Below are 98,499 nucleotides of genomic sequence, written 5' to 3'. Positions count from 1 at the left end.
GATCGAGTTCGAGATGTACTACTCGCTGTAAGCACGCGACATGGCGGCGTTTCATCGGCGACCTGGCGATGAAACGCTCGACCATTCGCGAGCGGCACGGCGAACGACTCGCTGAACGACCAAAAAGGGACGGCGCGCCGTCCCTTTTTTAATCGTCGCCGCATCTGAATTCAGGGACACAGACACTTACGACCGGGGCTTCACTGCACGATGGTGCTCAAGAATCTGATCAAGTCGAGAAAGGCTCACGCCGAAGCGCTTTCCGACGACGCACAGCTTGCCGCCACGGGTTTGCTGCCCGGACTCGAAGCGCTGCCAACGGTCGTGCTCGTGCTCGACAAGCGCAGCCTCAAGGTCGCGTACGCGAATCCGTCGGCGGAGTCGATGCTGGAGATGTCGCGCAAGCAGCTCACGCAGACGCACTGGCCCGAGCTTTTCGCGAACGCCGACGAGCTGGTGAGCACGATCGCGTCGATCGCGGAGAACCGCTTCAACGCGACTCATCTCGACGCGGTGCTCGAACGCCCGGGACGCGAGGCGCTGCACGTGCATGCGGTGGTCGCGTATCTCGAAGTAGCATCGGACTACGTGCTGCTCGAACTGTTCGAGAACGAGCGGCATCTGCGCACGGACCGCGAGGAGCGCATCCACGACCTGACGGCGGTCAACAAGCAGCTGATCCGCAATCTCGCGCACGAGATCAAGAATCCGCTCGGCGGCATCCGCGGCGCGGCGCAACTGCTCGAATTCGAACTCGGCGCCCGCGAGCGCGACGAATTGCGCGAATACACGCAGGTGATCATCAAGGAGTCGGACCGGCTGCAGACGCTCGTCGACAGGCTGCTCGAGCCGCACCGGCATCCGCACATCGTCGGCGACGTGAACATTCACGAAGTCTGCGAGCGCGTGCGCGCCGTGATTCTCGCGGAATTTCCGCGCGGGCTCACGATCGAGCGCGACTACGACGTGAGCGTGCCCGACCTGCGCGGCGACAAGGAGCAGCTGATCCAGGCGCTGCTCAACATCGTGCGCAACGCGGCCGAAGCGCTGCGCGAGCGCATCTCGGAAGGCGATGCGCGCATCGAATTGCGCACGCGCATCGCGCGCAAGGTCACGATCGGCAAGCGGCTGCACAAACTGGCACTGGACTTGCATATCACTGACAACGGCCCCGGCATCCCGGGTGATATCCGCGACAGGATTTTCTATCCGCTCGTGTCGGGCCGCGAAGACGGCAGCGGGCTCGGCCTCACGCTCGCCCAGTCGTTCGTGCAGCAGCACGACGGACTGATCGAAGTGGAAAGCCGGCCGGGCTGTACCGAGTTCATGATCCTGCTGCCATTCGAGGGTTGAATATCAGGAACCTAGGCCCCGACACCACTCCGAATCACGCTTTGACGCCTGACCGTTTCGACGGGCTCACACCGAACCACACGAAGACTTCTCGCCGAACGATATGAAGCCGATCTGGATAGTAGACGACGACCAATCCATCCGCTGGGTGCTCGAAAAAGCCCTGGCCCGAGAGAACTTCGCGACGCGCAGCTTCTCCGGCGTGCGCGATGCGCTCGCTGCGCTCGAACAGGAAAGCCCGCAGGTGCTCGTGTCCGATATCCGCATGCCGGGCGGCTCGGGCCTCGAGCTGCTGCAGACCGTGCGCGACCGGCTGCCCGGGCTGCCGGTCATCATCATGACCGCGTTTTCCGACCTCGACAGCGCCGTCGCGGCGTTCCAGGGCGGCGCATTCGAATATCTCGCGAAGCCCTTCGATGTCGACAAGGCGGTGGAGCTGATCCGCCGCGCCGTCGACGAAAGCATGCGCGGCGAAGCCGCCTACGACGAGCGCGTGACCGAGACGCCCGAAATGCTCGGCCAGGCTCCGGCGATGCAGGACATGTTCCGCGCGATCGGGCGGCTGTCGCATTCGGCCGCGACCGTGCTCATCACGGGCGAATCAGGCACCGGAAAGGAGCTTGTCGCCCGCGCGCTGCACCGCCATAGCCCGCGCGCGAACGGCCCGTTCATCGCGCTCAACACCGCGGCCATTCCGAAGGATCTGCTCGAGTCCGAGCTTTTCGGCCACGAGCGCGGCGCGTTCACCGGCGCGCAGGCGATGCGCCAGGGCCGCTTCGAGCAGGCCGAGAATGGCACGCTCTTTCTCGATGAAATCGGCGACATGCCGTTCGATCTTCAGACGCGCCTTCTGCGCGTGCTGTCGGACGGGCAGTTCTATCGCGTGGGCGGCCACAATCCGCTGAAGGCGAACGTGCGGGTGATCGCCGCGACGCACCAGAATCTCGAATCGCGCGTTCGGCAGGGGCTGTTTCGCGAGGACCTGTATCACCGGCTCAACGTGATCCGCCTCAGGCTGCCCGCGCTGCGCGAGCGCAGCGAGGACATTCCGCTGCTCACGCGGCACTTCCTGCAAAAGAGCGCGCGCGATCTGGGCGTGGAGCCCAAGCGCGTGTCGGAGGAGGCGCTCGCCTATCTGGCGTCGCTGCCGTTTCCGGGCAACGTGCGTCAGCTCGAAAACCTCTGCAACTGGCTCACCGTGATGGCGCCCGCGCAGACGATCGAGCAGAAGGACCTGCCGCCGGATCTCACGCCGACGCAGGAATATGCCGGCGAGAGCACGGCGCTCGTGGCGTCGTCGGACGGGGGCGGCGTGCAGACGTCAGTGCCGCTTCAGAACGGCATGGCGAACACGCCGGCGTCGCTTGGCGGGATGCCTGCCGGACTGCCGGTGAGCGTGTGGGAGAACGGCTTGCGCACGGAGGTCGCGCGGCTCTTGCGCGAAAACACCGCCGATGTCATGGACGAGCTCGCGCGCCGCTTCGAGGCTGCCGTGATCCGCGAAGCACTCGATTTCACGCGCGGACGCAAGGTGGAGGCGGCGGAGCGTCTCGGCATCGGGCGCAACACGATCACGCGCAAGATCCAGGAACTGCATCTCGACGCCTGATTCACGGCAGGCGCCCGGGCGCCTGCGGGTCGGGATGCGAGGTGATCAGCCGATCGTCGCGATCACGGGCGCGTGATCCGACGGCTGGTCCCACTTGCGCGGCACCCTGTCGACTTCGCATGCCGTGCACTGCGCGGCCAGATCCGCCGACAGCAGGATATGGTCGATGCGCAGCCCCGCATTGCGGCGAAACGCGAGCATGCGGTAATCCCACCACGTGAAGAGTTTCTCCGGCTGCTCGAACTTGCGGAAGGCGTCGGTGAGCCCGAGTTCGACGAGGCGCACGAAGTGCGCGCGCTCTTCCGGCGACACAAGATTCTGGCCTTCCCACGCTTTCGGGTCGTGCACGTCGCGGTCTTCCGGCGCGATGTTGTAGTCGCCGAGCAGCGCGAGCCGCGGGTGCGTTTTCATTTCGGTGTCGAGCCACTCGCGCAGCGCGTCGAGCCAGCGCATCTTGTACGCGAATTTCTCCGTGCCGGGCGCCTGGCCGTTCGGGAAATAGGCGGAGACGATGCGCACGCCGTCGATGGTCGCCGCGATCACGCGCTGCTGCGGATCATCGAAACCGGGAATGTTGCGCACGATGCTGGTCTCGTCGACCGCGATGCCCTCGCGCACGAGAATCCCGACGCCGTTGTAGGTCTTCTGCCCCGCGAACCAGCTCCTGAAGCCGGCGGCTTCGAGGTCGGCGCGCGGGAATTTTTCATCGGGGAGTTTCAGTTCCTGAAGGCACAGCACGTCGACATGGCTCAGCTCCAGCCAGTCGATCACGTGCTGCTGGCGAACCTTGAGGGAGTTGACGTTCCAGGTGGCGATTTTCATTCGTCGTTTGAGTGGCTGATTTTCGAGGGAGCTTTCCGCGGCGCGCGGCGTGAACCGCATGCGGGCCGCAGGGTTCGAGCGAGATCATAACCGCCCGTCCGGTGCGCGGCGGGCACACGGCTTCCCGCATCACGGGACCATTGCCTTACTTGGGCAACCGGTCGCGCAGTTCGAGAAAGAGGACCATGCCGCTCGTGGCGACCGTATCGAGCGGGTGTGTGCGGCAGTAGTTGTCCATCCACAGCGCGATGGATTCCGCGTCGGCGTCTCGCAGGACGTCGGTCTGCGAGGCCACCGCGAGCCCGGTCATGTAGCCGACGAGCCAGCTGCGCGAGCGCAGCGCGCTCGCGGCGTCGGCCCGATTCGATGTCCACTTCGGGCAGGCCATGTCGCCGAGCGTCGACAGCGCGACGGACGGCGTCGAAACGGACAGGATGATCATGCCAGCCACTGCAGCGACGAAACGGCTCATGTCTCTTTCCCTCAAGCGTTGGGCCCGCGCGTTCAATCCCGGATGAAACGGCTTCGGGGCATTTTAACCCGGGGCGCGCGCACGTCCGGGTCGTCCGGATGCGGTGGCCGTTTCGTTGCCGTGGACGGCGCCGGCGTTCGCAGGCGCACGCGCCGCGGCATCTTTTCGCGCGGCGCGTTCAAGCGCGCGTCGAAGCGCCATTTATGTGCCGCTACAATCGTTCGTACGAAAACCCATTGCATCGCGAGGCTTCGCCCATGGATCTGATCATTCGCCGCGCGTCGCGCGCACATTCCCGCGATCCGGTCGACATCGGCATCGAGAACGGACGCATCGCCGCCGTCGAGCCGCATCTTGCCGCAAGCGCGCCCGAGGAAATCGACGCGAACGGCTCGCTCGTGACGGCGCCGTTCGTCGACGCGCATTTCCACATGGACGCCACGCTGTCCTACGGCCTGCCGCGCGTGAACGCCTCCGGCACGCTGCTCGAAGGCATCGCGCTCTGGGGCGAGCTGAAACCCGAGCTGACGCAGGAAGCGCTCGTCGAGCGCGCGATGCAGTATTGCGACTGGGCCGTCGCGCGCGGGCTGCTCGCGATCCGCTCGCATGTCGACGTGTGCGACCCGCGCCTTCTGGCCGTCGAGGCGCTGCAGGAAGTGAAGCGCCGCGTGAAGCCGTATCTGGATCTTCAGCTCGTCGCGTTTCCGCAGGACGGCGTATTGCGCAGCGCGGGCGCCTTCGAGAACCTGAAGCGCGCGATCGCGCTCGGCGTCGATGTGGTCGGCGGCATTCCGCACTTCGAGCGCACGATGGCGGACGGCGCGGCGTCGATTGCGCTGCTTTGCGAATTCGCGGCGCAAAAGGGCTTGCGCGTGGACATGCATTGCGACGAATCCGACGATCCGATGTCGCGCCACATCGAAACGCTCGCGGCGCAGACGCACCGGCTCGGCCTCGCCGGCCGCGTGACCGGCTCGCATCTCACCTCGATGCACTCGATGGACAACTACTACGTGAGCAAGCTGATTCCGCTGATGCGCGAGTCCGGGGTGGCGGCGATCGCGAATCCGCTCATCAACATCACGCTGCAGGGCCGCTCGGACACGTATCCGAAGCGGCGCGGCATGACGCGCGTGCCCGAGCTGCTCGCGGCGGGCATCGACGTAGCGTTCGGCCACGACTGCGTGATGGACCCGTGGTACAGCCTCGGCTCGGGCGACATGCTCGAAGTGGCGCACATGGGGCTGCACGTCGCGCAGATGACGGGCATCGACGGCATGCGCGCGGCATTCGACGCCGTGACCGTGACGCCCGCGCGCATTCTCGGCCTCGAAGACTATGGCATCGAAGTGGGGTGCAACGCGGACTGCGTGGTGCTCGATGCGCGCGATCCGGTCGAAGCGATCCGGCTGCGCGCGGCCCGCACGGCCGTGATCCGGCGCGGCAAGGTGGTGAGCCGCTCGCCTGCGATGCACGCGGCGCTGTCGCTGGAAGGGCGCCCGGCAGAGGTCGACTTCAGGCTCGCGCGCTGAAGAAGGGCGCCGGCTCGCGGGCTTGCGAAAGGAACGAGAAAAGAGGAAAGGCCGCTCCGGCTTGCGCGGGAACGGCCTTCGTTATTGGCGGACCGGACCGGTTGTGAGGGTCGGACACGGCCCGCCGCAACGGCGATGCATCAGCGCGCGGCGTCCCCCGCGATCATGCCGTTGTGGCGCAGCAGCGCGTCGATGTTCGGTTCGCGTCCGCGAAACGCCTTGAACGAGTCCATGGCCGGCCGGCTGCCGCCCACTTCCAGGATTTCTCGGCGATAGCGGATGCCCGTCTCGCCATCGAGTACCGAGCCGCTCGCCGCCTGCGCCGCCTCCTCGAACGCCGCGTAGGCGTCGGCGGACAGCACTTCCGCCCACTTGTAGCTGTAGTAACCCGCGGCGTAACCGCCCGCGAACACGTGGCTGAACGTGTTCGGCCAGCGCGAGAACGGCGCCTGCGGCACGACGTGGAACTTCTCGTTGATCTCGCGAGCGATGTCGTTCACGGTCTTGCCCTCGTCGCGCGACGGGTCATAGGACGTGTGCAGCACCATGTCGAACATCGAGAACACGATCTGGCGCAGCGTGCCGAGGCCGCTCTGGAAGTTCTTCGCGGCGAGCATCTTGTCGAAGAGTTCGCGCGGCAGCGGCGCGCCCGTCTCGACGTGCGAGGACATGTCGGTGAGCACGTCCCACTCCCAGCAGAAGTTCTCCATGAACTGCGACGGCAGTTCGACCGCGTCCCACTCGACACCGTTGATGCCCGACACGCCCAGCTCGTCGACGCGCGTCAGCATGTGATGCAGGCCGTGGCCGAATTCGTGAAAGAGCGTGATGACTTCGTCGTGCGTGAAGCACGCGGGCTTGCCGCCGACCGGCGCCGAGAAATTGCAGGTGAGGTACGCGACGGGCGTCTGCACGCCGCCCGTGACGATCTTGTGGCGCGAGCGGGCGTCGTCCATCCATGCGCCGCCGCGCTTGCCTTCGCGTGCGTAGAGATCGAGATAGAACTGCGCAACGAGCGAGCCGTCCTTGTTCTCGACGCGGAAAAAGCGCACGTCGGGATGCCACACCGCCGCTTCGTCACGCCGGATCGACACGCCGAAGAGCGTCTCGGTGACCTTGAAGAGACCTTTCAGCACCGCTTCCTGCGGGAAATACTGCTTTACCTCGTTTTCCGAGAACGAATAGCGCTGCTGGCGCAGGCGTTCCGATGCGAAGGTCGCGTCCCACGGCTGCAGTTCGGGCATGCCGAGCTCGGTCGCGGCGAACGCGCGCAGCTCCATCCAGTCGTTTTCGGCATGCGGGCGGGCGCGTTTCGCGAGGTCTTCGAGGAACGCGATCACCTGCGCGGGCGATTCCGCCATCTTTGGCGCGAGCGACACCTCGGCGAAGTTCTGGTAGCCGAGCGTGTGCGCCTCTTCGGCGCGCAGCTGCAGATGCTCGGCGACGTTCGCCGTGTTGTCCCACTCGTTCTTGCCGTTGCCGTACATCTCCCCGAGCTCCGAGGCGCGCGTGACGTACGCGCGGTACATTGCTTCGCGCATCGGCCGGTGTTCGGCGTACTGCATCACCGGAAAGTAGGACGGAAAGTGCAGCGTGAACTTCCAGCCTTCCTTGCCATCCTTCTGCGCGGCCTCGCGCGCCGCTTCGATGACGTCCTCCGGCAGCCCCGCCAGTTCGCTTTCCTGCGTGACGAAGTAGGCGAAGGCGTTGGTGGCGTCGAGGACGTGGTCGGAAAACGCTTTCGAAAGGCCCGCCTGTTCTTCCTGCAACTGCGCGAAGCGCGGCTTGCGGTCTTCGGGCAACTCGGCGCCCGACAGGCGGAAATCGCGCAGGGAATTGTCGAGTATCTTCTTGCGTTCGGCCGACAAGCCGGCGAATGCGTCACTCGCGGCGATCGCCTTGTACTTTTCGTACAGCGCGAGATTCTGGCCGACGCTCGCGGCGAATTCGGTGACGCGCGGCAGGTTTTCGCCGTAGACGGCGCGCAGTTCCGGCGTATCGGCGACGGCGTTCAGGTGGCCCGCGATGCTCCAGGCGCGCGAAAGGCGCTCGGACGCGGCCTCGACCGTCTCGACGACGTCCTTCCAGGTGGCGGGCGTTCCGGGCGCGCTCGCGCGCTCGACGGCCGCTTTCGCGTCGGCGAGCAGCACGTCGAGCGCGGGCGTGACATGTTCCGGCTTGATGTCGCCGAAACGCGGCAAGTCGGAGAAATCGAGCAGCGGGTTGGCTTGCTGTGCTGACGTGGCTAACGTGGTGTCGGTCATGGCTCTCCCGGTCTCGAATAAAGGGGGCGGGACCGGCGGGCCCGCCTCGTTCAGTGGATCACTGAAGCATTATTGGGGCGGCGGGGGCAAATTCCAACTCGGTTGTTCGGAGAAACGTCCGCGCGGGCCGCCCCGGTGCGCGCCTGCGTCAGTCCCGGCCCGCCCGCTCGGCGGCTTCGATCGTGTTGACGAGCAGCATCGTGATCGTCATCGGGCCGACGCCGCCCGGCACCGGCGTGATGTATGCGGCCACTTCCCGCACGCCCGCGAAATCGACGTCGCCGCAGAGCTTGCCCGCCTCGTCGCGGTTCATGCCGACGTCGATCACCGTCGCGCCCGGCTTCACCATGTCGGCCGTCAGCACGTTGCGCCGCCCGACCGCCGCGACGACGACGTCGGCCTGGCGGGTGTGCGCGGCGAGATCGCGCGTCTTGCTGTGGCAGATCGTGACGGTGGCGCCTGCTTCGAGGAGCAGCAGCGCCATCGGCTTGCCGACGATGTTCGAGCGGCCGATCACGACCGCGTTCGCGCCCTTGAGCGCGATGCCGTGCGCTTCGAACATCTTCATCACGCCGTAGGGCGTGCACGGACGAAAGAGCGGCTTGCCCGTCAGCAGGGCGCCGGCATTGGCGACGTGAAAGCCGTCGACGTCCTTTTCCGGGGCGATCGCCTCGATCACCTTGTGGCTGTCGATGTGCGCCGGCAGCGGCAGTTGCACGAGAATGCCGTGGATCTTCGGGTCGTGGTTGAGCGCGTCGATGTGCGCGAGCAGTTCGGCCTCCGACAGCGTCGCGGGAAACCGGTCGAACACCGAATGCAGGCCGTTGTCCTGGCACGCCTTCACCTTGTTGCGCACGTAGACCTCGCTCGCCGGATTGTCGCCGACGAGCACGACGGCCAGGCCCGGCTTGTGTCCGCGGGCGGTGAGGGCGGCGGCGCGCGTGGCGACATCGGCGCGAAGGGTCTTGGAGAGGGCGGTGCCGTCGATCAGTTGGGCAGTCATGGTGAGTCGGTCGAGAGTGGGCAAGTGAGGCGAAGCGGACAGCGGCTGCATAAGGTGCGAACAAGGTGCGAAAGCGCGAGCGCAAGACCGCGCGGCGTGGGGCGCGCGGCCCGAGGCGCTTCCGAAGCGGTCCGAAGCGGTCCGAAGCGGCCAGGCGCCCGCCGGGCATCGCGCCCGCGCAGGTCCGGCACGCAATCGGCGCTTTCCGGAAAGCCTGAAATTATACTGCTTCGAGGCGTCTGACTGCTTCGGCTGGCTTCGACAGCCCCAGGGCGCGGCGTGCCGGGGAAGCCGGGCAGTCACGCAAACGACGAGGCCTCCTGTCAAGGAGGCCCCGTGTCGTCATGCCCGCGCCGGATTGCTCAGGGCGAGACTGCCTGCCACGTGTCGTCGGGGTCGAAACGCGTGATCGACTCGGCCACGCGCGGCGTCGCCGGTCCGAGGTTCTTCTGGTAGACCTGCCCGTCCTGATTCACCATGAACGTCATCACGCCGGTCTGGCCGTACTTTGCCGGCCATGCGATCAGCCCGAAACCCTTCGTCATTTCGCCGCCGCTCAGGTAGCTCGCGGCACCGCCCTTCGCATGCGGGCCCTGCGCGCTCAGGATCTTGTAGTGATAGCCGTGATAGGCCTCGCCGGGATGCGTGCGATCGCGCATCGTCGCGGCGAGCGGCCCGAGCGGACTCTCCGGCTCGCCGGGCGCGGTGTCCCAGTAGAGGCCGTCATGCTTGCCCGGCGTGCTGACGAAGCGCCGCGCATAGTGCTGCTCCGCCTTCTGGTAGTCCTGCTGCGCGTCCACGTAGGCGAGCGCGGAGAGCATCGTCGAGCGCTCGTTGCGGCCGATGCGCCGCGTGAGGATTTCGTCGCGCGCCGCGGGGAGGTCGAAGCGCCAGCTCTTGCCGACCTGCACGAGCGGAATCGGCAGTGTCCAGCCGCTGTTGCCGACCTCGACGTGGGCAGCGGCATGCCCGCCGAGCGGGGCAGGGTCGTTGACGATGCGGTGCTCTTTCGCCCAGGCGCCGAGAAACTGATAGATGTCCTGCTCGCCGATGTTGTCGGTCGGGATGAAGGTGGCGAAATCCTTGCCGAGCACGGTGCGCAGCTTCGCGTCGTCGTTGCGCGCGATGGCGTCGACGAGCGCCTGCGCGGCCGCATCCGGACTGGGGTAGAGCGCCTGTGCATGCGCGGCGGGTGTCGCGATGAGCAGCGCGGCCGCCATGGCGAACGTGCCGGCGGCGGCGACGCCTGCGATGACACGCGTGCGAAGCGTCCTGAGTGTGCTGAGTCTGCTGAGTCTGCTGATCGGCGCGGGTGAGGAAGTCTGGGTCATCGGAGGCTCCTGAGTCGGGTTGCGCGCATCCGGTTGCACAAGGGCGTGGTGGCCGGGCGCGGCGGTCTTGTCGTCTTATCGGCGATGCATGCCGCCGCCGTGTCCGCCGCCGCCCATTCGTCCGCCTCCGCCTCCACCGCCGTGCGCGCCGCCGCGTGCGCCTGCGCCGCCGCCAGAGAACCCGCCGCCCCCGCCGCCCCCGCTGCCGCCGCGCTGAACGCCGGCGCCGCCTGCGTTTGCGCGCCCGCCACCGGCGCCCTGGTGGCTTGCCAGCGACTGGCGGCTCGCTTCGCCGCGCTGCATGTCTTGCCGCGCGGCGTGGCCGTCGCCTGCGCCGCGCAGCGCGTTGTCGCGATTCACGCTTTGCGCGCGCTGCTGCACGTCGCGATCGCGCGCCGCCCCTGCGCCAGCACCGCCCGCCGCGCCGCGATTCTGGCGCTCGCCGCCCGCCGCGCCCTTGTTCGGGCGTTCACCGCCCTGGCGGATGTCCTGCACGCGCTGGCTCGCCGGTCCGCTCACGTCCTGCCCGGTGCGCGACTGCAGCGTCTGGCGGGCCTGGGCGCGCGGGTCGTCGCGGCCGCGGTACTGGTCGCGCTGTTCGCGGTTCCCGCTGCCGATGTTGCCCGTGTTGACGTTCGCCTGCCGGTTGCTGCGGTCGATGTTGCGGTTGAACTGCGGGTCGTTGCGGTTCCAGCGGGCCGTGGTGTTGTTCGCGTTGATCCGGTTGTTGACGTTGATGTTGTTGTAGCGGTTGACGTTCACGTTGACGTCGTGCGAGTTCCAGTTGAAACCGCCCCACAGCGAGTTCGTGATGGCGATGCCCACGCCGAACGCGATGCCCGTCGCGAGACCGGTGGCGATCGCGTAGCCGGGCGGCGGCGGGACGTAGACGGGCGGATAGGCCGGATAGGGCCACGTGCCGTAGACGACCGTCGGGTTGTACGTCGGCACGTAGACGACCTGCGTGCTCGTCGGCTGGATCTGGATCGTGCTCTGTTCGACGATCACCTTCTGCTGTTCGTTCGATTTCAGATTGCCCGCCGACTGCGCCGCGCGCCGAAGCCGCTGCACGGAATCCATCACGTCGTTCGGCTGCGCGAGGAATGCGTTGCCCAGTTGCGTGACCCAGTCGGGCTTCGACGCCATCGTCGCGAGCACCTGCGGGAACGCGACGAGCGACTGCACGCTCGGATCCCATGGCTCGGAGGCAACGGCCTTGACGGCGTCGTCGCCCTTGAGGTTCGTGTGCGAGCTCGACCACGCGGCGGCCGCGCTCACGTCGGAAGGGTAGGTCGCCGCCATCAGCACCTGCGCGAGCAGCGCGTCGGGATAGAGCGCGACGGGTGCCGTGAGCGAATCGAGCTGCTCGTTCGACAGCTTCGCGGCGGGCGCGCTCGTCTGCCCCTGCGCCTGTGCCTCTGGCGCGTGGAGGGCGAGCATCGGCATGGCGAGGAGCGCCGCGCAAAGCACGAGCATGCGCGTGCCGCACGCCGCGCGCAGCATGGCGGGCCGGGCTGCGAATGCCGGGGCTGCAGGGGTTGAGGCTGCAGGTGTCGAGGCTGCGAATGCTGGGGTTGCGGATGGCCGGTTTCGATTCACGATCAGATCCTCCCGGCCGCCGCGCAACGCGAGGGCCGATGACGGTTCAGGCAGCCGGGCGTCCCGGGGACGCGCCCGCCGTGCGAAGACAAAGCCGCGATCGGACGTGCGGCGGCGTGCGGCAAGACCGGCGAAAGCGCCGAAAGCGCACGTTCGAGGAGGTTGAACGAATACGGATTGACCGAGGCCGGAATGGCCTGGGAGGAAGGATGGATGACGTACCGATGGACGACGTGACTGAACGCCTGATCGCGCATGACCGGGTTCCTCGTGTTTTTCAGTCCGGCTAAATTAAGGGCCGGAGACATGCGATGTCAACGTGTACTATGAAATATCACGTTTCTGAAAATGCGGGAAGCCGGGAAACAGCGTGGCGTGATGATGCGGGCGGGCCGGCCAAGGCATAAAGCGCGCCGGACGGCGTTGTGCGGCGCGCAGGCGACGCCCCGTGGGGGGCGCAACCGATGCTTACTGCTGAGGCTTGTTCGACAGCGCGAGCCGCAGCAGGTCGGCGACGGTGTTCACGCTCAGCTTCTCCATGATGTTGGCGCGATGCGCCTCGACCGTCTTGATGCTGATGCCGAGATCGTCGGCGATCTGCTTGTTCAGGCGCCCCGCGATGATCCGCTCGAGCACCTGATGCTCGCGCGCCGTCAGCTTGCCAAGGCGCTCGGCCGCCGCGCGCTGCTGCTGCACGCTCGAGCTCTCGCTGCGCGCCTTCTCCAGCATGCGCTCGACGAGCTTGCGCAGTTCGGCTTCGTCGAACGGCTTCTCGATGAAGTCCATCGCGCCTTTTTTCATCGTCGAAACGGCCATCGGCACGTCGCCGTGGCCCGTCACGAAGATGATCGGCAGCAGCGAATTCTCCGCGATCAGGCGTTCCTGCAGTTCGAGGCCGGTCATGCCGGACATCCGCACGTCGAGGATAAGGCAGGAGATCGCGCCGGAATGCGCGATCGGCAGGTAGACGTCGAGGAACGTCTCGGCGCTCGAGAAGCACTGCACGCGATAGCCGTTGGCCTCCAGGAGCCAACGCAACGAATCACGCACGGCTTCGTCATCGTCGACGACAAAGACGGTTTCCTGAGTGGTGACTGGACTGCTCATAGCTCTCCCGTAACGGTTTGTTGTCTGGTGTGTTCACCGAGAGTGTCCGGCACGCCGTTGCTCGGGCCGTCCAACTCTCCAATAGGCAGACTGCAATGGAACGTGGCGCCCGTGACGTGGCCGTCGGATTCGACGTTGTTCACCACCCACAGGCGTCCGCGATGCGATTCGATGATCGAACGGCAAATGTTCAGCCCCATGCCCATGCCGTCGGACTTGGTGCTGTAAAACGGTTCGAAGAGGCGCTCGGCCGTCGCTTCGTCGACGCCCGGGCCCTGGTCCACCACGCTGATGCAGACGAAGTTCCCGTCGGTGCGCTGCACGACCACGCGAATTGCCGGATCCACGGCGTTCGGCTTTGCATCATGCATCGCTTCGGCCGCGTTTTTCAACAGGTTGACCAGCACTTGTTCGATCAGGACCGGATCGACGTAGATCACCGGCATGCGCGAGCGGATTTCCGTGACGATGCGGATCTTGCGCTTGCGTGCCTCGATTTCCGCGAGCCCGACCGCGTCGGCGACGATGTCCGCGACGCGCGTCGCCTGGCGCTTCGGCTCGCTGCGCTTCACGAACTCGCGGATGCGCTTGATGATCATGCCCGCGCGCACGGCCTGCTGCGCGGTCTTTTCCAGCACGGGCAAGAGGTTCTCCTGCGACATGCGGCCCGACTTCACGAGCGCGACGCAGCCCGAGCAGTAGTTGTTGATCGCGGCGAGCGGCTGGTTCAGTTCGTGCGCGAGCGACGACGCCATTTCGCCCATCGTCATCAGCCGGCTCGTGAACTGGAGCTTCTCTTCCTGCTGGTGCGCGAGTTCCTGCGCCTGCTTTCGCTGCGTGATGTCGGTGGCGATCTGCATCTGCGCGAGGTGGCCGTCCACCCACTGGATGTACTGGCGCCGCACTTCGAACCACTTCTGGATGCCTTCGACGTAGATTTCCTGCGCGTCGGCCGAGCTTTCGGTGAGCGCGGCGGCGGGCAGGCCCGCGTAGGTGTCGACCATGTCGATCGTGTCCGACGACGTCTGCGGGCCGCCGTCGTAGGCGCCGCCCGCGCCGGCGAGCTGCAGGTGGCCGTCGGGCCGGATGCCGAACAGGTGCCGGTAATAGCGGTTCGCGAAGAGCAGTTCGGCTTCGTCGGCGGCGAGCACCGAGACCGCCGCGTCGAGGCTTTCCAGCACCGTCGTGAAGCGCTCGTGGGCAGCGGCGAGTTCCTCGCGCGCGCGCTTGGGCTCGGTGATGTCGGTCATCGACGACATCCAGCCGGTCTGCCGCCCCGAGCTGTCGATGAGCGGCGACACATAGAGCCGCGCGTGGAAGAACGAGCCGTCCTTACGGCGCACGCGCAACTCGAACCCGGACGAGGGCGCCTTGCCGCGCAAGGTCATGTCGAGCTGGCGCTGCATTTCGGGATACGCGTCGCGCGGCCAGTAGGGGAACGGCTTCGTCTTGCCGACGAGGTCGCTCTCGTCCCAGCCGGTCATCCGGCAGAACGCCGGATTCACGTGCGTGATGCGGCCGTGCATGTCGAGCACGCGCATGCCGATCAGCACCGAGTTTTCCATCGCGCGGCGAAAGAACGCCTCGGCGTAGAGCGCCTGCTGCGCTTCGAAGCGCTGCCGCGTGTGCTTCCAGAGGCTCCAGAGGCTCCACAGCACGAAGCACGACAGGCCGGCGACGAGCCACACGAGCGTGTTGTTCGTGAAGTTCGTGAGTTGCGGGTACGAATAGACGCGCACCGAGACGCCTTGTCCCGGCGGATCGAGCGGCAGGTCGTAGAACATGTCGCGCGGCAGGCGCGGGCGGCTCGACGTGGTGGCGAGCTCGCGGTTGTTCAGGTCGGTGATGGAGATCTTGTACTTCGCCGACAGTTCGCTCGGAATGTCGTGCTTCAGGATCCCCTCGATCGAAAACACCGCCGCGATCGAGCCCAGGAACTCGCGGTCGCGGAACACCGGCGTTTGCAACGTGATGTAACCGTTGCCGAGGTCGTCATAGAGAAGCGGAGAATAGACCTGGCGGCGGGTGTTGCGGGCTTCGTCGAACGATGCCTGCACGGCTTCGTCCATCTGCGTGTCGTTGGGCTTGGCGAGGCGCGAGCCGAGCACCGGCAGCGGCGTATTCGGCCAGCGCGGCTTGTGGGCGCTCGTGTACCAGTTCATGTAGAGGATCTCGGGATGCCCCTGCATGATGTCGGTGGAGGACGTCTGGAATGTCTGCGGGTCGCCGTGGCCGCTCACGATGTCGCGGGCAAGCGCCTGAATCTGTTCTTGCGCGCCCGTCATGGACAGGCGAATCTGCTGCTGGGCCCACGCGACGTTTCTATATAGCGTGTCTTCCTGCTGCTGCTGTTCGCGCCGGTTCAGGCTCCACAAAATCAGGCTCATGACGACCAGAAAAACCAGGATCGAAATCAGCGGCGTGAGTAAATAGGAGTTCGACCACCACGGTCCGTGGTGCCAGCGGGACGGCGACGAGTCTGTCGGCTTGCGCGACGACCGCGCCGAGCGTGCGAAAAGCCGATCGGTCAACATGGCGGCAATTGTAACGCAGCGTTTGATTGTTAAATGGCGTAAAAAGACGGGAAACCGCCTTCAATGGGTCGCAAGGGAGCGAATCGTCTGTCAGAAAAGCCTTGTCAGACGGTGCGTCGCAGCAATTTTTCGCATTATGAGATTCACTCTCATGATTTGAAAATTTCCTTGCGTGATTGTCCGGACCCTCTTTAGAATTGGCGCACGCGGCTGGTGCCATTTGGCGCGTGTCGTCTGTTCACAGAGCGTTCCTCAAATCAGGAGACGAGCATGTCCGCTGTACCCGACGAAGTTCTGAAATACGTTGCCAATGCCAACGACGACGATCCCCAGGAAACGGCCGAGTGGCTCGAAGCGCTCGACGGCGTGATTTCGGCGGTTGGCCCGGATCGCGCGCATTACCTGATTGAGAAACAGATCGAATTTGCCCGCGTGCACGGCGAGCATCTGCCGTTTTCCGCGAATACGCCCTACATCAATACCATTCCCGTCGTGCGCCAGGCCAAGATTCCCGGCGATCAGGACATCGAACACCGCATCCGCTCGTACACGCGCTGGAACGCCATCGCGATGGTGCTGCGCGCAGGCAAGGACACGAACGTCGGCGGCCATATCGCTTCGTTCGCCTCTGCGGCCACGCTTTACGACGTCGGTTTCAACCATTTCTGGCACGCGCCGTCGGACAAGCACGGCGGCGACCTCGTGTTCGTGCAGGGCCATTCGTCGCCGGGCGTGTACTCGCGCGCGTTCCTGCTCGGCCGGCTGACGGAAAAGCAGCTGAACAACTTCCGCCAGGAAGTGGGTGGCGAGGGCATCTCGTCGTATCCGCATCCGTGGCTCATGCCGGATTTCTGGCAGTTCCCGACCGTCTCGATGGGTCTCGGCCCGATCATGGCGATCTATCAGGCGCGCTTCATGAAATACCTGGACGCGCGCGGCGTCGCGAAGACCGAAGGCCGCAAGGTCTGGGCGTTCCTCGGCGACGGCGAGACCGACGAGCCGGAATCGCTCGGCGCGATCGGCATGGCGGGGCGTGAGCGCCTCGACAACCTCGTCTTCGTGATCAACTGCAACCTGCAGCGTCTCGACGGCCCGGTGCGCGGCAACGGCAAGATCATCCAGGAACTGGAGTCCGAATTCCGCGGCGCCGGCTGGAACGTGATCAAGGTGATCTGGGGCAGCCGCTGGGACGCGCTCTTCGCGCGGGACAAGACCGGCGCGCTGATGCGCCGGATGATGGAAGTCGTCGACGGCGAATATCAGACGTACAAGTCGGAGTCGGGCGCGTTCGTGCGCGAGCACTTCTTCAATACGCCGGAACTCAAGGCGCTGGTGTCCGACTGGTCCGACGAGGACATCTGGAACCTGAACCGCGGCGGCCATGATCCGCACAAGATCTACGCCGCGTACGATCAGGCGCAGAAGACGAAGGGCGCGCCGACCGTCATTCTCGCGAAGACCATCAAGGGTTACGGGATGGGCGAGCACGGTCAGGCGATGAACATCACGCACCAGCAGAAGAAGCTGCCGATCGAGACGCTGAAGAAATTCCGCGATCAGTTCCGCCTGCCGATCACCGACGAGAAGATCGAGGAAGTGCCGTACCTCACGTTCGAGGACGGCTCGAAGGAACTCGAATACATGCGCGCGCGCCGCCAGGATCTGGGCGGCTATCTGCCGACGCGCCGCCAGAAGGCCGAATCGCTGCCGGTGCCGGAGCTCTCGGCGTTCGAGCCGGTGCTCAAGGGCACGGGCGAGGGCCGCGAAATCTCCACGACGATGGCGTTCGTGCGGATCCTGAACATCCTGCTGAAGGACAAGGCGCTCGGCAAGCGCATCGTGCCGATCGTGCCCGACGAGTCGCGCACCTTCGGCATGGAAGGGCTCTTCCGCCAGATCGGCATCTGGAACCAGGACGGCCAGAAGTACGTGCCGGAAGACTCCGACCAGCTGATGTTCTACCGCGAGTCGGAAACGGGCCAGATCCTGCAGGAAGGCATCAACGAAGCCGGTGGCATGTGCGACTGGATCGCGGCCGCGACGTCGTATTCGACGCACGGCGAGATCATGATCCCGTTCTACATCTTCTACTCGATGTTCGGCTTCCAGCGCATCGGCGACCTCGCGTGGGCGGCGGGCGACATGCGCTCGCGCGGCTTCCTGCTCGGCGGCACGGCGGGGCGCACGACGCTCAACGGCGAAGGCCTGCAGCACGAAGACGGCCACTCGCTGCTGTGGGCGGCATCGATTCCGAACTGCGTGAGCTACGACCCGACGTTCGGCTACGAACTCGCGGTGATCATGCAGGACGGCCTGCGCCGCATGGTCGCGGATCAGGAGGACGTGTACTACTACATCACCGTGATGAACGAGAACTACGAGCATCCGGCGATTCCGCAGGGTGAGTCCGTGGCCTCGGACATCATCAAGGGCATGTACTCGTTCCGCAAGGCGCCGGCAGACAAGAAGGCGCCGCGCGTGCAACTGATGGGCGCGGGCACGATCTTCAACGAAGTGATCGCCGCCGCCGACCTGCTGAAGAACGACTGGGGCGTCGCCGCCGACCTGTGGAGCGTGCCGAGCTTCACCGAACTGGCCCGCGAAGGCCAGGCGGTCGAGCGCTGGAACCTGCTCAACCCGGGCGCCGACAGGAAGGTCGCGCACGTCACGAAACTGCTCAAGGACGCGCCGGGCCCGGTGATCGCATCGACCGACTACATCCGCGCGCTCGTCGACCAGATCCGCGCGTACGTGCCGAACAAGTTCGTCGTGCTCGGCACCGACGGCTACGGGCGCTCCGACACGCGCGAGGCGCTGCGCCATTTCTTCGAAGTCGACCGCTACTGGGTCACCGTCGCGGCGCTCAACGCGCTCGCGGACGAAGGCACGATCGAGCGCAAGGTCGTCGCCGAGGCGATCAAGAAGTACAACCTCGACCCGGCAAAACCCAACCCGATGACCGTCTAAAGGCATCGCCCCCCGTGTGTTGTGACGCGCGCCTTCCCGAAGCGGGAAGGCGCGCGTGCAGCCCTGGAGACACTAATAATGAGTCAAGCGATCGAAGTCAAAGTGCCGGACATCGGCGATTTCACGGACATTCCCGTGATCGAGGTGCTGGTAAAAGCGGGTGATGTCGTCGAAAAAGAGCAGTCGCTCGTCACGCTCGAATCCGACAAAGCCACGATGGACGTGCCCAGCTCAGCCGCGGGCACTGTCAAGGAAGTGAAGGTCAAGGTGGGCGACAACGTGTCCGAGGGCTCGCTGATCGTCGTGCTGGAAGGCGCAGCCGGCGGCGCCGGTGCCAATGGTGCCGCAGGCGCGCCCGCGTCCGCTCCGGCCGCGCCCGCGAAGCAGGAAGCCGCGCCCGCGGCAGCGCCCGCTGGCGGCGCCACGGTCGAAGTGAAGGTGCCGGACATCGGCGACTTCAAGGACATCCCGGTCATCGAGATCGGCGTGAAGGTCGGCGACAAGGTCGAGAAGGAGCAGTCGCTCGTCACGCTCGAATCCGACAAGGCCACGATGGACGTGCCGTCGCCCGCGGCGGGCACGGTCAAGGAACTGAAGGTCAAGATCGGCGACACGGTCTCCGAAGGCACGCTGATCGTCGTGCTGGAAAGCGGCGGAGGAGCCGCCGCGCCGGCGGCTAAGCAGGAAGCGCCGAAGCAGGAGGCAAAGCAGGTCGAGCCACCGCCCGATGCGCCGGTGAAACCCGCGCCGCAGAAAGAGCCGCCTTCCGCGCTTGCGCAGGCGCCCCTGATGCCCGCCGGCGACGGCACGCATACGTCGAGCCACGCGTCGCCGTCGGTGCGCAAGTTCGCGCGCGAACTGGGCGTGGACGTGGGGCGCGTGGCGGGCACGGGTCCGAAGGGCCGCATCACGCAGGAAGACGTCACCGCGTTCGTGAAGGGTGTGATGACCGGGCAGGCGAAAGCGCCGGCCGCGGCTGCGGCGCCCGCGGGCGGTGGCGGCGAACTGGGGCTGCTGCCGTGGCCGAAGGTCGACTTCACCAAGTTCGGGCCGATCGATCCGAAGCCGCTCTCGCGCATCAAGAAGATTTCGGGCGCGAACCTGCATCGCAACTGGGTCATGATCCCGCACGTCACGAACAATGACGAAGCGGACATCACCGAGCTCGAGGAACTGCGCGTCAAGCTGAACAAGGAAAACGAAAAGTCCGGCGTGAAGATCACGATGCTGGCGTTCGTGATCAAGGCGGTCGTCTCGGCGCTGAAGAAATTCCCGACGTTCAACGCGAGCCTCGACGGCGACAACCTCGTGTTCAAGCAGTACTACCACGTGGGTTTTGCCGCCGATACGCCGAACGGGCTCGTCGTGCCGGTCATCCGCGATTGCGACAAGAAGGGCCTGATCGAGATCGCGAAGGAAATGGCGGACCTGTCGAAGGCGGCGCGCGAAGGCAAGCTGAAACCGGACCAGATGCAGGGCGGCTGCTTCTCGATTTCGTCGCTCGGCGGCATCGGCGGGACGCACTTCACGCCGATCATCAACGCGCCGGAAGTCGCGATTCTCGGGCTGTCGCGCGGTGCGATGAAACCGGTGTGGGACGGCAAGCAGTTCGTGCCGCGCCTCACGCTGCCGCTTTCGCTGTCCTATGACCATCGCGTCATCGACGGGGCGGAAGCTGCGCGCTTCAACGCGTATCTGTCGGGGATTCTGGCGGATTTCCGTCGGGTGATTCTTTGATTTCTGCGCCTTCGCCGGCCGCTTCGGCGGCCGGCATCGCGTGTCATTGAACTTGCATGCGCGTCGCGCCTTGCACGCCGTCCGCCTTCGCGGCGGCGCCCGCCTTTCCTTCGCACCGGAAAAGGCAGGCAAAGGAACGGCGCGCCTGCCGACGGCGGAACCGGCCGACTCTTTCTTCGGCCGGTTCTTTCCGCTTCCTTCTTAGGGGACAACAATGAGTCTCGTCGAATTAAAAGTGCCCGATATCGGCGACTTCTCTGACGTCGATGTCATCGAAGTGAATATCAAGCCAGGCGACGCCATCGAAAAAGAGCAGGGCGTCATCACCCTCGAAACCGACAAGGCCACGATGGAAGTGCCGAGCGACGTCGCCGGCACCGTCAAGGAACTGAAGGTGAAGGCCGGCGACAAGGTGTCGCAGGGCTCGGTCATCGCGATGGTCGAGACGGCCGAAGCGGGCGCGACCGCCAAGCCCGCCGAAGCGCCGAAGGCGCCGGCCGCCGCGCAGACCGCGCAGGCGAAGCCCTCGGGCGGCGGCACGCAGGAAGTGAAGGTGCCGGATATTGGCGACTTCAAGGACATTCCGGTCATCGAAGTGCACGTGAAGCCGGGTGACACGGTGGAGAAGGAACAGTCGCTCGTCACGCTCGAATCAGACAAGGCCACGATGGACGTGCCGTCGCCCGCGGCGGGCACGGTCAAGGAACTGAAGGTCAAGGTCGGCGACAACGTCTCCGAAGGCGTCGTGATCCTCACGCTCGAAGGCGCGGGCGGTGGCGCGGGCGAGGCCGCGCCGAAGGCGCAGGCCCCGGCGCCCCAGCCGGAAAAGGCGGCCGCGCCCGCACCGAAGGCGGGCAGCTACTCGGGCGCCGCCGACATCGAATGCGACATGGTCGTGATCGGCGCCGGCCCCGGCGGATACTCCGCCGCGTTCCGTTCCGCCGACCTCGGCATGAAGACCGTGCTCGTCGAGCGGTACGCGACGCTTGGCGGCGTGTGCCTGAACGTCGGCTGCATTCCGTCGAAGGCGCTGCTGCACACCGCGCTGCTGCTCGACGAAACGAAGGCGCTCGAACATCACGGCATCACGTTCGGCCAGCCGTCAATCGATCTCGACAAGCTGCGCGGCTTCAAGGAAGGCGTCGTCAAGAAGCTGACGGGCGGTCTCGCCGGCATGGCGAAGGCGCGCAAGGTCGAAGTGGTGACGGGCGTCGGCAGTTTCGTCGACCCGAACCATCTGGAGGTGCAGACGGAAAGCGGCAAGAAGGTCGTGAAATTCAAGAAGGCGATCATCGCGGCGGGCTCGCAGGCGGTGAAGCTGCCGTTCATGCCGGAAGACCCGCGCGTCGTCGATTCGACGGGCGCGCTGGAACTGCGCCAGATCCCGAAGCGCATGCTGGTGGTGGGCGGCGGCATCATCGGGCTGGAAATGGCGACCGTGTACGCGTCGCTCGGCGCGGAGATCCACGTCGTCGAAATGCTGGACGGCCTGATGCTGGGCGCCGACCGCGACCTCGTGAAGGTCTGGGAGAAGTACAACGCGAAGCGCTTCGCGAACGTCATGCTCAAGACCAAGACGACCAAGGCGGAAGCGAAGGAAGACGGCATCTGGGTGAGCTTCGAAGGCGAGAAGGCGCCGGCCGAAGCGCAGCGCTACGACCTCGTGCTGGTCGCGGTCGGGCGCAGCCCGAACGGCGGCAAGATCGGCGCGGACAAGGCGGGCGTGGCGGTCACGGAGCGCGGCTTCATCAACGTCGACAAGCAGATGCGCACGAACGTCGAGCACATTTTCGCGATCGGCGACCTGGTCGGCCAGCCGATGCTCGCGCACAAGGCCGTGCACGAGGCCCACGTCGCGGCGGAGGCGGCGCACGGCGAGAAGGCGTATTTCGACGCGATGCAGATTCCGTCGGTGGCCTACACCGATCCGGAAGTGGCCTGGGCCGGCAAGACCGAGGACGAGTGCAAGGCGCAGGGCATCAAGTACGGCAAGGCGGTGTTCCCGTGGGCCGCTTCGGGCCGCGCGATCGCCAACGGCCGCGACGAGGGCTTCACCAAGCTGATCTTCGATGAGGAAACGCACCGGGTGATCGGCGGAGGCATCGTCGGGCTGAATGCGGGCGACCTGATCAGCGAAGTGTGTCTCGCGGTCGAGATGGGCGCGGACGCAACCGATATCGGCAAGACGATCCATCCGCATCCGACGCTCGGCGAATCGATCGGCATGGCTGCGGAGCTTTACGAAGGCGTCTGTACCGATCTGCCGCCGCAGCGCAAGAAGTAGGCTTCGACGGCGGCGCAACGAAAAAGCGGCGCACCCTGAAAAGGGTGCGCCGCTTCCTTTTGGCCGCTTGTTTTGAGATGCGCCGCAGCGCCAGCACGTATACAGACCGCGACACAAACCGCGCGCCCAAAAAGAAACCCGGCGAAAGCCGGGTTTTCTTCAATCCGCCGGCGGACCGGCGAGCGGATCTTCCTTCAGACAAGAAGCTTAGGCAACCGACTTCTTGGCCGAACGCGTAGCTTGTTCGGTGGCTTGCGTAGCAGCCTTCGTCGCGGCCGTAGCGGCTGCGTTGAAGTTGCTTTCAGCGATTTCGACAGCTTGCTTCGTTGCCTTGTGAACCGTTTCGTACGTGGTGTTGGCGGCGGTGATGGCCGACTTCATCACGGCGACAGCCGTTTCCGAACCTGCCGGTGCGTTCTTCGCGACGTTGTCGACGAGCGTTTGCACCTTGCGGTTCTGCTCTTCGTATTGAGCTTCGGCGACGCGGGCGAATTCGGCTTGCGTGGCCGATGCGATTTCATACAGGTGACGGCCATACGACAGCACCTTTTCGGCGGTCGGCTGCGTGAGGCTGGCTTGCAGTGCGAGCAGTTCCTGCGCGTCCTTCACCGACAATGCACGTTGCGTGTTTTCCTGGCTTTCGGCGAGCGTCGACTTCACGACTTGCAGATTCAGTTCAACCAGCTTCTCGATACCTTCGAAAGCCTTGTTCGTGAGGCCGAACAGGGTGTCGAATTGAGCTTTTTGTGCAGCGGCGATTTGTTCGGGGGTCAACAGGGTCATATCACGCTCCTGAAAATCGACCCTATCAGCGCGGGTCGTGGGTTTTTGGCGGCGGCCGGGATTCCGGCTACCGGATGAAGCAAGTGCGATTGGTGCGTCGCAACATGGAAGCCATTTTAATCACATTCCTATCGATGTCAAGTATTTTTTGTGCGCCGCACAATGTGGTTAATCTATTTATTAAACAACGACTTATCTGCCCGCATCCGGAGTGATGTCGATTCGGGATAACCCGTATGCACCAAGATGGAACAAGGCGCCCGGGGCGGTTCGGATGCTAGGATCGCGCGTGGAGAGCGCAGGAATTCAGAGCTGATGAAAGCATTCTATAGTGACCGTTTTGTGTTGCCGCTCCCGGCGGGGCACCGGTTTCCGATGCAGAAGTATCGAATGCTGCGCGAGCGTGTCGCGGCGCAGTTGCGCGACGTCGCGCTGCACGAAGCGCCGGTCGCCGGCGACGCCGAACTCACCCGCGCGCACTCGGCCTCTTATGTGGCGCGCGTCGCGTCGGGCGCGCTCGACGCGAACGAGCAGCGCGAGATCGGCTTTCCGTGGTCGGAGAACATGGTCGAGCGCTCCCGCCGCTCGGTGGGCGCGACCATCGCCGCATGCCGTGCCGCGATCGCCGACGGCTTCGCGGTCAACCTCGCCGGCGGCACGCATCACGCGTATGCGTCGCACGGGGCCGGGTTCTGCGTCTTCAACGACGCCGCAGTCGCAGCCCGCGCGATGCAGGCCGAGGGCGTTGTCTTCGCAGCGGGCGGAGAGAAGGCGCAAATCGCGATCGTCGATCTCGACGTTCATCAGGGCAACGGCACGGCATCGATATTCCGCGACGACCCGAGCGTGTTCACGCTCTCGCTGCACGGCGCATCGAACTATCCTTTTACAAAGGAGACGAGCGATCTCGACGTCGCGCTCCCCGACGGCTGCGACGACGACGCCTACGCGGAAGCGCTGTCACGCGCGCTCGAGACGATGTTCGAGCGCGCCGGGCCCGCGCTCCTCATTTATCTGGCGGGCGCGGATCCGCATGCGGGCGACCGGCTGGGCCGGCTCGGTCTCACCTTCGCCGGCCTCGCGCGGCGCGACCGGCTCGTCTTCGAGGCCGCGGCGGCGCGCGATCTGCCCGTCGCGATCGCGATGGCGGGCGGCTATGGACGCAATATCGACGACACGGTGGAAGTGCACCTGCAGACGATCCAGCTCGCGGCGAGCGCATGCGGGAAGCGCAGCCGGACGCTGGCCGGCATAATTTCCCGCGCTTTATAGGACCTCGCCGTAAACCAAAATTGTTGAAGGAACGTTAACATTTCACCTTAGTCGAATGCCCGTTGCCGCTCGGCGACAGTCGTTTCGCTGTTTTCCTGCCCGGACGTCGACGAACGCACGGTTTTCGGATACACGGAAGCCGACAATTCACTCAAGTTGCAGAATAAATTGCCGATATGCACTGATGCCGTTGTGGGACAGGTGCGCTATCGGCGAAATGCTTTCCGGCTCCTGATCGTTTTTGACGATCGGTCGTCGAACCTTATTGGTGTTTGTAATCGATTCTTACAACTCGGTTTAAAGAGCGTCGATAAGTGCTTAATATTGCTTAAATTTCGCAGCTTTACTACACTGGCGGTACTCTCGCCGCCCCAGAACACAACACTAATGAAAACCGAAATGTTTTCGTCGCTGAAGATGATGCACGGCGTGGCGCTACGCACCGCAATGTCGGTGGCCGTATCGATCGCGGTTGCGACGTCTTTCGCGGCAGCCCCCGGCGAGGCTTTTGCAAAGACCGCCACGTCGAAATCCGTCGCCAAGAAGGCCGCACCGGCCAAGACCGCCGACGCTCCTGCGACGGCCAAGTCGAAATCGGCGAGGGCGTCCAAGACGGTCGCGCCGAGCCGCTCGGCGAAGGTCGCCGCCGCCGCGGCGCGGTGCATTCGGTCGCGTACCAGCCGCGCCCGCAGACGGTCGGCCAGGCCTTCGGTCTCCACGAAACGCCTGACAGCCTCGCGCTGCGTTCGAGCGTCGCCTACGTCGTCGACCAGAACACGTCGGAGACGCTCTTCGACAAGAATTCCCGCGCCGTCGTGCCGATCGCGTCGATCACGAAGCTGATGACGGCAATGGTCGTGCTCGATTCGCGCATGCCGCTCACCGACGTGATCCAGGTCACCGACGAAGACCGCGACTACGAGAAGTACACGGGTTCGCGCCTCGCCGTCGGCTCGGAGCTGAACCGCGAGGACATGCTCCATATCGCGCTGATGGCGTCGGAAAACCGCGCGGCCGCCGCACTGTCGCGTTATTACTCGGGCGGGCGCCCCGGGTTCATCGCCGCGATGAACGCGAAAGCGAAGTCGCTCGGCATGACCGACACGCACTTCGAGAACTCCACCGGGCTTACGAGCCAGAACGTGTCGAGCGCGCGCGACCTCGTAAAGATGGTCAATGCCGCGTATCAGTATCCGCTGATCCGCAAGTTCTCCACGGACCGCAGCTACGAAGTGTTCACGGGCAAGCGCAATCTCGCCTACAACAGCACGAACGCGCTGATTCGCAACTCGACGTGGGATATCGGCCTGCAAAAGACCGGCTTCATCAACGAAGCGGGTGAATGCCTGGTGATGCAGGCCAACATTCACGGCCGCCCGGTGGTGATGGTGCTGCTCGACTCGTCGGGCAAGTATTCGCGCTTCGCCGACGCGGGACGCCTGCGCACGTATCTCGATACGGCCGGCGAGCCGCACATCACGAGTGCCGATACGGGCGGCGGCGGGACCTGATTCGACGCCACCACGCGCAAACGGAAAAAGCCGGATTCATCGTCAGATGAATCCGGCTTTTTTGTATTGGCGACGACCGAACGGATGAACGGCGTCAGCGCTGCTGCGAATCCGTTCCTGCGTCCTCGCGATACCCGAGCGAGTGCGAAATCTCGAGCGCGGTATGGCTCAGCTGCTTGAGCCACGCGTCCTGCAACCGGTCGGCCGGCGCCGACAGCGACAACCCCGCCACCAGCCGCCCGGTGTCGTCGTAGATGCCGGCGGCGATGCAGCGCACGCCCAGTTCCAGCTCCTCGTTGTCCCGCGCGCACGCCTGCTGGCGCACGAACGACAGCTCGCGCTCGAGCTTCGCGAGATCCGTGATGCTGTTCTGCGTGTGGCCCGAGAGGCCCGTGCGGGTCGCGTAGGCGCGCACGCGCGAGGCTTCGTCGGCGGCGAGGAAAAGCTTGCCGACCGAAGTCAGGTGCAGCGGCGCCCGTCCGCCGATCGCGCGCACGACCTGCATGCCCGAGCGCTCCGAATACGCGCGCTCGATGTACACGATCTCGTCGCCCTGGCGCACGGAGAGATTCACCGTCTGCCCGGTCTGGCGGTGCAGCTCGCGCATCGGCGGCATCGCGGCTTCGCGCACCGACAGACGCGCCTTCACCAGATTGCCGAGTTCGAGCAGGCGCATGCCGAGCCGGTACGTGCCCGGATCCGAACGGTCGACGAGCCGGCACAGCACCATGTCGTTCAGGATGCGGTGCGCCGTCGACGGATGCAGTTCCGTGCTCTGGGCAAGCTCCTTCAGGCTGACGGGGTCGGTGTGCGAGGCGAGGGCGTCGAGAAGCCGCATCATGCGCTCGATCACCTGTATGGACGTCTTGGATTCCGGGTTCGTATCGCTCATCGTGAAAAATCGCTTGACGCGTCAAACAGCGGAAACAGAATTGTATCTCGTAATGTGAAAAAAGCGAATGCGGGTCTCGGGTGGGGCCTCTTTCTGCTTCTGTCCCTTTCTTCCGTAACGGGCCCGCACACGTGCGCTATTCGCGGATAATCGGGCGTTTGCGCCACGAAATAAAAAAAGGAAGCCCCATGCGAGTCGGATTGTTCGTCACCTGTCTCATCGACCTGATGCGCCCCGAGATTGGCTTCTCCGTCATCAAGCTGATCGAGCAGGCCGGCTTCGAAGTGGTCGTGCCGCCCGCGCAGACCTGCTGCGGGCAGCCCGCGTACAACTCCGGCGAGCGGCGCCTCGCGCGCGATCTCGCCGAAAAGACGCTGCGCGAATTCGAGCAGTTCGACTACGTGGTGGTGCCGTCGGGCTCGTGCGGCGGCATGATCCGCGCGCATTACGGCGACCTCTTTCGCGACGACCCCGAACTGATGAATCGCTACGGGCGCCTGCAGCCGCGCGTGTTCGAGCTGACCGATTTTCTCGTGACGGTCGCCCACGCGCGCATCGAGCCGGGTGTCTTCAAGGGCGGCGAGGGCGGCGTGACGTATCACGATTCGTGCTCGGGCCTGCGCGAGCTCGGCGTCAAGGCGCAGCCGCGCGCGCTGCTCGCCCAGGCGGGCGTGCCCGTCGCGGAAATGAAGGGCTGCGAGCACTGCTGCGGTTTCGGCGGCACGTTCGCGGTGAAGTACGGCGACATCTCGACGGCGATCGTCGACGAGAAATGCGCCAACATCAAGGAAAGCGGCGCGCATGCGGTCGTGCTCGGCGACCTCGGCTGCATGCTGAACATAGAAGGGCGCCTGCGCCGCACCGGCGACACCGCGACGCGCGTGCTGCACATCGCGCAGGTACTCGCGGGCGACGCCTGATCATCCCCTGATCTACTCACTAGAAACCGCCCATGCAAGTTCAGACGATGCAGTTCAAGGCGCGCGCGGGCAGCAAGCTCGCCGACGAGCGCCTTCAGCAGAATCTCACCAAGCTCTCGACGAAGTTCGTCAGCGCCCGCGCGAGCGCGATCACGGCGATCGATTTCGAGGAGACGCGCGCCGCGCTGAAGGAGCGGCGCAACCGCGCGATCGAGAATCTCGACGTGTGGCTCGACACCTTCGAGCGCGAAGCGACCCGGCGCGGCGCCACGGTGCTCTACGCGGAATCGACGCAGGACGCGGCGCGGCTCGTCGCGGACATCGCGCGCCGGCACGACGTGAAGAAGGTGATCAAGACGAAGTCGATGGTGTCGGAGGAAATGCAGCTGAACCGCGTGCTCGGCGAGATGGGCGTGCAGTCGATCGAGACGGATCTGGGCGAATACATTCTCCAGATCAATGACAACGAGCCGCCGAGCCACATCATCGCGCCCGTCGTGCACAAGGACAAGGAGCAGATCGCGGATCTCTTCGCGAAGACGCACGGGCGGCCGCGCCTCACCGACATTCCCGACATGACCCGCGAGGCGCGCGAAGTGCTGCGTCCGCATTTCATGTCGGCGGACATGGGCGTGACGGGCGGCAACTTCGTGATCGCGGAAACCGGTTCGGTGGCGCTCGTCACGAACGAAGGCAACGAGGGCATGTGCACCGTGATGCCGCGCGTGCACGTGGCGGTGACGGGCATCGAAAAAGTCCTGCCGACGCTCGAAGACCTCGCCACTGCGATGCGGCTTCTGCCGCGCTCGGCGACCGGGCAGACCACGTCGAATTATTTTTCGCTGCTGACGGGGCCGCGCGCCGCGGGCGAACTCGACGGCCCGGAGCACATGTACTTCGTGCTCGTCGACGGCGGGCGCACGGGGCTCATCGGCGGCGAGTTCCAGGAGATGCTGCGCTGCATCCGCTGCGGCGCCTGCATGAATCACTGTCCGGTGTATCAGAAGATCGGCGGGCACGCCTACGGATGGGTCTATCCGGGGCCGATGGGCTCGGTGCTGACGCCGGCTTATACCGGCATCGACCGCGCGCTCGACCTGCCGCAGGCAGCCACGTTGTGCGGTGAGTGCAACAGCGTGTGCCCGGTGGGCATTCCGCTGTCGGATCTGCTGCGAAAACTGCGCGAAAAGCAGATGGAGCGGCGCCTGAGGCCGTGGGGAGAACGCGTGGCGCTTGCCATGTGGGGCTTCCTCGCGCTTCACCCGGGCTGGTACGCGACGTTCACGAAGCTCGCAGTGCGGATCCTCGAACGGATGGGCGGCAGCCGCAAGGCGATCTCGCGCCTGCCGCTCGGCGGCGGCTGGACCCATACGCGCGACATGCCGGCGCCCGTCGGGCGAACGTTTCGCGAACTGTACAAGGCGCAGCGGTCGCATATCGGCTGAGGCGAGCGCGCCAGGCGGACGCGAAAAAGCCGCGCGGGATCGTCGATCCCGCGCGGCTTTTCTCTTTTGCGGCAGCGCTGCCGGTCCGCCGCCGGCCGTTATCCGCCGTAGCGCCCCAGATTTTGCCGCTGCGGCGGCCCGCCCGGCGTGCTGATGTTCGGCTGCGGCAATTGCGCGGGGCGCGCGGGCGGCGGGCCGCCGACCGCCGCCGGTGCGGGCGGCCTGCCGCCTCCAGCCTGCGGCGGCGGCGCGGGCGGCGGCCCGCCGTGATTTCCGCCTCCGCCGCCCGCCTGCGGCGGCCGGCCACCCTGATTGCCGTCATGATCGCCGTGACCGCCGCCCGGCGGCCGGTTCTGCCAGCCGCCTGGGGGCGGCCGGTGCCGGTAGCCGGGACTGTCGTCCCAGTAACGCGGGCCGGGGCCGCCGTAATAGCTTCCCCCGCCGATATAGACGCCCGACTGCACCACCGGGCCCGGATAGCCGTAGTAGCCATAGCCGGGGTCGTAGGTGGCCGGATAGCCGCCGCCGTACGCGGGCGTGCCGTCGGGATAGACGGCGCACCCGCCCAGCAGGGCCGACGACACGACAGCGAGACTTGCGACTGCAAATTTCATGATTCTGAACAGGAGTTGACCGATTGTTTACTAGGACAGCCGCCGGATTCGAGTGTCCCGACAAGTTTGTAAGCTTTTATGTCCGGGGGCGGCATTATCGGCCGGAATGGCGCTGGCGGGCAGCTTGTTGTCGCAAGCGCAACGAACCTTTGCTATCAATCGTCTTAATCTGATAGGGATAAACCCGTAGAATCACAACAATCGCAAAATGGGCCTCTTGCCCATCGCGAAGCAGCAGTTGAGGTGACCCCATGAGAAAGACAATATCGACTTACTGGCCCGTCGCGATGCTCGTCCCCATCGCCCTCGCCGGCTATTTGCATACCGTTGGCGCCGATCAGCCGAGCGCCGCGCCGCATGAGCAGATGACCGTCGCGGAAGTGAGTGCCGAGTTCGCCCGCGCGATTTCGCTGGGCTTCGTCGATGCCGACGGCGACTGGCAGCCCGCCGGCAGCATGCCGGCAGTCGCCGCGGCGCCCCGCGTGCTCTGAACGCTGTGAGCACTGCGCCGACTGCGGGTCCGTCGGAATAGGCGCGCTTTTCGCGACCTTTGTATAATTCGGGACAGTTTCGAGCGGAGTGGCTGGCCGGCCGGGTCGGACGATCCGGCCTCAACCCCGACGCACTCCCGGCAATGCAGCAAGTCCGTACCTGAAATCCGATGAATTCGATTGCCGTCTGCTTCGTGTGTCTGGGCAATATCTGCCGCTCGCCGAGTGCCGAGGCAGTGATGCTGCATCAGGTGGCGCAGGCGAAGCTCGCGGACCGGATCATCGTCGATTCCGCCGGAACGGGCGACTGGCACATCGGTCACCCCCCCGACGACAGGGCGCAGCGCGCGGCGAAGCGGCGCGGCTACGACCTCTCGGCGCTGCGCGGCCGCCAGATCGCCGCCGACGATTTCGCGCGTTTCGACCTGCTGATCGCGATGGACGACATGAATGCCGCCGCCCTCGCGCAAATCTGCCCGCCGGAGCATCGCGACAAGATCCGTCTGCTGATGGAATTCGCGACTCGCGACGACAGCCGCGTCGTCGTCGACCCGTACTTCGGCGGCGACGAAGGTTTCGAGCGCGTGCTCGACCAGTGCGAAGACGCCTGTGAGGGCCTCGTCAAGGCGCTACGCGCGCAACTGGTCGTTTAGGGCGGGCGCTTAAGTAAATTCCTATAGATTTCCGTCCTGCATACTTGACTAAATCCGTAGGCTATTTATACTGGACGAAAATCATCAAGTATTAGCGGTGCCCCAATTATGAGACTCACCACGAAAGGCCGGTTCGCCGTCACGGCGATGATCGACCTGGCATTGCGCCAGGAGCAGGGCCCGGTGACGCTGGCCGGTATCAGCCAGCGCCAGCGCATCTCGCTTTCCTACCTCGAGCAGTTGTTCGGCAAGCTCAGGCGCCACGAGATCGTCGAATCGGTCCGCGGGCCGGGCGGCGGCTACAACCTCGCGCGCCGCGCGGAGAACGTTACGGTCGCGGACATCATCATCGCGGTCGACGAGCCGATCGACGCCACCCAGTGCGGCGGCAAGGGCACGTGCGAAGGCACGAAGCAGCACGACGGCCATTGCATGACGCATGAACTCTGGGCGACGCTCAACCAGAAGATGGTCGAGTATCTCGATTCCGTGTCGCTGAAGGATCTCGTCGACCAGCAGCGTGCGCGCGAAGGTTCGTCGGCGATTCTGCGCGACCGGCGCACCGAGACGGCGGCGGTGGAAGCCGCGCGCGTCGTGCCGAAAGGGCCCAATTCCGTTTTCAACCTGGCGGGCTGAGCGCTGGCGCGCCTTCATGCGCGAAGTGCCCGAAGTGCCGGCGGCAACGCCATTTGACCGATTTATCCGGAGCGACTGATGAACCACGATATTCCCCACCTGCCCATTTACATGGACTACAGCGCGACGACGCCGGTCGATCCGCGTGTGGTGGACAAGATGATTCCGTATCTGCGCGAGCAGTTCGGCAATCCCGCGTCACGCAGCCACCAGTACGGCTGGGATGCGGAGCGTGCGGTCGAGGAAGCGCGCGAGAACGTCGCGGCGCTGGTGAACTGCGATCCGCGCGAAATCATCTGGACGTCGGGTGCAACGGAATCGAACAACCTCGCCATCAAGGGCGCGGCGCACTTCTACAAGAGCAAGGGCAAGCACCTCATCACGGTGAAGACCGAGCACAAGGCCGTGCTCGACACCATGCGCGAACTCGAGCGCGAAGGCTTCGAAGTCACGTATCTGGACGTGCAGGACGACGGCCTCGTCGATCTCGACAAGCTCAAGGCGGCGATCCGCCCGGACACGGTGCTCGTGTCGGTGATGAGCGTGAACAACGAGATCGGCGTGATTCAGGATATCGCCGCGATCGGCGAGATCACGCGCCCGAAGGGCATCATTTTCCACGTGGACGCGGCGCAGGCCACGGGCAAGATCGGCATTGACCTGGACAAGCTCAAGGTCGACCTGATGTCGTTCTCGGCGCACAAGACGTATGGCCCGAAGGGCATCGGCGCGCTGTATGTGCGCAGGAAGCCGCGCGTGCGCATCGAAGCGCAGATGCACGGCGGCGGCCACGAGCGCGGCATGCGCTCGGGCACGCTCGCGACGCACCAGATCGTCGGGATGGGCGAGGCGTTTCGCATTGCCCGCGAGGAAATGGCAACGGAGAACGAGCGCATCCGCATGCTGCGCGACCGGCTGCTGAAGGGACTCTCGGATATCGAGGAAGTGTATGTGAACGGCGACATGGAGCGCCGCGTGCCGCACAACCTGAACATCAGCTTCAACTTCGTCGAAGGCGAGTCGCTGATCATGGCGGTGAAGGACGTGGCGGTGTCGTCGGGGTCGGCGTGCACGTCGGCGTCGCTCGAGCCCTCGTATGTGCTGCGCGCGCTCGGGCGCAACGACGAACTCGCGCACAGCTCGATCCGCTTCACGGTGGGGCGCTTCACGACCGAGCAGGACGTCGACTACGTGATCAATCTCCTGAAGAGCAAGATCGCGAAGCTGCGCGATTTGTCGCCGCTCTGGGAAATGCACAAGGACGGCATCGACATCTCGACCATCCAGTGGGCCGCGCACTGAGCGCCCCCGGACACACGAATACGAAAGGAGTTTGAATCATGGCATACAGCGACAAGGTTCTGGACCACTACGAAAACCCGCGCAATGTCGGCTCGTTCGGCAAGGACGACGACACGGTCGGCACCGGCATGGTCGGCGCGCCGGCGTGCGGCGACGTGATGAAGCTGCAGATTCGCGTGGGCGCGGACGGCATCATCGAGGACGCGAAATTCAAGACCTACGGCTGCGGTTCGGCGATCGCCTCCAGCTCGCTCGTGACGGAATGGGTGAAGGGCAAGACGCTCGACCAGGCGCTGACGATCAAGAACACGCAGATCGCCGAGGAACTCGCGCTGCCGCCGGTGAAGATCCACTGCTCGATCCTCGCGGAAGACGCGATCAAGGCAGCGGTCGCCGACTACAAGCAGCGTCACGGCGCGGCATCGCCCGAAGCGGCACCCGTCGAGGCGAAGCAGCACGCGGCGTAAGAAGCAGCCGCGAAAGTGGACGCGGGCGCGTTGATCCGATGAAAGCGCGCCCCTGATTTTCGATTCAGGCAAGGCCGCAGCATGCGACCGGCCGGGGAAGCACCGATCCCGGCGGACGAGCGGCTGCGAGAACGAGAGATTATGGCAATCACGTTGACGGATAAGGCAGCACAGCACGTGCAGAAGTATCTGGCGCGACGCGGCAAGGGCGTCGGGCTGCGTCTCGGCGTGCGCACGACGGGGTGCTCGGGCCTCGCGTACAAGCTCGAGTATGTCGACGAACTCGCGCCTGAAGACCAGGTGTTCGAGTCGGCCGGGGTGAAGATCATCATCGATCCGAAGAGCCTCGCCTATCTCGACGGCACCGAGCTCGACTTCGCACGGGAAGGGTTGAACGAAGGTTTTCGCTTCAACAACCCGAACGCGAAGGACGAGTGCGGCTGCGGCGAGTCCTTTCGCGTATAAAGCCGGGAGTACCGGCCGGCAGAGGCGGCGCGTGCCGCCTTTTTCTTTCGTGGTCTTGGTTTCGCTTGGGCTTCACCTCATCACCTATGGCAACGCTTTCCGACAGTCACTTCGACCTGTTCAACCTGCCGCCGGCCTACGCCGTCGATAGCAGCGCGCTCGACGACGCCTATCGCACGGTGCAGGCGCAAGTGCATCCGGACCGCTTCGCCGCGGCAGGCGACGCGCAGCGGCGCATCGCGATGCAGTGGGCGACGCGCACGAACGAGGCGTACCAGACGCTGCGCGATCCGCTCAAGCGCGCGCGCTACATGCTGTCGCTGCGCGGCGTGGACGTCGGCGCGGAAAACAACACCGCGATGGAGCCCGCGTTCCTCATGCAGCAGATGGAATGGCGCGAAACGATCGAGGATGCGGCGGCCGCGAAGAATCTCGGCGCGCTCGAGGCGCTGCTCGACGAGTTGCGCGGCGAAGAACGCGTGCGCTTCGACAAGCTCGCGGCGCTGCTCGACAGCCATTCGGATCAGGCCGCGGGCGAAGCCGTGCGCCAGCTGATGTTCATCGAGCGCGTGGCAAGCGAGATCGGCACGCAGATCGAGAAGCTCGAACACGCTTGAGGACGCAGGCACGACGAGAAGCGTCGTTCCGAAGGCCCGCGCCGAACCCAACCCCCAATAGATCAACGATGGCTTTACTGCAAATCTCCGAACCCGGCATGGCGCCGGCGCCGCATCAGCGGCGCGTCGCGATCGGCATCGATCTCGGCACGACCAATTCGCTCGTGGCCGCCGTGCGCAACAGCGTGCCCGAAGTGCTGCCCGACGAGGACGGCCACGTGCTGCTGCCGTCCGTCGTGCGCTATCTGGAAAAGGGCGGACGCCGCATCGGGCGCATCGCGAAGGACGAAGCGGCGCTCGATCCGCGCAACACGATCGTCTCGGTGAAGCGCTTCATGGGCCGCGGCAAGAGCGAGGTGGAAGGCGCCGAAAACGCGCCGTACGACTTCATCGACGCGCCCGGCATGGTGCAGATCCGGACCGTCGACGGCGTGAAGAGCCCGGTCGAAGTGTCGGCGGAGATTCTCGCGACGCTGCGCTATCGCGCGGAAGACACGCTCGGCGACGATCTCGTCGGCGCGGTGATCACGGTGCCGGCCTACTTCGACGAGGCCCAGCGGCAGGCGACGAAGGACGCCGCGCGCCTCGCCGGCCTGAACGTGCTGCGCCTGCTCAACGAGCCGACCGCGGCGGCGATCGCCTACGGGCTCGACAATGCGTCGGAGGGCCTGTACGCGGTGTATGACCTCGGCGGCGGCACGTTCGATCTGTCGATCCTGAAGCTCACGAAAGGCGTGTTCGAGGTGCTCGCGGCGGGCGGCGATTCGGCGCTCGGCGGCGACGACTTCGACCACGCGCTGTACCGGCACGTGGTCGCCCAGGCGGGCGTCGAGGTGGGCACGCCCGAGGACGTGCGGCTGCTCCTCGATCGCGTGCGCTCGGCGAAAGAGGCGCTTTCGGACGTGCCGCAAACGCGCGTCGAGGCGACGCTCTCGAGCGGCCAGCGCATCGATGTCGCCATCACCGAAGCGCAGTTTGCGACGCTTGCCGAGGCGCTCGTCGCCCGCACGCTCGTGCCGACGAGAAAGGCGCTGCGCGACGCGAAGGTCGCGCCCGCGGATATCAAGGGCGTCGTGCTGGTCGGCGGCGCGACGCGTATGCCGGTGATCCGGCGCGCCGTCGAAGGCTATTTCGGCCAGCCGCCGCTCACGAATCTCGACCCGGATCAGGTCGTCGCGCTCGGCGCCGCGATCCAGGCCGATCTGCTCGCCGGCAACCGCCGCGGCGACGGCGACGACTGGCTGCTGCTCGACGTGATTCCGCTCTCGCTCGGTGTCGAGACGATGGGTGGCCTCACGGAAAAGATCGTCCCGCGCAACTCGACCATTCCGATTGCGCGCGCGCAGGATTTCACGACGTTCAAGGACGGCCAGACGGCGATGGCGATCCACGTCGTGCAGGGCGAGCGCGAGCTCGTCTCCGACTGCCGGTCGCTCGCGCGCTTCGAGCTGCGCGGCATCCCGCCGATGGCGGCGGGCGCCGCGCGCATCCGCGTGACGTATCAGGTGGACGCCGACGGCCTGCTGTCGGTGTTCGCGCGTGAGCAGGAATCGGGCGTGGAGGCGTCGGTGGTGGTTAAGCCGTCGTACGGCCTCGCCGACGACGACGTCGCCCGCATGCTGGAGGAAAGTTTCAGGACGGCCGAGACCGACATGCGCGCCCGCGCGCTGCGCGAGGCGCAGGTGGATGCGCAGCGGCTCGTCGAGGCGACGCAGGCGGCACTCGAAGCCGACGCCGAGCTGCTCGACGACGACGAGCGTGTACAGATCGACGCGCTCGTCGGCGAACTCGCGGCCGTCACGACGAAGGACGATCACGACGCGATCGAAACCGCGACCAAGGCGCTGTCCGCCGCCACGGACGAATTCGCCGCGCGCCGGATGAACAAGAGCATTCGCCGCGCGCTGGCGGGCCGCAAGCTCGACGACGTCTGAATGGCCCGCTGAATCGCCGTTGCTGATCGATTACGAATTTACGGAAGCACTCATGCCTCAAATCGTTGTACTGCCTCATGTGGAACTGTGTCCGGACGGCGCCGTGATCGACGCCGACCTGAGCAAGAGCATCTGCGACAATCTGCTCGATCACGGCATCGAGATCGAGCACGCGTGCGAAAAATCGTGTGCGTGCACGACGTGTCACGTGATCATCCGGGAGGGTTTCAACGCGCTGGAACCGTCCGAGGAAGATGAGGACGATCTGCTCGACAAGGCCTGGGGGCTCGAGCCGACATCGCGGTTATCATGTCAGGCGATGGTGCCTGCCGAGGAAGATCTGGTCGTCGAGATTCCGCGGTACTCCATCAATCACGCGAAGGAAAATCACTGACAGGAGTTCGCTCATGAAGTGGACAGACACGCAGGACATCGCGATGGCCCTGACCGACGCGCATCAGGGCGTGGACCCCCAATATGTGCGTTTCACGGACCTGCATCGCTGGGTCATGGAACTGGAAGGGTTCGACGACGACCCGTCGAAGTCGAACGAGAAGATCCTCGAGGCGATTCAGGCCGCGTGGATCGAAGACGCGGATTACTGATCCGGCGCGCGCCCGCTCCTGCGGCGCCGCACAACGCAAAACGGCGATTCCGGAAGGAATCGCCGTTTTGCGTTTCAGCCTGGCGAAAGGGTATCGATGAGCCCGATCAGCCTGCCACCAGCGTGCCGTTCTGCACGCGCACGTGCTGGCCCTGCTGGAACGGCGGCGGCTGGCGATACGTGAAAACACGTGTCTTGCCGCTTTCCATGCGCACGCGCACGGAATAGTCGGTTTCGCTGCGAACATGCTTTTCCACCGAGTTCCCGGCGAGCCCGCCGCCGAGCGCGCCGAGCAGCGTCATCGCGGTGCGGCCGTTGCCGCTGCCGAACTGGTTGCCGACGACACCGCCCGCCACCGCGCCGCCGACCGCGCCGATACCCGTGCCCTGGCCTTCATGGCGCACCGCCGTGATTGCCTCGACCGTGCCGCAGGTCGAGCAGTAGGCGGGCTTCTGCGCGTAGGAGGGCTGGCGGGCAGGTTGCTGAGCCTGCTGCGCCGCCTGCTGCTGCGCGGCTTGCTGGGCCACCTGCTGTTGCGCGGCTTGCTGCGCCGCCGCCTGCTGGGCCGCCGCCTGTTGTGCCGCTTGCTGTTGGGCGGCCTGTTCGGCAGCCTGTTGCGCTGCCTGCTGTTCAGCGGCCTGCTGCTGGGCCGCGGCCGCCTGCGCGGCGCCCGGCGCGGGTTGCGGCGTCACCTGCGCCGACTGCGTCTGGCCGTTCTGCGAGAGGCTGCTCGATGCCTTCGGAAATAGGCCCGTGAGCGCGGCCGTCGCAGCGAGGCTCGCGACGATCACGGCGCCTGCCGCCGTTGCAATGAGCGGATGCAGGCGACGCGCGTGCGCATCGTTCACGCCCGGGGAATTCGGTGCAGCCAGCTTGTCGTTACGGTTGTCCATTTTTAACCTCCGTCCCGGGGGCAGATGTCAGCGCCATACTGTTGAACATGTCGTTGAATATGCTCCCGAACCTATGTGAGACGTAGTTTCCGGGAAAACGATCCCGCAGGCATTTCAATTTGTAACGAAGATCGGCGTCCCGCGCAATCATGATTCAAGCACAACGGATGCCAGGCCGGTTTATTCATGCTTCGGCAGGGGAGCGCGGCGAGCGGTGCGCCAGGGACTTACCGGTGGTTACAAACTTAAGGACGAAAAAAAGCGCGTCCGGATCCGAACGCGCTTTTTTCCGCCACATGACCCAACCTGCGCCGCCTCAGTCCTCGCGGCGCAGATGCGGGAACAGGATGACGTCGCGGATGCTCGGGCTGTCGGTGAGCAGCATGACCAGCCGGTCGATGCCGATGCCGCAGCCGCCCGTCGGAGGCATGCCGTGTTCCAGCGCGCGGATGTAGTCGGCGTCGTAGTACATCGCTTCCTCGTCGCCGGCGTCCTTCTGGTCGACTTGCTTCTGGAAGCGCGCGGCCTGGTCTTCCGGATCGTTCAGTTCCGAGAAGCCGTTCGCGATCTCGCGCCCGGTAATGAAAAGCTCGAAGCGCTCGGTGATGCCTTCCACGGTGTCCGATGCCCGCGCGAGCGGCGACACCTCGATCGGGTAATCGATGATGAACGTCGGATTCCACAGTTGCGATTCGGCCGTTTCCTCGAAGAGCGCGAGTTGCAGCGCGCCGACGCCCGCGTTGAGAAACGCCGGTTGCGTCGTGTCCACGCCGAATTTCTTCAGTTCGGTGCGCAGGAACGCGGCGTCGGCGAGCTGCTCGTGCGTATATTGCGGCGCGTATTTCAGGATCGCCTGGCTGATCGTCAGGCGGTCGAACGGCTTGCCGAGATCGAGTTCGCGCCCCTGGTAGGTGATCGCCGCGGTGCCGCGCGCGTCGATGGCGGCCTGGCGGATCAGCTGCTCGGTGAAGTCCATGAGCCACTGGTAATCCGTGTACGCGGCGTAGAACTCCATCATCGTGAATTCCGGATTGTGGCGCGGCGAGACGCCCTCGTTGCGGAAATTCCGGTTGATTTCGAACACACGCTCGAAGCCGCCGACGATCAGCCGCTTCAGATACAGCTCGGGCGCGATGCGCAGGAACATCTGCATGTCGAGCGCGTTGTGATGCGTGACGAAGGGCTTGGCTGCCGCGCCGCCCGGAATCGGGTGCAGCATCGGCGTCTCGACTTCCATGAAGTTGGCCTTTGCCATGAAGCTGCGAATCGACGCGAACGCCTTCGTGCGCGCGATGAACGTCTCGCGCGCCTCGGGCGTCACGATCAGGTCGACGTAGCGCTGGCGATAGCGCATTTCCTGGTCGGCGAGGCCATGGAACTTGTCCGGCAGCGGGCGCAGCGCCTTCGAGAGGAGCCGCAGCTCGGTACAGCGCACCGACAGCTCGCCCTTGTTGGTGCGAAAGAGCACGCCCTTCGCCGCGACGATATCGCCGAGGTCCCACTTCTTGAAGGCGTCGTAGACTTCGGCGCCCACGTCCGCGGGCGTGATGAAGAACTGGATCTGGCCGCTGCCGTCCTGAACCGTCGCGAAACTCGCCTTGCCCATCACGCGCTTGAGCATCATCCGGCCGGCGAGCGCCACCTGCAGCGGATTCGCTTCGAGCGTTTCCTTGTCGGCGCCGGCGTACTCGGATTGCAGCGGCGCGGCCTGATGGGTCGGGCGAAAGTCGTTCGGATAGGCGATGCCTTGCTCGCGCAGCGCACGCAGCTTCTCGCGGCGTTCGGCGACGATCTGGTTCTCTTCCAGTTCGGGAGCGGCACTCGTCTGGGTCGGTTCGGTCATGATGGTTTGGCTTTGGATTCGATCGGGAATGCGGTTCTCGCGGGGCGCCGGGCCTGGTGCGCGCCGGTCGCGCCGGAAAATGGTGCCACCTTGAGCGGCGCCACCTGAAAGCGACGCGGCGCGGCTTTCGAGGCCGCGCCGCTCGCGCTTACACACCCTGTTTCAGGCTGGCGCTGATGAAGTCGTCGAGGTCGCCGTCGAGCACGGCGCGCGTATTGCTCATTTCCACGCTGGTGCGCAGGTCCTTCACGCGGCTCTGGTCGAGCACGTAGGAGCGGATCTGGTGACCCCAGCCCACATCGGTCTTGCTCGACTCCAGCTTGTCCTGTTCGGCCTGCCGCTTGCGCATTTCGAACTCGTAGAGGCGCGCCTTGAGCATCTGCATCGCTTCCGCGCGGTTGCGGTGCTGCGAGCGGTCGTTCTGGCACTGCACGACGATGCCGGTGGGCGCGTGCGTGAGGCGCACGGCGGAGTCCGTCTTGTTGATGTGCTGGCCGCCCGCGCCGGATGCGCGGTAGGTGTCGGTGCGGATATCGGCCGGATTGATCTCGATTTCGATCGAGTCGTCGATCTCGGGGTACACGAACACCGACGAGAACGACGTGTGCCGTCCGCCCGACGAATCGAACGGCGACTTGCGCACGAGCCGGTGAATGCCGGTTTCGGTGCGCAGGTAGCCGTACGCGTATTCGCCTTCCACCTTGATCGTCGCGCTCTTGATGCCGGCGACGTCGCCTTCGGATTCTTCCAGCACTTCGGTCTTGAAGCCCTTGCGCTCGCAATAGCGCAGGTACTGGCGCAGCAGCATCGACGCCCAGTCGCACGCTTCCGTGCCGCCCGCGCCCGCCTGGATGTCGATGAAGCAGTTGTTCGGGTCGGCCGGATTTGAGAACATCCGGCGAAACTCCATGTCTGCGACGCGCTTTTCGAGCGCGGCCGCGTCGGTTTCGCACGAGACGAGGGTGTCCTCGTCGTTTTCCTCGTGCGCCATTTCGAACAGCTCCTGCGCATCACGCAGGTCGGCGTCGAGCGCAGCGACGGTCGTGACGACGCCGTCGAGCAGCTTCTTTTCCCGGCCAAGCGCTTGCGCGTTCTTGGAGTCGTTCCAGACGTTCGGGTCTTCGAGTTCCTTGTTGACTTCGGCTAGACGCGCGGCCTTGGCGTCGTAGTCAAAGATACCCCCGTAGCTCGCCTGCGCGGCGACGCAGGTCGGAGAGAAGGCTCTCGATCGAATTGAGACGTTCCGCTTCCATGTGGTCGATTTCGGCTTCGTGAAAAGGTGAAATTATAGCCGATCGGGGGGTGCGAACGGGCGGGGGCGGGCCACCCGCGCCCGGGCTCGCCTGTCAGGCGAGCGCATGCTCCACGATCATCTGCACCCGCGCGACGCCGTTCCAGGTGTCGCTCACGAGCCGGTAGGCCACGATGGTGCGCGCCGGCAGCGGATCGACGTGGTTGAACCAGATCGCGGAAAAGCGCTGGCGCCCGCGCACGAGCTGCAGCTTCAGGTGCTTGTCCTTCACGAGCGCCTGCGACGCCACGTCGAATTCGCCCGAAAACACCGGCGCCGGGAAGCCCTGTCCCCAGACGGCCGCGTCGATCATTTCGACGAACTGCGGCGTGAAATAGGCGTCTTCCAGCTCGCCGTCGGTTTCGACCACCCGCGAGAGCGCCTCTGCGCTCAGCCATTCGCGGCCGACCGCCTCGAAGGCCGCCGTGAAGCGCGGGATGTCGGCGGTGGCGATCGTGAGGCCCGCGGCCATCGCGTGGCCGCCGAACTTGTGGATGAGGCCCGGTTCGCGCTTCGAGATCAGATCGACCGCGTCGCGCAGGTGAAAGCCGGGAATCGAGCGCCCGGAGCCCTTCGAGAGGACGCCGCTGTCGTCCGCGTGCGCGAACGTGAACGACGGCCGGTGAAACCGCTCCTTGAGCCGCCCCGCGACGATCCCGATCACGCCCTGATGCCAGCCCGGATTGAAGAGCGTGAGCGTCGCGCAATCGCCGGGATCGACCGACTGGAGTTCCTCCAGCGCCTGCTGCTGCATGCCCGCCTCGATTTCGCGCCGCTCGCGGTTGATCGCGTCGAGCTGCTGCGCGAGCTCCCAGGCGCGGCCGATGTCGTCGGTCGTCAGGCACTCGATGCCGAGCGACATGTCCGAGAGCCGTCCCGCCGCATTCAGGCGCGGGCCGAGCGCGAAGCCCATGTCGAAGCCCGAGGCCGCGCGCGCGTCGCGTCCGGCCGCGCGAAAGAGCGCCGCGATCCCCGGCTGCATGCGCCCGGCGCGAATCCGCTTCAGGCCCTGCGCGACGAGGATGCGGTTGTTCGCGTCGAGCTTCACCACGTCGGCGACGGTGCCGAGCGCGACCAGATCGAGCAGGCCGTCGAGCCGCGGCTCGGGCGCCGCGTCGGTGAACGCGTTGCGGCGGCGCAGTTCCGCGCGCAGCGCGAGCAGCACGTAGAACATCACGCCGACGCCCGCGATGCACTTGCTCGGGAACGTGCAGCCCGGCTGGTTCGGGTTGACGATCGCGCGCGCGGGCGGCAGTTCGTCGCCGGGCAGGTGATGGTCGGTGACGAGGACGTCGATGCCGAGCGAGTTCGCCGCCTGCACGCCATCGACGCTCGCAATGCCGTTGTCCACCGTGATCAGCAGGTCGGGCCGGCCCTGCGGGAGGCGCGCGGCCAGCCCGACGATCTCGGGCGTGAGCCCGTAGCCGTACTCGAAGCGGTTCGGCACGAGGTAGTCGATCCGCGCGCCGAACATCCGCAGGCCGCGCACGGCGACGGCGCACGCGGTCGCGCCGTCGCAGTCGTAGTCGGCGACGACCAGCATCCGGCGGTTCGCGGCGAGCGCATCGGCGAGCAGGGCGGCGGCTTCGTCGCACCCCTTCAGGCCGACGGGCGCGTGGAGCTTTTTCAGCTCCGTTTCGATGTCATCGGGCGAGGACACGCCGCGCGACGCGTAAAGCCGCGCAATCACCGGATGCAGGCCGTGGCGCACGAGCACTTCGGCATCGGCGGGGGAGGAGGCGCGGGTGACGATTCGGGTCATGCGAAGGGGGCTCGTGGTTGAGTCACTGATTATTCGATGAACAGCGCCGCGATCGGCCGGAGGCGCCAGAACTTGCGCAGGCTCCCGCGCGTCGCGGTGAGCGTGACCGAGCCGGTGTCGCTGCACAGCGTGAAGCGCAGGGTGCCGAGCGAGCCGTCGCTCAACGCGGCGAGGGCGGGCGCGAACCAGGCGGCTTCGAGCGCCTTCAGCGACGCGTTCCAGCGCGCCCAGTCCTGCTCGATGAAGGGTGCCGAAAACGGATCGAGTTCGACGAGCGTGCGTCCGGAATGGCCTGAATCGCCCGACGCTGCAAGCGCTGCAAACGACGCCGGCGGCGACTGCGGCGCGAGACCGGCGGCGAGCGCGAGGCCCCGCGTCGCCGCGGCGTCCGACATCACGCGCGCGAACGGGCTCGTCACGGTGCGCAACGTGCCCTGGGCGTGCAGCCAGATCGAGTTGATCGCGGGCAGGCCGCGCGCTTCGCGCGCCTCGTTCAGCGGATGCTCGAACCACGCCATCTGCACTTCGTTCTGCAGCTTCATCCAGGCGCGCGAACGCTCGCCCGTCTTCGCTTCGTGCGGCAGCCAGATTTCGATGTTGCGTCCGCTCGCGCGCAGCGGCGAGGCGCCCGCGAGCGCGCCGAGACTCTCGCCCGACACGTACCAGCGCGTCGCGGCGGGCGCCTGCACCTCGATGCCCAGTTCCTCGATCAGCGGCTTGACCACCTGAAAGAGCGTGTGCGCTTCGTCGTCGGACACCTGGAGCGTGGCCGGGTCGATCAGCACCAGATGGTCATGCGCGATGCGCACGTGCACCGGCTCGACGCACGCCCACGGCGCGTCGCCGGGCGTGCCGCCGTCGGCGAGCAGCATGTAGGGCGCGAGCGGTGCTTCGTCGGCGGGCGTGGCGTCGGCGGCGGTGTTGACCGCGCCGAATTGCCGCGCGATCCAGCGCTCGTGCGGCAGCGTGCGCTGAAAATCCTCGCCGATCACGCGCTCGTCGAGCGTCGCGCGGGCGAGCAGCCTTTCGAGGGCGGGACTTTCCAGGTTGTGGAGCGCGGTGGCGGCGTCCGCCGCCGATGGCAGCGCGAACGGCAACAGGAGGTGAAGGTCTTGAACGGGCATGATGCTGCGCATTGTATGGCAAACGATCCGGGTTCTTCCGGGCATCGGCGCGCGGGGCCCAGGACGCGATGCGATGCAGGCCGATGCGTGAAATGCACGCTGCAAGTCCGGCTGCGAGTTCGACTGCGAGTCCGGCCGTAAGTCCGGCTGCAAGTCCGCCCGCGTGGCACCGGCCGTTCCGTCTGGTCGCACAAATGAGCGGGAACTGTGCGGCTGGGTTCGGCGCACCGCATTCGCGCGCGTCCGATGGCGTTCAACTTGATGTCAGTGTGACCGGCGCCGCATATTGCGCGGCGCCTTGCTTCTAAGCTGCTGCTGAAAATGTTGCACAAAAAAGCTGGAGACCAACATGCCACTCGGAAAAATCCAAGAAACAGAGTGTTCGGGGACTAACGCCTGCCCGTCGGCCAGGGGCGAGGCGCTTCAGGGTGAGTTTGTCGACCTCGTGCCCGCTCTCGCGCGATTGCGGGCGCCGGGCCGTTCGAGCTGATCGGCGCGCGTCGCGCGCAACCTGAACCGCTGTTTTTGCCTCTAGGGGCTCGCTCATGAACACGACACTCGTGGCCGTCATCATCGGCCTGATCTGGACTATCGGCGTAATCTGCCTGTGCGCATTCATTCGCGGCGGCGCGATCCAGGAGCGCGAGCAGCGCGACTCCGCGGCCGCGAAGACCCGCGTAAAGAAAGGCATCGCCTCGGCGCGATCGCGCCACGGGACGCAATCGTGACGGCGGATCGCAAGCGGCGGCCAGCGGCGTGAGGGCGTGCGTCCGGCGGGGGCTGGCGCAAGCGTTGCGCATGCAGGGCGGCGGGGCGTGCCATACGCGGCGCGCGCCGGGCCCGGCTGGAGCGCGTCATGGCACCTAGAATCAGGCAGATCCTGTTGCGCGTCGCGCGGCTCGTCGCCGCCGCTGCGAGGCGCCAGCGCATCGTGCGGGCGCGCTCGATGTCCGCGCAGGGAGCGTCCGGCGCCGCGTCCGGTCCGCCCGTCACGTCCATCGTCGACGACTGGTATTCCGAAGCGATCAACTTCGAATTCGAGGTGAAGGGCGTGTCCTATCGAGGGCTCGTCGGGTACGACGCCTTGCGCAGCCGCTTTGCGCCGGCGCCGCCCGCGGAACCTGCGCTCGCGATCTTCATCCGGCATGCCGGCGAGATACGCGATGCCGCCATCGCGAAGGTGCTGCGCGGCGCGTCGAGTCCGGTGGTGCTGGATCTGGCGGATCTTTAGGCGCACGGGGGCCCGGTGCGCTTCGAGGCCAGGCGCGGCCGTCCGCGCGAGCACCCTTTGAATCAATCAATCGGTCGCGGGCTTGCCGTGTGCCGCCATCCTCTGGAAATCCACCACTTGCGGCGGTTTCGGCTTCGGCGAATCGTCGATCACGCCCGCGCGGCGAATCTCGATTGCAAGCCTCACGCGAACCCTGGAAAGGGGCATGCCGTTGGTCGCCAGCGCGGGCGCGTCGCGCTCGACCTGGCGAAAGCCCTCGTCGAAGAGCGTGCGGGTTTCGAGCAGTTCGAGCCGCTGCCGCTGAACCTCGAGGATCAGCCGGCGCACGTCCGGGTGCGGATGCCTGTGCCACCAGTCGCGCAGATCGGCGAGGGTGGGCGCGGCGAACGAGGGGAGCTTCATGCCGGTCGGAATACTGTATGGATGTACAGTATAGGCGATGGCGGCTTCGCTGAAAAAAGTGCGCATCGCGGGCACGCGAAGCCCGTCCGGCCGCGCGTTTCGCGCCCGTCCGGTTGAACCAATTCAGCGTCACGGCTTTCTCAACCGGGGCCCGCGCCGAGGCGGCGATGGCGGGTTCACACCGGATTGTGTGGCAAACTTCGCGGTTGATCGGAGGCCGCAATCGCCCTGGAGGCGCGAAATTGCGTCGAAAGGGCGTCCAGAGCCCGCCCGCGCGCGTATATGCGTGCATGTCGGCGTGTATGTCGAATGGCCAGGGGCGCAGGTCGCAACGAACACAAAGACCCATGCCGCGCGTGATGCACGAAGCACGACAGGCGTCACCGCGCGGCGCAAGATCGAAGAACGCTGAAAGGACTCGCTTGAAACTTCCCTATGAATGGCAGATCGGCTGGCGCTACACGCGCGCCGGCAAACGCACGACAGGCAACGGTTTCATCTCGTTCATCGCGCTCGTGTCGATGGCGGGCATCGCGCTCGGCGTCGCCGCGCTGATCGTGGTGCTCTCCGTGATGAACGGCTTTCAGAAGGAAGTCCGCGACAGGATGCTCTCCGTCCTCGCGCACGTCGAAATCTTCTCCCCGACGGGCTCGATGCCCAACTGGCAGTTGACCGCGCAGGAAGCGCGCCGCAATCCCGAAGTGATCGGCGCGGCGCCTTACGTCGATGCGCAGGCGCTCCTCACGCGCCAGGGCGCCGTGAGCGGCGTGGCGCTGCGCGGCGTGGAACCGGCGCTCGAGCCGCAGGTGTCGGACATCGGCAAGGAAATGCGCGCGGGCTCGCTCACGAGCCTCGCGCCGGGCGAATTCGGCATCGTGCTCGGCGCCGATCTCGCGACCAATCTCGGCGTGACGACCGGCGACAAGGTCACGCTCGTCGCACCCGAAGGCACGATCACGCCGGCCGGCATGATGCCGCGCCTGAAGCAGTTCACGGTGGTCGGCGTGTTCGAGTCGGGCCACTACGAATACGATTCCACGCTCGCGCTGATCTCGATCAGGGATGCGCAGGCGCTCTTTCGCCTGCCCGCGCCGACCGGCGTGCGCCTGAAGCTGAAGGACATGCAGCGCGCGCCGGAAGTCGCGCGCCAGCTCGCGCGCACGCTTTCGGGCGATCTCTACATCCGCGACTGGACGCAGCAGAACAAGACCTGGTTCTCCGCCGTGCAGATCGAAAAGCGCATGATGTTCATCATCCTCACGCTGATCATCGCGGTGGCGGCGTTCAACCTCGTGTCCTCGCTCGTGATGACCGTCACCGACAAGCAGGCCGACATCGCGATCCTGCGCACGCTCGGTGCGCAACCGGGCTCGATCATGAAGATCTTCGTGATTCAGGGCGTGACGATCGGCTTCATCGGCACGGCGATCGGCGTGACGCTCGGATGCCTGATTGCGTGGAGCATTCCGTGGCTCGTGCCGATGATCGAGCACCTGATCGGCGTGCAGTTCCTGCCGCCGTCGGTGTATTTCATCAGCGAGCTGCCTTCGGAGCTCGTCCCTGCCGATGTCGCGAAGATCGGCATCATCGCGTTCGTGCTGTCGTCGCTCGCGACGCTCTATCCGAGCTGGCGCGGCGCGAAGGTTCGCCCGGCGGAGGCCCTGCGCTATGAGTGACATGAACAACGACACGAATATCGTGCTGCAGGCCACCTCCATTTCGAAGACGTTCGTGCAGGGCGGCTTCAACGTGCAGGTGCTGAACAACACGCAACTGGAGGTGTATCGCGGCGAGAAGCTCGCGATCGTCGGCGCATCGGGCTCGGGCAAGAGCACGCTGCTGCACGTGCTCGGCGGGCTCGACGAGCCGAGCGCGGGCCGCGTCTCGCTGCTCGGCAAGCCGTTCACGGACCTGAAGGAGCGCGAGCGCAACGATCTGCGCAACCGCGCGCTCGGCTTCGTCTATCAGTTCCATCATCTGCTGGCGGAATTCACGGCGCTCGACAACGTCGCAATGCCGCTCAGGATTCGCCGCATGACCGAGGAGGCGTCGCGCCACGAGGCGATGCAGATGCTCGAGCGCGTGGGCATCGGGCATCGCGCGAAGCATCGGCCGGGCGAGCTCTCGGGCGGCGAGCGCCAGCGCGTGGCCATCGCGCGCGCACTGGTGTCGCGCCCGGCGTGCGTGCTCGCCGACGAGCCGACCGGCAACCTCGACGGCGGCACCGCCGACACCGTCTTCAACCTGATGCTCGAACTCTCGCAGACGCTCGACACGAGCTTCGTGATTGTCACGCACGACCCCGACCTCGCGGCCCGCTGCGACCGCATCATGCGTCTGCGCGACGGCGTGCTGTACGAAGAGCCGCCGGTGCCGGTGTAAGACGCCATGTGGATCGATACGCACTGCCATCTCGACGCGTCGGAGTTCGACGCAGACCGCGACGACGTCGCCGCGGCGGCGCGCGGGGCGGGCGTATCGCGTATCGTGATTCCGGGCGTCGCGCGCGAGAACTTCGCGACGGTGCGCAAGCTCGCGCATCGCATCGGCGGCGCGTACGCGCTCGGCATCCATCCGCTTTTCACGCCGCGCGCCGCGGACGACGACCTGCGCGTGCTGCGCGAGGAAATCGAAGCGAGCCTCGGCGATCCGCTTTTCGTGGGCATCGGCGAGATCGGTCTCGACTATTTCGTGCCGACCCTCGACGACGCCCGCCAGCAGTTCTTCTACGGCGAGCAGCTCAAACTCGCGCGCGAGTTCGGTCTGCCGGTGATCTGCCACGTGCGCAAGTCGCAGGACAAGGTGCTCAAGGGCCTGCGCGTGCATGGCGTGAAAAGCGGCATCGCGCATGCGTTCAACGGCAGCTTCCAGCAGGCCGAGGCGTTCATCGCGCACGGCATGCATCTGGGGTTCGGCGGCAATCTGACGTTCGAGCGCGCCCGGCAGATCAGGCGGCTCGCCGCGGACCTGCCGCTCGAGGCGATCGTACTCGAAACCGACGCCCCCGACATCGCCCCGTCGTGGCGCTACAAGGGACGCAACACGCCGGACCAGGTGGCGGGCATCGCGGCGGTGCTCGCCGGGCTGCGCGGCATCTCCGAAGAAGCGCTCTCCATCGGCACAACGGCTAACGCGCACGCCGCGCTGCCGCGGCTTCGCCTGATCTCTTCATAATCGTTTGCGGTTCGGGTGCATGCGCCGGATGAGCGGGTCATCCAGTGTGCACGCGTTCGCCTTGAACGTTGCGGGGGTCGTGTGTGCGTGTCGTCCTGCTTGGCTTCGCGTTGGGGGTCTGGTGTCTGCAGCAGCAGGGCGCGTTGCCGGGCGGGATCGGCTGGGCCGCGCTCGCCGCGGCGTTTTGCGGCGCATGTGCATGGGCCTGTGCAGGTGGCCGGGCATGCGCGCGCTGGCGCGCCGTCGCCTTGCCGCTCGCGGCGTTCGTGTTCGGCTTCGCGTACGCCGCGCTGCGCGCCGACATGCGGCTGCGGACGCAACTTCCGCCCGCGTACGAAGGGCGCAATATCGAAGTGACGGGCTTCGTGCGCGGACTGCCTTCGATCGGCGCCGGCAGCACGCGGTTTCTCTTCGAATCCGAATCGAACGATGCGGGGCTGAACGACTTTCCGCGCATCGTGCAGCTGTCGTGGCTTGCGCTCGACGGCGGCGGCAAGCCTGCCGAGGCGCCACCGCCCGAGCTTCGGGCGGGGCAGCGCTGGGTGCTGACCGTTCGGCTCAAGCGCCCGCACGGCAACGCGAACTTCGGCTTGCGCGACGCCGAGGCATCGCTTCTTGCCCGCAACATCCGCGCGACGGGCTATGTCGCAAACGCATCGGCGGCACGCAAGCTGCCCCGCGATGCGTCGGGCATCGCGCTCACGCTCGACCGGTGGCGTGCGCATCTGCGCGAGCGCATCGGTGCCGCACTCGGCGATGCGCCGCATCGCGGCATCGTCGTGGCGCTCGCGGTAGGTGCGCAGGACGGGATCCGCGACGACGACTGGACGCTGATGCGCGCCACCGGCACGAGCCATCTCGTCGCGATCTCGGGGCTGCATATCGCCTTTGTCGCGGGGCTCGCCGCGGCGCTCGCCGGCTTTCTCTGGCGGCGCGTGCGCTGGCGTGGCGTGCCTCTTTCGCTGTGTGTGGCAGCGCCGAAGGCGGCCGCAGCCGGCGGCGCGCTGTTCGCCGCCGTCTACGCGGGCCTCGCAGGATTCAACGTGCCGGCGCAGCGGGCGCTCTGGACGCTCGTCTTCGCCGCGATCGCGTTTCTGGGCGGGCGTCGCCCCGCGTCGTCGCTGGTGCTGGCGTGGGCGCTCGCGCTCGTGCTGTTCGTCGACCCATGGGCGGTCACGGCAGCGGGTTTCTGGCTGTCGTTCTGCGCGGTCGCCGCAATTCTTCTCGCGACAGCGGCGCACGGGCGGCGCGCGTCGAGATGGCACGGTGAGGGCAGCGACGACGCTGGCGGCGGGGCAGAGCCGCACGTGCCGGTCGGGGCCGGCAGCGGGACGGACGAGGAGGCGGCGGTCCGCGCCGTCACGCGCTCACGCAGCAGCGTGCTCCGGCGTGCGGGTCTGATCGCCTGGCGGCTGCGCACGCGGATCGCGTCGGGCGCACGGGTGCAGTACGCCGTCACGATCGGTCTTGCGCCGCTCACCGCCTACTGGTTCTCGCAGATTCCGCTCGTGGGCCCGCTCGCCAATGCCGTCGCGATTCCGTGGGTCAGCGTGCTCGTCACGCCGGTCGTGCTCGCCGGCGTGCTGCTGCCCGCGCCGCTCGACGCATTCGCCTATCGCGCCGCGCACGGCCTGCTGACGCTCATGTGCGACGTCCTCGCGTGGCTCGCGAGCCCGGCGTGGGCGCTCTGGCGGCTGCCGCAGCCCGATGCGTTCGCGCTCGCCGCCGCGGCGGCGGGCGTCGCGTGGGCGCTCGCGCCGCGCGGCTGGCCGCTGCGCTTCGCCGCGCCGCTCGCGTGGCTGCCGCTCGTATTTCCCGCGCCGCATGCGCCGCCGCCGGGCACGTTTCGTCTGACGGCGCTGGATGTCGGGCAGGGGTCGTCGATCGTCGTCGAGACCGCGCGCCACACCCTGCTGTTCGATGCTGGCCCCGGTCCCGAGTCGACGCACGCGGGCGAGCGGATCGTCGCGCCATATCTGGCCGCCGAAGGCATCGCGACGCTCGATGCGCTCGTCGTCAGCCATTCGGATTCCGATCACGCGGGCGGTGCACAGGCGGTGATCGAGGACGTTCGCGTCATGCAGTTGCTGGGCTCGCTTGCGCCGCGCCACCCGTTGTGGGACGCCGCCCGCGCGCGCGGCGGGGAGGCGCTGCGGTGCGCGGCGGGCCAGCGCTGGAACTGGGACGGGGTCGAATTCGCGATGCTGTGGCCCGACGCGCATGCGCTCGCGGGCAAGCCGAACGCGCAGTCGTGCGTGCTGAAAGTGACGAGTGCGCAAGGGCGGTCCGCGCTTCTGACCGGCGACATCGAAGCGGACGTCGAACGCGAACTGCTGCGCCGCGACGCTGCTGCACTGCAGGCGGACGTGCTCGTCGTTCCGCATCACGGCAGCAGGACGTCCTCGACCGAGCCTTTCCTCGATTCCGTCGGTCCGCTCGTCGCGGTATTTCAGGTAGGCTATCGCAACCGTTTTCGTCACCCGCATCCGGGCGTCTTCGAGCGCTACCGGCTGCGCGCCATCGAGCTTGCGCGCAGTGACGGCGACGGCGCCGCGCGCGTCGAGGTGTCATCGGCGATCACGCTCGAGCGCTTCCGGCAGGCACGCGCGCGCTACTGGATGGACCGCTGACGCTGAAGGACACGACCAGAACCCGGAAGGGGAGCCGAGAGCCACTTGAAGGACATCATTCATTTTTCCCACGCGAACGGTTTTCCGGCGTCCACGTACCGGACGATCTTCGCCGAACTCGCCGACGACTTCGAGATACGCTCGCTCGAACGCTACGGGCACGATCCGCGCTTTCCCGTCACGCGCGACTGGCCGCATCTCGTCGACCAGCTGCTCGAGGACGTCGCGAGCACGCGCCACGACGCCGGGGATCGCCGCGCGCCGCCGAACGTGTGGCTCGTCGGCCATTCGCTTGGCGGCTATCTGTCGCTGATGGCGGCGATGAAGCGCCCGCAGTGGGTGAAGGGCGTGGTGATGCTCGACTCGCCGGTGATCGGCGGCTGGCGCAGCAGCCTCCTGCGCGTGTCGCAGTGGACGGGGCTCGACGAGCGCCTGTCGCCCGCGGCCGCGACCAGGAAGCGCCGCACGCAGTGGGCGAACCGCGATGAGGCGTGGCGGCATTTCCATGCGAAGCCCGCGTTCGCGCGCTGGGACGAACGCATGCTGTCCGACTACATCGACTTCGCGATTCCGCAAACGAATGCCCACGGAGCGCGCTCGCTCGCGTTCGACCGCGACGTCGAGTACTTGGTCTACAGGACCCTGCCGCACACGCTCGGTGCGCGTGTCGCGCGCGGCGTGCCGGTGCCCGTCGGCTTCGTCGCGGGCACGCATTCGAAAGAGGTGCGCCAGGTGGGGCTCGCGGCGACGCGGCGCATCGCGGGTGAGCATTTCGAATGGGTCGAGGGCAGCCACCTGTTTCCGATGGAACGCCCGATCGATACGGCGCGCGCAGTGCAGCGGCTGCTTAATGCACTTGGCGCGCTTGGTGCGCTTGACGCACCTGATGCACTGAACGCGGCCCCGAAGCAGGAAGCGAGCGCCGGGCGCGAGGGCGTGAATCGCTGAAAAAAGCGCGCGGCGACGTGTAAAAACGGCGCCGCGCGCTCTGGGGTGGAGGCGGCCTTTACGGTATAATCCGTTTTTCCCGCGAGCACCTAGCGATGACCAAATATGTATTCGTCACCGGCGGCGTAGTGTCTTCCCTCGGCAAGGGTATTGCCGCCGCTTCCCTCGCCGCGATCCTCGAATCGCGCGGCCTCAAAGTCACCCTCCTCAAGCTCGATCCCTACATCAACGTCGACCCCGGCACGATGAGCCCGTTCCAGCACGGCGAAGTGTTCGTGACGGAAGACGGCGCGGAAACCGACCTCGACCTCGGCCACTACGAGCGCTTCATCAGTACGAAGATGCGCAAGGCCAACAACTTCACGACGGGCCAGATCTACGAGTCGGTGATCCGCAAGGAGCGCCGCGGCGAATATCTCGGCAAGACGGTCCAGGTCATTCCGCACATCACCAACGAAATCCAGGCTTTCCTCGAGCGCGGCGCCGCAGCGGCGACGTGCGGCGAGCCGGACGTGGCGATCGTGGAAATCGGCGGCACGGTGGGCGACATCGAATCGCTGCCGTTCCTCGAGGCGGTGCGCCAGATGAGCCTGCGCCTCGGGCGCAACAGCGCGTGCTTCGTGCATCTCACGCTGGTGCCGTACATCGCCACCGCGGGCGAGCTGAAGACGAAGCCCACGCAGCACAGCGTGCAGAAGCTGCGCGAGATCGGCATCTTGCCGCACGTGCTCCTGTGCCGCGCGGACCGCCGCATCCCCGACGACGAATGCCAGAAGATCTCGCTCTTCTCGAACGTGCCGGAAGACGCGGTCATTTCGGTGTGGGACGTGGACAGCATCTACAAGATCCCGCAGATGCTGCACGACCAGGGGCTCGACGAGATCATCTGCAACGAGCTGAAGCTTTCGCCGAATCCGGCCGACCTCAGCATGTGGTCGCAGCTCGTCGAGAAGCTCGAGAACCCCAGGAGCGAAGTGACGATCGGCATGGTCGGCAAATACGTGGAACTCACCGAATCGTACAAATCGCTGATCGAGGCGCTGCGCCACGCGGCGATCCATACGTCCACCAGGGTCAACATCGAGTACATCGACTCGGAGCAGATCGACGCGGAAGGCGTCGAGGGGCTCAAGCATCTCGACGCCGTGCTCGTGCCGGGCGGGTTCGGGCGGCGCGGCACGGAAGGCAAGATCAAGGCGATCCGCTATGCGCGCGAATCGAAGACGCCGTATCTCGGCATCTGTCTCGGCATGCAGCTCGCGGTAATCGAATTCGCACGCGACGTCGCCGGCCTCGCCGACGCGAACAGCACCGAGTTCGAGCCGGCCACGGAGAACCCGGTCGTCGCGCTCATCACCGAGTGGTACGACCGCGCGGGCCATGTGGAAAAGCGCAACGAGGAGTCGGATCTCGGCGGCACGATGCGCCTCGGTTCGCAGAAGTGCCCGATCAAGCCCGGCACGATGGCCGAGCGCATCTACGGCAGCGATGTGAACGAGCGTCACCGTCACCGTTATGAAGTCAATAACCGTTTCGTGCCCCAGCTCGAGGCGGGCGGCCTTATCATCAGCGCCCGTACCCCGAGCGAGGACCTGCCCGAAATGATGGAATTGCCGCAGTCGCTGCATCCGTGGTTCGTCGGCGTCCAGTTCCACCCGGAATTCACCTCGACGCCGCGCGACGGCCATCCGCTCTTCAAGGCGTTCGTCGAAGCAGCGCGCGCGCATGCCGAGGCGGTGGGCGGCGCGAAGCCGGCCGAAAAGATCGCGCGTGCCACTGCCGGAGCGCAGGCATGAAACTGTGTGACTTCGAAGTCGGTCTCGACAAGCCGTTTTTTCTGATCGCGGGCACGTGCGTGGTCGAATCGGAGCAGATGACGATCGACGTAGCGGGGCGCCTGAAGGAAATCTGCGCGAAGCTGAACGTGCCGTTCATCTACAAGTCTTCATACGACAAGGCGAACCGCAGCTCCGGCAAGTCGTTCCGCGGCCTCGGCATGGACGAGGGCCTGCGCATTCTCGGCGCGGTGAAAAAGCAGCTCGGCGTGCCGGTGCTGACCGATGTCCACTCCGAGGCGGAGATCGAAGCGGTTGCCTCGGTGGTCGACGTGCTTCAGACGCCCGCGTTCCTGTGCCGCCAGACCGATTTCATCCACGCGTGCGCGCGCTCGGGCAAACCCGTGAACATCAAGAAGGGCCAGTTCCTCGCGCCGCACGACATGATCAACGTCATCGACAAGGCGCGCGACGCCGCGCGCGAAGCGGGGCTGTCGGAGGACCGCTTCATGGCATGCGAGCGCGGCGTGTCGTTTGGCTATAACAACCTCGTGTCCGACATGCGCTCGCTCGCGATCATGCGCGAGACGCAAGCGCCCGTCGTCTTCGACGCGACCCACTCGGTGCAGCTGCCGGGCGGGCAGGGCACGAGTTCCGGCGGTCAGCGCGAATTCGTGCCGGTGCTCGCGCGGGCCGCGGTCGCAACGGGCGTCGCGGGCCTCTTCATGGAAACGCACCCCGACCCGGCATGCGCGAAATCCGACGGTCCGAACGCGGTGCCGCTTCATCGCATGGAGGCGCTGCTCGAAACGCTCGTCGCGCTGGATCAGGCCGTGAAGCGCGGCCCGTTCCTCGAGAACGATTTCAACTAGTCAGCCGAAAAAGTCACATGAGCGCCGGACCCCCGGCGCTCATGCCGTCATAAAGGTGGAGGAGAGTGGAATGCCGAAGGGTTACATCATCGTGAACGCGAACGTCACGGATCCGGAAAAGTACGCGGATTACCGGCCGCTTTCCACGAAGGCGATCGAAGCCTTCGGCGGAAAGGTGCTCGTGCGCGGCGGCCAGAGCGAGACGCTCGAAGGGTCGCTCTTCCCGCGCGCGGTCGTTCTCGAATTCGCCGATTACGAAACCGCCAAAAAGTGGTACCACTCCGCCGAATACGAAGCGGCGCGCCGCGCGCGCGAAGGCGCGGCGCAGCTGAACATGATGGTCGTCGAAGGGGTCTGAGCGGTTCGATCGAACGCCGGGGCCCGCGCGCGGTCATAACCGCGGCGCAACCATGTCAACGCTGAGTGAAGTCAACTGAAGCGATCTGAACGAATTCAACGTCATTTCTTGAGGAAACCATGAGTGCTATCGTAGATATCATCGGCCGCGAGATTCTCGATTCGCGAGGCAACCCGACCGTCGAATGCGACGTGTTGCTCGAATCGGGCACGATGGGCCGGGCCGCCGTGCCGTCGGGCGCATCAACCGGATCGCGCGAAGCGATCGAACTGCGCGACGACGAAGCCGGCCGCTACGGCGGCAAGGGCGTGCTGAAGGCCGTCGAGCACATCAATACCGAAATCTCCGAAGCCATCATGGGCCTCGACGCATCGGAGCAGGCCTTCCTCGACAAGACGCTGCTCGAGCTCGACGGCACCGACAACAAGTCGCGCCTCGGTGCGAACGCGCTGCTCGCCGTCTCGATGGCGGTGGCGAAGGCCGCGGCCGAAGAAGCCGGCCTGCCGCTCTACCGCTACTTCGGCGGCTCGGGCGCGATGCAACTGCCGGTGCCGATGATGAACATCGTCAACGGTGGCGCGCACGCCAACAACAGCCTGGACATCCAGGAATTCATGATTGTCCCGGTCAGCCAGCCGACGTTTCGCGAAGCGCTGCGCTGCGGCGCCGAAGTGTTCCATGCGCTGAAGAAGATTCTCTCCGACCGCGGCATGAGCACGGCCGTGGGCGACGAAGGCGGTTTCGCGCCGAACTTCGGCAGCAACGACGAGTGCCTCTCCACGATCCTGCAGGCCATCGAAAAGGCCGGCTACCGCGCGGGCGAAGACGTGCTGCTCGCGCTCGACTGCGCCGCGAGCGAGTTCTACCACGACGGCAAGTACCAGCTCGCGGGCGAGGGCCTGCAACTGTCGTCGGTCGAATTTGCCGACTATCTGGCGACGCTCGCCGACAAGTTCCCGATTGTGTCGATCGAGGACGGCATGCACGAAAGCGACTGGGACGGCTGGAAGGTGCTCACCGACAAGCTCGGCAAGAAGATCCAGCTCGTCGGCGACGACCTGTTCGTCACGAATACGCGCATCCTGAAGGAAGGCATCGAGAAGGGCATCGCGAACTCGATCCTGATCAAGATCAACCAGATCGGCACGCTGACGGAAACTTTCGCGGCGATCGAAATGGCGAAGCGCGCGGGCTACACCGCCGTGATCTCGCACCGCTCGGGCGAAACCGAAGACTCGACGATCGCGGACATCGCGGTCGGCCTGAACGCCGGGCAGATCAAGACGGGTTCGCTGTCGCGCAGCGACCGCATCTCGAAATACAATCAGCTGCTGCGTATCGAGGAAGATCTCGGCGACATCGCGAGCTACCCGGGTAAGTCGACGTTCTACAACTTGCGCTAAAGCTTTGGCCGAATTGGACGTTAGTTAATTTTTCAGCCCGCCGCCCCGCGTTTTCACGACGCCGGGCGGCGCTTATTTTGGCTCTTACATGCGGCTTGTTACTGTCGTCCTCGTTCTCCTGCTGGCGCTGATCCAATATCCGCTTTGGTGGGGGCACGGTGGCTGGTTGCGCGTGCATGAATTGCAGCAGCAACTCGTGCAGCAGACCAAGAAAAATGCCGACCTGAAGCTGCGCAACGAACGCGTGCAGGGTGAGGTGCAGGATCTGCAAAGCGGCACGGCTGCCGTCGAGGAGCGTGCGCGCTACGAAATGGGCATGATGAAGGACAGCGAGGTGTTCGTGCAGTTCGTCTCGCCCAACTCGGCCGCGCCCGCCAATTCGGCGAATGCGCCGGCGGCGAGTTCGTCCACGCGCGGCCAGGTCTCCGCAGCGCCGATGCGCGTGGTGCCGAACCCGGTGTCGCGATCGAAGGAAGAGCGCAGGGCGCTCGAAAAGAAGGCGACGAAAGAGAAGGAAGAGGCCGCGAAGAAGAAGCCGGGCGGCTGAGGGATCGGGAAAAGTCGCAGGAAAAGACGCAGGAAAAAGAGCCAGGATAAGGAAGGCGGGAAAAAAAGGCGCGGTTCAGACCGCGCCTTTTTTACTTTGCAGCGACAGGAATGGCTACCACCAGTAGCCCGTCCCGAAGCCGACTCCCGTGCCCCAGCGCGGGCCCCATCCGCCGCCGCTGTAATAGCTGCCATACACGCTGACCGGCATGCGGTAATACTGCGACCACGCCTGCGCGGCGGCATCGGCGGCCATCGCCTGCTGCTGTTCGGCAAGCACCTGGTGGTCGATCTGGTTATAGCGCTCCTGCTCCTCTTTCGAGAGCGGCTGCGGCGGCTGCGTCTGCGCGGAGGGCAGCCGGCTGTAGATGGGCGAGGGGCCCGGCGGATCCATCATGCAGCCCGCGAGCAAGGCGGCGCCGATGAACGGCAACGACACCTTCCAGGGCAACGACGACTGAGCGCTCTTCATTTCGACCTCCACCGGGTCGGACAACTAAACGGAACCGGATCATAGCGCGCCGGCACGCTCCCGAGGAGCCGACAGCGACGCGCATGGATGACCGCCCGTTACCGGCCCTTCAAGGGCCTTTCCGCCAGACTGCTTGCCAGGCAAGGCTCAGTGCCGCTGCTGAGGTGCCTGGACCACTCCTTGTGAGATTTCGCTTGCGACAAAAAGTTGCGCAACGTCGACCGGGTCGAACTCGTAGCGCTGGTTGCAGAACTCGCAATGCACTTCGACATCGCCGCGTTCCTCGATCACGCTGTCCACTTCCTCGCGTCCGAGCATCTTGAGCATCGCGCCCACCTTTTCGCGCGAGCAGGAGCACTGGAAGCGCGTCGCCGCCGGCTCGAAATGCTGCACGTTCTCCTGCCAGAAAAGACGCCGGAACACGGTCTGCGGCTCTTCTTTCAGCAATTCCTCGGTGGAAAGCGTGCCGCCCAGATGGCAGACGCGCTGCCACGTGTCCGCGTCGTGCTCGCCCGGATGCGGCACGATGCCGCCGTCGCCGGGCAGCTTCTGCAGCAGCATGCCGACCGCCCGATCGGTGTTGGCCGCGAGCCACAGGCGCGTGTCGAGCTGCTCCGAGTGATGCATGTAGTGCTCGAGCACCTCGGCCATCGTCGCGAGCGGCCCATGCTCGCCCGAAAGCGGCACGATGCCCTGATACGGCTGCTGCCCGGGCTTCTTGTCGGCCGGATCGAGCGTGATCACGCAGCGTCCGCGGCCGTGCTGGTTGAGCAGGACGGGAAGCGTCATGTCGTCGGTGATGCGGTCCGCGGCGCCTTCGGCGAGCTTGGCGGTCGCGCGCAGCGACAGATCCGAGTTGCACTGCACGACCAGCATCTGCACCGGGCCGTCGCCGTAGATCTGCATGATCAGCGTGCCGTCGAACTTGAGATTCGCCGACAGCAGCGCGCACGCGGCCATCATCTCGCCGAGCACGTTGCGCACGGGCGCCGGATACGAGCGGCGCGCGAGCACTTCCTGCCACGTGTTCTGCAGCGAGACGATCTCGCCGCGCACGGGCGCCGCGTTAAACATGAATTTCTGCAACTGGTCGTTCACAACTCGTTCCTTGATAAATGTGGCGTCAATCTGCCGCGCATCGTCGATCGTCAGCCGATCCGCACGAGTTGAGCCTTGTAGTACTCGCGCCGGTCGGCGTAGCTGCTCGTCGCCGCCTGCATGCGGGCGATGTCGGCTTCGGTGATCTCGCGGATCGCCTTCGCGGGCGAGCCGAGGATCAGCGTGTTGTCGGGGAACACCTTGCCTTCGGTCACCACCGCGCCCGCGCCAACCAGACAGTTGCGGCCGATGACCGCACCATTCAAGACCACCGCCTGAATTCCGATCAGCGCGCCTTCCTTGATCGTGCAGCCGTGCAGCATCGCCTGATGGCCGACCGTCACGTTCGCCTCGATCGTCAGCGGAAAGCCGGGGTCGGCGTGCAGGATCGCGCCTTCCTGGACGTTGCTGCCGCGTCCCACCACGATCGGCTCGTTGTCGCCCCGCAGCGCGGCGCCGAACCAGATGCTCGAGTTTTCCTCGAGCGTCACGCGGCCGATGATGGTCGCGGTGTCCGCGAGAAAAACGCTTTCGTGGATGGTCGGGGCGTCTTCGCCGAGTTTGTAGATTGCCACTTTGTCTCCTGATCGGTTGAGCGGGCCGCTCCGATGCCGCCGGCGCTACAATGCCGGGCTAAAGGATGATGCCGCGGGCGGCGCCGGGCGTCGAAAGTGCCATTTTAGCCGGTTGCGGCGAAACGCCGTGGCGCGCCCGGCCACCCGCCGCGAAAGTGCGCGCCGACCGTCGATTTCCTGTGCTGCGTTCCATGTCTTCCACATCCGACTCCTCCGAGCCCTCCCTGCGCCGCGCGGCGCTCGCCGTCCTGCTGGAGCGCGATCCCGCGACGAAGGCCCATCAGGCGAGGCACCTCCACGCCCGCACCGAGGCGCACGAGCTGAGCGTCGAGCCGTCGCTCGAACTGGACGAGCCGCCCGGCTTGCCCGGCCGCCCTGCGCTGCCGCACCTCGTCGAGCCGGGCTCGCTCAGGCGCCGCGGCATGCAGTCGGAAGCGGGGCGCGCGGCGCTCCTGCACGCGCTCGCGCACATCGAATTCAACGCGATCAATCTCGCGCTCGACGCGATCTGGCGCTTTGCCTCGATGCCACCCGGTTTTTATCTCGACTGGTTGAAAGTGGCGGCGGAGGAGGCGCATCATTTTTCGCTTTTGAGCGCGCGACTCGGCGAGTTCGGGCATGTCTACGGCGACTTTCCCGCTCACGACGGCCTCTGGGAAATGGCGCAGCGCACGCGCGGCGACGTGCTCGCGCGCATGGCGCTCGTGCCGCGCACGCTGGAGGCGCGCGGGCTCGACGCGTCGCCGCCGATCAGGAAGCGCCTCGCGCAAGCGGGCGACCATGCGTCCGCGGCGATTCTCGACGTGATCCTGCGCGACGAAATCGGCCATGTGCTGATCGGCAATCGCTGGTTCCGCTTCCTGTGCACGCGCGCGGGCGTCGATCCGCACCCGACCTACGCGCACCTCGCCGAGCAATATCACGCGCCGAAACTGCGCGGCCCGTTCAACTTCGAAGCGCGGCGCGACGCCGGATTCGACGAAGCCGAGCTTCGCGCGCTCGCCGGCCTGGCGGACTGAGTCCATCTCGAAAACATCGCCGGCCGCTATAATCGAACGATCATTCTTTTCCGGTGGCCACCATGCGCGATTCGTCGTCTGAATTCATCAATGTGCGCGGCGTGCGCCTGCACGTGCGGCGCTGGGGCGCGCCCGACGCGCCGATGCTCTTCATGCTGCACGGCTGGATGGACGTGTCGGCGTCGTTCCAGTTCGTCGTCGATGCGCTCGGCGACGGCTGGCAGGTCCTCGCGCCCGATGCGCGCGGCTTCGGATTGTCGGCGTGGCCGGTCGCCGAGCGCGGCGGCGGCCACTACTGGTTCCAGGACTATCTCGCCGACCTCGACGCGCTGCTCGACCACTACGCGCCGTCTGGCGAGGTGAATCTGGTCGGGCACAGCATGGGCGCGAACGTCGTCGGCCTGTACGCGGGCGTGCGGCCGCAGCGGGTGCGCCGCGTCGTCGATCTGGAGGGCTTCGGGCTCGCCGCCGCCGATCCGAAGCGCTCGCCCGCGCGCATCGCGCAGTGGCTCGACGACCTGCGCGCGCCGCCCGAGCTGAGAAGCTACGCGACGCTCGACGAAGTCGCCGACCGCCTCACGCGCACGAATCCGCGTCTTGCGCGCGGGCGCGCCCGGTTTCTCGCCGGACACTGGGCGAATCGCGGCGACGACGGCCGCTTTCGCCTGCTCGCCGACCCCGCGCACAAGCTGCGCGGACCGCTGCTGTACCGGCTGGACGAGGTGATGGCCGTCTGGTCGCAGGTGCGCGCGAAGGTGCTGCACGTCGAGGCGGCCGGATCGCCGACGCTCGCGGCGATCGCAGCGGACGTTCCGCTCGACGCATTCAAGTCCCGCTTCCGGGCGTTTCCCGACTGGCGCGAGGAAATCGTCGACGAAGCGGGGCACATGCTGCATCACGACCAGCCGGAGCGCGTCGCCGCGCTGATCGCGCAATTCTGTGCATAGGCACACGCGCGGGGCACATGGGCGAGACCCGCGGGCGCGGTGAATTTCGGCGTTGCAGTAGAATGTTAGGCAAATTCTATGAAGCCATCGATGAACGCCGATCTGCACTGTCATTCCACTGTTTCCGACGGCCAGCTCGCGCCCGCCGAAGTCGCGCGGCGCGCGCACGCGGGCGGCGTGACGCTGTGGGCGCTCACCGACCATGACCAGCTCGGCGGCCAGCGCGAGGCGCGCGAGGCGGCCGAGGGGCTCGGCATGCAGTACCTGAGCGGCGTCGAGATCTCGGTGACGTGGGCGGGGCGCACGGTGCACATCGTCGGCCTGAATGTCGATCCGGAAAACCAGGCGCTGCTCGACGGCCTCGCCGCGACGCGCAACGGGCGCGCCGCGCGCGGGGAGGCGATCGGCGAGGCGCTTGCGTCCATCGGCATTGCGAACGCGTATGAAGGCGCGCTGCGCTACGTGAACGACCCGAACATGATCTCGCGCACGCATTTCGCGCGCTATCTGGTCGACGCGGGCCACGCGCAGAACACCTCCGACGTGTTCGCGCGCTTTCTCTGCGAGGGCAAGCCGGGCTATGTCGGGCACCGCTGGGCGAAACTCGCGGACGCCGTTTCGTGGATCCGCGCGGCGGGCGGCGAGCCGGTGATCGCGCATCCGGGGCGCTACGACTACACGCCGGTCGAATTTTCCGCTTTCTTCGACGAATTCATCCAGCTCGGCGGCAGCGCGATCGAAGTGGTGACGGGCAGTCACACGCCGGATCAATATCGCGAGTACGCTGAGGTGGCGCGCCGCTACGGCTTTTACGCCTCGCGCGGCTCGGATTTTCATGGCGCGGGCGAAGGCCGCATCGACCTCGGCCAGCTTCCGCCGCTTCCCGCGGACCTGAAACCGGTCTGGGAACGCTGGCTCTGAGCGCCCGGGCGCGCGATACCGCGCATTCCTCGCGCGTTTCTGGCAGGATCGAAGGTTCATCCCAATAGCTGCACACCGATCATGCACCACGCCAGTCTCCGCACCCGGACCGAAAGCGCATCGTCCAGCCTGCGCGAGCGCTGCGCAGACGGAAGCACCGCCGCGTCCCGGCCCAAGCGATATCAAGAAAAGCGTTCCGCCATGTCCCAATTTTTCCGCATTCATCCGGATAATCCGCAGCCGCGCCTCATCAACCAGGCGGTGCAGATCATCAACGACGGCGGCGTCATCGCGATGCCGACCGATTCGAGCTATGCCCTCGCGTGCCATCTCGACGACAAGGACGCCGTCGAGCGCATCCGCCGCATCCGCGGACTCGACGAGAAGCAACTGCTGTCGCTCGTCGTGCGCGATCTGTCGCAGCTCGCCATTTTCGCGATGGTCGACAACCGCCAGTACCGGCAGATCAAATCGGTGACGCCCGGCCCCTATGTGTTCGTCCTGCAGGCGACGAAGGAGGTGCCGCGGCGCCTGTCGCATCCGTCGCGCAAGACGATCGGCCTGCGCGTGCCCGATCACGCCATCACGCTCGCGCTGCTCGAGGCGCTCGGCCAGCCCCTCCTCGGCTCGACGCTGATTCTGCCGCCCGACACCGAACCGCTCAACGACGCCGAGGAAATCCGCGGCCGGCTGGAAAAGCAGATCGATCTCGTGATCGACGCGGGCGCGTGCGCAGCGGAGCCCTCGACGGTGATCGACCTGACGGGCTCCGAGCCCGTGCTGGTGCGCCCGGGCCGCGGCAGCCTGGAGCCGTTCGGGCTCACCGCCTGAGAATGGAAAGCAAAGCGAAGCACGGACATAAATGAAGCAGGGAAATAAAACCAGGACATAAAGTCGGGCGAATTTTCTCAACCGGAGGCATCATCTTCGTTCATCCTTATGTTTCACCTCATTCGCCGAACCGGCGAACCACCCACGCTCGCCCCGCGCAACCGTGACTTCCACCGCCATGAGTGGCGCCTGAACCGCCTGATACGCTTGATACAATAGCGAGCTATGGATTCTTCCCTGATACAGACAATCGCGGTCTACGCGCTTCCGGTGATCTTCGCGATCACGCTGCACGAGGCCGCACACGGGTACGCCGCCCGCATGCTCGGCGACAATACGGCCTATGTCCTCGGCCGCGTCTCACTCAATCCCATGCGTCACATCGACCCGATCGGCACGATCCTGATTCCGATCGTGCTCTATTTCGTGACGAGCGGCGCCTTCATGTTCGGCTACGCGAAGCCGGTGCCGGTCGCGTTCGGCAATCTGCGCAATCCGCGCTGGGGAAGCCTCTGGGTGGCCGCTGCCGGCCCGGGCAGCAACTTCGTGCAGGCAATCATCTGGGGCGTGATCGCCGTGCTGCTCGCGGGCTTTCACGTCGAAGAGGCGTTTTTCACGCGAATGGCCGCGGCCGGCGTCGGCGTGAATCTCGTGCTCGGCGTGCTGAACCTCTTTCCGCTGCCGCCGCTCGACGGCGGGCGCGTGCTCGCCGCGCTTTTGCCCGTGCGCGCGTCGATCGCGCTGCAACGCCTCGAGCCGTACGGCTTTTTCATCGTGATGGCGCTCGTCGTGACCGGCGTGCTGACGCGCTACTGGCTCGGACCGCTCGTGAATGTCGGCTATGCCGCCGTGTCGGCGATCCTGAATCCCTTTGCTTCGTTCTTTCTATAAAACCATGTTCCCTGACCGTATCTTCTCCGGCATGAGGCCCACCGGGTCGCTGCATCTCGGCCACTATCACGGCGTGCTGAAAAACTGGGTGCGGCTGCAGTCCGAATATCCGTGCTTCTTCGCCGTCGTCGACTGGCACGCGCTCACGACGCACTACGAAACGCCGGAAGTGATCGAGAAGAACGTCTGGGAAGTGCTGATCGACTGGCTCGCATCCGGCATCGATCCGGCGCAGGCCACGCTGTTCATCCAGAGCCGGGTCCCGGAGCACGCGGAACTGTCGCTCCTGCTCGGCATGGGCACGCCGCTCGGCTGGCTCGAACGCGTGCCGACCTACAAGGAGCAGATCGAGAAGCTGAAGGAAAAGGACCTCTCCACCTATGGCTTTCTCGGCTATCCGGTGCTGATGGCGGCCGACATCCTGCTCTACCGCGCGTCGCTCGTGCCGGTCGGCGAGGACCAGGTGCCGCACGTCGAGATGACGCGCGAGATCGCGCGCCGCTTCAACTACCTGTACGGCCGCGAGGCGGACTTCGAGGAAAAGGCGCTCGAAGCCGCGAAGAAGCTCGGCGGCAAGCGGGCGAAGCTGTATCACGAGCTGCGTGTCGCGTATCAGCAGGAAGGCGACGACGAAGCGCTCGAACAGGCCCGCGCGATGCTGCAGGAGTCGCAGAGCCTGTCGATGAGCGATCGCGAGCGTCTCTTCGGCTACCTCGAAGGCGCGCGCAAGATCATCCTGGTCGAGCCGCAGGTGCTGCTCACCGCCGAGTCGCGCATGCCGGGGCTCGACGGCCAGAAAATGTCGAAGTCCTACGGCAACACAATCGGCCTGCGCGAAGACGCCGAGACGATCGCGAAAAAGGTCCGCACGATGCCGACCGACCCGGCGCGCGTGCGCCGCACCGATCCGGGCGACCCGGACAAGTGCCCGGTGTGGCAGCTGCATCTCGCCTACACCGACGAAACCACGCACGAATGGGTGCAGAAGGGCTGCCGCAGCGCGGGGATCGGCTGTCTCGAATGCAAGCAGCCGGTGATCGACGGCATCCTGCGCGAGCAGCAGCCGATGCTCGAGCGCGCGCAGAAGTACATGGACGATCCGTCGCTCTTGCGCGCGATCGTCGCGGACGGCTGCGACAAGGCGCGCAAGTTCGCGACCGAAACCATGCGCGAAGTGCGCGAGGCGATGGGGCTTTCGTACAACTGATGGCGGACATCGCGAGCGCCTGGGTGCGGCAGTGGTCGCACCTCGTCGAGCCGGGCGCAACGGTGCTCGACGTCGCGGCGGGCCGCGGCCGGCACGCGCGGTGGTTCGCCTCGCGCGGGCACGCGGTGCTCGCCGTCGACCGGGACGCGGAGGCGCTCGCCTCGCTGGCCGGCGCCGAGCGCATTACAACGCTTTCAGCCGATCTCGAAAACGCGCCGTGGCCGCTGAAAGCCGGTGACAGGTTCGCTGCGGTCGTCGTGACGAACTACCTTCACCGGCCGCTTTTTCCGCATCTCGTCGATGCGCTCGCGCCCGGCGGCGTGCTGCTCTACGAGACCTTCGCGGCAGGCAACGAAAGCGTCGGCAAGCCGTCGAATCCAGCGTTCCTGCTGAAACCGGGCGAGCTGATCGACGCGCTGCGGCCGCCGCTGCGGATCATCGCTTATCAGGATGGCTTCACGAGCGATCCGCGTGCATCCTACGTGCAGCGCATCTGCGCGGTCCGCGAGCCGGACCTTCCTTCAACGGGCCTCACCATTCGTAACAACGTGTCGATCCCGCCCCGTTACGATTTGGCTGGCTAATCCGCTACAATCGCGGTTTACCGATTAAATTCATAGCGTTTCATGACAAACGGAACACACGGCGGCATCCAGATCCGCGGCAGCATTCCTGCCATCGTCACACCGATGCACGAGGACGGTAGTCTCGATCTGCCGGCGTTTCGAAAACTGATCGACTGGCACGTCGAGCAGGGCACGAACGGGCTCGTCGTGGTCGGCACGAGCGGCGAGTCGGCCACGCTTTCGGTCGAAGAACACGTGTTGATGGTCCAGACCGCGGTCGAGCACACGGCCGGGCGGTTCCCGGTCATCGCGGGCGCGGGCGGCAACTCCACGGCTGAGGCGATCGAGCTCTCGAAGGCGGCGAAGAAGGTCGGCGCCGACGCGACGCTTCAGGTCGTCCCGTATTACAACAAGCCGACGCAGGAAGGCATGTACCGCCATTTCGCGAAGATCGCGGAATCGGTGGATCTGCCGGTGATCCTGTACAACGTGCCGGGCCGCACCGTTGCCGACATGAGCAACGAAACGATCCTGCGCCTCGCGAGCGTGCCGGGCATCATCGGCGTGAAGGAGGCGACGGGCAACATCGACCGCGCCGCGCACCTGATCAAGCACGCGCCGTCAAGCTTCTCGATCTTCAGCGGCGACGACCCGACGGCGATCGCGCTGATGCTGCTCGGCGGCCACGGCAACATCTCGGTGACGGCGAACGTCGCGCCGAAGGCCATGAGCCAGCTGTGCCGCGCGGCGCTCGAGGGCGACGCGATCACGGCGCGCCGAATTCACCTGAGCCTGCTCTCGCTGCACAAGCAGCTTTTTTGCGAGTCCAATCCGATTCCGGCGAAGTGGGCGCTTGCCGAAATGGGCCGCATGGAAGGCGGCATTCGCCTGCCGCTCACGCCGCTCGACGCGCGTTATCACGACATCGTGCGCGATGCGTTGCGCGAAACGGGGCTCCTCGGCTGATGGCTCGCGGCGGCACGCGACATACGAACAAGAGCATGCCGCCGCCAGCCGAGAAGATCACTCAGTCGCCCGTCATCAACCGTCGTTCATCGACCTCGTTCCCGGCATCGACTCCAGGCAACGCGCTTTCAGCATCACGAAGGACCCCATGAAACGTTCCGCACTTTCCACTCACGCCACGCGCCTGAGCGTGTTGTCGCTTGGCCTTGCCTCGGTCGTCGCGCTGTCGGGTTGCGACACGCTGAACGACTGGCTCGCGCCCGATCGTGTCAACTACAAGGCCGCTGAAACCGCGCCCTCGCTCACGGTGCCGTCCGATCTCTCCACCGCCGACATCAGCCAGCGCTACGCCGCGCCGCCGAAGGTCAACTCGCTCGGCGGCGGCGCCGAGCGCGCGCTTACGCCGGCGGGCAATGCGACCCTCGGCGTGCCGACTGCGCAGGACCCGTACGGCATGCACGTCGAGAACGACGGCGATCGCCGCTGGCTCGTCGTCGACGGCCGCACGCCCGATCAGCTGTGGGGCCCGCTCAAGGAGTTCTGGGAAGAGAGCGGCTTCACGCTGAAAACGGATGCGCCGCAGACCGGCATCATGACGACCGACTGGGCCGAGAACCGCGCGAACATTCCGGATGACTGGTTCCGCAAGAGCGTCGGCAAGCTGATCGATTTCGCGTATTCGTCGGGCACGCGCGACATGTTCCGCACGCAGGTCGAGCGCGCGCCGGACGGCTCGACCGACATCTCCGTCACGCACAGCGCGATGGAGGAAGTGCTGACCGGGCAGGACAAGACCGGTTCGCGCTGGGAATCGCGGCCGCGCAACCCGGCGCTCGAAGCGGCGTTCCTGGTCAAGATCATGCAGAAGTTCGGCCTGACCGAGGCGCAGGCGAAGCAGCTCGTCACGGATGCGCGCCCGGCGGGCGTGAAGGTCGCGGTTGAGCAGACGGGCGGGTCGTCGACGCTCGATATCTCCGAGCCGTTCGATCGCGCCTGGCTGCGCGTGGGCCTCGCGCTCGATCGCACGAACTTCACGGTCGACAACCGCGATCGCGAGAAGGGCATCTATTACGTGCACTACTCGGATTCGATGCAGGAGATGAAGAAGGACGGTCTCTTCGGCAAGCTGTTCTCCAGCAGTTCGCCGAAGCCGACACGTCAGTTCCTGGTCAACGTGCGGCCGAAGGCGGACTCGGTGACGCAGGTCGCGGTGGTCGATGCGAACGGTCAACTGGACAACTCGTCGGATGCGCAGCGCATCGTGTCGCTGCTGCACGCGCAATTGAACTAGGCGCGGCCGTGAGGTTTGCCAGTCTCGGCAGCGGCAGTGAAGGGAACGCATTGCTCGTCGAGGCGACGAGCGGCACGACAACCACCCGCGTGCTGCTCGACTGCGGTTTTTCCGCGAAGGAAGTGGAGCGCCGGCTCGGCCGGCTGGGGCTTCGCATCGACGACATCGATGCGATCCTGATCACGCACGAGCACTCGGACCATATCGGCAGCGCGCTGACGCTTGGCCGCAAGTGGTCGATTCCATTGCACATGAGCTGGGGCACCGCGCGCGCGATCGGCGCGGACGAGGCGCCCGTCGATTTGCGGGTGGTGTGGGGCGACGAGAGCCTCGCCATCGGCAACCTGAGCGTGCTGCCTTACACGGTCCCGCACGATGCCCGCGAACCGCTGCAATACGTCTTCTCCGACGGCGCCTGCCGTCTCGGCGTGCTGACCGACGTCGGCGTGTCGACGCCGCATATCACGAGCGTTCTCTCGGGCTGCGATGGCCTCGTGCTCGAATCCAATCACGACCTGCAGATGCTTGCGCAAAGCCGTTATCCTGCGTCGCTGAAGGCGCGCATCGGCGGTATGCAAGGGCATCTGAACAACGATGCCGCCGCCGGGATCCTTGCGTCGCTCGACCGCTCGAAGCTGCGTCATCTCGTGGCGGCGCATCTGAGCCAGCAGAACAACCTGCCGCACCTCGCGCAGGCGGCGCTTTCGGCCGTGCTGGGGGCTTCACAGGCGGATGTAGTCGTGGCGACCCAGGACGACGGTTTCGACTGGCTTGCGCTATGAACCGGCCGGTTGCATGCCGTCGTCAGGTGTCCAACATGTAAGACACAAAAGTACGTAATACACAAAAGACGCAGACAAAGAAAAACCGGCCCGAAGGCCGGTTTTCTTTTTTCAGGCCTCGCCAGGAGGCCCGGGCAAGCCTTACTGGCTCGCGCCCGATGCCGGAGCAGCCATCGCGCCCGAAGCAGCGGCAGCAGCGTCGCTTGCAGCGGCGCCAGCGTCGCTAGCAGCAGCCGTTGCGCTCGATGCTGCAGCGGTTGCGTCCGAAGCAGCAGCAGCGGGTGCCGAAGCAGCCGAAGTATCGCTTGCAGCGCTCGGAGCAGCCGTTTCGCTAGACTTGTTGCATGCAGCAAGAGCAACAGCAGCCAACAGGGATGCTACGAGGAGAGATTTCTTCATGATCACGTCCTTTTATGGTTAAAGGTAAGCAACAGCGCAAAGTACCGGTAATGTGTGCTCCAACACCGACCTGGGCCGCTGTGGAGACTCACGATTATTTTGGTGTGAGACTTCCTACGGCTTGGGCGGAAATTATATGCACTTTCGTATCGACCGTCGATAAATGCGGGGCCAATACGTTGTCTTTCTCATACAAACTTTCACATAGCGGAACGCCAAGACGGGCTTTACGTCAGGCGTAAGCGTCGACCTGAATCCAGCCCGCACAATACCACTCGTGCAGCAGCACTGTCATTGTCGAATCGTCTGTAAGTGTTACAAAGCGTTTCGCCTCCAGACGCCTTGTATCGGCCAATTCCGGCAGCCATTTTCTCGCTTTCGCCGACAGTTTTTCAGCTTCGCCATTGAGGAAATAAGAACGCTTGTCGTAAAGCAAAATCGACTTTCGATCCAGCCTTACACCCGTTTTCTTTACACGTTCAACAAACTTTTGCTCATTCATCGGCCGAGCGGGCGGATCGAACACGACATTCGCCTTTGGTTCGCTCAAATAGCTGCCGAGAAACGCGGCGACGTCGTTTTCGTCCCAGTTCACGTTTGCAAGGATCGCGCCAACCCGCTCGACAAGCAACGGCGGAAGCTGCGCCGGATGACCGACAGGCACCTGCTTGGGGTCGCGATAGTGCGCGTCGGCGGATGCGGACTGCCCCGAGCGCTCCGCCAGATGGTAGAGAAACTGGCCGGTCAGCTCGTGCGTGGACGGCGCGCGAAAGCCGATCGAACACGTCATGCATTCGCCGACGGCGACACCGTCGTGCGCGATGTGGGGCGGCAGATACAGCATGTCGCCCGGCTCCAGTACCCATTCCTCCTCGGGCTCGAAATGCTGTAAAACTTTCAACGGAAGTCCCGGTTTTAGCGAGAGATCACGCTGCGCACCGATGCGCCAGCGGCGCTTGCCGTGGACCTGGAGCAGGAACACGTCGTAAGAGTCGAAATGCGCGCCGACACCGCCGCCGTCGGTCGCGTAGGAGATCATCAGGTCGTCGAGTCGGGCATCCGGGATGAAGCGAAAACGGTTCATCAGCGCATGCGCGCGGTCGTGATGCAGGTTCACGCCTTGCACGAGCAGGGTCCATTCGCGCTTTTTCAGAGATGGCAGCTCGTCGGGCGCAAACGGACCGTGTTCGAGGTTCCAACTACTGCGAAAATGGGTGATGAGACGCGACTCGACGTCGTCGAGATCGGCGAGTTCGAACAGTTCGCCGCGCGTAAGCGGCGCCTGGATATCGGGGATGGCCTGACGGATCAAAAGCGGCTTTTTCTGCCAGTAGCGGCGCATGAACTGCGCCGGCGTGCGATTGCCCAGCAGGGGGGTGATTTCGTCGGGGAGCGGCGCCGCGAACGGGCCGGCGGTTGCATCAAGGGGCCGCGTTGGCATCGTATAATTGAGGCTTGTATCTTGGAGAATCCAATGAAAATCGCAAAAGACACAGTCGTATCAGTCGCTTACAAGCTCTCGGATGCGCAGGGCAATCTGATCGAGGAAAGCGACGAGCCGATGGTCTATCTGCACGGCGGCTATGATGGCACGTTCCCCAAGATCGAGGAAGCGCTCGACGGCCACGAGGCCGGCTACCAGACGCAGATTCAGCTCGAACCGCAGGACGCGTTCGGCGAATACGATCCGGAACTCGTGAAGGTCGAGGCGCGCAGCCGCTTTCCCGAGCCGCTCGAAGTCGGCATGCAGTTCGAAGGCACGCCCGAAGACGGCGAAGACGACGCCGACTCGCTGATCTACACGGTCACCGACGTCGCCGAGGACAAGGTCGTGCTCGATGGAAATCATCCGCTCGCTGGCATGGCGCTGCGCTTCGCGCTGTCGGTGCAGGAAGTGCGCACGGCCACCGACGACGAAATCGAGCATCAGCACGCGCACGGCGCCGAGGGCCTCGAAGTGCTCGACGAAGACGAAGACGACGCGGAAGACGAAACGGGCAAGCAGTCGGGTCCGACGCTGCATTGACCGGGCTGGATCGAATAAAGGAAGAGGGCGCACCGCGGTGCGCCCTTTTTATTCGCCGCCGCCCTCCGACGGGTTCGCGCGATACGTGCCATACGCGCCATTCGGCACGCCTGAGGCGGGCGTCGGCAGGATCGGCGGCAAGGCTTGCGGCGGGCTCAGGATCGGCGGCAGCGACGGCTGCGATGGCGATGTCGGCGGCGTAGGCGGGGGCAGTCGGGGCGCGACGGGCAGCGACGCCGGCAGGTCGTTGCGAGGCTGGCTCTGCCACGGCTGGAAATGGGGCGCGGGATTCGGCGCGCTTGCTTCAGAGGGAGGTTCGGCGGGGAGCGCGGGGGACGCTTCGGCGGGCGCGGCCGCGCTGCCCTCGCGCAAGGCGACGTCGCGTACCCGCACGCGAAACGGCGGCCGCCAGCCGAAGTCCGTCTCGACCTCGAGCCATTGCGCCTGTGGCTTGTGCAGCGCCATCGCAATGCGCGTGAGATTCGCCACGACCGCGCCCTTGTCGTTGTGCAGCGGCTGGTCGATGCGAAAGCCGTTCGGCAGCGCCGTTTCAGATCCGTGAATGACGATGACAGGACCGCGAAACAATTCCGCGGCCTTCACGAGACTGCGCTTGAATTCGAGAAATCCGTCGCGTCCCTGGTTGCCGTGCGAGAACCGCAGCCACGAGAACCGGTCGCGACGCTCATAGCGCGAGAAGTCCGGGTCTCCCTGAATGATCACGACGAGCGCGCGCAGCTCCGCGCGCCGCGCCGATTCCGCCGCGTGCTCGAGCCAGAACGTGCTCGCGACCGACCGGTCCTCGAATTCGCCGTTGCGCCCGCCCGCCGTCAGATAGTGGTTGTTCGGGCTCGGCGCATTCAGTCCGATGAACGCGATGCCGTTCGCCTGCCAGCGCACGTTTTCCCGGAACGGCCGAAAGCGCGCAACCTCGCTTTCTCTCGCGAGCGAAAGCGGTGTCTGTCCGAGCGAGGTCGCATCGCCGAAGAAGAGTTGCCGCACGAAGTCGAGCCGCTCCACGGGATCGTAGCCGCCTGCCTGCGCGAGCGCGCAGTCGGCCCAGTCGTGCTGGCCGGGCAACAGGATGAGCGGGGTGCGCGACGCGTCGAGCAGGTCGTGCCGCGACTCGTAGACGTTGTCGCGGCACGGTTCGGTCGGGCCTTTGATGTTGCCGTCGTAGACAATGAACGACATGTCGCGCTCGCGCGCGATCGCATCGAGGAGTTGCCGCACGGACGCCTCGTCGGCGGGGCGGGTCAGCGCATCGGCGATGAGGGCGAAGCCTAGCGGGGTGCCCTCGCTGCCCGCACCATCCGCACCGCCCGGCCCGGCTTCGGCCTGCTGCCGCACGAGCGCGCCGCAGAGCAGCACGGCGAGCACGGCACACACCGCCGCGCGATGCACGCGCGGCGAGCGGGCGGACGAAGCCGCTTCAACGCGACGCATCCGGCGCAAGCGTCGCCAGTTCATGCAATTCGTAAAGCAGGTCGAGCGCATCGCGCGGACGCAGATCGTTCGGATCGAGTGCGCGCAACTTGTCGAGCACCGGATGGTCCGCGGCGGCGGGCGCCTCCTCGCGATCCGGCGCGTCTTCGACAAACGGTGCCACCGCGAACAGATCGAACTGCGGCGACGGCTGCCCGATCGACTGCTGCTCCAGATGCACGAGGTGCTTGCGCGCGGCGCGAATGACCGCCGACGGTACGCCTGCCAGTTGCGCGACCTGCAGCCCGTAGCTCTGGTTCGCCGGGCCCTCGTTCACGGCATGCAGGAAGACGATGCCGTGATCGTGCTCGACCGCCGAGAGATGCACGTTCGCCGCATGCGCGAACTCGTTCGGCAACTGCGTCAGCTCGAAATAATGCGTCGCGAACAGCGTGTAGCAGTGGTTGTGCGACAGCAGATGCCGCGCGATGGCCCAGGCGAGCGCGAGGCCGTCGAAGGTCGAGGTGCCGCGGCCGATCTCGTCCATCAGCACGAGGCTGGACGCGCTCGCGTCGTTCAGGATCGCCGCCGCCTCGGTCATCTCGACCATGAAGGTCGAGCGGCCGCCGGCGAGATCGTCCGCGGCGCCGATGCGCGTGAAGATGCGATCGAGCGCGCCGAAGCGTGCGCGCTTCGCGGGCACATAGCTGCCGATGTAGGCCATCAGCGCGATCAGCGCGGTCTGGCGCATGAACGTGGATTTACCGCCCATGTTCGGGCCGGTGATGAGCAGGAGCTTGCGCTCCTGGCTCAGGCAGCAGTCGTTGGCGATGAACTGCTCGACCTGCGCCTCGACGACCGGATGCCGTCCCTGTTCGATGTCGATGCCGGCGTCCGCGGCGAACTCCGGCGCGACCCAGTCGAGCGCGCGGGCGCGCTCGGCGAACGCGCCGAGCAGGTCGAGTTCAGCCAGCGCGCCGGCGACGCGCTGGCAATCCGCGATGAACGGTAGGAGGCTCTGCAGCAGCGCGTCGTAGAGCGCGCGCTCGCGGGCGAGCGCCCGTTCCTGTGCGGAGAGCGCCTTGTCCTCGAACGTCTTCAGCTCAGGCGTGATGTAGCGCTCGGCGTTCTTCAGCGTCTGGCGGCGGCGGTAGTCGTCGGGCACCTTGTCGGTCTGGCCGCGCGTCACTTCGATATAGAAGCCGTGCACCTTGTTGTACTCGACCCGCAGGTTGCCGATGCCCGTGCGCGCGCGTTCGCGCGTCTCCAGGTCGATCAGGAACTGGTCGCAGTTTTCCGAGATGTCCCGAAGCTCGTCGAGGTCGGTGTCGTAGCCGCGCGCGATCACGCCGCCGTCGCGGATCAGCGCGGCGGGCTCCGGCGCGATGGCCGCGGCGAGCAGTTCGAGACACGCAGGCGGCGGCTCGAGCGCGGCGTCGATGCGTTCCAAAGCGGTGGCGTTCGTGCGTACCGCGCCCAGTTGCTCGCGCAGTACGGGCAGCGCGGAGAACGTGTCGCGCAGGCTCGACAGATCGCGCGGCCGCGCCGAGAGCAGCGCGAGCCGCCCCGTGATGCGCTCGACGTCGGCGATTTGCCGCAGCGAACTGCGCAGCGCATCGAGGCTCGCGCCCGGCGGCGCGTCGAGCAGCGCGCCGATCGCCTGCTGGCGGCCCCGCGCGATCGACGAATCACGCGGCGCATGATGCAGCCAGTGACGCAGGAGCCGGCTGCCCATCGTCGTGCAGCAGGTGTCGAGCAGCGAGCAGAGCGTCGGCGATTCCGTGCCGCGCAGCGTTTCGGTGAGTTCGAGATTGCGCCGCGTGGCGGGATCGAGCCCGATGTATTCCGACTCGTACTCCACCTTGAGGCTGCGCACGTGCCGCAGTTGCTGGCCTTGCGTCGCGGCGGCGTAGAGCAGCAGCGCGCCCGCCGCGCCGCACGCGCAGGTGAGCGAATGCGCGCCGAAGCCGTCGAGGCTCGCGACGTCGAGCTGCTCGCAAAGCCGCTGATTGCCCGAGACGACATCGAAGTGCCAGGCGGGCACGCGCGTCGTCGCGCCGATGCCCGGTACGCCAAACGACGCGCCCGTGTCGGCGATCGAATCCGCGATCAGCGTCTCGGCCGGGCGGATGCGCTCGAGCGCCGCGCCCACTTCCTCGGGTGTCACTTCCGCGAGGCGCAGCGCGCCGCTCGCGAGATTGAGCCACGCGAGGCCGACGCTCGTCACGACGCCGCGCCGGTTGTGCGACGGACACAGCGCGAGCAGATAGACGTCGTTCTTGTCGGAGAGGAGGGCGGCGTCGGTGAGCGTGCCGGGCGTGACGACGCGCACGACCTTGCGCTCCACGGGGCCCTTCGACGTCGCCGGATCGCCGATCTGCTCGCAGATCGCCACCGATTCGCCCAGCTTCACGAGCTTCGCGAGATATTGCTCGCACGCGTGATGTGGCACGCCCGCCATCCTGATGGGGTTGCCGCCCGAAGCGCCACGCTGCGTGAGCGTCAGATCGAGCAGGCGCGCGGCCTTTTCGGCGTCCTCGAAAAAGAGCTCGTAGAAATCGCCCATCCGGTAGAAAACGAGCGTGCCGGGATGCTCCGCCTTGATGCGCAGATACTGCTGCATCATTGGCGTGTGGCGCGACAGATCGGTGGCGTCGGCGGTGGTGGATGCGGGGATTGCTGTCTGATTGCCCATCGTGCGTGCGTTCGGTGCGGGAGGGCCGGCTCGCGAAACCGAGCCGACCATACAGGGCAAGAGTGTAACCCGGCGCGCGCGGCACGCGCCGCCCGGCCGGATGGCCAACGTGATGTAAGGGAGAACGGCGCGAACGCCTGGAAAAGCGAGCGTGCCGTGAAGCGGATGCCGTCAGGCGCGCGAAAAAACCCTTGAAAAGGCAAACGCCGGAGGAGGCCCCGGCGTTTGCCTGACTATCGACTTCGTGCAAATTGACGAAGCGCAGGACAACCGGCGCTAGGCGCGACCGGCGAGATACCCGACGAGGAGGGCGAGGCCCGCCACCGCGCCGAGCGTGTGCCACGGCTTGTCGTGCACGAATTCATCCGCGTAGCCCGCGGCGTCGCCGAGCCGGCCCGAGATCGCCGAGCCGGCGCCGTCCATCTGCGAGCGCACGGATTTCAGCTTCGCCTGCAGATCCTTGCGAAGCTTGTCCGCATCGACATCCTTGGCGTCGCGAATCGAGCTGTCCAGTTCGTCCAGAAGGCTGCGCAACTGGCTGCTGGCCGTATCGACCGCTTCGCCCGCGCCGCGCGCGGCCCGCGCGCCGAGGTCGGCGGCACCATTGATCTTGCTGTCGAGCGTCGAACGTGTGAACAATCCCATTTGCTGCTCCTTTGACGTGCCGAAAAAGAAATTCGCGCTCGTTCGGTCATTTCGGGCACGGATGCCGTCAGACTGCCGACGAGGCGCCCTCGCTTAACGTTTAACCAGCGTTTCGCTGACGTTTCCGATTTACGACTTCGACCCTGTCTCATCGTTCCCGCTTTTGCGGATACGACCCGACAGGCCGAGAGTACACCCGTTGAGCAAGGTTCATTCCTCGACGAGCCCGCGCAAATCGACCTTGCGTTCGTTTCGGGTGTGCCGGCGCATCGCGAGCCACATCATCAGGCAGACGAAGAGCCCGAAAATCACGATGATCCATTGCACCGGCACGTTAATCGTCAAAAGAACTGCGTACGAGCCGAGCATCCCGAGCACGGCGAGGTTCTGGTTGAAGTTCTGCACGGCAATGGAGGAGCCCGCCGAAAGGAGCGTTGCGCCCCGGTGCTGGAGAATCGCGTTCATCGGCACGATGAAGAATCCCGACAGGCTGCCAAGCAGGATCATCAGCGGATACGCCATCACAATGTAGGCCGGCGCGAACAGCGCGCCCACGTGCACGCCGGCGCCGGCGGGAAAGAGGTCCTTGTTGTAGAAGGCCATCGCGATGGCGACCGCCCCTGTCACGACGCCGACCGGCAGCACCTTCAGTGACTGCCGCAGCGGAATCCATGCGGCGGCGGCAGCGGCGCCAAGCGCGATGCCAAGGCCCGTGACCCCCTGCAGGACCGCCGCCTTCGAGAGCGAGAGGCCGAGGTTCGCATCCGCCCACTTCAGCACGAGCAGTTGCAGCGTGACGGCCGCGCCCCACAGGAGCGTCGTGACCCACAGCGCGATCTGCGCGAGCCGGTCGGACCACAGCACCCTGAAGCAGTGCGAGAAGTCGCCGACGAGCTTCGTCGGCTCGGCGAGCCGGTTCGGATAGCGCGCGCCCGTATCCGGGATGCCGACGTTGATCACGGCCGCCGCCGCGTAGATGAGCATGACGGCGAACATCGCGGCGTCGGCCGCGGTGCGAACGAGCGGAACGTGCGCGCCCGATACCCAGTGGTCCACATACTGGCTTACGAGCGCGCCGCCGATCACGGTGCCGAGGATCGTCGAGCCGACGGTCGCCGATTCGAGCCACGCATTCGCGGGGATCAGCTTCTCGGGCGGCAGGAGCTCGGTCAGGATGCCGTACTTCGCCGGCGAATACGCGGCGGCGCCGAGGCCGACCACGCCATAGGCGATCATCGGATGCACGCCGGCGATCATCATCGCGCAGCCGGCCGCCTTGAGCGCATTCGAGATGAACATGACGTGGCGCTTTTGCAGCGCATCGGCGAATGCGCCGACAAAGGGCGCGAGCAGCACGTAGGAAATCGTGAAGAAGATCTGCAGGAGCGGCGTGATCCACGATGCCGACTGCATCACCGTAAGCATGGCGATCGCGGCGATCAGGAGCGCGTTGTCGGCAAGCGACGAGACGAATTGCGCGGCGATGATCGTGTAGAAGCCTTTTTTCATGGAACAGGGGGCGTGCGGCGCAAGGCGTCGGGAAGGCGGCGCGCGTGACGGTGCGCGCGCCGGGCGGACGGCAAAAAGTGCACTGTAGCGGAGGCGGGATTTACGTGCAGAGGCCGGTGCTCGCGCAGGCGGCAAGGCAAGCGCCACCGGAAACGCGTCCGGTGCGCGGCATCATGCGGCCGATGTGCGGCGTAATGTTGCGAGAGCGGTTGCAAGAGCGCGGCAAGAGCGCACCGCCGAAAAGCAAAAGGCGGCCGAAGCCGCCTTGTCGACCGGTGCGCGGGCTCGTGCGTTACGCGGCGCTCTCGCGCGTGCGCGTGTACGGATCGAGGATCTTGATCATTTGCGCATAGACCTTCGGATTGCCCGCGACGATCTCGCCCTGATGCAGGAAGTCCGATTCGCCGGTGTAGTTGCCGACGAGCCCGCCCGCCTCGGTGATGATGAGGCTGCCCGCGGCGACGTCCCACGCATGGATGCCCTGTTCGAAGAAGCCGTCGAGGCGGCCCGCCGCCACGTTGGCGAGATCGAGCGCCGCCGCGCCCGGGCGGCGCAGTCCGGCGCACGAGAGCGTCATCTCGGAAAAGAGGCGGGTGTAGGCGTCGAGGCCCGAGCCGTCGCGAAACGGAAAGCCCGTTCCGATCAGCGCGTCGGACAGGCGGTCGAGCTTGCCGACGCGGATGCGCCGCTCGTTCAGATACGCGCCGCGGCCGCGCGATGCGGTGAAGAGATCGTTGCGCGTCGGATCGTAGACCACGGCCTGCGTGACGATGCCCTTGTGCGCGAGCGCGATCGACACGCAGTAATACTGGAAGCCGTGGATGAAGTTGGTCGTGCCGTCGAGCGGATCGATGATCCACTGGAACTCGGATTCGCGTTCGTGCGTGCCGGATTCTTCGGCGAGGATCGAGTGATCGGGGTAGGCGGTGGTGAGCGTCTCGATGATCGCGGCTTCGGACGCCTTGTCGACTTCCGTCACGAAGTCGTTGTGCTGCTTCTTGCTGACCTGGATGCGGTCCAGATCGAGCGACGCGCGGTTGATGATCTGTCCGGCGCGGCGGGCGGCCTTGACAGCGATATTGAGCATCGGGTGCATGAGCGAAATCCTCTGGCCGGCGCTCGTGACGAGAGCCGGAAAGTTGGCGACAACGACAATGTCGGCGAAAGACGAATTGGAGAAGAGCGGGGCGCCCGACGAAACACTAAAAGCCGTTCGCGGCGCACGAAGGCGGTATTTTACCCGAAGTCGGGCGTCCCGCGCCCGACTTCGGACGGTTCCGATTGCGCCCGTGCATGCATGCGCGGGACGCGGGCGCGGGAGGCGCTACCATAACGGGTTATCCCTTTTCTCCGAACCGGCCCTCACGTCTTGAACTCACTCGATTCCCCCAATCTGAGCGGCGGCTTCACGTCGACGCGCTTCGTGCTCGTCGAGCCGAGCCATCCCGGCAACGTCGGCGCCGCGGCCCGCGCGCTCAAGACGATGGGCTTCGCGCGGCTCGTGCTCGTCGCGCCGCGCGTTCCCGACGTCAAGAACCAGCCCGAGGCGATCGCGATGGCGAGCGGCGCCGACGACGTGCTGGCGTCGGCGCATGTCGTCGATACGCTCGCGCACGCGCTGACGGGCGTCCACTGGTCGGTCGCGCTCACGGCGCGCCTGCGCGAGTACGGCCCGCCGCAACTACCGCCGCGCGGCGCCGCCGAGCGGGCGCGCGAGTTCGTGCGTCGCGGCGACATCGCGTTCGTGTTCGGCAACGAGCGCACCGGGCTGTCGAATGCGGATGTCGAGCGCTGCAGCGCGCTCGCGCACATCCCGGCCAATCCGGCGTACAGCTCGCTGAACCTGGCGCAGGCGGTGCAGGTGCTTGCCTACGAGCTCAGGCTGGCTTTCCAGACGGCCCCCGCGGGACTCGCCGCGGTCGGGGGAACGGAGCTGAGCGCGTCGAGCGACGAGATCGAAGGGATGTACGCGCATCTGGAGAGCGCGCTCGTCGCGCTCGAGTTCCTCGACCCGGAGAATCCGAAGAAGCTGATGTCGCGCGTGCGGCGGCTTTTTGCGCGTTCCGGGCTGGAACGCGAAGAGGTGAACATCCTGCGCGGCATCGCGAAGCACATTTTGCTGCGCGTGAAGAAGCCGTAGGGCGCGCTTCACGCGGATCGACCGTTCTGCCAGCAAGGGCATCGAGCAGACGGCGCGGGAGCGTCATACAATCGGCGAAAATCGGTCCGAACCGATATAAGCATTGCGCGTTCCGTGCTAATGGCCGGGGCGGCGCCACGCTTCGTTCCCACTGACAGAGCGCATCGACATGTTCAAACGATTCCGCGAAGACATCGCCGCCATCCGTGAGCGCGACCCTGCCGCCCGCAGCGCCTGGGAAGTGCTCACGTGCTACCCGGGATTCCATGCGATCGCGCTGCATCGTTTCGCTCACGCCTGCTGGCGCGCCCAGTGGCGCTGGCTCGCGCGGTTCGTCTCGCAGCTTTCGCGCTTCCTGACGGGCATCGAGATCCATCCGGGCGCGACCGTCGGGCGGCGCGTGTTCATCGACCACGGCATGGGCGTCGTGATCGGCGAGACGGCGGAAATCGGCGACGACTGCACGATCTATCAGGGCGTGACGCTCGGCGGCACGTCGCTCACGCGCGGCGCGAAGCGTCACCCGACGCTCGAGCGCGGCGTGATCGTCGGGGCGGGCGCGAAGGTGCTCGGCGCCTTTACGGTCGGGGCGGAGGCGAAGATCGGCTCGAACGCGGTCGTGGTCAAGCCGGTGCCGGCGGGCGGCACGGCAGTGGGCAACCCCGCGCGCGTGGTCATGCCGGCGACGACGCGCTCCACCACCGCGTCCCGCGCGCCCGAGCGCACGGGCTTCTGCGCATACGGCATCACACCCAATGCCGACGATCCCGTCTCGCTCGCGATCCACGGCCTGATCGACCACGCGTCGCGAGAGACGCAGCGCATCGACGAAATCGTCGCGGCGCTGGAGAAACTCGGCACGCGCGTGGAGGCGCTCAACGGCATCGACGGCGCAGCGCTCCTCGACCTCAAGCGTCTGTCGGCGGCGATGGAAGGGGAGGCGGCGCGCCGCTAGCCGTTGGCGGTTGGCCGCTGCTGAGGCGCGGCTTCAGGCGAGCGGCAATGCCCTGATGCCGTCGGCGTCGATGCGCAGATAGCCGCCGCGCGGCTCGCCGTGATCGAGTTCCCAGTCGGGCATCACCCAGCGCGTGCCGCCGGGTTCGCGATGCCGCGCGGGCCGGTGCGTGTGTCCGTGGATCATCGTGTGGGTGCCGCTCGACGCGAACAATCGCGCGACGGCCTCCGGCGTCACGTCGTATTTCGCCGCTGCCGGCACTGACACCGATATCGGCAGCGTGCGCGCGTGCTCGCTCTTCGAGCGCATCTTTTCCGCGATGGAAAGCCGCACCTTCAGCGGCAGGCTCAGGAAGAGCCGCTGCGCGAGCGGGTTGCGCGAGAAGCGCCGAAAGCGCTGATAGGCGGGGTCGGCGGTGCAGAGCGCGTCGCCGTGGGCGACCACGATGCGCGTGCCGAACGCGGTCATCACGAACGGATCGGGCAGCGGCAGCGCGCCTGCTTCCTTCATGAAGCGGCGGCCGAGCAGAAAATCGCGGTTGCCGTGCATCACGTAGAGCGCGATGCCGCGCTCGGAGAGCGTGTGCATCAGCTTCGTCATGCGCCGCGCGAAGCGCGCACGTTCGTGATCGACCGCTTCGTCGAGCACATCGTCGCCGACCCAGAACTCGAACAGGTCGCCGAGGATGAAGACCGAGTCGGCGTCGTTCGCCGTCACGCCGATGAAGTGTTCGAAAGCGGCGACCGTGTGCGGGATCGCGTCGCTCAAATGCAGGTCCGCAATAAAAAACAGCGGGCGCGTGTTCGACGCAGTCCCCGCTGTTTGCGCATCGAGATGCGTGGCGTCCGTCATTACTCGACGACGACGGCCTTCTCGATCACCACGTCGTCGACCGGCACGTCCTGGTGAAAGCCCTTCGAGCCCGTCTTCACCTTCTTGATCTTCTCGACCACGTCGAGTCCGTCCACCACGCGGCCGAACACGGCGTAGCCCCAGCCCTGCGGCGTCGGCGACGAGTGGTTCAGGAAGTCGTTGTCGTTCACGTTGATGAAGAACTGCGCGGTGGCCGAATGCGGATCGTTCGTGCGCGCCATCGCGAGGGTGCCCTTCTCGTTCTTCAGGCCGTTGTTCGCCTCGTTGACGATCGCCGCGTCGGTCGACTTCTGCTTCATGCCCGGCTCGAAACCGCCGCCCTGGATCATGAAGCCGTCGATCACGCGATGGAACACCGTGTTGTCGTAATGACCCTTCTTCACGTAGTTAAGAAAGTTTTCGACCGACTTCGGCGCCTTCTCGGCATCCAGTTCGATCTTGATGATGCCGTGGTTCGTGTGCAGTTCGACCATGATGAATTTCTCTCCGACTTTGGTTGATTGGTGCGTGACGCGCGCCCGGGCGCCAGCTTACTTCGACACCACCGTCGCCGATTCGATGACGACCGGCTTCTGCGGCACGTCGGCCATCGGGCCGCGCGTGGTGGTGGGCGTTCCTTCGATCTTCTTCACGACGTCCATGCCCGCCGTGACCTTGCCGAAGACGGCGTAGCCATTGCCGTCCGGGTTCGGATAGTCGAGACCCGCATTATCGACCGTGTTGATGAAAAACTGCGCGGTGGCCGAGTTCGGGTCGCTCGTGCGCGCCATCGCGATCGTGCCGGCGCTGTTCTTCAGGCCATTGCGGCTCTCGAGCTGAATCGGCGCCCGGGTGGGCTTCTCCGCGAAGCTCGTGTTGTAGCCGCCGCCCTGGATCATGAAGCCCGGGATCACGCGATGAAAGATCGTGCCCGTGTACTGGCCTGACTTCACGTAGTCGAGGAAGTTCGCGACCGTCTTCGGCGCCTTCTCCGGATAGAGCTCGACGCGGATGTCGCCTTGCGAGGTCTTGAAAAGCACGCTCGGGTGCGCGGCCTGCGGCGCGGCTTGAGCGAACGCAGGGGCATGTGCGATCAGCGCGGCGCTGCCGAGCGCCAACATCAGCAATTTCATGAAGAATCGATCCTCTGGTTAGGGATACAACGGTTCGGCCACGTTCCGGATAGGGCGAGAGGCAGGCGTAGGTCAGGGGCGCGAGTTCGGCGCGATGTAGGGCGAAGTCGGCATGGGGCCGGTCGGGCCGCCGAAGGGCGAGCCAGGCACCTGCATGTCGCTCGGCGACTGCGTTCCCTCCTGGGCCGGCGCCCATTCGTCGGACGACGGTGCGTTCTGTGCATTCCCCGCCGGCGCGGACGCCGCGGACGCCGCAGCCGCGGCGGATGCGCCGGTGGGCGCCGCACGCTTCTTCGGCGGTGGCGTGATGATCTTCTGGATGTCCGCGACGCGCTGGCGCGTGAGCGGGCTCGTCGAACCGAGCGATTGCGCGCGCTTGTACGATTCGCCGGCAAGGCGCAGGTACAGGTCGCCGAGATTGTCGTAGGCGAGCGCGTAGCCCGGGTTCGCCTTCGTGGCCATTTCGAGCGCGACGCGCGCATCTTCGTAGCGGCCCTCTTTCGCGTAGAGCGCGGCGAGGTTGTTGTACGGCTCGGGGAGTTCCGGATAAGCCTGAGTGAGCTCGGTGAAAGCGGCGATCGCCTCTTTGTCGCGGTTCAGGCGCGCAAGCACCGTTGCGCGCTTGAACTTCGCCTGCACGTCGCGCGGATTGGTCGCAAGCCGCGCATCCAGTTGTGCGAGCGCGCTCGTCCAGTCCTTCTGCGCGATCGCGGCGTCGATCTGCGGCGTGCCGTCGGCGGTCGCCGTGGACACCTGCGCATGGGCGGGGGCGACAGCCAGAAAGCTTGCGGCGAGACCGAAACTTGCAGTGGCGAAAGCGCTTGCGACGATGCTCGCCACACGCGTGGCGACACCGCCTGCAGCACGTGTTCCGGCTCGGTTGGCAACGCCCGTGGCGCGGCCGCTTGAAGGTTTCATAGGCTCAAGTCTGGATGTTATACTCCGACCCATTCTAACAAAAGGTCTGCACGTTCCGTCGAACGCCAGACTGTCTTTACGCCACTCGTGGTCGTCTCCGTCTTGCTCGCAGCGTGACCCTCGTGTTTTTGCGAGGGCGGCGCGCCTGATCCGCGGCACTTTGTTTCAGGGTTCATCTTCCCTCGTTGCAAAGCGTATCTTGGGTCTTCGCACCGTTTCTGCTAACACGTGATTCAGCGACACAAAGACACGGATGTTTTCCGACCCACGCACCGTCTTCTATGAATTCACTGCGCATCTACAACACGCTCGCGCGTGACAAGCAATCTTTCGTGCCGCTTCGCGCAGGCGAGGTGCGCATGTACGTCTGTGGAATGACGGTGTACGACTACTGTCACATCGGACATGCGCGCGTGATGGTCGTGTTCGACATCGTGCAGCGGTGGCTGCGCACGCTCGGGTACAAGGTGACCTACGTGCGCAACATTACCGACATCGACGACAAGATCATTCGCCGCGCCGTCGAGAACGGCGAGCCGATCAAGGCGCTCACCGGGCGCTTCACGCAGGCCATGCACGAGGACGCGGATGCGCTCGGCGTGGCGCGTCCCGATCTCGAACCGCGCGCGACCGACTTCATTCCGCAGATGCTCGGCATGATCGACATGCTCGAGGCGAACGGCTACGCGTATCAGGCGAAGGACGGCGACGTGAACTACGCGGTGCGCAAGTTCGCGGGCTACGGCAAGCTCTCGGGCAAGTCGCTGGAGGACCTGCGCGCGGGCGAGCGGGTCGCGGCCAATGATGCGAAGGAAGATCCGCTCGACTTCGTGCTGTGGAAGCAGGCGAAGCCCGACGAACCCGCCGACACCGGCTGGGACTCGCGCTTCGGGCGCGGCCGCCCGGGCTGGCACATCGAATGTTCGGCGATGGGCTGCACGCTGCTCGGCGATCAGTTCGACATCCACGGAGGCGGGCAGGATCTGCAATTCCCGCACCACGAGAACGAGATCGCACAGAGCGAGGGCGCGACCGGCAAGCCGTTCGTGAACTACTGGATGCACAACGGCTACGTGCAGATCGACAACGAGAAGATGTCGAAATCGCTCGGCAACTTCTTCACGATCCGTGAAGTCCTCGCGCGGTTCGACGCGGAAGTCGTGCGCTTCTTCATCGCGCGGGCGCACTACCGGTCGCCGCTCAACTACAGCGACGTGCATATCGACGACGCCCGCGGCGCCCTGACGCGCCTATACACGGCGCTCAAGGATGTCCAGCCGGACAATCAGCCGCTTGACTGGAACGAAGCAAACGCGCAGCGTTTCCATGTGGCGATGAACGACGACTTCAACACGCCGGTCGCCGTGTCGGTGCTGTTCGATCTCGCAAGCGAAGTGAACCGCACGCGCGACGCCGCGCTTGCCCGGCAGTTGAAGGGGCTGGCCGCCGTGCTCGGGCTGCTCGGGCGCGAGCCGCGCGCGTTCCTTCAGCAGGCGGCGGGCACGGGCGATGCGGGCGGCATGACGGGCGCCGAGATCGAAGAGAAGATCGCTGCTCGCGCCGCGGCGAAGCAGGCGAAGAACTATGCCGAAGCGGACCGGATTCGCGCCGAGTTGCTCGAAGCCGGTATTGCGCTCGAAGACAAACCGGGTGGGTCGACCGAATGGCGCCGCGTATGAATGCCGCCCTTCAAACCCTCTAATCGACTCGCCAGGCAGGAGGCAAGATGGCAACGGCCAGGAAGACGCCGGCGAAACGAGCCGCGTCCGCAAGCAATGCAGCGCCCGCAACCAAGAGCACGCGGCGCATGCAGGTCAAATCGTCAGTGAAGGCAGTCAACGGCGCAGCCGCAGACGTGACGAAGAAGAGCGTCGCGAGGAAGGGCGCGGCTCATGGCGTCGCGGGCGCCGCTCGCGCGAATGGCGCGGTACGCGTGCGCAAGATGGGCGCGGCGCAGGTGCCCGTGTCGGCGCAGGTGCCCGTATCGCGCAGGAAGGCCAACGGCGCCCTTGCCGCCGATGACGGCGCGCCGGCCCAGGCGCTCGTGCCCGATCCGCAGCACGAGGGCGAGCTCGTGCGCAAGTCGCGCGCGGTCACGACCGACGCGGCCGTGCCCGTGCAGATCGGCGGACTCGCGCCCGAGGTCACGCGGCCCGAGTACTGGGACAAGGCATGCGCCGATCTCGTGAAACGCGATCGCATCCTGAAGAAGCTGATTCCGAGGTTCGGCCCCGTTCACCTGATCAATCGCGACGATCCGTTCACGACGCTCGCGCGCTCGGTCGTCGGCCAGCAGATTTCAGTGCGCGCAGCGCAGACCATCTGGGAGCGCGTCGAGTCCGCCTGCGCGAAGCTCGCGCCGCAGCAGTTCATCCGGCTCGGCCACGAAAAGCTGCAGGCGTGCGGACTGTCGAAGCGCAAGTCGGAATACATTCTCGACCTCGCCAAGCACTTCGTGTCGGGCGCGCTGCACGTCGACGCCTGGACGTCGATGGAAGACGAAGCCGTGATCGGCGAGCTGACGCAGATTCGCGGCATCGGCCGGTGGACGGCCGAGATGTTCCTCATTTTCAACCTGTCGCGCCCGAACGTGCTGCCGCTCGACGACCTCGGCCTCATCCAGGCGATCAGCGTCAATTACTTCAGCGGCGAGCCGGTCACGAGGAGCGAGGCGCGCGAGGTCGCGGCGAACTGGGAGCCATGGCGCACGGTCGCGACGTGGTACATGTGGCGCAGCCTCGATCCGGCGCCCGCGGGTCACTGAAAACACCCGAGCGGCGGCAGCCGCTATCGTTATCTTATAATTGATAGTTGCGACCCGACTTTGTCCGGGACCGGCGCGGTTAGAATACGCGCTGCCCGATGCCCCTAGGATTCGAACAAATGAAGACCACGTTTCTGGATTTCGAGCAGCCGATCGCTGAACTCGAGGCGAAGATTGAAGAATTGCGCTTCGTTCAGGACGATTCCGCTGTCGATATTTCGGAAGAAATCGAGCGGCTGTCGAAGAAGAGCCAGCAGCTCACGAAGGATCTCTACGCGAACCTCTCGCCCTGGCAGGTTTCGCAGATCGCGCGTCACCCGCAGCGTCCCTATACGCTCGACTACGTGAGCGAACTCTTCACCGATTTCCACGAGCTGCATGGCGACCGCTCGTTCGCGGACGATCTCGCGATCGTCGGCGGTTTCGCGCGCTTCAACGGCCAGCCGTGCATGGTGATCGGCCATCAGAAGGGCCGCGACACGAAGGAGCGCGCGCTGCGCAATTTCGGCATGCCGCGTCCGGAAGGCTATCGCAAGGCCGAGCGGCTGATGCGCCTTGCCGAGAAGTTCGGCTTGCCGATCTTCACGTTCGTCGACACGCCCGGCGCGTATCCGGGCATCGGCGCGGAAGAGCGCGGGCAGTCGGAAGCGATCGGGCGCAATCTGTACGTGATGGCCGAGCTCAAGACGCCGATCATCACGACGATCATCGGCGAAGGCGGCTCGGGCGGCGCGCTCGCGGTCGCCGTCGCCGACAGCGTGCTGATGCTGCAGTTCTCCACCTACTCGGTGATCTCGCCCGAAGGCTGCGCGTCGATCCTGTGGAAGAGCGCGGCGAAGGCGCCCGAAGCGGCCGAGGCGCTCGGGCTGACGGCGCATCGCCTGAAGGCGCTCAATCTCATCGACAAGATCGTGAACGAGCCGCTCGGCGGCGCGCATCGCGATCCGAAAGGCATGGCCGCGCTCTTGCGCCGCGCGCTCGCCGACTCGCTGCGCCAGTTCCACGGCATGAGCGTGCCGGATCTGCGCGAGCGCCGCTTCGAGAAGCTGATGGCCTACGGCAAGTTCAAGGAAACGCTACCGGGCGCCTGAACGGCGCCTTTTCACCGGCGGGTTGCATCCGCCCACCTCTACCGTGACTTCCGACACCGATACTCCCGCCAGCCGCCTCGTGATCGAGGCGGTGCGCGCGGCGCTCGGTCGCGTGCCGGGCGCCCCCGATTCGACGTTCGCGGTTGCCCTGAGCGGCGGCCTCGATTCGACCGTGCTGCTCGATGCGGCCGTGCGCTGCGCGGGCGCCGCGCGCGTTGTCGCGCTGCACGTGCACCACGGCCTCAGTCCGAATGCCGATGCGTGGGCCGCGCATGGCGAGGCATTCGCCGATTCGCTCGGCGTGCGCTTTGCCGCGCGCAATGTCGACGTGGTGCGCGCGGGTGGCGAGAGCCTCGAAGCGGCCGCGCGCGATGCGCGCTATCGCGCGCTCGACGAGCTTTGCGCCGAGCATGGCGCAGCTGCCCTCTGGCTCGCGCATCACGCGGACGACCAGGCCGAAACGGTGCTGCTGCAACTGCTGCGCGGGGCGGGCGTGGCGGGGCTCGCCGCGATGGCGCCGCAGACGCTCGACGGTGCGCTGCCGGTACCGCGCGTGCGCCCGCTGCTCGAGTTGCTGCGCGCGCAGCTCGAGCAATACGCGCACGAGCGCGACCTGAACTGGATCGACGACGACTCGAATCTCGATACGCGTTATGCGCGCAACGCATTGCGGCACGAGGTGCTGCCCGTGCTCGCCGTGCACTTCCCCGGTTTTCGCGATGCGCTCGCGCGCACGGCGTCGCACGCGGCGTCGGCGCAGCGTCTGCTCGACGACCTCGCGCGCATCGATCTTGCGGGCGCCCGGCGGGACCATCGCGACGAGGAGGGCGCCCTCGCGCTCGACGCGCTGCTCGCTTTCGACGACGAGCGCGCAATCAATCTGCTGCGCTACTGGACGCGCCTGTGCGGGCTGCCGGCGGCATCGACGGCGCGCATCGCCGACATGCTGCGCCAGTTGCGCGACGCAGGCAGCGCGCGCGACGGCCATGCGCTGCGGATCGACCACGCGGGGCATTGCCTGCGCGCGTACCGCGGCGCGGTCTACTGGGAGGCAGGCGACAGCGCCGATGCGCCGGATCTCGACGAAGGCGCGGCCATTGCGAGAGCGCCGGTCGAATTGCAATGGGCGGGCGAAGAGGTGTGGCATCTGCCGCAATGGCGCGGCACGCTCGTGTTCGAACCCGTGGACGCTGCAGATGCCGCAGATACCAATGCTTCCAGCGACGCGATCGCCGAAAGCGTGCTGCGCGCCGCGCCGCTCAGCGCGCGTTCGCGTGCGGGCGGGGAGCGGATGCGGCTCGCCGCGGGCGCGCCGGGCCGCACGCTCAAGAATCTCTTTCAGGAGCGCGGCGTGCCGGCCTGGAAGCGTGACGTGCCGCTCGTGTTCATCGGCGACGCACTGCTGTTCGTGCCCCTGATCGGCGTGAATCGAGACGCGGTCTCCGGCACGCACGGACCTTGCCGGCGCATCGTCTGGCGGCCGGACCTGCTGCTTGCGTGAGCATTGTGCGATGATCGCGTGCTGATTTGCGCAATGCGCAACGGGCGCCCGCAACGGCGGCGCGCAGTGGCCGAAACCGGGCCGCGAAGCAAATCGCAAGCGGCCTCCCAAGCCCGTTTCGGCTTGTGTTTTGAGCCCCGATCGGGTACGTTTACTCGTTTGTCCGCCGTGCGTTTTGCGCAGCATTTCCGTCCAAAAGACGCGTTTTTTGCCGCCGGAACCGCACTTTCCTGCGAAGACTCACACGAGCACTCGCGCGAGCGGCATCCTTGTTTTTGTTGCTAATTTCAACGCCACCCAGAAGTCGTCGATCGCAACGCAAGTAGCGCTTCAGCGCGGTTTTCCCTCCAGTTCAAAACGACAATGGCACTCATCGTACATAAATACGGCGGCACCTCGATGGGCTCGGTCGAGCGCATCAAGAACGTCGCCAGGCGCGTCGCGAAATGGCACAAGGCCGGCCACCGGATGGTCGTCGTGCCCTCGGCGATGTCCGGCGAAACGAACCGCCTGCTCGGCCTCGCGAAAGAAATCACGCCGGACCCCAAGCCGCGCGAACTCGACATGATCGCCTCCACGGGCGAACAGGTGAGCGTCGGGCTCCTCGCCATCGCGCTGCACGCCGAAGGCCTCGAAGCCGTGAGCTACGCCGGCTGGCAAGTGCCGATCAAGACCGACAGCGCGTTCACGAAGGCGCGCATCAGCGAAATCGACGGCGCGCGCGTGCTCGCCGATCTCGACGCAGGCAAGATCGTCGTGATCACGGGCTTTCAGGGCGTCGATCCGGATGGCCATATCGCGACGCTCGGGCGCGGCGGCTCGGATACGTCGGCCGTCGCCATCGCAGCGGCGCTCGATGCGGACGAATGCCTGATCTACACGGACGTGGACGGTGTCTATACCACCGATCCGCGCGTGGTCGAAGAAGCACGCCGGCTCGACCGCGTGACCTTCGAGGAAATGCTGGAAATGGCGAGCCTCGGATCGAAGGTGCTGCAGATCCGGTCGGTTGAATTCGCCGGCAAATATCAGGTGAAGACGCGGGTGCTTTCCAGCCTGACCGACCCGCTGATGTCGCTCGAAGAGGAAATGCATTCGGGCACCCTGATTACTTTTGAAGAAGACGAGAACATGGAAAAAGCAGTGATTTCGGGCATCGCGTTCCAGCGCGACGAAGCGCGTATCGCCGTCATGGGTGTGCCCGACAAGCCCGGCGTCGCGTATCAGATCCTGGGCCCGGTGGCCGATGCGAACATCGACATCGACATGATCATCCAGAACCAGAGCGTGGACGGCAAGACCGACTTCACGTTCACCGTGGGCCGCGGCGACTATCATCGCGCGCTGGACATTCTCAACGGCCAGGTGAAGGACCACGTGAAGGCCGAGCGTGTGCTGGGCGACCCGAAGGTGTCGAAGGTGTCGGTGGTCGGCGTGGGCATGCGCTCGCATGTGGGGATCGCGAGCACGATGTTCCGCACGCTGTCGGAAGAGGGCATCAACATCCAGATGATCTCGACTTCGGAGATCAAGATCTCGGTGCTGATCGACGAGAAGTACACCGAGCTCGCAGTGCGCGCGCTGCACAAGGCGTTCGAACTCGACCGCGCCTGAAGCGGGCTGCCTGAAGCAACGATGACGGCTCGCGGGCCGTCACCGTTGCGAACTGTCACGATCGGCCGTGATGGGTTTCGACGCACAGGGCATGCATTCGATGGTTGAAAAAAATCGTCTGCGAAATTGACCGGCGCGTTCGAACCCGCTATTATCTTGGCTTCGTCGCGCTGACTCCCTGCGCGACCGAAAGTTTGGGAGACGTGGCCGAGAGGTCGAAGGCACTCCCCTGCTAAGGGAGCATCTGGGCCAAAACCTGGATCGAGGGTTCGAATCCCTCCGTCTCCGCCAGCGATGGCAGAGAGAACCCCGCAGAGTCAAGGCTCTGCGGGGTTTTTGTTTATGGGTTCGCGACCGCTTATCGCGTCCGATTACTTACCCGAAGCAATCCGATCCTGAATGTGCTTGGCTCGCGCCGGCGATGCCGGGTGCGAGCTGAGCAGGCTCGACGTGCCGCCGTCTTTCTGCGCGAGCTTGTTGAACGCCGTCACGAGACCGGACGGATCGAGTCCCTTTTTCTTCTGCATGTCGAACGAATAATCGTCGGCGGCGGTTTCCTGCGTCTGCGAGAACTGCGCGTTGACGAATTTCTCGGACAGATCGCCGAGCTGCGACGCGGACAGGCTCGCGATCATGCCGGTTCCCGACGCCGCGACCGAGCGCACTGCGGACGTCCCATACGCGACCTGCATCGCCTTCTTCGTGTGGCCGAGCGCCACATGCCCCATTTCATGACCGACAACGCCGCGCACTTCGTCGTCGTTCATCATGTCCATCAGGCCGCTGTAGACGCGCACGCAGCCGTTGCCCATCGCCCATGCGTTGACGTCCTTCGTGAGATAGACCTTGTAGACGACCGGCACGCCGTTGATGTTGTTGCCCAGTTGCGCGGCGATCTTGTCGAGCCGCTGCGCGTACGGGCTGTTCGCGGGGGCGATCTGGTTTTCGCTGTCCAGTTGCGCGCACGACTTGTCGGAGAGCGCGCGCACGTCGGCGTCGGAGAGCATGGCCGCCTGCGTCGCGAGCTGGCCCGACTGCACGAGCGCGTTGGGGTCCATGCCGGCGCAGCCGGCGAGCATCGCGCACGTCGATGCCGCGAGAAGGAAACGATTCAGTTTCATTGTGAGCCTACCTGTGTTGGAAAGTGTCTTTACCGGCGTGCGCGAGGTGTTCTCGCGGGCCAGCGCGGAATGGTCGACACAAGCAGAGGGAAGCACTACCGGAAAATTCCTATTTCGCGACGCATCGCGCGCGTCGAATCCGGCGGCCGATGTCGTGCCTGTCTTTTGCGAATTCAGTAAGGCATATGTTAGCAAACGAAGGAAGGCGAGCCGCGAACGGGCTCAAAGCGACGAGGTGACGGACCGGTTCAGTCGTGGAAGGCGTGTTGCAACCGGTGCGCGCGCAGGTGGCGCGCCGGTCGGGGCAGTGCGTTTCAGTCGGCGTTACGCGTGCATTCCGCTCTGATGCGCGCGGCGGCATCGCCGATCGACGACTGTTCCACCGCGATCGCCGCGATCGGCGATCCTTCGCACAACGCTTCGGCCGCAAGCTGGCTCAGCGTGTGCCCGGGCGGCATCTCGACCATGACGCGTACACCGAGTTCGCGCAGCACGACCGTTGCGTCGTGCCAGCGCACCGGATAGCGAAGGTTCGTCGCGAGGTCGTCGCGCACGGCCTCGGCCGTGCGCAGCACGCGCGCGCCCCGATTGCCGATGTAGGGAATGCGCGGCGCCGCGAAGCCGATCTTCGCGGCGGCTGCGATCAGTTGCTGCGCGGCATCGTCGAGCAGTTCGCAATGCGAAGGCACGTTCACCGTGAGCCGCTCGGCCTTGCGCGCACCGCTTGCGATGACGCGCTGCCGCACGCGCTCGAGCGCGGAGTCGCTGCCGGATACGACGATCTGGCGCGGCGCGTTCAGATTGCCGATATACGCCTTCGCGCCGCTCTCGCTGATCGCGCGCCCGATCTCGCGCTCGTTCAGTCCGACGACGGCAAGCATCCCGTAGCCCGACGGATACGCCTGCTCCATCAGTTGCGCGCGCAGCTGAACGAGGCGCAGGGCGTCGTCGAATGCAATCGAGCCGCACGCGACCGCCGCGCCGTACGCGCCCACCGAGAGGCCCGCGACCGCATCCGGTCCGATGCCTTCGGCGCAGAGCGCGCGCGTGGCCGCGACGCCCGCGACGAGGAGCGCGATCTGCACCGCGACCGTCGAGCGCAGTGCGCCGGCGTCATCGAGGCGGGACACGTCGCGTGCCAGCACATCGGATGCTTCGGTGAACGTCTCGGCGATAACCGGATGCGGCAGCGGGCCACCGAGTGCATGCAGGAAGCCCGCACCCTGCGCGCCCTGGCCGGGGAACAGGAACGCGATCACGCCGTGCGCTCCGCGTCCCACGGATCGGCGACGAGCCTCGGGCCATCGGCGCAACGCAGCATCACGCGCGGGGTCGAGCGCGCGAACTCAGCGAGCGAGAACGCGCCGTCGCGCGTTTCGACCTGTACGTCGACGCGGGTGCCCGCGTCGCGTGCGGCGCTCGAAAGGGCTTCGAAGAGGGCGGCGGCTTCTTCGCGGGAGAGCGGTGCGGGGGCGCGCAGCACGAGATCGAGGTCGCTCGTCGGCGTGACGGTCTCGACGCCGCTCGCCAGCTCGAAGCCCGCGCTGCCCGATGGTCCCCACGCGTGGCCGCCCGCATCGAGCAGCGGCGCGATGGCGCGCAAGAGCTCGAACGCGGGCAGGGCGGCGCGTTCGTGACGAGCGCCATGATCGTCATGGCCGGCGCGCGGGGCGGCGTGGCGCAGGTCTTCGGGCGCAATCACTTCGGCCGCATGGCGCGGATCGAGCCACGCGCCGAAGCGCTCGTTGCGCGCGCGGCCGCGCACGCCGACGGCAATCGTGTCGCCTTCGCGCCGCGCGCGGCGCACGACGACATACGGCGCGCGCGCCAGTGCTGCGGCGACCCAGGCGGGCGCGCCGGCGAAAGGCGGTGTGTCCGTGCGCAGCCGCAACAGGTCATGCGGTTTCACGTCGCGTCCCGGTCCTGGCCCGGGTCCTGATCCGGGTCCTGATCCCATTGCTCGGCAAGGCGCCTGCGTGCTTCGATCGACGCGGCGCGCGTGCGCTTCGCATCCGCGGACGCAAGCCGGTTCGACAGGTCGCGCGGACCACTGCGCGCATCCGCCACGGCCGCGATGAGCGAAGCCCTTACGCGCTCGATGTCGGCGGCGGCGGGCGCGTCCGCATCGACGCCGTCGATCAGCTCGTGCAGCAGCCCGAGCTTCGCGTAGGCGCTCATCTTGTAGGACATCGGCAGCACCGTGTCGCCGAGCGCTTCGAGCCCCTCGACGCTGCGCCGCGTGACGCGCGCCGCCGCTTCCTTGCCCATCGCGTGGACGGTCGTGCCGGGCGCATCGAGCGCGATGATGCGATTGGCCTGATAGCCGTGCGCGAGGTAGGCGCCCGACATCGCCGGACCGACGATCAGCGCGATCACCGGATGCCCCGCGAGCCGCGCGCTCGCATAGGCATCGACGGCGCCCGCGCACGCGAGATGGATGCCGAGCAGTTCCTCGCGGCGCCCGTAAGCCTGGCTCTTCACATCGACGATCGCAATGAGCGGGCGCTTGTGCGTCGCGTCGCGGTCGGCTTCGAGCGCCTCGCGAACGGCGCGTGCGAGGTGCCACCCCTGTTCGAGTCCGACGACGTTGTCCCGCGCGCGGACAAAGCGGTTGAGCGGATCGGGCACGACCGCGATGAAGCGTGCGCGTTCGCCGCCGAGCGGCGCGTCGGCGGCACGCACCGGGCCGCCTTGCTCCCCGCCGGCGCGCGAGGTCAACGCATCGAACCATGTCTTGCCGCGTGAATGCAGGCCGTTCATCGTGCGTCTCCTTGCCAGAGCGCGCGCAGCGATTCGGGATCGATGGCGTCGGGATTCACGCGCGCGAGCCTCTCCAGCTGCCGCTCTACCTGTTCGCTGCGGTGGCTCGCCGGCACGCCCCGCCCGAACGCGGCGAGCACGGCGTCGCGCACCTCGCCGGTATCGTCTTCTGCGAGCGTATCGGCGAGCCCGACCGCTACGCGCTCCTCGCCGCCGATCATCGACCAGATGAGCCGCCGGTCGCCGGAATCGAGTTCCGCGATGCCCGCTTCCTCTTCGATCACTTCCGGCCCGTTCATGCCGAGCCGGGCCTGCCGTGTCATCACGAGTTCCGTGCAGAGCGCCGCGGCGAGCGACATCCCGCCGAAGCATCCGACCATCCCGCCGATCACGCCGACCACCGGCACATGCCGCCGCAGTGCGACGATCGCCGCATGGATCTCCGCGATCACGGCAAGGCCGAGGTTCGCCTCCTGCAGGCGCACGCCGCCGGTTTCGAACAGGATTACGGGGCGGATCGTGCGGCCCGCGTCGAATTCCCTCGCGGCGAGTTCGAGCGCCGCCGCGATCTTGGTTCCCGAGACTTCGCCGATGCTGCCGCCCTGAAACGCCGGCTCGATCGCGGCGATCACGGCCGGCTCCCCGCCGAGCGCGCCGCGCGCGATCACCACGCCGTCATCGGACTGGCAGACGACGTTCTGCATCGCGAGCCACGGCGATTCCAGCCGGTCGAACGGGCCGAGCAGCTCGCGGAAGGTGCCCGGATCGAGGAGCGCGCGGGCGCGCTCGCGCGCGGTCAGTTCGATGAAGCTGTGCCGCGCGATGAACACGTCGTGCGCGCTCATCGCCTGTCTCCTTGCGCGTTGCCGGGTTCGCTTGCTTCGACCGCTTCCGCGAGCCGCAGCATGACGACGCCGGGTGTCGCGCCGAAGTCGTTGAGTTCGATTTTCGCGGCGCCGTCGTAGCGCGAGAAGAAGCGGTCGAGCACGCTTTTCCAGACGTGCCCGTAGCCGTCCACGCTCGTGCGGATCACGACTTCCGCGTGCTGCGTGCCCGAAGGGGAGAGCAGCACTTCGAGGTCGCCCGAGCCGACGACGCCGACATGCGCGCGCCGCGCAACGGGGCGCGCGGCGGGATATTCGTAGCGGATGTTTTCCATGTTCGTCCCTCTTCAGTTGAGGCGCCGCAGGCTGTCGAGAAAGAGCGTCGCGGCGAGCAGGTCAGCTGCGCCCCCCGGCGATGCGTTGAGCGCGACGAGGGTGCGGTCGAGTTCGGCAAGCGCGGTGCGTCCTGCGCCTGCTGCGACACCACCCGCCTCGATCACGCGCCGCGCGCCGTGCTGCGCGGCGCGCAACGCCGCGATGCCGCCGCGATGCAAGAGACACGTGTCGTCGAGCGACGCGATGATCGCGATGAGCGTGTCGAGGCGCGCATGGCTTTCGCCCGCGGGGTCCCGGGATGGATTCGAGGTAAGCGAGGCACGCGCGCGATCGAGCGCGGGAAGTCCGACGCCGAGCACGTGCGGAAAGCCCGCGCGCGCTTCCCCGCGCGCGCCCGCGACGCCGAAGCGCTCCGCCACGCGCGCGCCGTGGCTCGATTGCGCGGCGCGCGGCGTGAAGCGGTCGTCGAAACGCGCGATCGCGGCGGCTCGGGCGCAAATGGCTTCGCTGTCCCCGGGCGCATTCGTCGCGGCGCCCGCGCACAGCAGGCCGACCACCCAGATCGCGCCGCGATGCGCGTTGCTGCCGCCGGTGGCCGCGAGCATCGCATGCTCGCCGTCGCGGCCGATGCGCGCGAGCCGTTCGCGCAGCGCCTGCGACGGCGGCTCGTCGAGCGACGCGCGGGCGATCGCGAGAAAGGTCGGACGAAGCGCGTGGGCGGAGCGCAGCATCGTGTCGAGATCGAGGTCGCGGTGCGCGCCGCTGCCGCGCGCATCGACGAGCGCGGGCTTGGGCGTGAGACAGGCTTCGTCGATCAGCGCGTCGACGGCGCAGTCGGCGAGGGTAAGCGGGTCGGCAAGCGCATCGGGCGATTCGTTGCACAGGAGGGGCAGGGCTGCGGGCATCGTGTTCACCAGCTTCTGAATTTGGCGGGCGGCTCGTAGAGCCCGCCCGACCAGGCGACGAGATCGTCGATGCTGCGCGCGGCGAGCAGCGTGCGCTTCGCCTCGCCGCGGCGCACGCCGAGGTCCTCGGGAAACGCGACGATGCCGCGGCGGCGCAGCTCGGCCGTCCTTGCGGCGTCGGCGCGCATGCCGATGGGCGTCACGCCCGCGACCGCCGCGAGCGCCGCGCGCCGTTCCTCGACGCCTTCGGCCGCATGCAGGTACGCGATGCCTTCTTCGGTCACGACGTGGCTCACGTCGTCGCCGTAGATCATGACGGGCGCGATCGGCATGCCGCTCTTCTCGCCGACGGCAATCGCGTCGAGCGCATCGACGATGGTCGGCTCGCCGCCTTTCTTGAACGTCTCGGCGGTCTGCACGACGAGCTTGTGGCCGCGCGCGATGGCCGCGTTCGGGCCGTTGCTCTTCATGAGCTTGAGCCACGCTTCGCTCGGATGGCGCCGGCCGCGCGGGTCGTGGCCCATGTTCGGCGCGCCGCCGAAGCCGGCGAGCCGGCCGAGCGTGACGGTCGACGAATTCGCGTCGGCATCCATCTGCAGCGTCGAGCCGATGAACAGATCGACGCCGTATTGCCCCGCGAGCTGGCACAGCACGCGGTTCGAGCGCAGGCTGCCGTCGCGGCCCGTGAAGAACACGTCCGGGCGCGCCGCGATGTACTGCTCCATGCCGACTTCGCTGCCGAAGCAGTGCACGCTGTCCACCCAGCCGCTTTCGATCGCGGGGATCAGCGTGGGATGCGGATTGAGCGCCCAGTTCGTGCAGATCCTGCCCTTCAACCCGAGCGATTCGCCGTAGGTCGGCAGGAGCAGCTCGATGGCCGCGGTATCGAAGCCGATGCCGTGGTTGAGCGTCGTCACGCCGTAGCGCTCGTAGATGCCGCGAATCGTCATCATCGCCATCAGGATCTGCAGCTCGCCGATGTGGCGCGGATCGCGCGTGAAAAGCGGCTCGACGGCAAACGGCCGGTCCGCCTCGACCACGACGTCGATCCACGAGGCGGGGATGTCGACGCGCGGCAGCACGTCGACGATCTCGTTCACCTGCGCGACCACGATGCCGTGACGGAACGCGGTCGCCTCGACGATGGTCGGCGTGTCTTCCGTGTTCGCGCCCGTGTACAGGTTGCCCGCGCGGTCCGCCTGCACCGCGCACACGAGCGACACCTGCGGCGTGAGGTCGATGAACATGCGCGCATAGAGCTCGATGTACGTATAGATCGCGCCGATCTCCAGCTGGCCGTCCTCGAGCAGTTGCGCGACACGCAGGCTCTGCGGACCGGCGAACGAGAAGTCGACCTTGCGCGCGATGCCGCGCTCGAAGAGCGTCAGGTGCTCGGGGCGGCTGATGCTCGAGAGCAGCAGGTGCACGTCGTGCACGCGCGCCGGATCGACCTTCGCGAACGCGCGCGACAGGAAGTCGGCCTGCTTCTGGTTGTTGCCTTCGAGCGCGACGCGGTCGCCCGGTGCGATCAGTGCTTCGAGCGCATCGACGATGCGCTCGGCTTTCAGGAAGCCGTCATCGAGCCACGGCTCGATCAGCTTGAGACGGCGCGCTTTCTCCTGCGCGCGCGTGTTCCATTGCCGCGGCTTTGGATCGGACGAATTCATTGCCTGCCTTGACGAGTGGAGGAGGGCCGGGCGCTGCGGCGGCGCTTCTTCGCGTAGCTGGATTGGGCGAACGCCTGCGCTTCGTTCAGGAAACGATAGACCAGTTCGCCCGTTGCGAGCAAATGACGCGCGACGAGCCGCTGCGCCGCCTCGGTGTCGCGGGCGCAGAGCGCTTTGTAGA

General features: G+C 66.1%; 90 protein-coding genes, 1 tRNA gene and 1 pseudogene (1 of these 92 running past the window's edge). 51 read left to right on the top strand and 41 right to left on the bottom strand.

The window, feature by feature from the left end; genetic code table 11:
- Nucleotides 1-210 precede the first annotated feature (210 nt).
- Nucleotides 211-1,353 (top strand): nitrogen regulation protein NR(II), encoded by a 1,143-nt coding sequence (glnL, locus tag BG61_RS08485; RefSeq protein WP_035938202.1) that lies wholly within the window; start codon nt 211-213, stop codon nt 1,351-1,353.
- A gap of 103 nt (nt 1,354-1,456) precedes the next feature.
- A complete protein-coding gene (gene ntrC / locus BG61_RS08480; protein WP_035938204.1) occupies nt 1,457-2,962 on the top strand; it encodes a nitrogen regulation protein NR(I) in 1,506 nt (501 codons plus the stop codon).
- Between the two features lie 45 nt (nt 2,963-3,007).
- Here the strand turns inward: ntrC and xth are convergent, their stop codons facing one another.
- Both xth and BG61_RS08470 read right to left on the bottom strand, forming a co-directional pair.
- Nucleotides 3,008-3,784, bottom strand: coding sequence for an exodeoxyribonuclease III (gene xth, locus BG61_RS08475; protein WP_035938206.1), 777 nt, complete (start codon nt 3,782-3,784; stop codon nt 3,008-3,010).
- A gap of 145 nt (nt 3,785-3,929) precedes the next feature.
- A complete protein-coding gene (locus BG61_RS08470) occupies nt 3,930-4,256 on the bottom strand; it encodes a hypothetical protein (RefSeq protein WP_035941624.1) in 327 nt (108 codons plus the stop codon).
- Nucleotides 4,257-4,513: 257 nt separating this feature from the next.
- Between BG61_RS08470 and BG61_RS08465 the strand changes: the two genes are divergently transcribed.
- Complete coding sequence (locus BG61_RS08465; protein ID WP_035938209.1) at nt 4,514-5,788, top strand: amidohydrolase family protein; 1,275 nt, start codon at nt 4,514-4,516, stop codon at nt 5,786-5,788.
- 140 nt (nt 5,789-5,928) lie between these two features.
- Here BG61_RS08465 and BG61_RS08460 read toward each other — a convergent pair whose 3' ends face one another.
- From BG61_RS08460 to fixL, 7 genes are all read right to left on the bottom strand, one after another.
- Nucleotides 5,929-8,052 carry a M3 family metallopeptidase gene (locus BG61_RS08460; protein ID WP_035938210.1) on the bottom strand — a complete coding sequence of 708 codons (2,124 nt, stop codon included), beginning with the start codon at nt 8,050-8,052 and terminating at the stop codon, nt 5,929-5,931.
- A gap of 148 nt (nt 8,053-8,200) precedes the next feature.
- A complete protein-coding gene (folD, locus tag BG61_RS08455; protein ID WP_035938212.1) occupies nt 8,201-9,055 on the bottom strand; it encodes a bifunctional methylenetetrahydrofolate dehydrogenase/methenyltetrahydrofolate cyclohydrolase FolD in 855 nt (284 codons plus the stop codon).
- A gap of 362 nt (nt 9,056-9,417) precedes the next feature.
- Nucleotides 9,418-10,386, bottom strand: coding sequence for a DUF2950 domain-containing protein (locus BG61_RS08450; RefSeq protein WP_051672377.1), 969 nt, complete (start codon nt 10,384-10,386; stop codon nt 9,418-9,420).
- 75 nt (nt 10,387-10,461) lie between these two features.
- Nucleotides 10,462-11,889, bottom strand: a complete 1,428-nt coding sequence (locus BG61_RS08445; protein WP_035941623.1) for a DUF3300 domain-containing protein — start codon at nt 11,887-11,889, stop codon at nt 10,462-10,464.
- Nucleotides 11,890-11,987: 98 nt separating this feature from the next.
- On the bottom strand, nt 11,988-12,242 hold the full coding sequence (locus BG61_RS08440) for a hypothetical protein (protein ID WP_035937901.1): 255 nt from the start codon (nt 12,240-12,242) through the stop codon (nt 11,988-11,990).
- A gap of 211 nt (nt 12,243-12,453) precedes the next feature.
- Nucleotides 12,454-13,092, bottom strand: a complete 639-nt coding sequence (gene fixJ / locus BG61_RS08435) for an oxygen response regulator transcription factor FixJ (protein ID WP_035937902.1) — start codon at nt 13,090-13,092, stop codon at nt 12,454-12,456.
- Entirely contained in the window at nt 13,089-15,626 is a 2,538-nt protein-coding gene (fixL, locus tag BG61_RS08430) for an oxygen sensor histidine kinase FixL (RefSeq protein ID WP_035937904.1), read from the bottom strand. The genes fixJ and fixL overlap by 4 nt, the downstream gene beginning before the upstream one ends.
- A 270-nt stretch (nt 15,627-15,896) precedes the next feature.
- Between fixL and aceE the strand changes: the two genes are divergently transcribed.
- The 3 genes from aceE to lpdA all read left to right on the top strand — a co-directional run bounded on the left by aceE (nt 15,897) and on the right by lpdA (nt 22,614).
- On the top strand, nt 15,897-18,593 hold the full coding sequence (gene aceE, locus BG61_RS08425) for a pyruvate dehydrogenase (acetyl-transferring), homodimeric type (RefSeq protein WP_035937906.1): 2,697 nt from the start codon (nt 15,897-15,899) through the stop codon (nt 18,591-18,593).
- Between the two features lie 78 nt (nt 18,594-18,671).
- Nucleotides 18,672-20,330: a dihydrolipoyllysine-residue acetyltransferase gene (aceF, locus tag BG61_RS08420; RefSeq protein WP_035937907.1), complete on the top strand. Its 1,659-nt coding sequence runs from the start codon at nt 18,672-18,674 to the stop codon at nt 20,328-20,330.
- A 214-nt stretch (nt 20,331-20,544) separates the two neighbouring features.
- Nucleotides 20,545-22,614, top strand: a complete 2,070-nt coding sequence (lpdA, locus tag BG61_RS08415) for a dihydrolipoyl dehydrogenase (RefSeq protein WP_075584133.1) — start codon at nt 20,545-20,547, stop codon at nt 22,612-22,614.
- Between the two features lie 207 nt (nt 22,615-22,821).
- Here lpdA and BG61_RS08410 read toward each other — a convergent pair whose 3' ends face one another.
- Nucleotides 22,822-23,397, bottom strand: a complete 576-nt coding sequence (locus tag BG61_RS08410; protein WP_035937909.1) for a phasin family protein — start codon at nt 23,395-23,397, stop codon at nt 22,822-22,824.
- 315 nt (nt 23,398-23,712) lie between these two features.
- Between BG61_RS08410 and BG61_RS08405 the strand changes: the two genes are divergently transcribed.
- Both BG61_RS08405 and pbpG read left to right on the top strand, forming a co-directional pair.
- Nucleotides 23,713-24,669 carry a histone deacetylase family protein gene (locus tag BG61_RS08405; protein ID WP_035937910.1) on the top strand — a complete coding sequence of 319 codons (957 nt, stop codon included), beginning with the start codon at nt 23,713-23,715 and terminating at the stop codon, nt 24,667-24,669.
- A 387-nt stretch (nt 24,670-25,056) separates the two neighbouring features.
- Nucleotides 25,057-26,180, top strand: a pseudogene (pbpG, locus tag BG61_RS08400) (D-alanyl-D-alanine endopeptidase).
- A gap of 94 nt (nt 26,181-26,274) precedes the next feature.
- Here pbpG and BG61_RS08395 read toward each other — a convergent pair.
- A complete protein-coding gene (locus BG61_RS08395) occupies nt 26,275-27,072 on the bottom strand; it encodes an IclR family transcriptional regulator (RefSeq protein WP_035937914.1) in 798 nt (265 codons plus the stop codon).
- A 188-nt stretch (nt 27,073-27,260) separates the two neighbouring features.
- On the opposite strand from BG61_RS08395, the gene BG61_RS08390 reads away from it, so the two are divergent.
- On the top strand, nt 27,261-27,992 hold the full coding sequence (locus BG61_RS08390) for a (Fe-S)-binding protein (protein ID WP_035937916.1): 732 nt from the start codon (nt 27,261-27,263) through the stop codon (nt 27,990-27,992).
- Between the two features lie 32 nt (nt 27,993-28,024).
- Complete coding sequence (locus BG61_RS08385; RefSeq protein WP_035937919.1) at nt 28,025-29,437, top strand: LutB/LldF family L-lactate oxidation iron-sulfur protein; 1,413 nt, start codon at nt 28,025-28,027, stop codon at nt 29,435-29,437.
- A 98-nt stretch (nt 29,438-29,535) separates the two neighbouring features.
- Here the strand turns inward: BG61_RS08385 and BG61_RS08380 are convergent, their stop codons facing one another.
- Nucleotides 29,536-30,051, bottom strand: coding sequence for a hypothetical protein (locus BG61_RS08380; protein WP_035937922.1), 516 nt, complete (start codon nt 30,049-30,051; stop codon nt 29,536-29,538).
- Between the two features lie 251 nt (nt 30,052-30,302).
- Between BG61_RS08380 and BG61_RS08375 the strand changes: the two genes are divergently transcribed.
- The 10 genes from BG61_RS08375 to iscX all read left to right on the top strand — a co-directional run bounded on the left by BG61_RS08375 (nt 30,303) and on the right by iscX (nt 37,221).
- Complete coding sequence (locus BG61_RS08375; protein ID WP_035937923.1) at nt 30,303-30,542, top strand: hypothetical protein; 240 nt, start codon at nt 30,303-30,305, stop codon at nt 30,540-30,542.
- A gap of 170 nt (nt 30,543-30,712) precedes the next feature.
- Nucleotides 30,713-31,195 (top strand): low molecular weight protein-tyrosine-phosphatase, encoded by a 483-nt coding sequence (locus BG61_RS08370; protein ID WP_035937926.1) that lies wholly within the window; start codon nt 30,713-30,715, stop codon nt 31,193-31,195.
- A gap of 108 nt (nt 31,196-31,303) precedes the next feature.
- The gene (iscR, locus tag BG61_RS08365) at nt 31,304-31,831 is read left to right on the top strand and encodes a Fe-S cluster assembly transcriptional regulator IscR (protein ID WP_035937928.1); all 528 of its coding nucleotides are present in this window, start codon (nt 31,304-31,306) and stop codon (nt 31,829-31,831) included.
- Nucleotides 31,832-31,909: 78 nt separating this feature from the next.
- Complete coding sequence (locus BG61_RS08360; RefSeq protein WP_035937930.1) at nt 31,910-33,133, top strand: IscS subfamily cysteine desulfurase; 1,224 nt, start codon at nt 31,910-31,912, stop codon at nt 33,131-33,133.
- 38 nt (nt 33,134-33,171) lie between these two features.
- A complete protein-coding gene (gene iscU / locus BG61_RS08355; protein WP_035937932.1) occupies nt 33,172-33,600 on the top strand; it encodes a Fe-S cluster assembly scaffold IscU in 429 nt (142 codons plus the stop codon).
- 141 nt (nt 33,601-33,741) lie between these two features.
- On the top strand, nt 33,742-34,065 hold the full coding sequence (iscA, locus tag BG61_RS08350) for an iron-sulfur cluster assembly protein IscA (protein ID WP_035937934.1): 324 nt from the start codon (nt 33,742-33,744) through the stop codon (nt 34,063-34,065).
- 86 nt (nt 34,066-34,151) lie between these two features.
- A complete protein-coding gene (gene hscB, locus BG61_RS08345; protein WP_035937936.1) occupies nt 34,152-34,682 on the top strand; it encodes a Fe-S protein assembly co-chaperone HscB in 531 nt (176 codons plus the stop codon).
- A gap of 68 nt (nt 34,683-34,750) precedes the next feature.
- On the top strand, nt 34,751-36,616 hold the full coding sequence (hscA, locus tag BG61_RS08340) for a Fe-S protein assembly chaperone HscA (RefSeq protein WP_035937938.1): 1,866 nt from the start codon (nt 34,751-34,753) through the stop codon (nt 36,614-36,616).
- A 52-nt stretch (nt 36,617-36,668) separates the two neighbouring features.
- The gene (fdx, locus tag BG61_RS08335) at nt 36,669-37,010 is read left to right on the top strand and encodes an ISC system 2Fe-2S type ferredoxin (protein WP_035938157.1); all 342 of its coding nucleotides are present in this window, start codon (nt 36,669-36,671) and stop codon (nt 37,008-37,010) included.
- A 13-nt stretch (nt 37,011-37,023) separates the two neighbouring features.
- The gene (gene iscX, locus BG61_RS08330) at nt 37,024-37,221 is read left to right on the top strand and encodes a Fe-S cluster assembly protein IscX (protein ID WP_035937939.1); all 198 of its coding nucleotides are present in this window, start codon (nt 37,024-37,026) and stop codon (nt 37,219-37,221) included.
- Between the two features lie 106 nt (nt 37,222-37,327).
- Here iscX and BG61_RS08325 read toward each other — a convergent pair whose 3' ends face one another.
- From BG61_RS08325 to BG61_RS08305, 5 genes are all read right to left on the bottom strand, one after another.
- Nucleotides 37,328-38,113, bottom strand: a complete 786-nt coding sequence (locus tag BG61_RS08325; protein WP_051672376.1) for a glycine zipper 2TM domain-containing protein — start codon at nt 38,111-38,113, stop codon at nt 37,328-37,330.
- A 316-nt stretch (nt 38,114-38,429) separates the two neighbouring features.
- Complete coding sequence (lysS, locus tag BG61_RS08320; protein WP_035937941.1) at nt 38,430-39,956, bottom strand: lysine--tRNA ligase; 1,527 nt, start codon at nt 39,954-39,956, stop codon at nt 38,430-38,432.
- Between the two features lie 148 nt (nt 39,957-40,104).
- Nucleotides 40,105-41,209, bottom strand: a protein-coding gene (gene prfB / locus BG61_RS08315) for a peptide chain release factor 2 (protein ID WP_174479712.1) whose coding sequence is annotated in 2 segments (ribosomal slippage) — nt 40,105-41,136 and nt 41,138-41,209 — 1,104 coding nt in all. Because the reading frame shifts where the segments join, the coding sequence is not laid out codon by codon here.
- Nucleotides 41,210-41,302: 93 nt separating this feature from the next.
- The gene (gene recJ, locus BG61_RS08310; RefSeq protein ID WP_035937943.1) at nt 41,303-43,009 is read right to left on the bottom strand and encodes a single-stranded-DNA-specific exonuclease RecJ; all 1,707 of its coding nucleotides are present in this window, start codon (nt 43,007-43,009) and stop codon (nt 41,303-41,305) included.
- 29 nt (nt 43,010-43,038) lie between these two features.
- Entirely contained in the window at nt 43,039-44,145 is a 1,107-nt protein-coding gene (locus BG61_RS08305) for a hypothetical protein (protein ID WP_035937945.1), read from the bottom strand.
- Nucleotides 44,146-44,678: 533 nt separating this feature from the next.
- Between BG61_RS08305 and BG61_RS08300 the strand changes: the two genes are divergently transcribed.
- Nucleotides 44,679-44,861, top strand: coding sequence for a hypothetical protein (locus BG61_RS08300; RefSeq protein WP_035937947.1), 183 nt, complete (start codon nt 44,679-44,681; stop codon nt 44,859-44,861).
- A gap of 128 nt (nt 44,862-44,989) precedes the next feature.
- Complete coding sequence (locus tag BG61_RS08295; protein WP_129572269.1) at nt 44,990-45,364, top strand: hypothetical protein; 375 nt, start codon at nt 44,990-44,992, stop codon at nt 45,362-45,364.
- Between the two features lie 66 nt (nt 45,365-45,430).
- Here BG61_RS08295 and BG61_RS08290 read toward each other — a convergent pair whose 3' ends face one another.
- Nucleotides 45,431-45,766: a hypothetical protein gene (locus tag BG61_RS08290; RefSeq protein ID WP_129572270.1), complete on the bottom strand. Its 336-nt coding sequence runs from the start codon at nt 45,764-45,766 to the stop codon at nt 45,431-45,433.
- Between the two features lie 422 nt (nt 45,767-46,188).
- Here BG61_RS08290 and BG61_RS08285 point away from each other — a divergent pair, with 422 nt between their 5' ends.
- The 10 genes from BG61_RS08285 (at nt 46,189) to ftsB (ending at nt 57,473) form a co-directional block, all read left to right on the top strand.
- Nucleotides 46,189-47,442 (top strand): lipoprotein-releasing ABC transporter permease subunit, encoded by a 1,254-nt coding sequence (locus BG61_RS08285; RefSeq protein WP_035937949.1) that lies wholly within the window; start codon nt 46,189-46,191, stop codon nt 47,440-47,442.
- Nucleotides 47,435-48,148 carry a lipoprotein-releasing ABC transporter ATP-binding protein LolD gene (lolD, locus tag BG61_RS08280; RefSeq protein WP_035937950.1) on the top strand — a complete coding sequence of 238 codons (714 nt, stop codon included), beginning with the start codon at nt 47,435-47,437 and terminating at the stop codon, nt 48,146-48,148. Before BG61_RS08285 ends, lolD begins: the two co-directional genes overlap by 8 nt.
- 6 nt (nt 48,149-48,154) lie before the next feature.
- Nucleotides 48,155-48,940, top strand: coding sequence for a TatD family hydrolase (locus tag BG61_RS08275; protein ID WP_035937952.1), 786 nt, complete (start codon nt 48,155-48,157; stop codon nt 48,938-48,940).
- 83 nt (nt 48,941-49,023) lie between these two features.
- The gene (locus BG61_RS08270) at nt 49,024-51,570 is read left to right on the top strand and encodes a DNA internalization-related competence protein ComEC/Rec2 (RefSeq protein ID WP_035937954.1); all 2,547 of its coding nucleotides are present in this window, start codon (nt 49,024-49,026) and stop codon (nt 51,568-51,570) included.
- A 45-nt stretch (nt 51,571-51,615) separates the two neighbouring features.
- The gene (locus BG61_RS08265; RefSeq protein WP_081868011.1) at nt 51,616-52,518 is read left to right on the top strand and encodes an alpha/beta fold hydrolase; all 903 of its coding nucleotides are present in this window, start codon (nt 51,616-51,618) and stop codon (nt 52,516-52,518) included.
- Between the two features lie 95 nt (nt 52,519-52,613).
- Nucleotides 52,614-54,314: a CTP synthase gene (locus BG61_RS08260; RefSeq protein ID WP_035937955.1), complete on the top strand. Its 1,701-nt coding sequence runs from the start codon at nt 52,614-52,616 to the stop codon at nt 54,312-54,314.
- A complete protein-coding gene (gene kdsA, locus BG61_RS08255; RefSeq protein ID WP_035937957.1) occupies nt 54,311-55,165 on the top strand; it encodes a 3-deoxy-8-phosphooctulonate synthase in 855 nt (284 codons plus the stop codon). Before BG61_RS08260 ends, kdsA begins: the two co-directional genes overlap by 4 nt.
- 70 nt (nt 55,166-55,235) lie before the next feature.
- Entirely contained in the window at nt 55,236-55,523 is a 288-nt protein-coding gene (locus BG61_RS08250) for a DUF1330 domain-containing protein (RefSeq protein WP_035937958.1), read from the top strand.
- Between the two features lie 119 nt (nt 55,524-55,642).
- Nucleotides 55,643-56,926, top strand: a complete 1,284-nt coding sequence (eno, locus tag BG61_RS08245; RefSeq protein ID WP_035937960.1) for a phosphopyruvate hydratase — start codon at nt 55,643-55,645, stop codon at nt 56,924-56,926.
- A gap of 88 nt (nt 56,927-57,014) precedes the next feature.
- Nucleotides 57,015-57,473 (top strand): cell division protein FtsB, encoded by a 459-nt coding sequence (gene ftsB / locus BG61_RS08240; protein WP_035937962.1) that lies wholly within the window; start codon nt 57,015-57,017, stop codon nt 57,471-57,473.
- A gap of 114 nt (nt 57,474-57,587) precedes the next feature.
- On the opposite strand, the gene BG61_RS08235 is transcribed toward ftsB, so the two are convergent.
- The 3 genes from BG61_RS08235 to BG61_RS08225 form a co-directional block, all read right to left on the bottom strand.
- Nucleotides 57,588-57,944 carry a hypothetical protein gene (locus tag BG61_RS08235; protein WP_035938166.1) on the bottom strand — a complete coding sequence of 119 codons (357 nt, stop codon included), beginning with the start codon at nt 57,942-57,944 and terminating at the stop codon, nt 57,588-57,590.
- A gap of 147 nt (nt 57,945-58,091) precedes the next feature.
- Entirely contained in the window at nt 58,092-59,042 is a 951-nt protein-coding gene (gene hslO / locus BG61_RS08230) for an Hsp33 family molecular chaperone HslO (protein ID WP_035937964.1), read from the bottom strand.
- A gap of 50 nt (nt 59,043-59,092) precedes the next feature.
- Nucleotides 59,093-59,617 carry a gamma carbonic anhydrase family protein gene (locus BG61_RS08225; RefSeq protein ID WP_035937966.1) on the bottom strand — a complete coding sequence of 175 codons (525 nt, stop codon included), beginning with the start codon at nt 59,615-59,617 and terminating at the stop codon, nt 59,093-59,095.
- A gap of 191 nt (nt 59,618-59,808) precedes the next feature.
- Between BG61_RS08225 and BG61_RS08220 the strand changes: the two genes are divergently transcribed.
- From BG61_RS08220 to BG61_RS08175, 10 genes are all read left to right on the top strand, one after another.
- Entirely contained in the window at nt 59,809-60,636 is an 828-nt protein-coding gene (locus BG61_RS08220; RefSeq protein ID WP_035937968.1) for a ferritin-like domain-containing protein, read from the top strand.
- A 62-nt stretch (nt 60,637-60,698) separates the two neighbouring features.
- Nucleotides 60,699-61,583 (top strand): alpha/beta fold hydrolase, encoded by an 885-nt coding sequence (locus tag BG61_RS08215; RefSeq protein ID WP_035937970.1) that lies wholly within the window; start codon nt 60,699-60,701, stop codon nt 61,581-61,583.
- Nucleotides 61,584-61,673: 90 nt separating this feature from the next.
- Nucleotides 61,674-62,504, top strand: coding sequence for a 3',5'-nucleoside bisphosphate phosphatase (locus BG61_RS08210; RefSeq protein WP_035938169.1), 831 nt, complete (start codon nt 61,674-61,676; stop codon nt 62,502-62,504).
- 201 nt (nt 62,505-62,705) lie between these two features.
- Complete coding sequence (locus BG61_RS08205) at nt 62,706-63,335, top strand: L-threonylcarbamoyladenylate synthase (RefSeq protein ID WP_035937971.1); 630 nt, start codon at nt 62,706-62,708, stop codon at nt 63,333-63,335.
- Nucleotides 63,336-63,560: 225 nt separating this feature from the next.
- Nucleotides 63,561-64,226, top strand: coding sequence for a site-2 protease family protein (locus BG61_RS08200; protein ID WP_035937973.1), 666 nt, complete (start codon nt 63,561-63,563; stop codon nt 64,224-64,226).
- A gap of 4 nt (nt 64,227-64,230) precedes the next feature.
- Nucleotides 64,231-65,433 carry a tryptophan--tRNA ligase gene (locus BG61_RS08195; protein WP_035937975.1) on the top strand — a complete coding sequence of 401 codons (1,203 nt, stop codon included), beginning with the start codon at nt 64,231-64,233 and terminating at the stop codon, nt 65,431-65,433.
- Nucleotides 65,433-66,017: a class I SAM-dependent methyltransferase gene (locus tag BG61_RS08190; protein WP_035937976.1), complete on the top strand. Its 585-nt coding sequence runs from the start codon at nt 65,433-65,435 to the stop codon at nt 66,015-66,017. The genes BG61_RS08195 and BG61_RS08190 overlap by 1 nt, the downstream gene beginning before the upstream one ends.
- Before the next feature lie 42 nt (nt 66,018-66,059).
- A complete protein-coding gene (gene dapA, locus BG61_RS08185; RefSeq protein ID WP_035937978.1) occupies nt 66,060-66,965 on the top strand; it encodes a 4-hydroxy-tetrahydrodipicolinate synthase in 906 nt (301 codons plus the stop codon).
- 148 nt (nt 66,966-67,113) lie between these two features.
- Nucleotides 67,114-68,256 carry an outer membrane protein assembly factor BamC gene (gene bamC / locus BG61_RS08180; RefSeq protein ID WP_035937979.1) on the top strand — a complete coding sequence of 381 codons (1,143 nt, stop codon included), beginning with the start codon at nt 67,114-67,116 and terminating at the stop codon, nt 68,254-68,256.
- A gap of 8 nt (nt 68,257-68,264) precedes the next feature.
- Nucleotides 68,265-69,038 (top strand): MBL fold metallo-hydrolase, encoded by a 774-nt coding sequence (locus tag BG61_RS08175; protein ID WP_035937981.1) that lies wholly within the window; start codon nt 68,265-68,267, stop codon nt 69,036-69,038.
- A gap of 141 nt (nt 69,039-69,179) precedes the next feature.
- Here BG61_RS08175 and BG61_RS43890 read toward each other — a convergent pair whose 3' ends face one another.
- Nucleotides 69,180-69,437, bottom strand: coding sequence for a hypothetical protein (locus tag BG61_RS43890; protein ID WP_075584131.1), 258 nt, complete (start codon nt 69,435-69,437; stop codon nt 69,180-69,182).
- A gap of 232 nt (nt 69,438-69,669) precedes the next feature.
- Nucleotides 69,670-70,878 carry a cupin domain-containing protein gene (locus tag BG61_RS08170; protein ID WP_051672373.1) on the bottom strand — a complete coding sequence of 403 codons (1,209 nt, stop codon included), beginning with the start codon at nt 70,876-70,878 and terminating at the stop codon, nt 69,670-69,672.
- Between the two features lie 33 nt (nt 70,879-70,911).
- Between BG61_RS08170 and BG61_RS08165 the strand changes: the two genes are divergently transcribed.
- Nucleotides 70,912-71,463 carry an FKBP-type peptidyl-prolyl cis-trans isomerase gene (locus BG61_RS08165; protein ID WP_035937982.1) on the top strand — a complete coding sequence of 184 codons (552 nt, stop codon included), beginning with the start codon at nt 70,912-70,914 and terminating at the stop codon, nt 71,461-71,463.
- 48 nt (nt 71,464-71,511) lie between these two features.
- Here the strand turns inward: BG61_RS08165 and BG61_RS08160 are convergent, their stop codons facing one another.
- The 5 genes from BG61_RS08160 to BG61_RS08140 all read right to left on the bottom strand — a co-directional run bounded on the left by BG61_RS08160 (nt 71,512) and on the right by BG61_RS08140 (nt 78,833).
- Nucleotides 71,512-72,909, bottom strand: a complete 1,398-nt coding sequence (locus BG61_RS08160) for a hypothetical protein (RefSeq protein WP_051672372.1) — start codon at nt 72,907-72,909, stop codon at nt 71,512-71,514.
- Complete coding sequence (gene mutS / locus BG61_RS08155; RefSeq protein ID WP_035937984.1) at nt 72,896-75,583, bottom strand: DNA mismatch repair protein MutS; 2,688 nt, start codon at nt 75,581-75,583, stop codon at nt 72,896-72,898. Before mutS ends, BG61_RS08160 begins: the two co-directional genes overlap by 14 nt.
- A 276-nt stretch (nt 75,584-75,859) precedes the next feature.
- Nucleotides 75,860-76,228, bottom strand: a complete 369-nt coding sequence (locus BG61_RS08150; protein ID WP_035937986.1) for an ElaB/YgaM/YqjD family protein — start codon at nt 76,226-76,228, stop codon at nt 75,860-75,862.
- Between the two features lie 210 nt (nt 76,229-76,438).
- Nucleotides 76,439-77,737, bottom strand: coding sequence for a lysophospholipid transporter LplT (gene lplT, locus BG61_RS08145; RefSeq protein ID WP_035937988.1), 1,299 nt, complete (start codon nt 77,735-77,737; stop codon nt 76,439-76,441).
- A gap of 292 nt (nt 77,738-78,029) precedes the next feature.
- Nucleotides 78,030-78,833 (bottom strand): inositol monophosphatase family protein, encoded by an 804-nt coding sequence (locus tag BG61_RS08140; RefSeq protein ID WP_035937989.1) that lies wholly within the window; start codon nt 78,831-78,833, stop codon nt 78,030-78,032.
- 273 nt (nt 78,834-79,106) lie between these two features.
- Here BG61_RS08140 and BG61_RS08135 point away from each other — a divergent pair, with 273 nt between their 5' ends.
- Nucleotides 79,107-79,877: an RNA methyltransferase gene (locus BG61_RS08135; RefSeq protein WP_035937991.1), complete on the top strand. Its 771-nt coding sequence runs from the start codon at nt 79,107-79,109 to the stop codon at nt 79,875-79,877.
- A gap of 169 nt (nt 79,878-80,046) precedes the next feature.
- Nucleotides 80,047-80,832 (top strand): serine O-acetyltransferase, encoded by a 786-nt coding sequence (gene cysE / locus BG61_RS08130; protein ID WP_035937993.1) that lies wholly within the window; start codon nt 80,047-80,049, stop codon nt 80,830-80,832.
- Between the two features lie 33 nt (nt 80,833-80,865).
- Here the strand turns inward: cysE and BG61_RS08125 are convergent, their stop codons facing one another.
- From BG61_RS08125 to BG61_RS08110, 4 genes are all read right to left on the bottom strand, one after another.
- Nucleotides 80,866-81,684, bottom strand: a complete 819-nt coding sequence (locus BG61_RS08125) for a UDP-2,3-diacylglucosamine diphosphatase (protein WP_035937994.1) — start codon at nt 81,682-81,684, stop codon at nt 80,866-80,868.
- The gene (locus tag BG61_RS08120; RefSeq protein WP_035937996.1) at nt 81,684-82,178 is read right to left on the bottom strand and encodes a peptidylprolyl isomerase; all 495 of its coding nucleotides are present in this window, start codon (nt 82,176-82,178) and stop codon (nt 81,684-81,686) included. Before BG61_RS08120 ends, BG61_RS08125 begins: the two co-directional genes overlap by 1 nt.
- A gap of 57 nt (nt 82,179-82,235) precedes the next feature.
- Nucleotides 82,236-82,817 carry a peptidylprolyl isomerase gene (locus BG61_RS08115; protein ID WP_035937998.1) on the bottom strand — a complete coding sequence of 194 codons (582 nt, stop codon included), beginning with the start codon at nt 82,815-82,817 and terminating at the stop codon, nt 82,236-82,238.
- A 72-nt stretch (nt 82,818-82,889) separates the two neighbouring features.
- Complete coding sequence (locus BG61_RS08110; protein ID WP_051672370.1) at nt 82,890-83,768, bottom strand: tetratricopeptide repeat protein; 879 nt, start codon at nt 83,766-83,768, stop codon at nt 82,890-82,892.
- 248 nt (nt 83,769-84,016) lie between these two features.
- On the opposite strand from BG61_RS08110, the gene cysS reads away from it, so the two are divergent.
- The 6 genes from cysS to BG61_RS08080 all read left to right on the top strand — a co-directional run bounded on the left by cysS (nt 84,017) and on the right by BG61_RS08080 (nt 90,996).
- Nucleotides 84,017-85,414, top strand: coding sequence for a cysteine--tRNA ligase (gene cysS, locus BG61_RS08105; RefSeq protein ID WP_035938001.1), 1,398 nt, complete (start codon nt 84,017-84,019; stop codon nt 85,412-85,414).
- 47 nt (nt 85,415-85,461) lie between these two features.
- A complete protein-coding gene (locus tag BG61_RS08100) occupies nt 85,462-86,499 on the top strand; it encodes a DNA-3-methyladenine glycosylase family protein (protein ID WP_035938002.1) in 1,038 nt (345 codons plus the stop codon).
- A gap of 119 nt (nt 86,500-86,618) precedes the next feature.
- Complete coding sequence (locus BG61_RS08095; RefSeq protein ID WP_035938004.1) at nt 86,619-87,590, top strand: acetyl-CoA carboxylase carboxyltransferase subunit alpha; 972 nt, start codon at nt 86,619-86,621, stop codon at nt 87,588-87,590.
- A gap of 43 nt (nt 87,591-87,633) precedes the next feature.
- Entirely contained in the window at nt 87,634-89,091 is a 1,458-nt protein-coding gene (gene tilS, locus BG61_RS08090) for a tRNA lysidine(34) synthetase TilS (protein ID WP_035938006.1), read from the top strand.
- Nucleotides 89,092-89,454: 363 nt separating this feature from the next.
- The gene (locus tag BG61_RS08085) at nt 89,455-90,705 is read left to right on the top strand and encodes an aspartate kinase (protein WP_035938007.1); all 1,251 of its coding nucleotides are present in this window, start codon (nt 89,455-89,457) and stop codon (nt 90,703-90,705) included.
- A 197-nt stretch (nt 90,706-90,902) separates the two neighbouring features.
- Nucleotides 90,903-90,996 (top strand) — tRNA-Ser (locus BG61_RS08080).
- 80 nt (nt 90,997-91,076) lie between these two features.
- Here BG61_RS08080 and loiP read toward each other — a convergent pair.
- From loiP to BG61_RS08035, 9 genes are all read right to left on the bottom strand, one after another.
- Nucleotides 91,077-91,826: a metalloprotease LoiP gene (gene loiP / locus BG61_RS08075; RefSeq protein WP_035938009.1), complete on the bottom strand. Its 750-nt coding sequence runs from the start codon at nt 91,824-91,826 to the stop codon at nt 91,077-91,079.
- Between the two features lie 314 nt (nt 91,827-92,140).
- Nucleotides 92,141-93,085, bottom strand: a complete 945-nt coding sequence (gene mdcH, locus BG61_RS08070; protein WP_035938176.1) for a malonate decarboxylase subunit epsilon — start codon at nt 93,083-93,085, stop codon at nt 92,141-92,143.
- On the bottom strand, nt 93,082-93,735 hold the full coding sequence (locus tag BG61_RS08065) for a malonate decarboxylase holo-ACP synthase (RefSeq protein ID WP_035938011.1): 654 nt from the start codon (nt 93,733-93,735) through the stop codon (nt 93,082-93,084). Before BG61_RS08065 ends, mdcH begins: the two co-directional genes overlap by 4 nt.
- Nucleotides 93,732-94,586, bottom strand: a complete 855-nt coding sequence (mdcE, locus tag BG61_RS08060; RefSeq protein WP_051672368.1) for a biotin-independent malonate decarboxylase subunit gamma — start codon at nt 94,584-94,586, stop codon at nt 93,732-93,734. Before mdcE ends, BG61_RS08065 begins: the two co-directional genes overlap by 4 nt.
- Entirely contained in the window at nt 94,583-95,431 is an 849-nt protein-coding gene (locus BG61_RS08055; protein WP_035938013.1) for a biotin-independent malonate decarboxylase subunit beta, read from the bottom strand. Before BG61_RS08055 ends, mdcE begins: the two co-directional genes overlap by 4 nt.
- Nucleotides 95,428-95,745: a malonate decarboxylase subunit delta gene (locus BG61_RS08050; RefSeq protein WP_035938014.1), complete on the bottom strand. Its 318-nt coding sequence runs from the start codon at nt 95,743-95,745 to the stop codon at nt 95,428-95,430. Before BG61_RS08050 ends, BG61_RS08055 begins: the two co-directional genes overlap by 4 nt.
- Nucleotides 95,746-95,757: 12 nt before the next feature.
- Nucleotides 95,758-96,651, bottom strand: a complete 894-nt coding sequence (locus tag BG61_RS08045) for a triphosphoribosyl-dephospho-CoA synthase (protein WP_035938180.1) — start codon at nt 96,649-96,651, stop codon at nt 95,758-95,760.
- A gap of 5 nt (nt 96,652-96,656) precedes the next feature.
- Nucleotides 96,657-98,318: a malonate decarboxylase subunit alpha gene (mdcA, locus tag BG61_RS08040; protein WP_035938016.1), complete on the bottom strand. Its 1,662-nt coding sequence runs from the start codon at nt 98,316-98,318 to the stop codon at nt 96,657-96,659.
- On the bottom strand, nt 98,315-98,499 hold the final stretch of the coding sequence (locus BG61_RS08035) for a GntR family transcriptional regulator (protein ID WP_035938018.1). 586 nt of this gene lie beyond the right edge of the window; 185 of the gene's 771 nt are visible here — the last part of the coding sequence; the start codon falls outside the window, past its right edge — the gene reads right to left on this strand; the stop codon is at nt 98,315-98,317. The genes mdcA and BG61_RS08035 overlap by 4 nt, the downstream gene beginning before the upstream one ends.

It is taken from the genome of Caballeronia glathei, assembly GCF_000698595.1.
GTDB lineage: Bacteria > Pseudomonadota > Gammaproteobacteria > Burkholderiales > Burkholderiaceae > Caballeronia > Caballeronia glathei.
The sequence above is the reverse complement of the archived record's forward strand: the minus strand, read 5'-3'. Positions and strand labels throughout refer to the sequence as shown.

Excerpts from the sequence above, each read along its gene's own strand:
- mdcE (WP_051672368.1), bottom strand. The coding sequence starts at position 94,586 with ATGAACGGCCTGCATTCACGCGGCAAGACATGGTTCGATGCGTTGACC.
- hscA (WP_035937938.1), top strand. The coding sequence starts at position 34,751 with ATGGCTTTACTGCAAATCTCCGAACCCGGCATGGCGCCGGCGCCGCAT.
- BG61_RS08260 (WP_035937955.1), top strand. The coding sequence starts at position 52,614 with ATGACCAAATATGTATTCGTCACCGGCGGCGTAGTGTCTTCCCTCGGC.
- BG61_RS08360 (WP_035937930.1), top strand. The coding sequence starts at position 31,910 with ATGAACCACGATATTCCCCACCTGCCCATTTACATGGACTACAGCGCG.
- BG61_RS08165 (WP_035937982.1), top strand. The coding sequence starts at position 70,912 with ATGAAAATCGCAAAAGACACAGTCGTATCAGTCGCTTACAAGCTCTCG.
- BG61_RS08125 (WP_035937994.1), bottom strand. The coding sequence starts at position 81,684 with ATGACGGACGCCACGCATCTCGATGCGCAAACAGCGGGGACTGCGTCG.
- BG61_RS08205 (WP_035937971.1), top strand. The coding sequence starts at position 62,706 with ATGTCCCAATTTTTCCGCATTCATCCGGATAATCCGCAGCCGCGCCTC.
- xth (WP_035938206.1), bottom strand. The coding sequence starts at position 3,784 with ATGAAAATCGCCACCTGGAACGTCAACTCCCTCAAGGTTCGCCAGCAG.
- aceE (WP_035937906.1), top strand. The coding sequence starts at position 15,897 with ATGTCCGCTGTACCCGACGAAGTTCTGAAATACGTTGCCAATGCCAAC.
- BG61_RS08275 (WP_035937952.1), top strand. The coding sequence starts at position 48,155 with ATGTGGATCGATACGCACTGCCATCTCGACGCGTCGGAGTTCGACGCA.
- lysS (WP_035937941.1), bottom strand. The coding sequence starts at position 39,956 with ATGACCGAACCGACCCAGACGAGTGCCGCTCCCGAACTGGAAGAGAAC.
- BG61_RS08445 (WP_035941623.1), bottom strand. The coding sequence starts at position 11,889 with ATGCTGCGCGCGGCGTGCGGCACGCGCATGCTCGTGCTTTGCGCGGCG.
- lpdA (WP_075584133.1), top strand. The coding sequence starts at position 20,545 with ATGAGTCTCGTCGAATTAAAAGTGCCCGATATCGGCGACTTCTCTGAC.
- glnL (WP_035938202.1), top strand. The coding sequence starts at position 211 with ATGGTGCTCAAGAATCTGATCAAGTCGAGAAAGGCTCACGCCGAAGCG.
- BG61_RS08460 (WP_035938210.1), bottom strand. The coding sequence starts at position 8,052 with ATGACCGACACCACGTTAGCCACGTCAGCACAGCAAGCCAACCCGCTG.
- BG61_RS08440 (WP_035937901.1), bottom strand. The coding sequence starts at position 12,242 with ATGCGCGATCAGGCGTTCAGTCACGTCGTCCATCGGTACGTCATCCAT.
- ftsB (WP_035937962.1), top strand. The coding sequence starts at position 57,015 with ATGCGGCTTGTTACTGTCGTCCTCGTTCTCCTGCTGGCGCTGATCCAA.
- ntrC (WP_035938204.1), top strand. The coding sequence starts at position 1,457 with ATGAAGCCGATCTGGATAGTAGACGACGACCAATCCATCCGCTGGGTG.
- fixJ (WP_035937902.1), bottom strand. The coding sequence starts at position 13,092 with ATGAGCAGTCCAGTCACCACTCAGGAAACCGTCTTTGTCGTCGACGAT.
- BG61_RS08295 (WP_129572269.1), top strand. The coding sequence starts at position 44,990 with ATGGCACCTAGAATCAGGCAGATCCTGTTGCGCGTCGCGCGGCTCGTC.
- BG61_RS08380 (WP_035937922.1), bottom strand. The coding sequence starts at position 30,051 with ATGAAATTTGCAGTCGCAAGTCTCGCTGTCGTGTCGTCGGCCCTGCTG.
- BG61_RS08395 (WP_035937914.1), bottom strand. The coding sequence starts at position 27,072 with ATGAGCGATACGAACCCGGAATCCAAGACGTCCATACAGGTGATCGAG.
- dapA (WP_035937978.1), top strand. The coding sequence starts at position 66,060 with ATGACAAACGGAACACACGGCGGCATCCAGATCCGCGGCAGCATTCCT.
- mutS (WP_035937984.1), bottom strand. The coding sequence starts at position 75,583 with ATGGGCAATCAGACAGCAATCCCCGCATCCACCACCGCCGACGCCACC.
- bamC (WP_035937979.1), top strand. The coding sequence starts at position 67,114 with ATGAAACGTTCCGCACTTTCCACTCACGCCACGCGCCTGAGCGTGTTG.
- BG61_RS08160 (WP_051672372.1), bottom strand. The coding sequence starts at position 72,909 with ATGCGTCGCGTTGAAGCGGCTTCGTCCGCCCGCTCGCCGCGCGTGCAT.
- BG61_RS08410 (WP_035937909.1), bottom strand. The coding sequence starts at position 23,397 with ATGACCCTGTTGACCCCCGAACAAATCGCCGCTGCACAAAAAGCTCAA.
- BG61_RS08095 (WP_035938004.1), top strand. The coding sequence starts at position 86,619 with ATGAAGACCACGTTTCTGGATTTCGAGCAGCCGATCGCTGAACTCGAG.
- BG61_RS08215 (WP_035937970.1), top strand. The coding sequence starts at position 60,699 with ATGCGCGATTCGTCGTCTGAATTCATCAATGTGCGCGGCGTGCGCCTG.
- iscR (WP_035937928.1), top strand. The coding sequence starts at position 31,304 with ATGAGACTCACCACGAAAGGCCGGTTCGCCGTCACGGCGATGATCGAC.
- BG61_RS08055 (WP_035938013.1), bottom strand. The coding sequence starts at position 95,431 with ATGAGCGCGCACGACGTGTTCATCGCGCGGCACAGCTTCATCGAACTG.
- cysS (WP_035938001.1), top strand. The coding sequence starts at position 84,017 with ATGAATTCACTGCGCATCTACAACACGCTCGCGCGTGACAAGCAATCT.
- BG61_RS08115 (WP_035937998.1), bottom strand. The coding sequence starts at position 82,817 with ATGAAATTGCTGATGTTGGCGCTCGGCAGCGCCGCGCTGATCGCACAT.
- mdcA (WP_035938016.1), bottom strand. The coding sequence starts at position 98,318 with ATGAATTCGTCCGATCCAAAGCCGCGGCAATGGAACACGCGCGCGCAG.
- BG61_RS08470 (WP_035941624.1), bottom strand. The coding sequence starts at position 4,256 with ATGAGCCGTTTCGTCGCTGCAGTGGCTGGCATGATCATCCTGTCCGTT.
- BG61_RS08195 (WP_035937975.1), top strand. The coding sequence starts at position 64,231 with ATGTTCCCTGACCGTATCTTCTCCGGCATGAGGCCCACCGGGTCGCTG.
- BG61_RS43890 (WP_075584131.1), bottom strand. The coding sequence starts at position 69,437 with ATGAAGAAATCTCTCCTCGTAGCATCCCTGTTGGCTGCTGTTGCTCTT.
- BG61_RS08170 (WP_051672373.1), bottom strand. The coding sequence starts at position 70,878 with ATGCCAACGCGGCCCCTTGATGCAACCGCCGGCCCGTTCGCGGCGCCG.
- hscB (WP_035937936.1), top strand. The coding sequence starts at position 34,152 with ATGGCAACGCTTTCCGACAGTCACTTCGACCTGTTCAACCTGCCGCCG.
- BG61_RS08385 (WP_035937919.1), top strand. The coding sequence starts at position 28,025 with ATGCAAGTTCAGACGATGCAGTTCAAGGCGCGCGCGGGCAGCAAGCTC.
- BG61_RS08250 (WP_035937958.1), top strand. The coding sequence starts at position 55,236 with ATGCCGAAGGGTTACATCATCGTGAACGCGAACGTCACGGATCCGGAA.
- BG61_RS08465 (WP_035938209.1), top strand. The coding sequence starts at position 4,514 with ATGGATCTGATCATTCGCCGCGCGTCGCGCGCACATTCCCGCGATCCG.
- recJ (WP_035937943.1), bottom strand. The coding sequence starts at position 43,009 with ATGACCCGAATCGTCACCCGCGCCTCCTCCCCCGCCGATGCCGAAGTG.
- iscU (WP_035937932.1), top strand. The coding sequence starts at position 33,172 with ATGGCATACAGCGACAAGGTTCTGGACCACTACGAAAACCCGCGCAAT.
- BG61_RS08450 (WP_051672377.1), bottom strand. The coding sequence starts at position 10,386 with ATGACCCAGACTTCCTCACCCGCGCCGATCAGCAGACTCAGCAGACTC.
- BG61_RS08120 (WP_035937996.1), bottom strand. The coding sequence starts at position 82,178 with ATGGTCGAACTGCACACGAACCACGGCATCATCAAGATCGAACTGGAT.
- BG61_RS08220 (WP_035937968.1), top strand. The coding sequence starts at position 59,809 with ATGTCTTCCACATCCGACTCCTCCGAGCCCTCCCTGCGCCGCGCGGCG.
- fixL (WP_035937904.1), bottom strand. The coding sequence starts at position 15,626 with ATGTTGACCGATCGGCTTTTCGCACGCTCGGCGCGGTCGTCGCGCAAG.
- BG61_RS08150 (WP_035937986.1), bottom strand. The coding sequence starts at position 76,228 with ATGGGATTGTTCACACGTTCGACGCTCGACAGCAAGATCAATGGTGCC.
- BG61_RS08300 (WP_035937947.1), top strand. The coding sequence starts at position 44,679 with ATGAACACGACACTCGTGGCCGTCATCATCGGCCTGATCTGGACTATC.
- BG61_RS08235 (WP_035938166.1), bottom strand. The coding sequence starts at position 57,944 with ATGAAGAGCGCTCAGTCGTCGTTGCCCTGGAAGGTGTCGTTGCCGTTC.
- BG61_RS08085 (WP_035938007.1), top strand. The coding sequence starts at position 89,455 with ATGGCACTCATCGTACATAAATACGGCGGCACCTCGATGGGCTCGGTC.
- BG61_RS08200 (WP_035937973.1), top strand. The coding sequence starts at position 63,561 with ATGGATTCTTCCCTGATACAGACAATCGCGGTCTACGCGCTTCCGGTG.
- iscX (WP_035937939.1), top strand. The coding sequence starts at position 37,024 with ATGAAGTGGACAGACACGCAGGACATCGCGATGGCCCTGACCGACGCG.
- BG61_RS08050 (WP_035938014.1), bottom strand. The coding sequence starts at position 95,745 with ATGGAAAACATCCGCTACGAATATCCCGCCGCGCGCCCCGTTGCGCGG.
- BG61_RS08375 (WP_035937923.1), top strand. The coding sequence starts at position 30,303 with ATGAGAAAGACAATATCGACTTACTGGCCCGTCGCGATGCTCGTCCCC.
- BG61_RS08290 (WP_129572270.1), bottom strand. The coding sequence starts at position 45,766 with ATGAAGCTCCCCTCGTTCGCCGCGCCCACCCTCGCCGATCTGCGCGAC.
- kdsA (WP_035937957.1), top strand. The coding sequence starts at position 54,311 with ATGAAACTGTGTGACTTCGAAGTCGGTCTCGACAAGCCGTTTTTTCTG.
- cysE (WP_035937993.1), top strand. The coding sequence starts at position 80,047 with ATGTTCAAACGATTCCGCGAAGACATCGCCGCCATCCGTGAGCGCGAC.
- BG61_RS08390 (WP_035937916.1), top strand. The coding sequence starts at position 27,261 with ATGCGAGTCGGATTGTTCGTCACCTGTCTCATCGACCTGATGCGCCCC.
- BG61_RS08045 (WP_035938180.1), bottom strand. The coding sequence starts at position 96,651 with ATGCCCGCAGCCCTGCCCCTCCTGTGCAACGAATCGCCCGATGCGCTT.
- BG61_RS08110 (WP_051672370.1), bottom strand. The coding sequence starts at position 83,768 with ATGGGTCGGAGTATAACATCCAGACTTGAGCCTATGAAACCTTCAAGC.
- loiP (WP_035938009.1), bottom strand. The coding sequence starts at position 91,826 with ATGAAACTGAATCGTTTCCTTCTCGCGGCATCGACGTGCGCGATGCTC.
- iscA (WP_035937934.1), top strand. The coding sequence starts at position 33,742 with ATGGCAATCACGTTGACGGATAAGGCAGCACAGCACGTGCAGAAGTAT.
- BG61_RS08190 (WP_035937976.1), top strand. The coding sequence starts at position 65,433 with ATGGCGGACATCGCGAGCGCCTGGGTGCGGCAGTGGTCGCACCTCGTC.
- BG61_RS08405 (WP_035937910.1), top strand. The coding sequence starts at position 23,713 with ATGAAAGCATTCTATAGTGACCGTTTTGTGTTGCCGCTCCCGGCGGGG.
- fdx (WP_035938157.1), top strand. The coding sequence starts at position 36,669 with ATGCCTCAAATCGTTGTACTGCCTCATGTGGAACTGTGTCCGGACGGC.
- BG61_RS08140 (WP_035937989.1), bottom strand. The coding sequence starts at position 78,833 with ATGCACCCGATGCTCAATATCGCTGTCAAGGCCGCCCGCCGCGCCGGA.
- BG61_RS08325 (WP_051672376.1), bottom strand. The coding sequence starts at position 38,113 with ATGGACAACCGTAACGACAAGCTGGCTGCACCGAATTCCCCGGGCGTG.
- BG61_RS08210 (WP_035938169.1), top strand. The coding sequence starts at position 61,674 with ATGAACGCCGATCTGCACTGTCATTCCACTGTTTCCGACGGCCAGCTC.
- BG61_RS08100 (WP_035938002.1), top strand. The coding sequence starts at position 85,462 with ATGGCAACGGCCAGGAAGACGCCGGCGAAACGAGCCGCGTCCGCAAGC.
- lplT (WP_035937988.1), bottom strand. The coding sequence starts at position 77,737 with ATGAAAAAAGGCTTCTACACGATCATCGCCGCGCAATTCGTCTCGTCG.
- BG61_RS08370 (WP_035937926.1), top strand. The coding sequence starts at position 30,713 with ATGAATTCGATTGCCGTCTGCTTCGTGTGTCTGGGCAATATCTGCCGC.
- folD (WP_035938212.1), bottom strand. The coding sequence starts at position 9,055 with ATGACTGCCCAACTGATCGACGGCACCGCCCTCTCCAAGACCCTTCGC.
- aceF (WP_035937907.1), top strand. The coding sequence starts at position 18,672 with ATGAGTCAAGCGATCGAAGTCAAAGTGCCGGACATCGGCGATTTCACG.
- BG61_RS08305 (WP_035937945.1), bottom strand. The coding sequence starts at position 44,145 with ATGCGCAGCATCATGCCCGTTCAAGACCTTCACCTCCTGTTGCCGTTC.
- lolD (WP_035937950.1), top strand. The coding sequence starts at position 47,435 with ATGAGTGACATGAACAACGACACGAATATCGTGCTGCAGGCCACCTCC.
- eno (WP_035937960.1), top strand. The coding sequence starts at position 55,643 with ATGAGTGCTATCGTAGATATCATCGGCCGCGAGATTCTCGATTCGCGA.